A 113609-nucleotide genomic window follows, 5' to 3' on the forward strand; every position below is an offset into this window, starting at 1 on the left:
GGCGCCAAGGTCGTGTTCCTCTACAACGAGGCGCCCGGTTGGTGGAGCACCGGGACCGAGCAGGGCATCCCGGTCTACATCCTGCAGTCCGTCCAGGGAAAGCAGCTCCTCGACGCCCTCGCCAAGAGGCCGGTATCGCTGCAGCTGAGCGGCGTCCGCGACAGCACCTACCGGTACGACGTCGCGCTCGGCCCGTCGGTCGTGAAGGGCGGACTGACGTACGACGTCGCGAAGATGAACCCGGCCGTGGTGACGACGGACTTCCAGCAGAACGACGCGTTCTGGCTGCACAGCGACAAGCGGGTCGCGCACCTCCCGGGGATCGCGACGGGCCTGTCGGCGTCCCGGGCGGTCGCGGCCGCGGTACGGCGAACCGACTACCTGGTCAGCGATGTGAAGGGCGTGACGTGGGACGAGCAGACGTCCGCGGGCGACTGGAACGAGACCGGGTTCGAGTCGACGATCCCGCGGTCGTACCGGCCGGGCGAGCAGGTCACGCGCGGGTGGTGGGAGCCGCTGACGCGTCCCGCCGTACCGGGGTTGTCGGACGCGCCGGGTGACGTGGCGCAGGGCTGGCCGCCGGCGCGGTTCGAGAACGCGCTGCGGATCGCGATTCCGCAGTACGTCAGCGGGGGCCGGAGTGTGTTCGGCTGGGGCGATCGCGGTGACGTGACGAGCATGACGCTGAGCAGCAACGGGGTGCAGCTGGGCAGCAAGAACTGGTCGGTCGCGCAGTTCGCGGTCCCGGCCAAGGCGGCCTGGTACGACCTGACGCTCGACCAGAAGCGCGGCCCGAAGAGCTGGGCGACGACCTCGACGTCGACGTACACCCAGTGGCACTTCCTGTCGGTGCCGTCGAAGAGCACCGCCGTACTGCCGCTGGTCCAGGTCGACTACAAGCACACGAACGGGTGGTTCGAGCTGACGCCGAGGTATCAGCCCGGGGTGCGCGGCGCAGGCGTTTTCCGCACCACAGCAGAGATTTCCTTCGACGGAAAGACCTGGCAGAAACTCCCGCTGCGCGGTTTCGGAACATTCCGAACACGTGTTCCGGCCGGTTCCTACCCGAGCATCCGGGTGACGGCCACCGACCTGATCGGCAACAGCATCACTCAAACCATCGACAGGGCCTGGCAGAACTGAACGTTAAAAAAAGGCGACGCCACGAAGCGGGGGGGAGGTGCTCCGTGGCGTCGCCAGGGGCGCGCCAAGGGAGGGGTGGGGCAGGCGCGCCGGTCTTCGGTTGTTGGGAGATCAGCTCCCGAGGACGCCTCCACCGAGGACGCCCAGCAGGCCGAGGAGTGAGAGCAGGTTGCGGATGACCTGGTCCACGGCCTTCGTGCCGCCGGTCTGGTAGGCGGTCACGCACTTCTGCAGCTGCTCCTGCGTCGGCTTGGTGATCGTCACCTTCGCCAGCTCGGACTGACAGTACGTGGTGGCCGTCTGCAGTTCGTGCAGGGTGCTTCCGACGGTGCCGACGATCAGGCCGACAGTCGTCTTCAGGGTCGCGACGCCGGGTGGCGGCGGGGTGGTCGGCGTCGTCGGCCGGGCGGTCGGCTTCGTCGAGGTCGGCGTCACCGGCGGCGGTGTGGGCTTGTCCGTCGGCTTCCCGGTCGGCGTCACCGGCGGCGGGGTGGCGGTCGGCTTGGTGCCGCCGCGCTCGTCGGTGATGATCGGCGTCGGCGTGACCGGCGGCGGAGTCGGCAGATCGATCGCCTTCGGCAGTTCCTTGTCGGTCGGCGGGTTGATCGTCTGGTCGCCGATCTGGTCGCCGGCCTTCAGGTCGTCACCCGTCGTACCGTTGCCGACCGCGATCCAGCTGCCGCCCGCGTACGCCTTGGCGATGCTGATCACCAGGTCGGCGTACTGCTGCGAGTGGTTGTAGCGCAGCAGGGCCGCGTTCAGATCCGCCGGCTTGGACAGGTCGGTGTTGCCGGAGCACAGGTAGACCCCGGCCGTCATCGCCGCGTCGTTGATGTCCTGCGGGTTCCGCACGCCGTCGCCGTCGCCGTCCACTCCCACGGCTCGCCAGGTGCCGGGGATGAACTGCATCGGGCCGACCGCGCGGTCGAACGCCCCGTCGCCGTCGAACGCACCCGCGTCGGTGTCGGCGATCTTCGCCGTCCCGTTGCTCCCGTCCAGCCGCGGGCCGTAGATGCCCGGTACGGCGACGCCCTTCGAGTTCAGCGAGTTGCCGCCGAACCGGCCGTGGTTGGACTCGACGCGGCCGATCGCGGCCACCAGCGTCCACGGCAGATGACAGCCCGGATCCGCCTGCGCCAGCACCTGCTGGGCGCGCGAGTAGGCCTTCAGTGCAGCGTTCGGAATGCCGTTGCTGGACAGCCCCGAGACCACCTGGGTCGGCTGCTCGCCGGGATCGACACCCGGCCCGACGGTGCCCGGCACCGGCACGTTCGCCGGCTGCGAGATCGGTTGCTTCGGCACGACGACCGGGTTGTTCCCGGACAGTCCGTTCTCCAGTGACGCGGTGGCGATCACCGGATTGTCCGTGGCACTGACGGTGAACGCGCTCGCGAACAGCGCCACCGGGATCAGCGGCGCCACCTGACGCCACCCGCTACCCGTGGCGCGGCGCTTGCCCTTCGCCATCGATGAATCCCCTCCGTGACTCAACGACTTGTCCGGCCCCACGCTGCGGACAGTCTTGGGTCTTTGTCGGTTCCCGTCGCAATAGGTCTAACGTCCGCCCCGTTGCGTGGGTTACGCGCCGGACCCAGACCATGCACGTGCGGTCACCGGGTACCCATACTGGCGCGTAACAAAGCCTGTGTGAACCCCCTGCGAACGATCGGGACCGGAAATCTGCCTGGCCCCTGGTGATCGGCCGGTGTGACCGCAGGGGGAGAATGGCCGGCGTGCCCGATCACACAGAACAGTCCGCCAAGCTCTTCGACAGGGCCTCCACTGTCACCCCGGGCGGGGTCAACTCTCCGGTCCGGGCGTTCCGCGCCGTCGGCGGCGTACCGCGTTTCATGGCCTCCGGTGACGGATGTCACATGACCGACGTCGACGGCAACCGGTACCTCGACCTGGTCAGTTCCTGGGGTCCGCTGCTGCTCGGCCACGCCCATCCCGAGGTGATCGCCGCCGTCCAGGCCGCGGTCGCCCGCGGGACGTCGTACGGGACGCCGACCGAGACCGAGGTGCTGCTCGGCGAGGAGATCGTCGCGCGGACGCCGGTCGACAAGGTCCGGCTGGTGTCGTCCGGGACCGAGGCGACGATGTCCGCGCTCCGGCTGGCCCGCGGGTTCACCGGCCGCGCCAAGATCGTGAAGTTCGCCGGCTGCTACCACGGTCACGTGGACGCGCTGCTGGCGCAGGCCGGTTCCGGCGTACTGACGCTGGGCATCCCCGGGACGCCGGGTGTCACCGAGGCGACCACGGCGGACACGATCGTGCTGCCGTACAACGACCAGGCGGCCGTGACGGCGGCCTTCGCGGAGTACGGCGACCAGATCGCGGCCCTGATCACCGAGGCGTCGCCGGGCAACATGGGCGTCGTCCCGCCGCGGGACGACTTCAACGCCTTCCTCGCGAAGATCTGCAAGGACAACGGAGCGCTGTTCGTCTCGGACGAGGTGATGACCGGGTTCCGGATCACCAGGTCCGGCTGGTACGGCGTGGACGGCGTACGGCCGGACCTGATGACGTTCGGCAAGGTGATGGGCGGCGGCTTCCCGGCCGCGGCGTTCGGCGGGCGCGCCGACGTGATGGCGCACCTGGCGCCGGAGGGCTCGGTCTATCAGGCCGGAACGCTGTCCGGGAACCCGGTCGCCACCACCGCCGGACTGACCACGCTGCGGCTGGCCACCGACGAGGTGTACGCGAAGCTCGACGAGACCTCGCTCACCGTCCAGCGGCTGGTGTCGACCGCGCTGGACAAGGAAGGTGTGCCGCACGTCATCTCCGCGGCCGGGAACCTCTTCAGCGTCTTCTTCGTGGAGTCCTCGGAGGGATCTGCCGAGATCCGGGACTTCACCGGAGCCAACGCCCAGGTACTGCCCCGGTTCACGGCGTTCTTCCATGCCATGCTGGACGCCGGTGTCTACCTGCCGCCGAGCGCGTTCGAGGCCTGGTTCGTGAGCGCGGCGATCGACGACGACGCGCTGTCCGAGCTGGAGTCCGCCCTCGTGCCCGCGGCCCGCGCGGCAGCCGCAGTAGCGAACTGAAGGGACAGCGGTGACCGAAACGACGGTCGTGCACCTGATGCGTCACGGCGAGGTGTACAACCCGGCCGGTGTGCTCTACGGCCGGATCCCCGGGTACCACCTGTCCGAGCTCGGCCGGCAGATGGCCGAGCGGGTCGCCGAGCACGTCAAGGGCCGCGACGTCGTGCACCTGGTCTGCTCGCCGCTGGAGCGGGCCCAGGAGACGATGGAGCCGATCTCCAAGGTGTTCGGGATCACCCCGGACATCGACGAGCGGGTGATCGAGGCCGCGAACCTGTTCGAGGGCAAGAAGTTCGGCGTCGGCGACGGCGCGCTGCGGAACCCGAGCGCCTGGTGGCTGCTGCGGAACCCGTTCAAGCCGTCCTGGGGCGAGCCGTACCAGCAGCTCGTCCGCCGGATGCGGGACGCGATCGAGACCGCCCGGGAGAAGGCCGCCGGGCACGAGGCGCTGATCGTCTCGCACCAGCTGCCGATCTGGATCGTCCGCTCCGCGATCGAGGGCCGCCGGCTGCCGCACGACCCGCGCAAACGTCAGTGCAGCCTCGCCAGCCTGACGTCGTTCACCTTCCACGGTGACCAGATCGTCTCGGTCGGCTACTCCGAACCGGCGAAAGACCTGCTCCCCGTCAAGAACCCGAAGAAGTTCGTGGGCGGCGCGTGATGTTGCGGCGTACGGCGGTCCTGGTGGCCGGGGTGTTCCTCGTCGCGGGGTGCAGCTCGGGTCAGCAGGCCGCGCAGAACCGGCAGGGCCAGGCCGGATTCGTCAGCGGCAACGGAAACGTGTCGGTGTTCGCGGCCGCTGATCGCAAGACCGCGCCCGAGCTGACCGGCAAGACCCTCGACGACAAGACCTGGACCCTGTCGGAGCAGAAGGGCAAGGTCGTCGTCCTGAACGTGTGGGGCTCGTGGTGCCCGCCCTGCCGTAAGGAAGCGCCGGAGCTGGTTGCCGCGGCCAAGGAACTCGGGCCGTCGGTGCAGTTCGTCGGGCTGAACACCCGCGACCTCGACCCGGCGCCGGCGAAGAAGTTCGTCCAGGAGTTCGGCGTGCAGTACCCGAACGTGTACGACCCGAACGGCCGGGCGTTGCTGCGGTTCCGCGGCCAGATCTCGCCGGCCGCGATTCCGACCACGCTGGTGATCGACAAGTTCGGCAAGGTCGCGGGCCGCGTCGTCGGTGAAGTGACCAAGCAAACCCTTCTGGGAATGGTGGCTGAAGCCAAATGAGGGTCGGCGCAGGCTGATGGGACAGTGGTTCGCCTCGTCGATGACGGGCTCGATGCTGGTTGCGCTGCCGATCGCGGTGCTGGCCGGTGCGATCTCGTTCTTCTCGCCGTGCGTCGTACCGCTGCTGCCCGGCTACCTCTCGTACGTCACCGGCCTGTCCGCCGCCGAGCTCGGCTCCGGGAAGCGCGGCCGGATGCTGGCCGGTACGGCGTTGTTCGTCGCCGGGTTCTCCGCCGTGTTCATCCTCACCGGTGTGCTGTTCGGCAAGGCCGGTGACCTGCTGATCGATCATCAGACCGCGATCACCCGGGTGCTCGGCGGGCTCACCGTCGTACTGGGTGTGGTGTTCCTCGGCGGGTTCGGTTTCGCGCAGCGCGACCTGCGCGTGCACCGGGTACCGGCGGTCGGGATCGCGGCCGCGCCGCTGCTCGGCGTACTGTTCGGATTCGGCTGGACGCCGTGTATCGGGCCGACGCTCGGGACCGTCATGACGCTGGCCACCACCCAGGGCAGTACCGGGCGCGGCGCGATGCTCGCGCTGGTGTTCAGCCTCGGGCTGGGGATCCCGTTCATCGTGGCGGCGCTGGCGTTCCGGCGGATGCTGTCCGCGGTGGCCTGGGTCCGCAAGCACCAGCTGCTGGTGATCCGGATCGGCGGCGTACTGATGATCGCGGTGGGACTCCTGCTGCTGACAGGAGTGTGGGACTCGATGACCGCGGACCTTCGGCAGTGGGTCGCCAACTTCGGATCGGCGGTGTGAGATGACCGAGGTCGATCAGGGGGTCAAGGATTCCATCACCGCACCGACCGGCAACTCCGGCAACGAACCACCGCCGGCTCTCGGCCTGGTCGGCTGGCTGCGCTGGACCTGGCGGCAGCTGACCTCGATGAAGACCGCGCTGGTGCTGCTGTTCCTGCTGGCGCTCGGCGCGGTGCCCGGGTCGCTGATCCCGCAGACGCCGATCGACCCGATCAAGGTGTCGGACTTCCTCACCGCGCACCGGAAGCTCGGCCCGCTGTACGACAAGCTCGGGCTCTTCGACGTCTACAAGTCCGCGTGGTTCTCGGCGATCTACCTGCTGCTGTTCATCTCGCTGATCGGCTGCGTCCTTCCCCGGCTTTCCGTGTACTTCAAGGCGTTGCGGGCCCGGCCACCGAAGCCGCCGCGGAACCTGAACCGGCTGCCCGGGTACCAGCGCTTCGAGGTCGACGAGGCCGGCGACGTCATCGAGGCCGCGACCCGCGAGCTGAAGCGCCGGCGCTTCCGCGTGCAGGTGTACGACGGAGCCGTCGGGGCCGAGCGCGGATACCTGCGCGAGGCCGGCAACCTGCTCTTCCACTTCTCGCTGATCCTGGCGCTGATCGGCGTCGCCTGGGGCTCCCTGTTCGGGTACCGCGGCACCGTACTGGTTGTCGTCGGCAACGGTTTCTCCAACTCGGTCGCGCAGTACGACGACTTCACGCCCGGCCGCGCGTTCAGCGGTGACGGCGACCTGCCGCCGTTCTCGCTGACCGTCAAGGACTTCCAGGTGAAGTTCCAGGAGGACGGCCCGCAGAAGGGCGCGGCCCGCGAGTTCAAGGCGCAGCTGTCGTACCAGGAAACCCTGGATGCCCCGGAGAAGTCGTACCTGCTGCAGGTCAACCACCCGCTGCAGCTGGACGGCAGCAGCGTGTACCTGATCGGCCACGGGTACGCGCCGCGGGTGACGGTCCGCGACGGGCAGGGGAACGTGGCGTTCTCCGGGCCGGCGCCGTTCCTGCCGCAGGACAGCAACTTCTCGTCGTTCGGCGTGGTCAAGGCGCCGGACGCCCGGCCGCTGACCCTCGGTTTCGAGGGGTACTTCCTGCCGACCGCGGTGATCGGCCAGAACGGCCCGGTGTCCGTCTTCCCCGACTCGCTGAACCCGGAGCTGGTGATGACCGGGTACTACGGCCGTCCGCAGCCGGAGACCGGGAAGCCCGAGTCCGTGTACCAGCTGGACAAGTCGAAGCTGACGCAGTTCACCAAGGACGGCGACAAGTGGCGGTTCCAGCTCGCGCCGGGGCAGAGCGTCGCGCTGCCGGACAAGGCCGGGTCGATCACCTTCGAGGGGTACAGCCGCTGGGTGAAGCTCCAGATCAGCCACACGCCGGGAACGGACCTGGCGCTGGCCGGCATCCTGCTGGCGATCCTCGGCCTGATGGGCTCGCTGTTCGTGCATCCGCGGCGTACCTGGGTGCGAGTCCGGGAGGAGGACGGGCGTACCGTGGTCGAGGTCGCCGGTCTGGACCGCGGCCCCGAGCGGGGGCTCGGCGACGAGATCCAGGCGATCACCGACCGACTGAAGCCCGCCAGCTCGAGCAACCAGGAGCAGCCATGACCCCGGAGACCTACGCACATGTCTCCAACCTGCTGATCCCCACCGCCACGGTGATCTACACCCTTGCGATGGTCTCGCACGCGATGGAGTGGGCCCTCGGCCGCGCCGCGGTCGTGCGGAAGGCTGTTCCTGCGGAGGCGAAGGAAGCAGCGGTTCTGGTCGGCTCCGGTTCGGTCGCGAGCCCTGCGGCTGATGCCCCGACGGCTCCTGCCGCCGCCGGCGCCGAAGGCCCCGCCGCAACCGAGCGGCTGGATGCGGCGAGCCGGATCGGGTTGCTGCTGACCTGGATGGGTTTCGTGTTCCACCTCGGCGGTGTGGTCACCCGCGGGCTCGCGGCCGGCCGGGTGCCGTGGGGGAACATGTACGAGTTCTCCGTCACGGCGTCGCTCGCCGTCGCGATCGTCTACCTGATCTTCGTCCAGCGGTACAAGTTGCAGTACCTCGGGCTCGGCGTGACGTTCGTGATCACCGCCGTCCTCGGCCTGGCGTCGCTGGCGCTCTACACACCGGCCGGCCCGCTCGTTCCGGCCTTGCACTCGTACTGGCTCGTGATCCACGTGTCCGCCGCCGCGATCTCCGGTGGTGCGTTCACGGTCGGTGGCCTGATCTCGGTGCTCTACCTGGTCAAGGCCCGGGCCGAGCGCAAGGTGCTGGACGGCGGCACGATGTCGGCGGCGCTGCGACGGCTGCCGGCCGCGGAGGCGATGGACGGTTCGGCGTACAAGGTGTTGGCGTTCGCGTTCCCGCTGTGGACGTTCGGCGTGCTGGTGGCCGGGCCGATCTGGGCCGAGCACGCCTGGGGCCGGTACTGGGGCTGGGACCCCAAGGAGGTCTGGTCGCTGGTGACCTGGGTGGTGTACGCCGCCTACCTGCACGCACGCGCCACCGCGGGCTGGCGGGGCCGCCGGGCCGCGACGATCGCGATCGTCGGCTGGTTCGTCTTCATCTTCAACTTCGTCGGCGTGAACCTGTTGGTCTCCGGCCTGCACTCCTACGCTGGGGTGTGACATGAAGGAATTCGGTATCTACACCGGCCTGCGGGCCGGGCTGTTCGCGGTGTGCCTCGCGGTGCTGTGGTTCGCGCTGCGCAGCTGGCTGTCGATCTGGCCGATCGCGTTGCTGGCCCTGGTCGTGTCCTCGATCCTCTCGATCTTCGTGCTGCGCGCCGCCCGCGACCGCCTGGCCGGCAAGATCGACACCCGCGCCACCAAGATCAGCGCCCGCCTCGAGCAAGCCCGCTCCGCCGAGGACGACGACTAACCCGGCACCCCGCGGGCCAACGCCGTACCAGTGTTCGACTGGTACGGAGAGTGACCTATGCCACTGGTGAATTCCTGGCAAAATCGTTTGTGCCTTCCTTCACATGAGTCGTACTGTGGTGGATGAAACGAAACCGTTTCGTTCTATCGGTGCAGGTGTAGCTACTCAGGGTGATCAAGGTGGATGCAGCAGGCGTGCGGCAGCGGCCGCGGGTCGAAGGTGGGCGTGAGGAGGAGATCCTCGACGCGACCGTCGCAGTGGTGGCCGAGCTCGGCTACGACCGGCTGACGATGGACGCGGTGGCGACCGCGGCGAAGGCCAGCAAGGCCACGCTGTACCGGCGCTGGTCCACCAAGGCCGAGCTGGTCGTGGACGCGATCAGCCGGGCCAAGGGCTGCCCGATGCCGGAGGACGTCGACACCGGCAGCCTGCGCGGCGACCTGATCTCGATGTCCTGCGGCGACGGCGGGTTCACCGACGAGGTGCCGATGTCGGTGGTGGCCGGCCTGCTGACCGCGCTGCACCGCGACGACGACCTGCAGAAGGCCTTCCGGGAACGCTTCCTGGCGCCGCGGAACGCGCTGACCAGCAAGGTGTACGAGCGTGCCGTCGCGCGCGGCGAGATCGCGCCGGACGTGGACGTCGAGCTGCTGTCGGTGACACTGCCCGCGGTGATCATCCACCACGCCTACATCCTCGGCGTCGAGCCGACCGACGAACTGATCCTCCGAGTGATCGACAACGTGATCATGCCTGCGGCGCGGGGGTCGCAGGCGAGCTGACCGGTGAGGGGCCGGTCCGCGACCAGCTAGACAGTCTGCCCAAGAGGGGAACTTTTCTTATGTCCGAAGAAGTCATCAACGCCGATCCGCCGGAAGGGCGGCCGGTCGACGCGGTGGGTGAGCCGAACGCTCACGGGCATCGCAATCTCGGGATCGCGCTCGCGCTGATCTGCATGGCGCAGCTGATGGTCGTGCTGGACGGCACCATCGTGAACATCGCGCTGCCGCACATCAAGGCCGCGCTCGGATTCTCCGACGCCTCGCTGCCCTGGGTGGTCAACGCGTACGCGCTGGCGTTCGGCGGTCTGCTGCTGCTCGGCGGCCGGATCGGTGACATCGTCGGCCGCCGCAAGGTGTTCGTGTTCGGTGTCGTGCTGTTCGGCCTGGCGTCGTTCGTCGGCGGTATCGCGCAGAACGAGAGCGTTCTGCTCGCCAGCCGGATCCTCCAGGGTCTCGCGGCCGCGGCGGCCTCGCCGAACGCGCTCGCCCTGATCACCACGACGTTCCCGGCCGGCAAGGAACGCAACCGCGCGATGGGTGTGTACGCCGCGATGTCGGGGGCCGGTGCGGCCGTCGGCCTGATCCTCGGCGGCGCACTGACCGAGGCGTCCTGGCGCTGGACGTTCTTCATCAACACGCCGATCGGCCTGCTGGTCGCCGTACTGGCGTTCCGGTACCTCGGCGAGTCGGCCCGGCAGTCCGGCAAGTTCGACCTGCCCGGCGCCATCACCGGCACCGTGGGGCTGACCGCGCTGGTCTACGGCCTCACGCACGCGGGTTCGAGCGGCTGGGGCAACACCGCCACGCTGATCTACATCTTCGGCGGCCTGGCGCTGATCGGGATCTTCCTCGGGATCGAGGCCCGGTCCCGGCACGCGCTGATGCCGTTCCGGATCCTCGCCAACCGGACCCGTGGGATCAGCTTCTTCGTGATGCTGATCGTCGGTGCGGCGATGTTCTCGATGTTCTACTTCCTGGGCATCTTCGTGCAGTCGATCATGGGCTACAGCGCGCTGAAGACCGGCGTCTCGTTCCTGCCGTTCAGCGTCGGCATCGTGGTCGCGGCGCAGGTCGCGTCGACGCTGGTGGCGCGGGTCGACCCGCGCTGGATCTCCGGTGTGGGTGGCGTGTTCGTGGCGGCCGGCATGTTCGGGTTCAGCCGGCTCCAGGTGGACTCGACGTACCTGACGGACCTGCTGCCGTACATCCTGGTGCTGTCGTTCGGTATGGGCCTGATCTTCGTACCGTTGACGCTGACCGCGGTCAGTGGTGTGGCGGCGGAGGACTCGGGTGTCGGTTCCGCAGTACTGAACACCGTGCAGCAGATCGGTGGTGCGATCGGTCTGGCGCTGCTCGGGACGATCTCCGCGAACGCGATCAAGGACCGGTTCGCCGAGCTGGCCCCGGGCCTGCAGAAGGCGGCCGAGTCCGGGCAGTCGCCGGAGCAGCTCAATCAGCTGAAGGGGCAGTTCTTGGCGCTCGCCACGACGCACGGGTTCACCCGCGCGTTCCTGTGGTCGTCGTTCCTGGCGCTCGGCGCCGGGCTGATCACGCTGATCGGCCTGTCGATCAAGCACAAGGACCTGGCCAACGACGGCCAGAGCCCGGTCCACATGGGCTGAGCGCTGTTAGCGCTCGTCAGAGCTCGGAGGGCCTGCTTCCCGGGAGGGGGGAAGCAGGCCCTTCGTCTTGCTCCCGCGCGGCCCCTAGGGTGTGCAGGTGCTGGACGAACGGAACGAGCGGTTGCAAGGGACTGTGGCGTCGATCGCCGACGGTGTGAGCGGATTCGTCGGCCGGCCTGGCGCGACGGTGCGGGTGATCGCCAAGCAGTCCGGGACCGACTGGCGGCGCTACACGCAGCGGGTCGGTCACGCGTTCGCCGATACGAACCACCTGACCGAGACGCTGCGCCGGGGGCTTCCGGGAATCGACCGGGGTCCGGGCTGGCGGTCTCAGCGCGCGGCCGTGGACGCGCTTGCGCATCCGGACGCCGAGTACGCCGTGGTTGCCGAAGCCGGCGACGACGGACCAGTGACGGTCGTGACGTTCCAGCGGGACAAGGACGACCTGGTCGTGGTCGGCGGCGGTACGACGTTTCCGTCGGCGCCGGCCGGCGTACTCGCGGACGCCTCGTTGCCGAGCGGCGAGCAGGCGGGTTACGCAGTGCAGTACGCGCTGGCGTCGATCGCCGCGCAGGAGACCCTGACGCTGTCCCACCGGGTTTCGCCGGACACCTGGCACGGGCCCCGGGCGCTCGAGGCCCGGCGGATGATCGGGGCCAACGGGCAGTCGCGCAGCACGAAGGCGGCCGCGCAGACCTGGCCGGCGGACGACGTCCGGCACATCGCCGAGCAGGTCGCGCTCCGCCAGCAGGACGGCCGGGATCCCTTCCCCCAGGTCGGATCCGCGATGGCCGACGGGCAGGGTCCCCGGCGGTGGGCGACCGAGCTGAAGGGCTGGATCGATCGGGGCGGCACCATCGAGGTGTACGACCACGGCAACCCGGAGGATCGGGATGCCGCAGGTCTCGCGATGCTTGAACTGGCCCAGAACTCCGACTACCTCGCGCAGAACCCGATTCCTGACAAGCCCGGCGTACGGACGATGGTCGCGATGGCGGACGGGCAGCCACGGGGCCTGGTCACGGCTGGGCGCAATGCCGACGGCAACGTGCAGGTACTGCGGTTCCTCGGCTCGGCGGATACCGGCGCGTTCCGGGCGACCGAGTGCATGATGTTCGAGGCGGCGCGCCGGTCCGGTGGCGCCGTCTCCTTCTCCACGGCCGGTGCCCTCGAATACGCGAAGACGGCGGAGTACTCGATCAGCTCGGCCGATGCCGCGACCCGGTCGTTCCAGCTGCAGTACAACCTGCGGAAGCTGGACAGGCAGTCGGCGACCCGGATGACCGACCTGCTGCGGGCGCTGGACGCACAGGGCGAGCCGGCCGGGGACCCAGAAGTCCTGGCCGCCGCTGTGCAACGGTTCCGCGAAGCCGGTGGGGACGTGCTGTTCCTCCGCCCGTCCGAGCCGACGTTCGTGGCTCTGCAGGAGCAGGCGTCCGAGACTGTGTGGGCGGCCGCTGAGCATGCCGAGGGCGCGGTGCATCCGGGCGTCGACGGCCTGTGGCGGGCCATGAATCCGCCGTCCAGCGAGGGTGGGCAGATGGTGGCGGTCGCCGTACTCGACGGGTCGCCCGTCGCCGCCGCCGCGATCAAGCAGACCGACGCCCGGCACGAACTCGGAGCGCTCGGCGCGGTCCCGGGGGCCGACGACGCCTTGGTCGCCGCGGTCGTCCAAGGGGCGTACAGCCGCGCCTACAACACCCAGCCGCTCACCATGTTCCTGCCGGACGACGAGGCACGGTCGGAGCAGATCGCGGCGGTCGGTCTGCAGGTGACCGAAGTACGGCCGCTCGACGACCCGAGCCGCGTCGAGGTCCGCCTCCCGGACGCCTGGCGGCAGGCGGTCGTCACGGCGGACGCGGAGACGGGCTGGACGACCGCGCGCTCGCTCGACCTGATCTCCGACTCGCTGACCCGTTTCCAGAAGGACAACGGGTCGGTACTGCGGCTGGATCACGCGGTCGCGGCGGACCGGCAGTTGGCGGCGGAGACCGTGCGGGACGTGCAGGCCGACAACCCGGTCGGCCAGTCCGAGCTTCCGGTCCCGCCAGTGAACGGGAACCGGGTGACGGTCGTGGCGCGGTCCGACGAGCACGGACCGGCGTACATCACCTTCGACGAGACTCCGGCCGGCGAGATCGAGGTCGTCGACGTCGCCGCCAAGGGAAACGACTACATCGCCCGGGAGGCGTCGCGGTACTGGTTCTGCGAGCAGGCCGCCCGACGCGACCAGGAGCCGGCGCTGCACGAGCGGATCAGCGACATCGAGCGCTCCCGGGGCACCTGGCGAGCGGCGGAGAGCAAGTACCTGGCCGCGGGCATGCGGAATCGTCTGGGTGACCGTGCGGCCGAACTGTTGCGGCCGGCCCCCGAGCTCGTTCCCGCCGCCGAGCCGCAGGCGCCCGGCACCGCGGACCAAGGGCAGTCGTCGCCGCGGCGCCCTGACGTGCGGCGGCGCGGTTCGATGGAGCGTTAGAGCTGCTTGCGCATGACGAGTTCGCGACGTACGCCGTCGGCCATCAGATCGCCGGGCTCGTCCGTGTCGACGTACCCGTGGCGGAGGTAGAGGCCGTGTGCCGGGTCGTTGCCGGGGACAACAGACAGCGTCATGGCGGTAGCGCCGGTGCTGCGGGCCCAGTCCTCGACAGCGGTCATCAGCGCGTTGCCGACGCCCTGGCCGCGGCCGGCGGGGGCGACCCACATCGACACCAGCTCAGCCGTGTCGTTGTCCGGGAACCCGCCTGCCATTCCGGCCGGCGTACCGTCGATCGTGGCGATCACCTGGTAGGCGCCGGGCTCGGAGAGCCGCTGCCGCCAGCGTTCTTCGGGCGCTTCCACCCAGTCCGCGAGCTGCGAACCGAAGGCGTACGGCGCCTCGCCGAGCGCGGCCAGGCGCAGGTCGCGCCAGGCCTTCCAGTCGTCCGGGCCGATTGCTTGTACGTCGATCACGGTGTTCAGGATCGCAGTCGGCCCTCTGATCGGGTTGGTGGGGTGGGTTTGCGATCAACGCGGAGTCGGGACCAGTCAGTTTCGGGGCGGGAACTTCGAGGAGACCCAGTCGCGGACGCCGCCGAGGCCTTCGCCGAGGTCGCGGAGGAGCTTGGCCAGCGGGTCCTGCGAGCGGCTGAACGCCTCCGAGTACGACTTGGCCGCGTTCTTCGCCTCCTGCGAGATCGACGCGTCGCCGTCGTCCTCGCGCTTCGGGTAGTCGCCGGAGACGATCGTCGTGTACTCGCCCTCGTCGACCCAGCGGCGCAGCTCGTGCGCCCGGATCACGGCCAGCGGGTGCGACTGGGCCTCGAGCAGCAGCAGCTTCAGCACGCTGTCGCGCAGGTCGCCGGCGCTCTCGTACTCCGTGCCCTGTGCAAGGAATGCCGTCGTGTCGAGCTCGGCGAGCTGGCCGCCGCTGGCGAGCTTCATCTGGACGCGCAGCGCGACCGCCGGGTCCTGGACCGCGAGCAGACCGGCCCGGTCGCCGGACAGCTCGGCCTTGCGCGACCACTCGTGCAGGGCCGCGATGATCGCGCGCAGTCCGAGCGCGCCCATCGGCATCCAGTTGAACGCGCCGGTGAGCCGCATCAGCCACATCAGCAGCGACTGGTACAGGGCGTGCCCGCTCTGCGCGTGGCCGAGCTCATGCCCGAGGACGAACCGCAGCTCCTCCTCGTCGAGGCCCGGAAGGAGCGCGCTGTTCACCACGATGAACGGCTTGTCCATGCCGATGGTGACCGCGTTCCAGATCGGGCTGTTGGTGACGTACAGCTCGGGGAGGTCCCGGACGTCGAGGGTGCTGGCCGCCTCGGTGTACAGCCGGTTCACGGTCGGGAACTGCCGCTCGTCGACCCGGATCGCCGACCCGAGGTACTGCAGCCGGAAGGCGCGCTCGTTGATCAGCCCGGACATCTTCCGCAGTACGTAGTCGAACCCCTTCAGCTGCCGCAGCGCCACCAGCGCACCGCGGTCCGCGGGGTGCTCCCACGCCCGCGAGCTGATGTCGGTCAACGTCACCCGCTGCCGCGTCGGCCGATCACTGTTCTCGGTCATCGTTCCCCCTGCCCGGTCGTCATGAGTTCCGACAGTAGCTCGCTTTCGGGGTCCTGCGTCCGGTCACCGAGCGTAGGAATACTCAAATCGGTCTGGAAGTCCTAGCCTGGCCCGCATGAGTGAGGTTGACGGGGTGTGCCGCGAGGTCGATCGCCGCGACGAGAAGGACCGGGCCTGGGTGTCCGAGGCGATCCGGGTCGTGGACGCCGACGCGAACCGGAGCGCGGACACGCATCTGCACGTGTTCCCGATGCCGGAAGGTACCGGTGTGGACCTGTACCTCAAGGACGAGTCCGTGCACCCGACCGGCTCGCTCAAGCACCGCCTGGCCCGGTCGCTGTTCCTGTACGCCCTCTGCAACGGCTGGATCCACGAGGGCACCGCGGTGATCGAGGCGTCCAGCGGCTCCACAGCGGTCAGCGAGGCGTACTTCGCGCGCCTGCTCGGTCTCCCGTTCGTCGCCGTGATGCCGCGCTCGACCAGCCCCGAGAAGGTCGAGCTGATCGAGTTCTACGGCGGCCGCTGCCACTTCGTCGAGCGCTCCGGGCAGATCTACGGCGAGGCCAAGCGGCTCGCCGAGGAGACCGGCGGGCACTACATGGACCAGTTCACGTACGCCGAACGCGCGACCGACTGGCGCGGCAACAACAACATCGCCGAGTCGATCTTCGGCCAGCTGTCGCTCGAACAGCACCCGATCCCGACCTGGATCGTGGTCGGCGCCGGGACCGGCGGTACGTCGGCCACCATCGGCCGGTACGTCCGCTACCAGCGCCACGAGACCTCGGTCGCGGTCGTCGACCCCGAGAACTCCGCGTTCTTCCCGGCCTTCGAAGCCGGCGACCACGAGTTCTCCACCGGCCGCCCGTCCCGCATCGAAGGGATCGGCCGCCCGCGCGTCGAACCGTCGTTCGTCCTCGGCGTCGTCGACCGGATGATCTCCGTCCCGGACGCCGCCTCGATCGCCGCGATGCGCTTCTGCTCTCGCGTCACCGGCCGCCTCGTCGGCGGCTCCACCGGCACCAACCTGTGGGGCGCCCTCCGCCTGGCCGCCGAAATGCGCCGTACCGGAGCCCACGGCAGCATCGTCACCCTCCTCTGCGACAGCGGCGAACGCTACGGCAACACCTACTACGACGACGCCTGGCTCCGCACCAGCGGCATCGACATCACCCCGTACGCCGCCACCCTGGAAACCTTCGCCACCACCGGCCACTGGACCGAGCCGAAGTAGTAGTCCCACGTGGCGACGGGCTCTCGCACTAAACTGCGGCGACCCCGACTATAATACCTGCATCCGTACTATAGTCGGGTTATCGTGACAATTGTGATGGGGGCTGTGATGGACCTCGCACGCCCGATCGGCACTGTGGTCCCGACACTGGACGGTCCTGTGCTGGCAGCGCTCGCTCGCACCACCCAGCCCTTGACGGGCCGTCGAGTGCACCAGTTGGCCGAGGTGGGCAGCGAATCCGGAGTGCGCAAGGTTCTGACCAGGCTGGTCGACACCGGACTGGTCACGGCCACAGCCGCTGGCCCGAGCGTCATGTACGTGCTGAATCGCAAGCACCTGGCCGCGGATGCTGTCCTCGACCTCGTGTCCCTGCCCGGCAAGCTGGTCCACCGCCTCACGGAGGCGGTTGGGCAGTGGGAGGCACTCCCCGTGCATGTCAGCCTCTTCGGCTCGGTCGCTCGAGGGGAAGGCGGCCTCGACAGCGACATCGATCTTCTCGTGGTGCACGCGGCGGACAAGTCATCCACCGCACTGCCCGACAAGATCGCGATGCTTGCCGAGCAAGTTCACGAGTGGACGGGCAACTTCCTCCAGACCTACGCGATCAGCATCGACGAATTGGCCAACCATCTCCTGGCCGGCGAACCGATCGTGAACGAGTGGCTCCGCGACTGCATCACGGTCTACGGCCACGACTTCCGCCGTCTTCACGCCGAGGTCAGCAGGAACGTGCTGGGCCGATGAGCCCGACCAAGGGCCGGACCGAAGACTGCAACCGGGCGCAGGCCCGCGTTCGACTGAACCAGGCCCGCGCCTTCCTCGACGTTGCCGAGCTGGTCGAGGGCGAGGAGAACGACCTTTCCACCGATCACGTCTCCGCGGCCCTCGCAGTCCTCGCCGGCATCGCGGCAGCCGACGCTGCCTGCTGTACGGCGCTCGGGTACCGGTCGCGCGGACAGGACCACCGCCGAGCACTCGCCCTTGTCGCTCAAGCCGGCTCCGACGGCATCAAAGACAACGCCCACTACGGACTGGTGTTCGTCCAGCCCGGGCAGGTGAAGAAGGCCGTGCGGCACGCGAGGATTCTCGTTGACGGCGCTTCGAAGCTCCTCACCGAACAAAGCTGACCAGTTCGGCGAGGATCGCCCTCCCGGGAGTGCTGCCAGGGTCGTTTCATGGCAGTAAGGCGAGTTTGCCTGTGGTGGTTCGGGATTCGAGTTGTGTGAGGGCTTTCGGGCCGTCGGTGAGTGCGTAGGTGGTTGGGGTGGTGGGGGTGAGGACGCCGGTGGAGATCAGGGTGAACAGTTCGGTGAGGACTTCGCCGTAGATGTGTGGTGTGTGCTGGATTAGTGCGCCGAGGTTCAGGCCGATGACGTGGAGCTGGTGTTTGTAGACCAGGTCCCAGTTGGTGAGGGTTGAGGTGCCGGCGGCCAGGCCGTAGACGACTACGCGGCCGGTGACGGGTTTGGTCACCTCGAGGCTGGTGGTGAGGGTGGTGGATTCGAGGGACAGGTCGACGCCGGTGGTCAGGTCGAGGATGTCGGTGGTCAGGCTGGGGCTGCGGGAGTCCAGGACGTGGTCGGCGCCCAGGCGGCGTACGGTGTCGTGCTTCTCCGGTGAGGCCGTGGCGATCACCGTGGCGCCGTGGTGCTTGGCCATCCGTACGGCGGCCTGGCCGGTGGCGCCGGCTGCGGCGTGGATCAGGACGGTCTCGCCGGCCGCCAGGCTGCCCAGCGGGCGGAGGGCCGCCAGCGCGGTCGGCCAGTTGACGACCAGGCCGAGCGCCTGTTCGTCGTCCCACCCGGCCGGCACGGGGAGCGCGGCGACCGCGGGCAGTACGGCGTACTCCGCGAACGCACCGCCGCCGATGCACACGCCGATCACGTGCATACCGGGCGCGAGGTCGACGCCCGCGCCGACGGAGACCACCTCGCCGGCGGCCTCGATTCCGGCGACGTACGGCGGCTGCGGGCCGCCCGCGAACGTGCCGTGCGACTGGGAGCTGTCGACGAAGTTCACCCCGGCGGCCGTCACCCGGACGAGCACCTCGCCCGGCCCGGGGCGGGGGACCGATGCGTCCGTCAGCTTCAGGTCCTGCGGTCCGTTCAGCGACGTCTGCAGTAGTGCTCGCATCCCACACCTCTTTTGTTGGTCGATCGGCCAACAAAAGAGTTGCACCGCGGAGAAGGGTGAGTCAAGATGAACTTGGTCGATCGACCAACAAACTTCGGAGGAGCGGATGGCGACCCGCGGCAGACCGCGTACGTTCGACCCGGACGTCGCCTTGCGCCAGGCCCTCGACGTGTTCTGGGAACGCGGCTACGAAGGCACCTCGCTGAGCGACCTCGCCGAGGCGATGGGGATCCGTTCCGCGAGCATCTACGCGTACTTCGGCAGCAAGGAGGACCTGTTCCGCCAGGTCATGAGCCTGTACGGCGCAACCGCCGGCGAACCGCCCCGCCGTGCCCTCCGTGACGGCGCGACCGCCCGCGACGCGATCCACGCGATGCTGCGGGCGACCGCGGACCAGATCACCCACCCCGAGCATCCGCACTATTGCATGCTGATCCTCGCCGCCCCCACCGGCGCCGTCGAGAACCACGCCGTCCGCCAGTTCCTCGCCGACGGCCGCCGGCGCATATACGACGAGATCAGGGACCGCCTGGCCGCCGACGTACCGCCCGCGCGACTCGACGCGATCGCCCGCTACTACACGACCGTCGTCCAAGGCCTCTCCCTCCAGGCCCGCGACGGCGCCACCCGCCCCGAACTGGAAACCGTCATCACCTGCGCAATGTCCGCCTGGGAAGCCCTATGACCCGAACCGGCATGTCCGGCGAATCTAGTGGCCGGTGGCGTCCTGGAGGATCCAGGTGAGGAGGGCGTGGGTGTCCTGGGCGCGTTCGGTGGGGGTGTTGTAGGTGGTCGGGGTGCCGGGGGTTTCGCGGATGGCGAGGGCTTCCTCGGCGAGCTGGTGCCAGCGGGGGTCCAGGGAGTTGAGGACGTACCGGCCGGCGCCGCTCTTCGAGGTGAGGGTTCGGGTGGTGAGGAGGTGGTGGAGGCGGGGGGCGCCGAGGGTGACCCAGGCGACGGCGGCGTCGTTCTGGCCGGCGGTGGCGAGGTCGGCGAGCTCGATCCGCCGGGCGATGGCGCGCCAGTACGTGTCGAGGTTCGTCCGGGTGAACGCGATCAGGTCGTCGAGGTTCGTGTAGACCGGCGGGAGTTCGCCGTGGACGACCACCGGGCGCTCGGCCAGCTCGTGCCAGGTGACCAGGTTGATGTCGCTGGTGCCCTCGGGGTTGAACGCCCCCTGGAAGAACACCGGACGCGGCGAGAGCGCTGACGGATGGGTCGCCAAGTCGGCGGCCGTGCAGTGAAAGCCGTCGAAGGTCAGCTCCGCCTTGGCTGTCTCGTGTGCCTCCTGCAGGAGCTTCAGATCGCTTCCGGCCGGTACGTCGTCCCACACCGCGACGAAGTCGACGTCGCTACCGGGGAAGAACTCGCCCCAGCAGATCGACCCGTGCAGGAACAGCCCGGTCAGCCGTTCCGGAAGGCGGCTGTCCACCTCGGCCAGGAAGCGCTCGGTCAGTTCCGCGACAGCAACCGGCAAAGTCATGCCGCCGAAGCCTACCCACCGATGGCTAGGCCGAGTCCGAGGCCGACGGCGTACAGGAGTTCGGTGAGGCCGGTGTTCTTCAGGACCGGGATGAGGGCCGGGCCGACCGCGTCGCTGAGAATCACCCGCGTGGACTTGATGGCCAGTGGGACGGCGATGAAGGCCAGCAGCGCCCACGGGGTCGCGGCTGCCGAGACGGCGGCCAGGACGAAGGCGAGGACCACCAGAGCGGCGTACAGGCGGCGGGAGTTGGCCGCGCCCAGGACCACGGCCAGCGTGCGCTTGCCGGTCACCGAGTCGGTGGGGATGTCGCGGAGGTTGTTGGCGACCAGCAGCGCGCAGGCGATCGAGCCGACCGAGACGGCGCCCGCGACGGCGGTCCAGTGCACGGTCTCGGCCTGGACGTACGTCGTACCGAGCACGGCGACCAGTCCGAAGAAGAGGAAAACGCTGACCTCGCCGAGGGCGCGGTAGCCGTACGGCTTCTTGCCGCCGGTGTAGAACCACGCGCCGAGCAGCGACGCGGCCCCGGCGACCAGCAGCCACCAGGTGGTTGTGGCGCACAGCACGATGCCGAGCACGGCGCCGACACCGAAACAGCTGAACGCGGCCGTCTTCACGGCGCCGGGAGAGGCGACCTTGGAGCCGACCAGGCGCAACGGGCCGACGCGGTTCTCGTCGGTGCCGCGGATGCCGTCGCTGTAGTCGTTGGCGTAGTTGACGCCGATCTGCAGCGCCAGCGCGACGCCGAGGGCCAGCAGTGCCTTCCACCAGACGAAGCCGTCCAGGTAGGCGGCCGCGCCGGTTCCGACGAGCACGGGGGAGATCGCGGCGGGCAAGGTGCGGGGGCGGGCGCCTTCGATCCACTGGGCAGGGGTAGCCATGACCGTCGATTCTGTCAGCCACACGGTCGACCCGCCGCGGCGGGCCGACCGTGTGGCAAAGCTCTCCAACGTGCTGCGAGCCGACCGTGGGCCGTACGCTCGGTGTGACATGTCTACCTTGCGGCTGATTCCCGGTACGCCGGACGCGGTCTTGTCGGCGCTGAGCGAAGTACTCGACGGGAGCGGTGCGCCGTTCGCCCCGGTGCCGGAGGACGCCGTCGGGGCTGCGCGGGTGCACCAGGCCGCGGCGCCGGACGAGCCGCTCGAGGACGACTGCGCCGTGGTGCTGACCACGTCCGGGTCCTCGGGCGAGCCGAAGGGCGTGCTGCTGTCGCGGGACGCCCTGATCTCCTCGGCGGTCGCCACCCATGACCGGCTCGGCGGCCCCGGGCAGTGGCTGCTGCCGATGAAGCCGTACTTCGTCGGCGGCCTGCAGATCCTCACCCGCTCGCTGGTCGCCGGTACGACGCCGGTCCCGGTCGGCGACAGCTTCACCGCCGCGGCCCGCCGGCTGACCGGAGACCGCCGCTACACCGCGATGGTCCCGACGCAGCTGGCGCGCTATCTCGAGACGGACCTGGAAGCGCTGCGGTCGTTCGACGCGATCATCATCGGCGGGGCGTCGACGCCGGAGCCGCTGAAACGGCGCGCGCGGGAAGCCGGCGTGACCGCGATCCCGGCGTACGGGATGACCGAGACCGGCAGCGGTTGCGTGTACGACGGGGTGCCGCTGGACGGTACGTCGATCGACCTGGACGGCGGGCGGATCCTGATCAAGGGCAGCACGCTGTTCTCCGGGTACCGGCTGCGTCCGGAGCTGACCGCCGACGTACTGCGGGACGGCTGGTTCCGTACGCAGGACCGTGGCGAGTTCGTGGACGGGCGCCTGCGGGTTGTCGGCCGCGTGGACGACGTGGTGATCTCCGGGGGCGTGAACGTCACGCTGACCACCGTGCAGGCGCGGCTGCTCGAACACCCCCGGGTGAAGGACGCTGTCGTGCTGGGAGCACCCGATGCGGAGTGGGGGACACGGGTGATCGCTTTCGTCGTCGGTGAGCCCGCGCGGGACGAGGTCCGCGACTGGGTCAGCGAGACCCTGCCGCGGACCTGGGCGCCGCAGGACGTCGTACAGCTGGAGGCGTTGCCGATGCTTGCTTCGGGCAAGGTTGACCGGCAGCGGCTGCTGGAGAACGCTCGGTGATCACGTACTCGATCGCGCTCAAGAACAAGTTCCGGGGCATCACGGTGCGCGAGGGCATGCTGTACGAAGGCCCTGCGGGCTGGGCCGAGTGGAGCCCGTTCTTGGACTACGACGACGCCACGTGTGTCCCCTGGCTGCGTGCGGCGCGTGAAGCCGCCGAGGACGGGTGGCCGGCACCAGTACGCGACCTGGTCCCGGTCAACTGCACTGTTCCGGCCGTAGGTCCTGAGAAGGCCGCGGAGATCGTCAGAGCATCGGGATGCGGTACGGCGAAGGTGAAGGTGGCTGAGCCGGGGCAGACGCTCGCTGACGACCTGGAGCGGGTGGAAGCGGTACGGGATGCCATAGGCAACGGAAACGTCCGCATTGACGCCAACGGGCTGTGGTCGGTGGACCAGGCGCTGCGGAGCCTCAAGGAGTTGCAGCGGTTCGAGTTGGAGTACGTCGAGCAGCCGTGCGCGACTGTGGAGGAGTTGGCTGAGGTCAGGCGGCGTACGGGCGTACCTGTTGCGGCTGACGAGTCCATCCGCCGGGCTGAGGATCCGCTGCGGGTGAAGAAGCTCGACGCGGCTGACATCGCCGTACTGAAGGTGCAGCCGATCGGTGGCGTCCGTGCGTGTCTGGACATCGCAGAGCAGATCGGACTGCCCGTCGTGGTGTCGTCAGCGCTGGAGACCTCAGTAGGTATCGCGGCCGGCGTTGCACTCGCTGCTGCGCTTCCGGAGCTGCCGTACGCGTGCGGGCTGGCCACGGTCTCGATGTTTACGCAAGAGGTCGTCACGGAACCTCTACTGCCCACCAACGGGTTCCTGCCGGTCAAACGCGTCGCCCCGGATCCCCAACTGCTACAGGCTTCCCGTGCTGATGCGGAACGGACCAGGGTGTGGGAAGAGCGCCTGTCCCGAGTAAGGAGTGCCGGATGAACCCGTCCACAGCGTTCGCGACTGTGGTGGTCGACGAGCTGATCCGTTGCGGTGTCCGCGAGGCTGTGGTGTCACCGGGCTCCCGGAGCGCCCCGCTGGCGCTGGCACTCGCTGCTGCGGACCGCGACGGGCGGTTGCGGCTGCACGTTCGCATCGACGAACGTACGGCGGGCTTCTTGGCTATCGGGCTGATGCGGGGCACTGGTCTGCCGGTGCCTGTTGTGACGACGTCGGGTACCGCGGTCGCGAACCTGCACCCTGCTGTGCTCGAAGCGTCGCACAGTGGGCTCCCGCTGGTTGTGCTGAGTGCGGACCGTCCGCCTGCGCTCAGAGGTAGCGGGGCGAACCAGACGACTGACCAGTTGAAGGTGTTCGGGTCTGCGGTCCGGCTGTTCCACGAGATGGGTACGCCGGTGCGTGAGATCGGGCAGGTGGCGTACTGGCGGTCGCAGGTTGCACGAGCGGTGGCTGTGGCTACGGGAGCGCGGTCCGCTGATCCTGGGCCCGTGCAGTTGAACTGCCCGCTCAGCGAGCCTCTCGTGCCTACCGAGGGGCCTGACTGGCCGGAGCCCTTGGCTGGTCGTAGTACTGGGCCCTGGACTGCTGTGCACGCTGCGGCTGGGCAACCGGCGGCAGTGTCTCCCGGGCCGAAGACGGTGGTGGTTGCTGGCGACGGGGCCTCGCAGGCGGCCCGGCTGGTGGCTGAGGCGGGGCGGTGGCCCTTGTTCGCGGAGCCGTCGAGCCGGGCACGGACCGGGTCGTCCGTCATCTCGCTGTACCGGTTGTTGCTGCAGGCAAGTGAATTGGCCGGTGAGATCGAGCGCGTGCTGGTCTTCGGGCACCCGACGCTGTCGCGGCCGATCTCGCAACTGCTGGCGCGGGCCGACGTGCAGGTGATCGTGGTGTCGCCGACCGGGTCCTGGCCGGACCCGGCCCGGCGGGCGGCGTCGGTGGTGACCGGGATGGAGGTCACCGCGCCCGACGGGACCGACTGGCTGGCGCGCTGGCAGGCCGCGGACCAGGCGGCTCGCCCGGAGATCGACAAGCTGCTCGCGGACGGCCTGAGCGGACCGAGCGTCGCCGCACTCGTCGCTGAGACCGTAGGCGCCGACGGCATGCTCGTGGTCGCCTCCTCGAACCCGGTCCGCGACCTCGACCTCGCCCCGGTCGTGCCGATCCGGACCATCGCCAACCGCGGCCTGGCCGGTATCGACGGCACGATCTCCACCGCCGTCGGCGCCGCGCTCGCGAACGCGGGCCCGACGTACGCGCTGATCGGCGACCTCGCGTTCCTGCACGACAGCAACGGCCTGATCATCGGACCGGACGAGCCCCGCCCGGACCTGCGGATCGTGGTCGTCAACGACAACGGCGGCGGGATCTTCTCCACCCTCGAACAGGGGGATCCGACGCACGCCACGCACTTCGAGCGCGTCTTCGGTACGCCGCACAACGTGGACCTGTCCGCACTGTGCGCCGCCAGCGGTACGTCGTACACGCTCGTGCAGACAGCCGACGAGCTGCGGGCCGCTCTCGTGCCGACGGTGGCCGGGGTGGACGTGGTCGAGGTACGGATCTCCCGCGACAGCCACCGGCCGTTGAGCCAGTCGCTGGTGGACGCGATCAAGTAGTTGTGACGGGTACCTTCCGCGCCGGTTGCAGCGTGCGGAGGTGGTTGAGCAGCGGCAGGGCGATCGCGATCACCAGGGCGGTCGTCGTCAGGATCGGGATGGTCGCGCCGCGCAGTGACGAGTTGAGCGGGGCGGCGATCGTGAAGATCAGGCTGACCGCGGTGATGGTCGTGGTCAGCCGTCGGCCGGGCCGTGCGACGGCCAGGAACGGCAGGCACCACAGGAAGTACCAGTCGTGCGCGCTTGGGCCCAGTACGACAACCGCGAGCAGGGCCACTCCGACAGCCCGCGCTGCGTAGTGGATGGACGACCTGAGGCTCAGCCACGCGATCAGGCCGAGTGCGGCGACCATACCGATCAGCCGCACGATCTGTAGTGCCTGTGCGGCGGCAGTGTCCTCGCCCAGCCAGCCGAGTACGCCGGACGCCGCCATACCGACCAGGTTGGCGATGGAGAACGGAGAACGAACCAGCCCGGGTACGTCGAGCGCACCGAGCCAGCCGGAGCCCACACCGGTCAGGGCCCCGACGGTGACGAGTGTCAGCACCGACACGGCGCCCGCGATCACGAGGCTGGCGAACCGGTGCAGCCGCCCTGCCAGCGGGCTCATCACCGCAGCGATCGCTATTGCGACCAGCCCGCCCGGGAGCTTCACCGCGGCGGCAGCACCGGCCACGACAGCCGCCGTACCCCAACGGCCCGTCAGTGCGAGTGCGAACGCGCTACAGGCCAGCCCCAGCATCAGGATGTCGTTGTGAGCGGCGCCGATGCCGTGGGTGATCAGCATGGGGTTCAGTACGACCAGCCAGGTCGCAAAGGCCGGGTCGACCCGGCAGGCGGTCGCAAGTCGCGGTACGGCCCAGGCGATGAGGACAATGCCGAGTACTGCGAGCAGGCGGTGCGCCAGCATCAGCTGGTACGGGTTCATGGTCAGGTGGGCGACCAGGCCGCCGTACGCGAGCGGCAGGGGACCGTACGGTGCAGGGGTCTGCATCCACATCGGGTCGACGGCCTCGACGATGTGGCCGGACAGTACGCCGGGTCCTACGTCGTACGGGTTGTAGCCCTCCGCTACCAGCGCGCCCTGGGCCGCGTAGCTCCAGGCGTCGCGGCTGAACAGCGGCGGCGCCAGGAGCAGCGGGACGCTCCAGTACGCCGTCATCCGGAGCAGGGGGAGCCGCTCGCCGGCCATGACCCGCCGGCCGACGGTGAGCCAGGCCCAGGCCATCAGCCCGAGCCCGGCCACCATGAACGTCAACCCGACCATCCGCCCGGGCAGGGAGTGACGCAGCGGGACCGAGGCGACCCACGACGACTGTGGCACCACCGACGTCACCAGGCTGGCGAGAGCAACTACGACAGAGCCGACGACCCCACGGACGATCGGCGAGCGCATGAGCGGACCGTAGCCCGCCCATGCAACACGTCGATGAACTCTAGGCAGATTCCTTCCGGAAGGTTCTTGCGCCGACAGCCAGTCCGATGATCGTCAGCAGGACCACCCAGAACAGGCCCCACAGCGACGCCGAGCTGCTGATGTCGCCGCGGAACAGGGCGCGGACGCCGTTCACGACGTGCTTCAGCGGGCTGATGTCGGACAACCGCTGCAGCCACTTCGGGCCGATCTGCATCGGCAGCAGGATGCCGGACAGCAGCAGGAGCGGCATGGCGATCCCGTTCAGCAGCGGGGCGAGCGCGTCCTCGCTCTTGGTGATGAGCGCGACCGAGTACGACAGCGAGGCGAAGGTCGCGCCGAGCAGTGCGACGATCACCAGCGACAGCAGTACGCCGCCCCACGGCGCCCGCAGGCCGAGGGGGAGTGCGGCGACCAGCAGCAGTACGGACTGCGCGACCAGCACCACGACGTCCCGCAGCACCCGCCCGGCCATCAGCGCGATCCGGGACGCCGGCGTGACCCGGTCCGCCTCGATCACGCCGGCCCGGTACTCCGCGATCAGGCCGAACCCGACGAACATCGCGCCGAACATTCCGAGCTGCACGATCAGACCGGGAATGAACACCTGGTACGCGTTGGTCGCGTGGCCCTGGCTGATCTGCGCGGTGATCGGCTTCAGCAGCGGGCCGAACAGGAACAGGTACATCAACGGCTGGCTGAGCATCAGGATCGACCACATCGGGTTCCGCAGCGACAGCCGCATGGCCCGGTGGAAGACGATCCAGGTCTCACGGAGGACGATCATGCTGCGGTCTCCTTCTCAGCTACCGGCGTGCTGTCCTCGTCGCGGAGGGAACGTCCGGTCATGGTCAGGAACACGTCGTCGAGCGTCGGCCGGTGCACCTCGACGCCGTGCAGTTCGATGCCCTGGGCATCGATCGAGCGGAGCAGCCCGGGCAGCACCGAACCGCCGCGCGGGATCCGGAACCCGACCACCTCGTCCTCGGTCTCGACCTCGGTCGCGCCGTCCAGCTGCTCGACGATCTTGGTCACCGCGGGCGCCTGCGCCGGCTCGGCCAGGCTCAGCCGGACCGCGTCACCGGAGACCTGCTGCTTGAGGTTCTCCGGCGTACCGGACCCGACGATCCTGCCGTGGTCGATGACCAGGATCCGGTCGCAGAGCGCGTCCGCCTCGTCCAGGTAGTGCGTGGTCAGGAAGATCGTCGCGCCGCGGTCGCGGAGACCGCGAATGTGCTCCCAGAGGTTCGCCCGCGCCTGCGGGTCGAGACCGGTGGTCGGCTCGTCCAGGAAGATCAGCTTCGGGTCGTGGATCAGGCCCATCACGATGTCCAGCCGGCGCCGCTGGCCGCCGGACAGGGTCTTGCACTGCCGCCGCCACAGCCCCGGCAGGTCGAGCTCCTCGAACAGCCGCTGCCCGTCCGCGGCCGCCTTCGCCTTCGGTACGCCGTACAGCCGGGCGTGGTCGACCACCTCGTCGCCGGCCACCGCCTCCGGCAGCGTGGAGCCGCTCTGCGGGACGTACCCGATCCCGCGCCGTACGCCGACCGGGTCCTTCGCGAGGTCGCACCCGGCCACCGTCGCGGTCCCGCTGGTCGGGGTGATCAGCGTCGCCAGCATCCGCATCGTCGTCGTCTTGCCGGCCCCGTTGGGCCCGAGAAAACCGACGATCTCCCCGTCGGCCACATCCAGGTCGACCCCTTGGACGGCCTGCACCGCCCCCCGCTTCGTCTTGAATGTCCGCACCAGCCCGCGCGCTTCGATCATCATGCGAGCCAGTGTGAGTGATCAACTTTGACTAGTCAATATTGATTATCGAGAGCGGAAGGAGCAGAAGTCAGGGGGAGGGCGGCGCGGGGATCTCGCCCCAGTGGGTGATCATGCCGGGGTACGGCGCCCAGTCGGCGGGCTCGCCGGCGAACGCGTAGGCGCCGTTCAGGATCCGGTCCAGGAACTCGCGGGTCCAGAGCAACTCGCCGTTGTCCCGGGCGGTGGTGATCCGGAACATCTCGACCACGTGGTTCGGTGTCGCCGGATCCTCGAGGATGGCGCGCTCGGAGAACGGCTCGGACCTCAGCCACGACTCCAGCTGGGTGATCCGCGCCTCCAGCGCGGCGATCACCTCGTCGCGGCGCAGCGACCAGATGAAGCTGATCGTGGCCTGCATCTTGTCCGGGTGGAACCCGTCGACCGTCCAGAGCATGCCGCGCAACAGCGAGAAGTACTCCGTGTCGCCGTCCGCGGTCAGCTTGTACGACGTCCGCCCGGGCCGGTGCGCGCCGTCCTGCTCGAGCTCCTGCAGGTACCCGTGCTTGGCGAGCGTCCGCAGGCCGGTGTAGATCGAGCCGGGGTTGATGTTCGCCCAGTCCTGCACGTTCCACGTCAGCAGCTCGCGGCGCAGCTGGTACCCGTACGCGGGCTGGAAGATCCGCACGACGCCGAGCAGCAACAACCGGGTGGTGGACATAGCCGCAGTGTAAATCCGGGCGACCGTCTCGGCCCGGGGGGCGTACGCTCCGCTGCATGGATGTCCGCGTGACGAGCGATCCGCAGGCTTTCGAGCGGACGGTTCTCCCTTTCCTGCAACAGGATCCGGTGCTGCACACGATCGTGATGAGCAACGTCCACGAACGCGCGTCCGGTACGGCGCGGCCCGAGGACGAGCCGTCGTACTTCGTGTCCGCACACGATTCCGGGCACGACCCGGACGTCGTCGGCGTCGCGATGCGGACGCCCGGGCGTGGGGTGTACGTCGGCGCGCTGCGGGAGGACCTCGCGGAGCCGATCGCCGAGGCGTACGCCGGCGTACTGCCTGAGCTCAAGGGTGTCGCGGGCGATCGGCCGGCGGCGCTCCGCTTCGGGCGGCGCTGGTGCGAGCTCCGCGGCGGTACGGCGACCGAGACGCGAGGGACCCGGCTTCACAAGCTGATCGAGTTCACCCCTCTCGAGGCAGACTCCGGCGCTGCCCGGCCAATGCGCGCGGATGACGTCGGTCTGGTCGCCGCCTGGGGTGACGGCTTCGCCGCTGAAGTCACGGACGAGATTGCGGCCGACCACCACGAGTGGGCCGAGCGGCAGCTCACAGAGCGGACGCTGTGGATCTGGGAGGCCGCCGGGCGGCCGGTGAGCATGGTGGGCTACCACTCGGCCCTGTTCGGCGTCTGCCGCGTCGGCCCCGTGTACACCCCGCCGGAGCACCGCCGCCACGGCTACGCCGGCGCCCTGACCAGCCACGTCACCGCCAACATCCTTGCCACCGGCAACCAGGCCTGCCTCTACACCGACCTGGCCAACCCGACCTCCAACAAGATCTACCACCAGGCCGGCTACCGCCCGGTCGCGGACTTCGTCGACCTGGAGTTCACCGCATGATTCAGTTGATCTCGGTGGACTCGCCCGGGGCGAGGCCGAGGTAAGGGCGTTCGTCGGAGTTGAGGAAGCGGCTGAACATGCTCAGGCCGATCGGGCTGAGCAGGCCGTCGTGGATGCCCACCAGCTGGTCGGACTTGATCGTCCGGGCGTACTCGACGGCCGGCGGGAGGGCGAACCACGGGCCGGAGATCGGCACCAGGTTCGTGTGTACGGCGCGGTCGGGCCGGGTGAACGAGTCGCCCGGGTGGTAGACCGCGTCGTCGATCAGGAAGCCGATGTTCTCGCAGGGCACGCCCCACTCGGGCAGGATCACCGCGTGGTCCTTGCCGTAGGCGCTGACCGAGAACCCGGCCGCGTCGAACGACTGGCCGCCCGCGACCACGTGCACCCGGTCGCCCAGCGCGGTCAGCTGCGCCGCGACACCGGCGTTCGTGTAGACCGGTACGTCGAGCGCGGCGACCCGGTCGACGTCGAGGTGGTCCTGGTGCTCGTGGGTGACCAGGATCGCGTCCGCCTTCTCGAAGGCGGCGTCCTCGCTGAACGACCCCGGGTCGACGAGCAGCGTCTTCCCGTCCTTCTCCAACCGAACACAGGCATGCGCGAACTTCGTGAGCTTCACAGGTCTCCTAGGGCGTCTCGCATCGGTACCAGCTTGGCGTTCGTCTCGGCCAGTTCGGCGTCCGGGTTCGACCCCGCGACGATGCCGGCGCCGGCGAACAGCCGCATCCGGCGGGCATCGTCGGAGTCGGCCTGACCGCAGCGCAGCGCGATGCACCACTCGCCGTCGCCGGCCGCGTCCAGCCAGCCGACCGGTCCGCTGAACCGGCCGCGCTGCATGCCCTCGATCTCGCCGATCAGGTCCCGCGCGACCGGCGTCGGCGTACCGCAGACCGCCGCGGACGGGTGCAGGGCGGCGGCCAGGCCGAGCGCGGAGGCGCCGTTGTTCGCGACGCCGGCGACGTCGGTGGCCAGGTGCATCACGTTCGGCAGGTGCAGCACGAACGGGGTCTCCGGGACGTTCATCGACGAGCAGTGCGGCTCGAGCGCGTCGGCGACCGAGCGGACCGCGAACTCGTGCTCCTCGAGGTCCTTCGACGACCGCGCCAGCGACGCGGCCAGGGCCAGGTCGTGCGCGTCGTCCCCGGTACGGCGGATCGTCCCGGCCAGCACGCGGGACGTGATCAGGCCCTTCTCCCGGCGGACCAGCAGCTCGGGAGTGGCGCCGATCAGGCCGTCGACGGAGAACGTCCAGCAGTTCGGGTACGCCGTCGCGAGCCGGTGCAGCGGCCAGCGCAGGTCGATCGGCTGCTCGGCGATCGCGATCAGGTCGCGGGCAAGCACCACCTTGTCCAGGTCGCCCGCGGTGATCCGGCGGACCGCGTCGGCGACGATGCTCGACCAGGCGGTCCCGGTCCGGGCGCCGTCGGCGAACGTCACGTCGTACACCGGCGACGGCTCGTGCACCTGCAGCTCCGGCGGCGCGCCCAGCGAACTGGCCGGCGAGATCGTCGTCACCCAGGTGGTGCCGGCCCGGCGGCCGACGATCACCTCGGGGACCACCAGCTCACCCGGATCGGAGTCGGTGAAGCCGAAGGACCCGAAACAGAGCAGCCCGGAGCCCGGTACGCCGATCTCGTCGCGGACCACCGCGGCCCCGACGAGCTCCTGCCACCAGCGTGCGGCCTGCTCGAAGCGGTTGCTACCGGCAACGTCCAGCCGGGCGGCGACGCCCCAGCCGACGTGGCCGTCGCCCCGCCGTACCCACGCGAGTCCGCCCTCGTCCGGCAGATGGTCGAGCAGGTGCGCCGACACGCCGTCCACCGGTTGACTGCGAACCACCAACTGCGGTGCGGGGCCTCGGGTCGCGAGGGCCGCACGGCTACCTGGAGATGCACTCACGAAGTGCAAGAGTATGCCCGCCCGATGTCCAGCGAATTTCGGTGCCGCTGCAGCCCGTGATCAACTAGACAGGTGACGCGCGCAGATCTCACCAAACAGCCGCACGACGTGGCAGCCATGTTCGACAACGTGGCCGAGGGGTACGACCGGACGAACGCGGTCGCGACGATGGGGCTGGAGAAGCTGTACTGGCGGCCCGCGACGCTGGCCGAGATCGCGCCGCGGAAGGGGCTGAAGATCCTCGACCTGGCGGCCGGTACCGGCGCGTCCAGCGTCAACCTGCGCGAGTCCGGCGCCGAGGTGGTGTCCTGCGACTTCTCGGTCGGCATGCTCACGGTCGGCAAACGCCGGCACCCGGAGCTGGACCTGATCGCCGGCGACGCGCTCCGGCTGCCGTTCGCGGACGAGTCCTTCGACGTGGTGACGATCTCCTGGGCGCTGCGGAACGTGAACGACGTACCGCTGGCGCTCCGCGAGATGCTCCGCGTCACCCGGCCCGGTGGGCGGCTGGTGGTCCTCGAGCAGTCGCACCCGACCTGGAAGCCGTTCCGGGTCGTGTACCTGGAGTACATGATGCGCGCGGTGCCCGCGGTCGCGAAGGTGGTCTCGACGAACCCCGAGGCGTACGAGTACCTGGCCGAGTCGACCCGGGCCTGGCTGCCGCAGGAGCCGCTGGCCCGGGCGATCGAGGACGCCGGCTGGAGCAGGGTGCAGTGGCGCAACCTGACCGGCGGACTGGTCGCGATCCACCGGGCCGTACGGCCGCAGCTGGGAAAATGACGGCCAGTTAATTACGCAACGGAAATTATGCGAAATTGGCTTGCCCGCAAGGGGGTTGGGGCGAGTTTCGTGTCCACGTCAGGCAGTCCTAGACTGTCGAGTGAAGAGGGCTCGTGAAGTCGTTCACGAGCGCACACGCCCCCAAGAACATCCAGGCCGGAGAGATGAGCCAGAGCGTGCCGAGCGGGCAGCAGGCGGAGACCGCCGATGTGATCGTCGTCGGTGCCGGACCCGCCGGATCGTCGGCGGCGTACCACCTGGCGAACGCCGGCCTCGACGTGCTGCTGCTGGAGAAGACCGCGTTCCCGCGGGAGAAGGTCTGTGGCGACGGGCTCACCCCGCGCGGCACCAAGCAGATCATCAACATGGGCATCGACATCTCCGAAGAGGCCGGCTGGATCCGCAACTACGGCCTCCGGATCCAGGGCGCCGGGCACCAGTTGCAGCTCGACTGGCCGGATCTGGCCAGCCACCCGAACTACGGCCTGACCCGGAACCGGATGGACTTCGACGAGATGCTCGCCCGGCAGGCCGAGAAGGCCGGGGCGCGGCTGCGCGAGCGGACCAACGTGACCGGCCCGATCCTGGACGCCCGGGACAACATCGTCGGCGTGACCGCGAAGCCGGTCGACGACAACGGCCGGCGGGCCGGTGACGACGTCGAGTTCCGGGCGCCGCTGGTGATGGCGGCCGACGGCAACTCGTCCCGGCTGAGCATCGCGATGGGCATCCACAAGCGCGACGACCGCCCGATGGGGGTCGCCGTCCGGACGTACTTCACCAGCCCGCGGACGCACGACGACTACCTCGAGTCCTGGCTGGAGCTGTGGGCCGACGACCCGAAGCAGCCCGGCGGCCGGGTGCTGCTGCCCGGGTACGGCTGGATCTTCGGGATGGGCGACGGCACCGTGAACGTCGGCCTCGGCATCCTGAACACCTCCGACGCGTTCGGCAAGGTCGACTACGCCGACCTGCTGAAGCAGTGGCTGAAGGTGACGCCGGACGAGTGGCAGTTCCGGGACGAGTACCAGACCATCCCGATCCGCGGCGCCGCGCTGCCGATGGGCTTCAACCGGCAGCCGCACTACACCCGCGGCCTGATGCTGCTCGGCGACGCCGGCGGCATGGTCAACCCGTTCAACGGCGAGGGCATCCCGTACGCGATGGAGTCCGGGTCGTTCGCCGCCGAGGTCGCCGCCCAGGCCCTGCACCGGCAGCCGAACCAGCGGGAGCGCGCGTTGTCGGCGTACCCGAAGGCGCTGAAGCAGGAGTACGGCGGTTACTACACGCTCGGCCGGATCTTCGTGAAGCTGATCGGAAATCCGGAGGTGATGCGGCTCTGCACCAAGTACGGTCTGCCGCGCACCACCTTGATGAAGTTCACCCTGAAGTTGCTTGCCAACCTCACCGACCCGCGGGACGGCGACGTGATGGACAAGATCATCAACGGGCTCACCAAGCTGGCTCCCGCCGCCTGAGCGGCGGGGCGAGTGAGCTGAGCCACAGCGGTACTGATAACAACAGACAAGAACAGACACAGACAGACCACCGGCTGAAGGAGGGAGCACGCAGCGATGCACCCCTACACACCGATTCTTGCTCTTGGTGTGCTCGCGCTGCTCTTCGTGGCGGGCAGCATCACCGTGAGTGCGCTGGTCGGCCCGAAGCGGTACAACCGGGCCAGGCTGGACTCGTACGAGTGCGGCATCGAACCGACCCCGCAGCCGGTCGGCGGTGGCCGCTTCCCGGTGAAGTACTACATCACCGCGATGCTGTTCATCGTGTTCGACATCGAGATCATCTTCCTCTACCCGTGGGCGGTCGCCTTCGACCAGATGGCGCTCTTCGGGCTGGTCGAGATGGTCATCTTCATCGTCACCGTCTTCGTCGCGTACGCCTACGTGTGGCGCCGCGGCGGACTGGAGTGGGACTGACATGGGTCTTGAGGAACAGCTTCCGGCAGGCGTCCTGCTGAGCACGGTCGAAGGACTGCTCGGCTACATGCGCAAGGCCTCGTTGTGGCCGGCAACCTTCGGGCTGGCCTGCTGCGCCATCGAGATGATGACCACCGGCGCACCGCGGTACGACGCGGCCCGGTTCGGTATGGAGGTCTTCCGGGCGTCGCCGCGGCAGGCCGACCTGATGATCGTGGCCGGCCGGGTGAGCCAGAAGATGGCCCCGGTACTGCGCCAGATCTACGACCAGATGCCCGGCCCGAAGTGGGTGCTGGCGATGGGCGTCTGCGCGTCGTCGGGCGGCATGTTCAACAACTACGCGATCGTGCAGGGCGTGGACCACGTGGTCCCGGTCGACATGTACCTGCCCGGCTGCCCGCCGCGGCCGGAGATGCTGCTGGACGCGTTCCTGAAGATCCACGACCAGATCCAGCACATGAAGCTCGGCGCGCACAAGAAGGCGCTGCAGACCGAGCAGGAGGCCGCGGCCCTGACCGCCGCCCCGACGATCGAGATGAAGGGGCTGCTCCGGTGAGTGAGTCCGAGAACCTGCCCGCGACACCGGAGGCTTCGGCGCCGGAGGTCATCGAGCAGCGCGAGGGCATGTTCGGTGTCCAGGGCACCGGTGACACGTCCGGGTTCGGCGGCCTGAAGCGCACCGTCGTACTGCCCGGCGCCACTCCGAAGCCGTACGGCTCCTGGTTCGACGGTGCGGTGGACCGGCTCGAGGGCCTGACCAGCGCGGGCGCGATCGAGAAGGTCGTCGTCGACCGCGGCGAGCTGACGCTGCACATCAAGCGCGAGAACCTCGTCGAGGTGTGCCAGCAGCTCCGCGACGACGAGGCGCTGCGGTTCGAGTTCTGCTCCGGGGTCAGCGGGGTGCACTACCCGCACGAGACCGGCCGTGAGCTGCACGCCGTCTACCACTTCCTGTCGATCACCCACAACCGCCGGATCCGGCTGGAGGTGTCGGCGCCCGAAGGCGATCCGCACATCCCGTCGGTCGTCCCGGTCTACCCGGCCAACGACTGGCACGAGCGGGAGACCTGGGACATGTTCGGCATCATCTTCGACGGGCACCCGGCGCTGACCCGGGTCCTGATGCCCGACGACTGGCCGGGGCACCCGCAGCGCAAGGACTACCCGCTCGGCGGTATCGACGTCGAGTACAAGGGCGCTGTCATCCCACCGCCCGACACGCGGAGGTCTTACAACTGATGACCACTACCGACCCTTACGCGACCACCCGGGACACCACCGAGGGCAAGGTCTTCACCGTCACCGGCCAGGACTGGGACTCGGTGGTCTCCGGCCTCGGCGAGGAGCCGGAAGAGCGCGTCGTCGTCAACATGGGTCCGCAGCACCCGTCCACGCACGGCGTACTGCGGCTGATCCTGGAGCTCGACGGTGAGAACGTGACCGAGGCCCGCTGCGGCATCGGCTACCTGCACACCGGTATCGAGAAGAACATGGAGTTCCGCTCCTGGGTGCAGGGCGTCACGTTCGTCACCCGGATGGACTATCTGTCGCCGTTCTACAACGAGGCGGCGTACTGCCTGGCGGTCGAGCGCCTGCTCGGGATCGAGGACCAGATCCCGGAGAAGGCGAACGTCATGCGGGTGCTGCTGATGGAGCTCAACCGGATCAGCAGCCACCTGGTCTGTATCGCCACCGGCGGTATGGAGATCGGCGCGCTGACCGTGATGACGATCGGCTTCCGCGAGCGCGAGAAGACGCTGGACCTGTTCGAGCTGATCACCGGGCTGCGGATGAACCACGCGTTCATCCGGCCGGGCGGTGTCGCGCAGGACCTGCCGCCGGGCGCGCTGGATCACATCCGTGAGTACATCACCTGGATGAACCGGCACCTGCCGGAGTACGCCGAGCTCTGCAACGCGAACCCGATCTTCAAGGCCCGGCTGCAGAAGGTCGGCTACCTGGACCTGGCCGGCTGTATGGCGCTCGGCATCTCGGGCCCGACGGTCCGCTCCACCGGGTACGCGCTCGACCTGCGCAAGAGCCAGCCGTACTGCGGCTACGAGACGTACGACTTCGACGTACCGACCTGGGACTCCTCCGACGCCTACGGCCGCTTCCGGGTCCGGCTGCAGGAGATGCACGAGTCGCTGAAGATCGTCGAGCAGTGCGCCGACCGGCTGGAGAAGATGGACGGCCATCCGGTGATGGTCGCCGACAAGAAGATCGGCTGGCCGAGCCAGCTGGCGGTCGGCGCCGACGGGATGGGCAACTCGCTCGACCACATCAAGCACATCATGGGCGAGTCGATGGAAGCCCTGATCCACCACTTCAAGCTGGTCACCGAGGGCTTCCGGGTCCCGGTCGGCCAGGTCTACGTGGCGATCGAGTCGCCGCGTGGCGAGATGGGTGCGCACGTCGTCTCCGACGGCGGCACCAAGCCGTTCCGGGTGCACTTCCGTGACCCGTCCTTCGCAAACCTGCAGGCGATGCCGATCATGTGCGAGGGCGGCCAGGTCGCCGACGTGATCGTTGCCGTCGCCAGCCTTGACCCGGTGATGGGTGGAGTGGACCGCTAAATGGCCGAGAACAGCAGCTTGTCTCATACGACTGCTACCGACAAGACGGTGCCGTACAGCACCGGCGACTCGAAGATCACCGACGCCACGATCGCGGAGCTGCGCGAGATCATGGCCCGGTACCCGCAGGCCCAGTCGGCGCTGCTGCCGATGCTGCACCTGGTGCAGTCGGTCGACGGCCGGGTCACCCCGGAGGGCATCGAGATCTGCGCCGACCTGCTCGGGCTGACCGGCGCCGAGGTGTCCGCGGTGGCCACCTTCTACACGATGTACAAGCGGCGGCCGGTCGGCGACTACCACGTCGGCGTCTGCACCAACACGCTGTGCGCGGTGATGGGCGGCGACCTGATCTTCGAGCGGCTGAAGCAGCACCTCGACGTCGGCAACGACGAGACCACCGAGGACGGCAAGGTCACCCTCGAGCACCTCGAGTGCAACGCGGCCTGCGACTACGCGCCGGTGATGATGGTCAACTGGGAGTTCTTCGACGACATGACGCCGGAGTCCGCGACCCAGCTGGTCGACGACCTGCGGGCCGGCACCGACGTGAAGTCGCCGCGCGGTGCCACCGTCTGCACCTGGCGCGAGGCCGAGCGGGTGCTCGCCGGGTACCCGGACGGCCGCGCCGACGAGGGCCCGACCGGTGGCAAGGCCTCGCTGGCCGGCCTCCGGCTGGCCCGTGAGCGCAACTGGTCGGCCCCGAACGGCTCCGAGACCCCGAAGGAGGGCTGACCATGACCACGCTGACCCCGGTACTGTCCGACAACTGGGACCAGATCAACGCCTGGCAGCTGGCGTCGTACCAGCGCACCGGCGGGTACGACGCCCTCCGCACGGCGCTCGCGATGCAGCCGGCCGACGTCGTCGCCACGGTCAAGGACTCCGGTCTGCGCGGCCGCGGCGGCGCGGGCTTCCCGACCGGGATGAAGTGGTCCTTCATCCCGCAGGACAACCCGAAGCCGAAGTACCTGGTGGTGAACGCGGACGAGTCCGAGCCGGGCACCTGCAAGGACATCCCGCTGATGATGGCCTCGCCGCACACGCTGGTCGAGGGCGTCATCATCGCGTCCTACGCGATCCGCGCGAGCGCTGCGTTCATCTACGTGCGCGGTGAAGTGCTGCACGTGATCCGCCGACTGCAGCAGGCGGTCCAGGAGGCCAAGGACGCCGGCTACATCGGCCAGAACATCCTCGGCACCGGCTACGACCTGGACGTCATCGTGCACGCCGGCGCCGGCGCCTACATCTGCGGCGAGGAGACGGCGCTGCTGGACTCGCTGGAAGGACGTCGCGGTCAACCTCGGCTGCGTCCTCCCTTCCCGGCGGTCGCCGGTCTGTACGGGTGCCCCACTGTCATCAACAACGTCGAGTCGATCGCATCCGTTCCCGTGATCATCAAGAACGGCGCGGACTGGTTCGGCTCGATGGGCACCGAGAAGTCCAAGGGCATGACGCTGTACTCGCTGTCCGGGCACGTCACCCGCCCGGGGCAGTACGAGGCGCCGCTCGGTATCACGCTGCGCGAGCTGCTCGACATGGCCGGCGGGGTCCGCGAGGGACACCAGCTGAAGTTCTGGACGCCGGGTGGTTCGTCGACGCCGCTGCTGACCGCGGAGCACCTCGACGTACCGCTGGACTACGAGGGGGTCGGCGCGGTCGGCTCGATGCTCGGGACCAAGGCGCTGCAGATCTTCGACGAGACCACCTGCGTGGTGCGCGCCGTACTGCGCTGGACCGAGTTCTACAAGCACGAGTCCTGCGGCAAGTGCACCCCGTGCCGTGAGGGCACCTGGTGGCTGGTGCAGATCCTCGAGCGGCTGGAGGCGGGCAAGGGCTCCGAGGAGGACCTGGAAACCCTGCTCGACCTGTCCGAGAACATCCTCGGCCGGTCGTTCTGTGCGCTCGGTGACGGTGCGACCAGCCCGATCACCAGCTCGATCCAGTACTTCAAGGACGAGTACCTGGCGCACTTCGAGCACGGCGGCTGCCCGCTCGACCCGATGGCAAGCACTGTCTTCGCGACTGCTGGAGCTAGCGCATGACGATCCAAGCGAACCCGCCCGCAGGCAGTGGAGCGGTGGAGCGGACTGCCTCCGTCGACATGGTCACCGTGACCATCGACGACATCGAGGTCAAGGTTCCGAAGAACAGCCTGGCGATCCGGGCCGCCGAGCAGATCGGCATCCAGATCCCGCGGTTCTGCGACCACCCGCTGCTGGACCCGGTCGGCGCCTGCCGGCAGTGTCTGGTCGAGGTCCCCGACGCCGGCAACGGCCGCGGTATGCCGAAGCCGCAGGCGTCCTGCACGCTGACGGTCGCCGACGGCATGGTGATCCGTACCCAGGTGAGCTCGCCGGTGGCCGACAAGGCCCAGCACGGGAACATGGAGTTCCTGCTGATCAACCACCCGCTGGACTGCCCGGTCTGCGACAAGGGCGGCGAGTGCCCGCTGCAGAACCAGGCGATGAGCAACGGTGCCGGCGAGTCCCGGTTCACCGAGGTGAAGCGGACCTACCCGAAGCCGATCAACATCTCGGCCGAGGTGCTGCTGGACCGCGAGCGCTGCATCCTCTGCGCGCGCTGCACCCGGTTCTCCGAGCAGATCGCCGGTGACCCGTTCATCGCGCTGATCGAGCGCGGCGCGCTGCAGCAGGTCGGCATCTACGAGAAGGAGCCCTTCGAGAGCTACTTCTCCGGCAACACCATCCAGATCTGCCCGGTCGGTGCGCTGACGAGTGCGGCGTACCGCTTCCGCTCCCGGCCGTTCGACCTGGTCTCGGTGCCCTCGGTGGCCGAGCACGACTCGTCCGGTGCGGCGATCCGGGTCGACTACCGGCGCGGCAAGGTGATGCGCCGGCTGTCCGGCGACGACCCGCAGGTCAACGAGGAGTGGATCTCCGACAAGGACCGGTTCGCGTTCCAGTACGCGACCACCGGCGACCGGCTGACGCACCCGCTGATCCGCGAGGACGGCGAGCTGCGGCCGGCGTCCTGGCCGGAGGCGCTGACCTTCGCCGCGCAGAAGCTGACCGCGGCGCACGGCAGCGCGGCGGTGCTGACCGGCGGCCGGCTGACCGTCGAGGACGCCTACGCGTACTCGAAGTTCGCCCGGGTCGCGCTCGGCACCAACGACATCGACTTCCGGGCCCGGCCGCACTCCGCGGAGGAGGCCGACTTCCTGGCCGCCGCGGTGGCCGGCACCGGTCTCGGTACGACGTTCGCGGACCTGGAGAAGGCCGACACGGTGCTGTTCGCCGGGTTCGAGCCGGAAGAGGAAGCGCCGTCGGTGTTCCTGCGGGTCCGCAAGGGCGTGAAGGCGCACGGCACGAAGGTGTTCACGGTCGCGGCGTACGCGTCGCGGGGTGTGCAGAAGCTCGCCGGGGTCGTCGTACCGGCGTCGCCGGGCACCGAGGCTGCCGTACTCTCCGACCTCCGTGCCGCCGGTGCGGCCGGGGCGGCTGCCCGGGCCGCGCTCGGTGCGGGCTCGATCATCGTCGTCGGCGAGCGGCTGGCCAGCGCGCCGGGCGGGTACTCGGCCGCACTGCGGCTGGCGCTCGACACCGGTGCACAGCTGGCCTGGATCCCGCGGCGTGCGGGTGACCGGGCCGCGCTCGAGGCCGGCTGCCTGCCAGGTCTGCTGCCGGGCGGCCGGCTGGTCGCCGACCCGCGGGCTCGGGTCGACCTGCAGGCCGCGTGGGGCGTCGAGAACCTGCCCGCCGAGGCCGGCAAGGACCTGACGGAGATCATCGCGAGCGCGGAAAGCCTGCAGGCGCTGGTGGTGGCAGGGGTCGAGATCGACGACCTGCCGGACCCGGCCGCGGCGCTGGCCGCGCTCGCGGCGGCGCCGTTCGTGGTCAGCTTCGAGGTCCGCAACTCGCAGGTCACCGAGTACGCCGACGTGGTGTTCCCGGTCGTACCGCCGGTGGAGAAGTCCGGCACCTTCGTGAACTGGGAGGGCCGCGAGCGGCCGTTCCCGGTGGTGCTCAAGGTGCCGGCCGCGATGCCGGACACCCGGGCGCTGGCCGCGCTGGCCCAGGAGATGGGGCAGTCGCTCGGCTTCAGCACCCCCGAGGGCGCGAAGAAGGAGTTCGACGAGCTCGGCCGCTGGGACGGCGACCGCGCGCAGGAGCCGACGTACCAGGCCGGTCCGGCGCTCGGCGCGTTCGACTCCACCCGGCTCGCGACCTGGCGGATGCTGATCGACGACAGCCGCGCCTGCGACGGTGAGCCGCACCTGACCGCGACCGCGCGGACGCCGGTCGCCCGGATCTCGCTCACCACCGCGCACCGGATCGGTGTCGCCGACGGGGACGAGCTGGCGGTGAGCACCGACGCCGGGAGCATCCGGCTGCCGGTGGTGATCACCCCGATGACCGACAACGTGGTCTGGCTGCCGACGAACTCGGCCGACTCCCACGTCCGCCGTTCACTGCACGCAGACCATGGCTCGATCGTGACGATCGCCGGAGGGAACGCATGATGGCGCTCGCGGTACCTGACGCAGGGGTCGGGCACGACCCCTGGTGGGTGATCCTGATCAAGGTGCTGTTCATCTTCGTGTTCCTGGTGGTGCTGACGCTCTTCAACATCTGGTGGGAACGCCGGGTCGTCGCGCGGATGCAGCACCGGATCGGCCCCAACGTGCACGGACCCTTCGGTCTGCTGCAGTCGCTGGCCGACGGCGTGAAGCTGATGCTGAAGGAAGACCTGATGCCCCGGGGCGTCGACAAGGTGGTCTTCCTGCTGGCGCCCGCGATGGTCGCGATCCCGGCCTTCCTCACCTTCGCGGTGATCCCGTTCGGGCCGACGGTGCGGATCCCCTGGACCGACACCTACACCCGGCTGCAGCTCACCGACCTGCCGGTCTCGGTGCTGTACGTGATGGCGATCGCCTCGATCGGCATCTACGGCATCGTGCTCGGCGGCTGGTCGTCGAACTCGACGTACTCGCTGCTCGGCGGTCTGCGCTCCAGCGCCCAGATGATCTCGTACGAGGTCGCGATGGGCCTGGCGCTGGTCACGGTGTTCCTGTTCGCCGGCTCGCTGTCCACCTCGGAGATCGTGGCCGCGCAGGGGCACCAGACCGTGCACTGGTTCGGGGCGTCGATCCCGCTGCCCGGGTGGTACGGGTTCCTGCTGTTCCCGTCGTTCGTGATCTACGTGATCTCGATGGTCGGCGAGACGAACCGGGCGCCGTTCGACCTCCCGGAGGCCGAGGGCGAGCTGGTCGCGGGCTTCCTGACCGAGTACTCCTCGATCAAGTACGCGATGTTCTTCCTGGCGGAGTACATCAACATGGCGACCGTGTCCGCGCTGGCCACCACGCTGTTCCTGGGCGGCTGGCGGGCCCCGTGGCCGATCTCGATCTGGGACGGCGCGAACTCCGGCTACTGGCCGGTGCTGTGGTTCATGGGCAAGCTGATGTGCTTCATCTTCTTCTACATCTGGCTGCGCGGAACGCTGCCGCGACTGCGCTACGACCAGTTCATGAAGCTCGGCTGGAAGATCCTGATCCCGGTCTCGCTGGTCTGGATCCTGCTGGTCGCCACCGTCCGGGCGGTCGGCCGGGAGACGAACTTCAGCCGGACCACGCTGCTGGTCGCGGCCGCGATCGTGCTGGTGATCGCGATCGTCAGCATGTTCGTCCCGGCCAAGCCCAAGCCCGAAGAGCCTGAGGTTGCCGACGGCAAGGACTTCGACGCCTTCGCCGGCGGCTTCCCGGTGCCACCCCCGATGGCCGTCACCACTCCGAGCCGAAGCGAGGAAGCCAGAAATGGCTAGTGTCAAAGAGTCCCTCTGGGACCCGGTAGCCGGTTTCGGCGTCACCTTCCGGACGATGTTCCGGAAGGTGTTCACCGAGCAGTACCCGTTCGAGAAGAAGCCGACCGCGCCCCGGTTCCACGGCCGGCACCAGCTGAACCGCTGGCCGGACGGGCTGGAGAAGTGCATCGGCTGTGAGCTGTGCGCGTGGGCCTGCCCCGCGGACGCGATCTACGTCGAGGGCGCCTCCAACACCGACAACACGGCGGGCGGCTCCGGCCGCTTTTCGCCGGGCGAGCGGTACGGCCGGGTGTACCAGATCAACTACCTGCGCTGCATCCTCTGCGGGCTGTGCATCGAGGCGTGCCCGACCCGGGCGCTGACGATGACCAACGAGTACGAGCTGGCCGACACCAGCCGCGAGTCCCTCATCTACGAGAAGAAGGACCTGCTGGCGCCGCTGCTCCCCGGTATGCAGGAGCCGCCGCACGAGATGCAGCTCGGCAAGACCGAGAAGGACTACTACCTCGGTCTCACCGGCGCCGCCTCGCGCTCCGAGGGGAGTGACACGAAGTGATCGGTCTCGTCACCGGCCCGCAGGTCGCGTTCTGGCTGCTGGCCCCGGTCATGATCCTGGCCGCGATCGGCATGGTGCTGGTCCGCAAGGCGGTGCACTCGGCGCTGCTGCTGGCGACCGTGATGATCTGCCTGGCGGTGCAGTACGCCGCACAGGACGCACCGTTCCTGTTCGCCGTACAGATCATCGTCTACACCGGCGCGATCCTGATGCTGTTCCTGTTCGTGCTGATGCTGGTCGGCGTCGACGCGTCCGACTCGCTGGTCGAGACCATCCGCGGTCAGCGGCTGCTGGCCGGGATCGCGTTCCTGGGCTTCGGCACCCTGCTGGTCGCTGCGGTCGGCAACGCGATCTACGGGAACCCGACCGGCCTCGCCGACGCGCAGCCGGACGGTAACCCGAAGGGCATCGCGCAACTGCTGTTCGGCAAGTACGTGTTCGCCTTCGAGGTCACCTCGGCGCTGCTGATCACCGCGGCGATGGGCGCGATGATGCTGGCGCACCGCGAGCGGCTGACCAAGAAGAAGACGCAGCGCGACCACGCCGAGGAGCGGATCCGCAAGTACGCCGAACAGGGCATCCACCCCGGCCCGCTGCCGACCCCCGGCGTGCTGGCCCGGCACAACGCCGTCGACACCCCGGCCCTGCTGCCGGACGGGTCGATCGCACCGACCTCGGTTTCGCGTGTGCTCCAGGCACGTGGCACCGTGTTCCCCGAAGCCGAGGAGCGCGCGGACGTCGAAGAGGTCCGCGCGCTCACCAACGACGGCGAGTATCCGCTCGAGGAGGAGAACAAGTGACCACCGAGCCGTACATCGTGCTCGCGGCGATCCTGTTCAGTATCGGTGCGCTCGGCGTGCTGGTCCGCCGGAACGCGATCGTCGTCTTCATGTGCGTCGAGCTGATGCTGAACGCGACCAACCTCGCGTTCGTCAGCTTCGCCCGCCAGCACGGCAACCTCGACGGCCAGATCGCCGCCTTCTTCGTGATGGTGGTGGCCGCGGCCGAGGTGGTTATCGGGCTGGCCATCATCATGGCCATCTTCCGCACCCGTCGCTCGGCCTCGGTCGACGACGCCAACCTGCTCAAGTACTGAGGTAAGCACCGATGAGTCATGAGCTGACGTGGCTGCTGGTCGCGGTACCGGCTGTGTCCGCGGCGATCCTGCTGCTCGGTGGCAAGGCCACCAACGCCTGGGGTCACCTGCTGGGCACACTGGCGCCGGTGATCTCCTTCGCCTTCGGCGTCGTGCTGTTCTTCCAGATGCAGGGCAAGCCGAGCGACGAGCGATCGACGACGGTCAGGCTGTTCGAATGGTTCTCGGTCGGCCAGATCAAGGTCGACTTCACCCTGCTGATCGACCCGCTGTCGATCCTGTTCGTGCTGCTGATCACCGGTGTGGGTTCGCTGATCCACATCTACTCGATCGGCTACATGGAGCACGACCCGCGGCGGCGCCGGTTCTTCGGGTACCTGAACCTGTTCATCGCCTCGATGCTGCTGCTGGTGCTGGCCGCCGACTACCTGCTGGTCTTCGTCGGCTGGGAGGGCGTCGGTCTGGCGTCGTACCTGCTGATCGGCTTCTGGCAGCACAAGAACTCGGCAGCGGTCGCCGCGAAGAAGGCGTTCGTGGTGAACCGGGTCGGTGACATCGGCCTCTCGCTCGCGGTGATGAGCATGTGGGCGCTGTTCGGCTCGTCGGCCTTCTCCACGGTGAACGCCGGTGCCGGGCACCTGTCGAAGACCTGGGCCACACTGCTCGGCCTGATGCTGCTGCTGGCCGCCTGCGGCAAGTCCGCGCAGGTGCCGCTGCAGTCCTGGCTGCTGGACGCGATGGAAGGCCCGACCCCGGTGTCGGCGCTGATCCACGCGGCGACCATGGTCACCGCGGGCGTCTACCTGGTGGTCCGCTCGCACGCGATCTACGCGGTCACCGACGCGGCGTCGACGGCGGTGGTGATCGTCGGTACGGTCACCGCGCTCGCCGGTGCGATCATCGGTTGCGCCAAGGACGACATCAAGAAGGCGCTGGCCGGTTCGACGATGAGCCAGATCGGCTACATGATGCTCGCCGCCGGCCTCGGGCCGGTCGGGTACGTGTTCGCGATCTTCCACCTGCTCACGCACGGCTTCTTCAAGGCCAATATGTTCCTCGGCGCCGGCTCGGTGATGCACGGCATGAACGACGACGTGAACATGCGGCACTACGGAGCCCTGCGGACGCCGATGAAGATCACCTTCGTCACGTTCGCGTTCGGCTACCTGGCGATCCTCGGCATCCCGCCGTGGGCCGGCTTCTTCAGCAAGGACAAGATCATCGAGGCCGCGTTCGCGGACAACACGGTGATCGGCCTGTGCGCGTTGCTCGGCGCCGGCATCACCGCGTTCTACATGTCGCGGGTGATGCTGATGACGTTCTTCGGCAAGAAGCGCTGGGCCGAGGACGTGCACCCGCACGAGTCGCCCAAGGTGATGACGTGGCCGCTGATCATCCTGGCCGCGCTCTCGCTCGGCGGCGGCGCGCTGTACTTCGCCGGCCACTGGATCGTGAACTGGCTCGCGCCGATCGTCGGGCACGAGGAGGCGCACCCGCCGCTGAACGCGACGGTGATGACGATCATCACCCTCGCGGTGGTCGCGGTGGGTATCGCGATCGCGGTGCTGATGTACCGCCGGGACATCCCGCGGGAGGCTCCGGCCGGTTCGCCGGTCACCACGTTCGCGCGGCGTGACCTGTACGGCGACGCGCTCAACGAGGCAGTCTTCATGCGTCCCGGGCAGTACCTGACCCGGACGCTGGTCTGGCTCGACAACCGGGGCGTCGACGGCCTGGTCAACGGGCTGGCCGCACTCTTCGGCGGACTGTCCGGCCGGCTCCGCCGGTTCCAGACGGGCTTCGTCCGCTCGTATGCACTCAGCATGGTCTTCGGCGCCGCATTCGTGGTCGTCGCCCTCCTCGCGGTGAGGTTGTCGTGAACATCGGTTGGCTGACCCTGTTACTGCTCCTGCCGTTCGTCGGGGCCATCGCGACGATGCTGGTGCCGAAGGCGAAGGCACTGACGGCCAAGCAGGTCGCGCTCGGGTTCTCGCTCGTGACGCTGGTACTGACCGTCGTCGTCGCGATCGGGTACCACCGCAACGGCGCGGCGGACTACGCCGAGACGCACACCTGGATCAAGGCGTTCGGCGCGCACTACGCGCTCGGCCTGGACGGTCTCGGCATCGTCATGGTGGTGCTGACCGCGCTGCTGAGCCCGATCGTGATCATCGCGTCCTGGAACGACGCCTCCCACGGCCGCTGGTCGGAGAAGTCGTTCTTCGCCTGGATCCTCGGCCTGGAGGCACTGTCGATCGGCGTCTTCTCCGCCACCGACGTGTTCCTCTTCTACGTGCTGTTCGAGGCCACGCTGATCCCGATGTACTTCCTGATCGGCGGCTTCGGCGGCCCGCAGCGTTCGTACGCCGCGGTGAAGTTCCTGCTCTACTCGCTGCTCGGCGGTCTGCTGATGCTGGCGTCGGTCGTCGGCCTGTACGTCGTCTCCGCCAAGCACGGCGCCCCGTCGTACCTGCTGTCCGACATGGTGAAGCTGGACATCGGCCAGAACACCGAGCGCTGGCTGTTCCTCGGGTTCTTCTTCGCGTTCGCGGTGAAGGCGCCGATGGTGCCGTTCCACACCTGGCTGCCGGACGCGGCCGGTGAGGCGACGCCGGGTACGTCGGTGCTGCTGGTCGGCATCCTGGACAAGATCGGCACCTTCGGGATGATCCGGTTCTGCCTGGGCCTGTTCCCGAACGCGTCCCAGTGGGCCACCCCGGTGATCCTGGTACTGGCGCTGATCTCGGTGCTGTACGGCGCGCTGCTGGCGATCGGCCAGACCGACATCAAGCGGCTGATCGCGTACACGTCGATCTCGCACTTCGGCTTCATCGTGATGGGGATCTTCGCGCTGACGTCGCAGGGCCTGACCGGGTCGACGCTGTACATGTTCAACCACGGTCTCTCCACCGCGGCGCTGTTCCTGGTCGCCGGGTACCTGATCTCCCGGCGCGGGTCCGCCCGGATCGCCGACTACGGCGGGGTCGAGAAGGTGGCACCGGTCCTGGCCGGGACGTTCCTGTTCGCCGGTTTGTCCAGCCTCGCGCTGCCCGGGCTGTCGCCGTTCATCTCCGAGTTCATGGTGCTGGCCGGGACCTTCAGCCGGCACAAGGTGATCGCGGTGATCGCGGTCCTCGGTATCGTGCTGGCCGCGCTGTACATCCTGCTGATGTACCAACGCACGATGACCGGCCCGGTCCGGGACGGGATCGAGAAGCTGAAGGACCTGAACCCGCGTGAGGTGCTGGCGATCGCACCGCTCGTGATCCTGATCATCGGGCTGGGCATCTTCCCGAAGCCGATCGTCGACATCATCAAGCCCGCGGTCGACTCGACCATGCAGCGGGTGGGCGTGACCGACAAGGCACCGCAGATCCCCGTGACGGAGGGACAGAAGTGACCGCGATGTTGCTGCCGCTGGCGGACTTCACGAAGCCGACCATCGAGTACGGCGAACTGGCTCCGCTGTTCGTCGTCTTCGGTGCGGCTGCCGTCGGCGTCCTGGTCGAGGCGTTCCTGCCGCGGCCGCTGCGGCACCTGGTGCAGCTGTCGATCACGGTGGTCGCCGTGGTCGCGGCCGGCGTACTGACCGGCTTCGAGATGCACCGTGGCAAGGAACTGATCGCCGCCGAGGGCGCGATCGCGATCGACGGCCCGGCGCTGTTCACCTGGATCATCCTGCTGGCGCTGACGCTGATCAGCGTGCTGCTGTTCGCCGAGCGGTCGATCGACGGCGGCCTGTCGGCGTTCGCCGGCCAGGCGGCCGCGGTACCGGGCTCGGACGCCGAGCGGGAGGGTACGGCGGCCCGCGTCGAGCACACCGAGATCTTCCCGCTGACGCTGTTCGCGGTCGGCGGCATGATGCTGTTCGCGGCGTCGAACGACCTGCTGATCCTGTTCGTCGCGCTCGAGGTCTTCTCGCTGCCGCTGTACCTGCTCTGCGGCCTGGCCCGCCGTCGCCGGCTGATCTCGCAGGAAGCCGCGATGAAGTACTTCCTGCTCGGCGCGTTCTCGTCGGCGTTCCTGCTGTTCGGGATCGCGCTGCTCTACGGGTACGCCGGCACGATGTCGCTCGGCGGGATCGCGGACGCGCTCGGCACCCAGACCGGCGGCGACACGATCCTGCTGGCCGGTACCGGTCTGCTCGGCGTCGGCCTGCTGTTCAAGGTCGGCGGCGTACCGTTCCACTCCTGGACCCCGGACGTGTACCAGGGCGCCCCGACGCCGGTCACCGGCTTCATGGCGGCCTGTACCAAGATCGCCGCGTTCGTCGGCCTGATGCGGGTCTTCTACGTCGCGCTCGGCGGCACGCGCTGGGACTGGGCGCCGATGATGTGGATCATCGCGATCCTCACCATGGTGGTCGGTTCGATCGTCGCGATCACCCAGACCGACGTGAAGCGGATGCTGGCGTACTCGTCGATCGCGCACGCGGGCTTCCTGCTGACCGCGTTCGTCGGCCTCGCGCAGGCGGGCAGCGGCGTGCACAACGGGATCACCTCGACCCAGGCGGTGCTGTTCTACCTGGTGTCGTACGGCTTCCCGACGATCGGCGCGTTCGCGGTCGTCACGCTGGTCCGGGACGCTGGCGGCGAGGCGACGCACCTGTCCCGCTGGGCGGGCCTGGGCAAGAAGTCGCCGCTGCTGGCCGGGATCTTCGCGTTCTTCCTGCTGTCCTTCGCCGGTATTCCGCTGACCGCGGGCTTCACCGGCAAGTGGGCGGTCTTCAGCGCGGCCTGGAGCGGTGGCGCCTGGCCGCTGGTCGTCGTCGCAGTACTGTCCAGCCTGGTCGCCGCGTTCTTCTACATCCGCGTGATCGTGCTGATGTTCTTCTCCGACCTGCCGGCCGACGCGCCGGACGTGGCGCTGCCGGGCTGGCAGACCACGTCGGCGGTGGCGCTGGGTCTCGCCGCCACGGTGGTGCTCGGTCTGGTTCCCGGACCGGTGCTCGACCTGGCGGCCCGAGCTGGTGAGTTCATCCGTTGAGTCCGACTCCGCTGCCGGCCGAGAGCCTGGGACTCGAGTTCGCCGATGCCGGCCTCGAGTCCCGGGTTCGCGCTGGGCTGGAGGCCGTCGAGCAGGTGCTGCGGGACGCGAGCCAGTCCGAGGCGCCGTTCGTCACCGCCGCCGCCCAGAACGTCATGTTCGTCGGCGGCAAGCGGTTCCGGCCGCTGCTGGTGCTGATGGCGGCCGAGTTCGGCCCGGACCCGGCCGCGGTCGAGGTGGTGAAGGCCGCGGCGGTCGTCGAGCTGACACACGTCGCGACCCTGCACCACGACGACGTGATGGACGAGGCGGCGCTGCGCCGTGGTTCGGCGACGGCGAACGCCCGCTGGGACAACTCGATCGCGATCCTGTCCGGTGACTGGCTGTTCGCCCGGGCCTCCGACCTGGTCGCGGACCTCGGTCCCGAGGCGGTCCGGATCCAGGCGCGGACCTTCGGCCGGCTGGTCGAGGGGCAGATCCGGGAGACGCTGGGGGTCGGCGAAGGCCAGGACCCGCTCAAGCACTACCTGTCGGTGATCTCCGACAAGACCGGTTCGCTGTTCGCGACGTCGGTACTGTTCGGGGCCCGGTTCGCCGGCGCCTCGGAGGAGATCCAGCAGGCGCTGCAGACCTTCGCCGAGGAGATCGGCATGGCCTTCCAGCTCGCCGACGACATCCTTGACATCGCCTCCGAGTCCGACCAGTCCGGCAAGACTCCCGGCACCGATCTGCGTGAGGGCGTACCCACGCTCCCGGTGCTGATCTTCCGCGCCCAGGCCGATCCGGAGAACCCGACCGACGCGCGGCTGCTCGAACTGCTGGACTCGGACCTGTCCGACGACGCCCGCCTCGCGGAGACGCTGGACCTGCTCCGCGCGCACCCGTCGTTCCGCCAGGCCGAGGACGACGTACGCCGCCGCGCCGCCGACGCCCGCAAACTTCTCAGCACCCTCCCCGAAGGCCCCGCCCGAGCCACCCTCGACGCCCTCTGCGACCTGGTAGTCACCCGCTCCGTATAGGTCCTGTCCGGTGATCCAGCCAGGACCTGGTCCTGGCCCTGTGCGGTGCGGGGACTGTGTGCGATGCTGTGCCGACTATGGGTAAGGCTGTGGATCAGGCTGTGCTGACTGTGGAGTCGTTGGCGCAGCGTGTGCTCGGGCGGTTGCCGGCGTTGACGGATCAGTTGGTGGCGACGATCTACGCGCAGAATCCGGCGTACCTGGAGCTGGACTCGGTGCCGCGGCAGGATCTGTGGCGGTCGTGTCATGACAACGTCGCACGGGTCGTGCAGATGATTGCCGGTGCCGACGACCGGTTCGACGCGGCGCAGGCGACCGGGCGGCGGCGGGCGGAGCAGCGGATGCCGCTGGACGACGTACTGAAGTCGTTCCGGCTCGGTGGGCGGTTGGTGTGGGAGGCGCTGATCGACGAGGCCCGGGCGCAGGGGACCGCCGAGTCCGAGGTGCTGCTGGACGTGGCCGGGAAGGTCTGGGAGGTCGTCGACCGGACGTCCTCGCAGGTGGCCACCGCGTACCACGCCGCCGAACGGTACCTGGTCCGCGCCGACGAGCAACGCCGCTCCACGCTCTGGGAAGGCCTGTTGCAGGGGCGGGCGAACCGCGCGTTCGTGCAGGACGCGGCCAGCGTTCTCGACGTACCGGTGAACGGCCCGTACGTCGTGGTGGCGATCGACAACCTCGTCGACGACGACTGTACGACGACGTCGTTCGCGCGCAGGCTCGCCGGTGTCCGGGTGCCGTCCGCGTGGCAGGTCCGCCCGCAGACCGTCGTCGGATTGCTTGCCCTAGGCACCGAGCCCGCAGATGCGGTACTGCGGCTGCTGCGGCGGCTCGTAGATGCGCCTGCAGGACTGTCCGGCGTGGTCGCAGGTCTGGCGGAGGTGGATGTCGCGTACCGGCAGGCGATGCTGGCCCGCCGTACCCTGATGCCCGGTCAGATCGACGTTGCGGCGTTGCCCGAACGCCTCCCCGAGGCGCTGCTGCTCAGCGCACCGGAGCTGGCCGACCAACTGGTCCGGGCCTGGCTGATGCCGTTGGCATCCACCTCGGCCCCGGAACGCGAGCTGTTACTGGATACTTTGGACAAGTGGGTCCTGTCCGCCGGTTCGGTTCGCCGTACGGCGGAGCTCGCGCACTGTCACCGCAACACGGTCATCAACCGCCTGCACAGGGTCGAGCAGATCACCGGCCGTGACATCACCGAGGACGGCTTCCAGTTGGAGCTTGGCCTTGCTCTCAAGGCTTTTCGGCTCTTTCCTGCGTGACCGAACGGCCGGCTGTGCGTTGTGCACAGTGAAGGCGCCGAAAACCTGGGCATTGCGGCCATCCCGCAGCCTCGCGGCCGGTGCCAGACTGCGTTCCCAGCATTGCTCGAGCACGGAGGTCGCTGATGACCGAACACCGCCGATCGTTGGACGCACCAAGCGAGGAGGCGGGCGGACCCGGTCTGCTGGGGCGCCGGCGCGTCCTCGGGTACCTGATCGCCGCGCCGACGCTCGCGGTCGGCGTGAGCTGGCTGATCAACGATTCCGACCCGCGTCCGGCCGACGCCGCCGTACCGTCGCTGCCGCAGCCGGAGGACATCTTCGACCTCGGCGACCTGCAGAACCTGGCGGCCGCGCCGACGTCCGGCCTGATCACGGTCGAGCTCCGCACCGACGGTACGGCGCACTTCGCGGTCCCGCGGGCCGAGGTCGGGCAGGGCATCACGACCGCGTTCGCGATGATCGTCGCCGAGGAGCTGGACCTGCCGATCGAGAAGGTCGAGATCGGTCTCGCGGACGCTCGTCCCGAGCTGCTGATGAACCAGTTGACCGGCGGCTCGAACTCGATGCGCAGCATGTACGTCCCGGTCCGTACCGCGGCGGCGATCGCCCGGCAGCGGCTGGTCGAGGCCGCCGCGCTGCAGTGGGGCGTCGCAGCCGACAAGGTGACGGCGGCTGCCGGGGTGCTGAGCGGTCCGAGCGGTCTGACGGCGACGTACGGCTCGCTGGCCAAGGCGGCGGCTGTCCCCAAGACCCAGAAGGTGACCGCGCTGCTGAAGTCGAAGGCGGACTTCAAGGTGCTGGGCAAGCCGCACAACCGGGTCGATGCGCACGACATCGTCACCGGGCGCAAGCAGTTCGCGATGGACCTGCACGTACCGGGCGCGAAGCCGACGATGGTGGCCCGGCCGCCGACGATCAACGGCACGCTGCGCAGCGTCAACAACCTCACGGCGTTGCGGGCGCTGCCGGGGGTCACCGATGTCGTTGGTATCGCCCACGGTGTGGCGATCCGTGCGGACACCTTCGGGCAGTGCATCGACGCGATCCAGAAGGTGGACGCGACCTGGGGACCGGGCACCGTCGACGACGAGTCCGACGCGACCGTGCTGAAGAAGCTCCGGGCCGCGCAGCTGCCGATGGCCGTGCCGCCGCTGCTGGCGAAGACGATCGACGCCGAGTTCGTGTTCGCCTTCGCCAGCAACAGCCCGCTGGAGCCGGACTGCGCGATCGCCGACGTCCGCCCGGACAGCGCCGAGATCTGGTCCAGCCTGAAGGTGCCGATCGTGGCCCAGGAGGACATCGCCAAGCAGCTCGGGATGCCGATCGACGCGGTCAAGGTGCACGTCGTCCAGGGCGGCGGCTCGTTCGGCCGGCACCTGTTCCACGACGTCGCGGCCGAGGCGGCGGAGATCTCGCAGAAGATGGGCAAACCGGTCAAGCTGTCCTGGTCGCGGACCGACAACTTCCGGCAGGGCCGCACGCACCCGATGTGTACGTCGCGGGTCCGGGTGAACTACCTGGCCGGCAACGTGCTCAGCTACGAGCAGCGGCATACCAGCGTGCAGACGGACTTCGGCCACGGGCTCGGCGAGATGCTCACGGCCTTTGCCGCCGACCTCCCGATCGCCGGCAACCTGTCGTTCGCGGAGTCGATCTTCGAGCTCAGCCAGTCCTCGCCGTACAACTTCGGCGTCACGACGCAGTTGCTCAACGAGGTCCCGCTGAAGTTCAACACCGGCAGCATGCGGAACATCTACTCGCCGAACGTGGTCTGCGCCGAGGAGCTGGTCGTCGACCAGCTGGCCGCGAAGCTGGGCCAGGACCCGGTCCGGTTCCGCCGCAACTTCCTCAAGGACCAGCGGCTGCTCGCCGTACTGAACAAGGCAGCCGAGGTCGGCAACTGGGGCAAGGCGATGCCGAAGGGTACGGCGCAGGGCGTCGGCGTGCACTCGGAGTACCGGGCCGCGGTCGCGACGCTGGTCGAGATCGACTGCCGGCCGGAGACGGTGAACCGGCCGGTGTCCGGCGAGGGGGTGACCGGGCCGCGGGTGACCAAGGCGGTGATCGTCGTCGACCCCGGGTTCTGCATCAACCCGAAGGGCCTGGAGGCGCAGATGTTCGGCGGCCTGCAGGACGCGATCGCGCTGGCGCTGACGTCCAGCCTGCACATCAAGGACGGCATCCCGCTCGAGGGCAGCTGGGACAACTACTTCTACACCCGGGAGTGGAACTCGCCGCTGGACGTGCAGGTGGTGATCATGCCGAACACCAGCGACAGCCCGAGCGGTGCCGGCGAGCTGTCGGTTGCTCCTGCCTTCGCCGCGATCGCCTGTGCCTATGCGCGGGCGACCGGCACGCTGCCGACGTACTTCCCGATCAACCACGGCAAGCTCGGGTTCGAGCCGCTGCCGCTGCAGCCGTCCACTCCGCAGTCGCCGACCGACGGCCTCGACCACACGTTCTGAGGGATCATGCCTACGCATACTTTCAAGCTCAACGGCAAGCAGATCAGCGTCGAGGCCGAGGACAACGTCCGGCTGCTGTGGGTGCTGCGCGACCTGCTCGGCGTCACCGGACCGAAGTACGGCTGTGCGCTGGAGGTGTGCAAGGCGTGTACGTCGCACATCAACGGCAAGGCGTTCAATCCGTGCTCGGTGCAGGTGAAGGACATCGAGCCGACCGACGAGGTGACCACGATCGAGGGGCTGCCGGCGACGGTCGGCAAGGACCTGCACCCGATGCAGGAGGCCTGGCTGGAGTACGACGTGGCGCAGTGTGGGTACTGCCAGCCCGGGCAGATCATGGCGGCGGTCGCGAAGGTCAGGCAGGCGGAGGCGGCCGGCCGGACGGTGACCGACGCGGACCTCGACGAGCTGCGCAACATCTGCCGCTGTGGGACGTACACGCGGATCCGCGAAGCGGTGAAGGCCGGCGCGGAGCACATGGGTGCGTGACGTCCTCGCGGCCGTTCGCGGTTGGTACGCCGATGGTGAGCGGTTCGCTCTGGCGACGGTGATCGACACCTTCCGGTCGGCGCCTCGGCAACCCGGGGCGACGATGGCGGTGTCCGCGGACGGGGTGGTCGTGGGCAGTGTGTCCGGCGGGTGCGTCGAGGGCGACGTCTACGCGGTGGCGCAGGAGGTCATCCGGACGGGCGTTCCGGTGGTACGCCGGTACGGGATCTCCGACGACGACGTGTTTGCCATCGGGCTGACGTGCGGCGGCGTACTCGACGTACTGGTGGAGCCGGTGGATCGCGCGACGTTCGCCGAGTTCGGCGCTGTCGCTGAGGCGATCGAGGCGGGCCGGCCGGTGGCGGTCGCGACCGTGGTCACGGCCGGCGAGCACCTCGGCCGCCGCCTCGTCATCCGGCCTTCACCCAGCGACCCATCACCCAGCGCCGCTTCACCCAGCGCCGCTTCACCCAGCGCCGCTTCACCCAGCGCCGCTTCACCCAGCGCCGCTTCGCTCGGCGGGGCTGGGTTTGGCGGGGCTGGAGTTGTCGGCAGTCTGGGGGATCCGGGGTTGGACGGTGCGGTGGTGGAGGATGCGCGGGGGATGCTCGGCGGTGGTTCAGCCGCGATGCGTGAGTACGGCGTGCACGGGGAATGCGGGCGGGCCGAGGTCGCGGTGTTCGTGCAGGCGGTGACGCCGCCGCCGCGGATGTTCGTGTTCGGGGCGATCGACTTCGCGGCGGCCGTCGCGCGGGTCGGGAAGTTCCTCGGGTACCACGTGACCGTGTGCGACGCCCGCGGCGTGTTCGCGACCCGGGCGCGGTTCCCGGAGGCGGACGAGGTGGTCGTCGACTGGCCGCACCGGTTCCTCGCGGGGGTGCTGGACTCGGTCGACAGCCGTACGGCGTTGTGCGTGCTGACGCATGACCCGAAGTTCGACGTACCGCTGCTGGAGCTGGCGTTGCGGACGGACGCGGGGTACATCGGGGCGATGGGATCGCGCCGTACCCACGAGGACCGGTTGGTCCGGTTGCGGGCCGCGGGCGTGACCGAGGCCGAGCTGGCGCGGATGTCGTCGCCGACCGGGCTGGATCTCGGTGCCCGGACGCCCGAGGAGACCGCGATCTCGATCGCCGCGGAGATCATCGCGAGCCGCAGCGCCGCGAGCGCCCGTCCGCTGTCGACGACGACCGGCCGGATCCACGCCAGCATCCTGTGCGGCTAGAAGGTGTTGTGGCGGCGGGCTGCGTGCGGGCGGCCGTCAGGGTCGTAGACGTGGTGGGAGAGCCAGCCGGCCCAGAGGGACTGGAAGCGGTTGAGGGGCTGCGGGCGGTGCGGGCGGATGCGTCCGGCAGGCCGTGGCCCTCGGCAACCATCGGCGTACCACTGGTCGAGCGCCGCGGCCGTCGTTCGCCACTGGTCGAAGCCGGTCGCCGGGTCCAGGTCGAGCTCGGCCGTACCGAGGTGTTCGGACCAGAGTTGTGACCGAAGTGACCGGGCGAGCTCGGCGGAGTCGATCGCGCAGGTGAGTTCGCTGTCGCTGGTCCACGACCTACGGTTGAGGTTGCCCGATCCGCAGGCCGTCCAGCGGTCGTCGACGATGCAGACCTTCGCGTGCAGGTAGATCGGTACGCCGTCGTCGTTCTCGAGGTCGTAGACGGCAACCCGGTCGGATTCCAGCCGCCGCAAGGCCTCCAGTTGCGCATACCGGGCCGGTGGCCCGCTCAGCCGGCCGTCCTGGTCGGGGTATCGCGGCACCACCGCGATGATCCGCACCGACGGCGAGCGTTCCAGCGCTTCCCGGAGACCTTCGGCCACCGGATCCGACCAGAGGTACTGGTCCTCCACATAGATCAAGGACGTCGCCCGGCCGAACGCCTTCAGGTAGGCCCGAGCCACGCTGTGCTCACCACGCGGCGCGAACGGGAACCCGGGATGCTTGTGGGCGTAGGTCCGTAGCACCTGAACGGCGTGCGGCCCGGCCGGTGGCGGATCGGGAAAGGCCTTCGGCAGGTCTCCGGGGTGCCGCGGCATCCGGGCGAGTCGCTGCACGATCATCCGGTACGGCGTGCGGCGGTCCAGCGGATGCGGGTCGTCCCACCGCTCGACGAAGCAGCGCAACAGGTCGCCGACCACGGGCCCGCGGACCTCGAGCGTCGCGTCGTGCCACGGCGGCCGGGATCCGTACCGCGGGTCCATCGGCGCGGTCTGCGGATCGCCGCGGTGCTGTTCGTCGTCGCGTCGCCCGTGGCACAGGTCGATGCCGCCGACGAAGGCGACGTCGCCTTCCGGTGCGCCACGGTGCCGGACAACGAACAGTTTCTGGTGGTGCGAGGCCAGTCGGCGTACCCGCTGGTCCAGCAGGACCTGACCGCCGGCCTCGTTCAGTTCGGTGCCGAAGTGCTGGTTCTCCTGCGAGTTGAAGCTGAGGTGGTCGGAGTGCGAGCGCCACAGCAGCCCGCGGACCTGGACGCCCGATCGCGCGAGGTCGCAGAGGAGGTCGCCGATCGACGGGCCCTCGTCGTACAGGACCTCGTCCGGATCACCGCGCCAGTCGGTGAAGTACACGTGGTCACCCGGCCGCAGGGCGCTCAGTTCGTCGTACAACCGCTGGAAGTACGTCGCACCGTGCACGAGCGGCCGAACCAGGTTGCCCTCGGTCCAGGCGCCGTCGGAGTCGAGGCCGGTCGCCGGGTTACCGCGCTCGGGCCGCCGTCAGGAACCACTCGTGCGTCACCGACTCCCAGTGCCCCGAACGACCCCACCTCATGACTCGCGCGGTGGATCTCGACGTACCCGCCGTCCGGGCGCCGGACGATCCGGCCGGTCTCGATGCCGTGTTGCGCGATGTCGGCGTCGCTCTGCTGCAGTCCGAGGCAGATGCGGCGGGTGAGGAACAGCGCCGCGGGCGGGCCGACGACCAGCAGCACCTGGAACGCATGCAGGAGCGTGTTCATCGAGAGGTGGAACTGGACGGCGATCGTGTCCGCGCCCGCGGCTGCCCAGAGCACGCTGTAGAACGTCATCCCGGCGACGCCGATGCCGGTCCGGATCGGGTTGTCGCGCGGCCGCTCGAGCAGGTGATGGTCCTTCTTGTCACCGGTCAGCCGCTCCTCGATGAACGGCCAGCCGGCGACGAGCGCGAGGAACAGCGTGCAGACCGCGACCGGCAGCAGCACTGCCAGGCTGATCGTCTTCCCCCACCAGACGACCTCCCAGCCCGGCGCGAGTCGCAGCGAGCCGTCCAGGAACGCGAGGTACCAGGCCGGACCTACTCCGGCCGAGACCGCTGCGGGGTCGGCCGGGCCGTACAGCCAGACCGGGTTGATCGTCGCGGTCGCGCCCATCACGATCGCGACACTGGCCACGAACGCGAAGAGGCCCACGCCCTTCACCGCCGCGACCTTCGCCGTCTTCGTCTGTCCGTTGGCGAACCGCGCAGTCTCGTGCTTCAGCGCGAGGACCGCGCCGGCGGCGAAGAGCAGCAGCAGTACGACGGGCAGCACGATGACGTGCAGCGGGTAGAACCGCGAGATCACATCACCGGGGAACTCGCCGCCGAACAGCACGTACGACAAGGCGGATCCGACGAACGGCGTCGCCTGCAGCACACCATCCAGTACTGCGAGACTCGTACCGGACGCGACGTCGTCCGGAAGCGACGTACCGGTGAGAGACGCGCCTAGCGTGATGACCAGCAGGCCGAAGACGACGAGCCAGTTCAACCGCCGCGGGCGCCGGAAGCCGGAGCTGAAGAACAGGCGCAACAGGTGCAGCGTGATCGCCGCGACCATGAGCAGCGTGGACCAGTGGTGGACCTGCCGCACCAGCAGGCCACCGCGGACGTCGAACGTCAGCCGCAGCGTCGAGTCCAGCGCTCGCGACATCGGCAGGCCGCGCAGCGGGGCGTACGTTCCGTCGTACACGACCTGGCTCACGGACGGCTCGTAGTACACCGTCAGCACGACGCCGCTGACGACGAGCATGACGAAGCTGTAGAAGGCGATCTGGCCGAACAGCAACGACCAGTGGTCCGGAAACACCCGCGCTCGAAGATTGCCCCAAGGACGTTGCATACCCGTACGACACCGCAGCCCCGACGTTTGTGACGCGTCGTGGTGCAGCTCACCCTGGACGCCCATGCACGCATAAGTGCCAGTCTCGGCCTGCGGAAGGCCGGATCTCGTGGGTTATGTATGCCTGCAGAACCACCGCACTTCAGACTGCGGAGGCGGTGACCGCGGCTCGTTCGAGGGCGAGGGTGCGGCGGCGGGTGTGCATGCCGTCGAAGGTGAAGAGGACGAGGGCCACCCAGACCAGGCCGAAGCCGGCCCAGCGCATCGTGGTCATCTGTTCGTGGAAGATCACCAGGCCGCAGATGAACTGCATGATCGGTGCGATGTAGTTCAGCAGGCCGAGTGTGGTCATCGAGACCCTGGTCGCCGCGGCGCCGAAGAGGAGTAGCGGTACGGCGGTGATCGGGCCGGTCAGGAGGACCAGCACGAGGTACGCCGTGCCGTGGTGGGTGACCGTGGTGTGGCCCTGGAGCCCAAGGACAAGTATCGCTATCGCCGCGAGTGGTGCGACGGTGCCCGACTCGATCGCCATACCCTCGATCGCGCCGGCGCCGGCCTGCTTCTTCGCGAGGCCGTAGCACCCGAAGGAGAAGGTCAGGATGATCGCCACCCACGGGGGGCGGCCGTTCTCGATGGCCAACCCGATGACCGCGACGAACGCGATCCCGAGCGCGGTCCACTGCACCGGGCGGAGGCGTTCCTTCAGCACGAACACGCCGAGCAGGACGGTGAACAGCGGGGTGATGAAGTACCCGAGCGAGGTCTCCACGACGTGGCCGTTGCCGACGCCCCAGATGTACGTGCCCCAGTTCACCGAGATCAGGAACGCCGCCGCGATCAACGGCCAGCGCCGGCGCGGCTCCGCGAGGAGCGCCTTCACCTGCGCGAACTTCCGCAGTACCGAGACGAGGATCACGATCGTGACCAGCGACCAGAGGATGCGGTGGGCCAGCAGTTCGATCGCGCCGGAGTGGTCGAGGAGCTTCCAGTACAGCGGGAACAGGCCCCAGATCAGGTACGCGGTGAATCCGTAGGTGAAGCCTTTTCGCTGTTCGGGCACGGCGTTCAGCGTAAGCCCGCGCGACAGTCGCATCCAACTACTTTGCTCATGACGTGAGACACGCTGGCCCGATGCGGTTGGATAGAGGGGTGCAGACGAGGAGGCGCGCGTGGGTGTGAGGACCGGTCTGGTCTCGGTGACGTTCCGCCAGTTGGCCGTCGACCAGGTGGTCGAGGTCGCGGCGGAGTCCGGGCTCGAGGCGATCGAATGGGGCGGTGACGTCCATGTCCCGCTCGGCAATCTGGTGAACGCCAAGCGGGTCCGGAACCTCACCGAGGTGCACGGGCTGCAGGTGGCGGCGTACGGCTCGTACCTGCGGGCGGGCAACGTGGACCGGGAGGAGATGCGGTCCGCGGTGGCCACCGCGGAGGCGCTCGGCGCGCCCCTGATCCGGGTCTGGGCCGGCAACGTCGGTACGGCGAACGCGGGCGTCGGCGACCGGATGGCGGTCACCCGCGGACTCGGCGAGCTCGCCGACATGGCCGCCGGCGCGGGCATCGAGATCGCGATGGAGTTCCACCGGAACACGCTCACCGACGAGGTGGACTCGACGATCACGCTGCTGCTCGACGTCGGCGCGCAGAACCTCAAGACGTACTGGCAGCCCCCGGTCGACCTGGACGACGCGGAGTGCCTGCAGCAGCTCGAGTCGCTGATGCCCTGGCTGAGCACGGTGCACGTGTTCTCCTGGTGGCCGTCCAACAACCGGCTGCCACTCGCGGCCCGCGAGTCCCTGTGGCGCCCGGTGCTGGACCGCCTCGCCGCGGAGCCCCGCGAGATCAACGCCCTGCTCGAGTTCGTCGCCGACGACTCGACCGAGCAGTTCACCCGGGACGCCGCGGACCTGCACAGCTGGGTCTAACGAATCGGCTCGTAGAGGCCGATGAACAGCTTGCCGCCGGTCGGTTTGCCGGCGTTGACGTAGAAGTCGACGGTCTTCGGCCCGGTCTGGGCGGACTCGGTGGTCCAGTGCATCCCGCCGGACCGCGGGCCGTCCTGGTGCGCGGTTAGGCCGTCCCAGCGGGTCCAGACCGTCGGACCGGTGTTCACGCTGCCGAACGTCCACAGGAACGGCGTACCGACCGGGGTGGTCAGCTGGACCTTCCCGGCGGTCGCGGGAGCCACCACCGAGCGGACGAACCGGTAACGGGTACCGTCGGACTCCATCTCCCGGTTGAAGTCGACGCCGTACTGCGTGATCTGCGGGCCGGCGTCGTACACCGCGACCCCGATCCGCGCCCTCGGCGACATCGGAACCTCGCGGCCGTCCTTGTCGACCAGGCGCGCGGTCACCGCGACCGGGGAGCCGGGTGGTGCGGTCAGTTGCATCGGCTCGCTGAGGTTCTGCTGCAGGTCGTCGCCGTACCCGGTGTAGCAGTTCACGACGGTCCCGTCGCTGAACCGCACCTGCACCCGGTACTCCGGCCGGAGGGCCTGCCACCCCATCACATAGTCGTCCTGAGTTCCGATCACCTGGACAACCACCGACCGGCTCTTCGGGACGAAGCTGGTCGCTACCTGGCGCTGACCGCGGTCGCCGATCACTGCGCCCAGCCGGGTCTGCCGGCCAACCTGCTGCCGGAACCGCAGACCGTTGCTCCCGTAGTCGTCCGGCCGCGCCGGCCCGGACGGCTTGCTGCCCGACGCGTCCTTGTAGATCCCGACGCCCAGCTGTTGCTTCACGTCCTTCAGCGGCCGCCCGCCCAGGTCGACAAGATCCAGCGTGACCTTGGCCGGTTTGCCGATCGGTGCATCGGCCCAGAGGCCGGTGTCGGCGCGCAGGCTGTCGCTGATCGGGATGCCGTTGTCCGTGCAGTCGTTGTGGTGCACGTCGAAGCCGTTGACCCGGACCCAGACCGTCGCCTCGGCGTCCTGCTTGCAGTAGGCAACAAACTTGACGTCCTTCGCCGACGGCGTCCAGGTGAACTCGACATGGCTCTCGCCGGCCTTGCCGGTCCAGCCCTTCACCAGTGGTTGCCCGTCCTTCTCGCCAGGCAGCGTGAAGCCGTTCTGCGTGTACGGCGGTGTCCGGGCCGGGTCCGGAGCCGAGTTGCTGAGCACACCGGGGACGACGGTCACCGCGAGCGCGATCGCGGCGGCGGCCGCGCCGGCGGTGGTGACGATCCGGCGCTGCTTGGTACGGCGGATCTTCTGCTGTACGCCGGGCAGCAGGTCGGACTGCTGCCGGTCGGAGTCGGCGGCGCGGGCGTGGAGCTCGTCGCGGAGGTCTTGGAGGTTCATCGCGGGGTCTCCTGGTCTGCCGGCGTACTCAGGGCCGGATCGAGGCGGAGTTTCGCCAGCGCCTTGGCGGTCTGGCTCTTGACGGTGCCGACGCTGCTGCCCATCAGGCGCGCGGTCTCGGCCTCGGTGAGGTCTTCGTAGAAGCGCAGCACGACGACCGCGCGTTGCCGGCGGGGGAGGCGGCCGATCGCGTCCCACAGGTCCAGGCCGTCCTCGGCGCGCGGGGCGGGGGCCTCGGGAAGGTCCGCGGTCGGGATCTCGCCGTTCCACCGGCGCCGCCACCAGGAGGAGTACGTCGTGACCAGGATCCGCCGGACGTACGGCTCCGGGTTGTCCGCGCGGATCCTTGCCCAGTGGAACCACGCCTTCGCGAGCGCCGTCTGGACGAGGTCCTCGGCGAGCGCGTGGTCGCGGGTCAGCAGGTACGCCGTCCGCACCAGAGCCTGCGACCGCGCCGCGACGAACGCATCGAACCCTGTCGCCCGCTCGTCGGCGGCCACCGCGGTCACCCCCGTCGTCACCACCACACCGTCATCAATCGTCACATCCTGCAGGACCAACCAACCCCACCAGATGGTTGCCCCACCCCCACAAACCACCCTCAGACCGCCTCCCCCCGCGTTGGGGTGGTCACGCGGTGCGGGGGGGCCGGGTGGGGTCAGGTGGTGCGGGCGGTGTTGGGGGCGGGTGGGAAGCGGGGTGTGGGGGTGGTCGGGCGGGCCGGCGGGGTGGGGCGGTTGGGGGCTGGGAGGTGGAGGGCTCGTTTCAGTTGGGACATGTCGCCATGGATGATCGTGTGCGCCACCCCGGCGGCCGCCTGCCCGGGCTCGTAGCCCGCGCCGAAGCCGACGTTCTGCAGCATCGGTACGTCGTTGCTGCCATCCCCGACCGCGATCGTCCGCTCCCGCGGAATCCCGAGCTCGGCACGGGTCTTCTCGATGAACTCGACCTTCCCGTCGGCGTCCACCAGGTTGCTCACCTCCCCGGTCAGCACCCCGTCCTCGATCCCGAGCCGCCCGGCGGCGTACTGCTCGACCCCGAGCCGCTCGGCCAACGGACCCACGATCGCGTCGAACCCACCGCTGGCGATCGCGACCTCGTGCCCGGCCGCCTTCAGATCGCGGATCAGCTCCTCGACACCCTCGTTCAGCACGATCGTGTCGGCGACGTCCCGCACCAGTGCCGCATCCACCCCACGCAACTCGGCGACCTTCGCCCGGATCGACGTCTCGTAGTCCGGGTGCCGGCACGCATCGACCTCGGCCAACCGCCCCGCCCGCTCGGCGAGCGTGTGCAGAGTGTCGTACTTACTGATCGTCTGATCGACATCGAAGACGATCAGGTGCTTCTGCATCGGCACCATCGGCTGGTGCGCCTGCTCCGGCGTACGAACCGGAGCAAGCGCGTGATCCATCGTGGACGCGACCTCGCTGCGCACGTTCTGCTGCCACTGCCCGCGGACCGGATCCCACGTCCCGTTCGACGGATCCGCGGCCCCGTCCAGGAACGTGCCGATGGTCTCGACCATCGTCGCGAACTCCGGGTACTCCCGCAGCTGCGGAATCCGCCCGCGAAGCTGCCGGAAACCGTGTTCCCACAGGATCTCGGTCTCGTGCGCCGGTGCCGGCGCCTGCCCGTAGAAGCGGTACGGCCGCGGCGGCCCGCTGAGCCCTGCCTCCTGCCAGTGCCAGTTCTCCGCCAGCGCCTTGCGGAGCGCGTCGCCCTCCAGCGGGCAGGTCCGCGCGATGTAGTACAGGTCCGCGATGTCCTTGAACCGTGGCGCCGCGATCCCGTCGCCGACCCCCGGCTGCAGCGCGAGCGCGGCCATCTTGTCCGCGGCCAGGTCCGCCACCGGCCGCATCAGCGGCGTGATCGGCTGCACACCGTCGAGCTGGGCGCCGACGATCGACCGCCGGGCGCGTTCGGACTCGCTCGTCCGCTGGATCATCGTCGGCATCTTGACGTCGACCTCGATCGAGAACAGGTCTCCGTCGGCCCGGACGCCGAGCGGTCCGCGGCTGTCGTCGACCGGCTGTACGTCGATCGTGAAGACGGCATGCCCGTTGCCGGCGATCTCGATGCTCCGGGTCGTGTAGCGGACCAGCCCGCCGAGACCGGCGGCGCCGTCGACCGGGTTCTGCCGCATCGGGGCGACCGCGAGGATGTCCGCGCGGATCCGGTCCAGGTACTGCCGGTCGGTCAGGTCGTCGAGCGCGCCGTTGTAGATGTCGAGGTCGTTGGCGGTCCGCGCCATCTCGTACACCGGGTCGAGGCCGGTCTCCGACGTACCGGACCAGGCCTCGGCGTACCCGGGGAGGGCGTCCGAGCCGGTCTTCTCGTATGCGTCGGTGCCGTGGTTCAGCTGGCTCAGGAAGTCGGCGCCGGCGAGCTGGCGCTTCCCGCGGTCGGCGGTGAACCGCGGGGTGCTGATCTGGTGCAGCCGGGCCATCAACCGAGCCCAGCTGGGGTACGAGCCGCGGAACCGCTTCAGGTCCAGGTGGCCGGCGTACATGTCAGCCTCTTGCTGCCGCGGCGAGCGCCGACTCGAGCCAGGCCGGGCCGTCGTACGCCGGTTCGCGGTCGGCGAACTGTTCGGTCAGCTCCGCGCCGAGCTCATCGGCCGTCGTCCAGCCCTGGCTGATGAACGAGCGGGCCAGCCGTCCGAGGTCGGACAGGTCGAAGCCCTGCCCGTCGGCGAGGTCCGCAAGCGTCCGGGCCGGGCCGGTGACGGGGAGACCCTCGACGACGTTGCACTGCTCCTCCGGCACCGACCGCGGATACACCGTCACGTTTTCCGAAAACGTGTTCCTGGCCCGGCCGGAGAACTCGATGCCGGAGCCGCTCGCGGTGCCGGCCCCGTACAGCTGGGCCGCCGTCTGGTGCGAGACGACGAGCGTGGTCAGCGACCGCTCCCAGGCCGGCGCGGCCTCGGCGAGCAGCCAGGTCGCGTACAGCGTCTGGTGCGGGTGCGTCGCGCCGGCGCGGACCCGGAGTACGCCGTCGATGACGGGCTCCACGATCTCGGCGTCCCGCAGCTGGGCGAGGACCTGGTCGGCCACCTCGCCGCGCAGCTGGGCGATCGCGAACAGACCGTGCTGGCCGTCGGCCAGGGCGCAGATCCGCGTGAACGCATCCAGCAGGTTCGGGCGCGTGAAGCCCTTCATCGTCAACCCCGCAGCCGGTCGTCGGTGGACAGTGCCAACATCATCCCGGCCCCGGGGCTCACGAAGGTGAACAGCCGGTGACGGAAAGTTTCCGGCCCTAGATCAGCTGGCTCACCGTGTAGATGACGAGGCCGACCAGGGCTCCGACGACGGTGCCGTTGATGCGGATGAACTGGAGGTCTCGGCCGACGTGGAGTTCGATGCGGGCGGCGGCTTCGCGGCCGTCCCAGCGTTCGATGGTGTCGGAGATGACCGAGACGATCTCGGTGCCGTAGGTGCGGACGACGTACCCGACGGCCTCGGCGGCGCGGGTGTCGACCTGGGCGCGGAGGGTTTCGTCGTGCTGCAGGCGGTGGCCGAGGTCGTGCAGGACCTTGATGCCGCGGATCCGGAGCGTGCTGTCCGGGTCGTTGATCGAGTCGATCAGCGCGGTCCGCATCGCGTCCCAGACCGCGGTCAGGCTGCTGCCCATGTCCGGATGCGTGAGCATCCGCGCCTTCCACGCCTCGAAGCGCTCCATCGTCTCCGGGTCGTGCTGCAGGTCCTCCGCGAACTGCCCGAGCAGCCGGTCGATGGCCCGGCGGGCGGGGTGCGTCTGGGTGTCCCGTACGTCGGCCAGCCAGGCCAGCGCCTCGCGGTGGATCCGGTCGACCACCAGCCGGTCCACCCACTGCGGTGACCACCGCGGCGCGCGCGGCCCGACCACGTCCGCGAGCAGGTCGCGGTTGTCGGCCAGCCAGTCGTACGCCTCCACCATCAGCAGGTCGAACAGCGCGTGATGCGCACCGTCCTGCACCACCGACTGCACGAAGTGCCCGGCGATCGGGCTCAGCGGCTCCTTCACGAACCGCGGCAGCAACGACCCGCGGACGAACGCGGTCACGTCGTCGTCACCGAGCTTCGGCAGCGCCGCGCCGATCGTCCGCGCGCCCTCCGCGACGATCCGCTCGGCATGGTTGCCGTCGGCAAGCCACTCGCCGACCCGGCGGCTGATCTCGGCCGTCCGCATCTTTTCCGAAACGACTGCCTCGGAAAGGAAATTTTCCGTCACGAACTGCTCGAGACTTTCCGCCAGGCTGTCCTTGCGGGTCGGCACGATCGCCGTGTGCGGGATCGGCAGCCCGAGCGGATGCCGGAACAGCGCGGTGACCGCGAACCAGTCCGCCAGCGCACCCACCATCGCCGCCTCGGACGCTGCGTTCAGGTACGCCCAGCCGCCGGTCCGGTGCAGTGTCGCCACGTAGACCGCCGCGGCCAGCACCAGCAAAGCCAGTGCCACCGAACGCATCCGCCGCAGCCCACGCCGCCGTACCAGATCGGCGGCGCCCAACGTCAAGGTCGCCATACCCCGATCTAACCAAGTCCGCGGTCAGGAAACCCTCAGGCAAGTACCTGATTCGCCCCTCGGCGTTCCATCAGGCCCGAGACGACGGCCAGGACCAGGCCGGCCAGTGCGAGGCCGGCGCCGAGGCGGCTGGGCCATTCGTAGCCGTAGCCGGCGGTCAGTACGACGCCGCCGAGCCAGGCGCCGAGCGCGTTCGCGATGTTCAGCGTGGAGTGGTTCAGCGACGCGGCCAGCGACTGGCCCTCGTGGGCGACGTCCATCAGGCGGGTCTGCAGCGCCGGCACCAGGACGCTCGCCGAGCAGCCCATCGCGAACACGGCGACCAGCGCGCCGGGCCGGGTCTGCGCGAGCCAGCCGAACGTTCCGAGTACGACGACGACCGCGACCAGGCCGCCGTACACGCTGCCCATCAGCGACCGGTCCGCCAGCCGCCCGCCGAGTACGGTGCCGACCGTCATGCCGACGCCGTACACCCCGAGCACGATCGGCACCGCGGACTCCGAGAAGCCGGCCAGTTGCGTCATCGTCGGAGTGATGTAGGAGTACGTCGCGAACATCCCGCCGAAGCCGACCATCCCGACCAGCAGCGCCATCCACACCTGCGGCCGGGCCAGCGCGCTGAGCTCGCTGCGGACGTTCACGTCGCTCCCGACCGGCTGCGGCGGTATCCAGAACCAGACCGCGACCAGCGTCAGCAGCCCGAGTACGCCGACCGCGAGGAACGGCACCTGCCACCCGTACCGCTGGCCGAGCAGCGTGGTCACCGGTACGCCGACGATGTTCGCGACCGGGAGTCCTAGCATCGTCATCGACACCGCCCGCGCCCGCCGCTCGGGCGCGACCATCGACGCGCCGACCACGGCGCCGATCCCGAAGAACGCCCCGTGCGGCAGCCCGGACAGGAATCGCGCGGCCAGCAGGAACTCGTAGCTCGAGGCAACCGACGACAACACGTTGCCGACCACGAAAACCGCCATCAGCCCGAGCAGCAACCGTTTTCTGCCGGTCCGCGCGCCGAGTGCCGCGATCACCGGAGCGCCGACCACGACGCCCAGCGCGTACGCCGAGACGACATGGCCGGCGGTCGGGATCGAGATCCGTACTCCGTCCGCGATCTGCGGGAGCAGCCCCATCGTGACGAACTCGGTGGTCCCGATCGCGAAACCACCGGTCGTGAGCGCGAACAACGCCAGGTTGACGTGCCGCGCAGTACGGCTGTCAGGAGCGAACGAACTTGTCACACCTGATTGTCGCAGAGATCAGCAGGACCACCGCGAGCAGGGCGAACACCCCGTTGCCGATCAGGTCGACGGTCATCGAGGCGCCGAACGTCGGGCTCTCCGGGAACGCGTGCCACGCGTAGGTGAGCATCGCGCCCCCGGCGGCGGCCAGCGTGTGCATCCGGGTCCAGTTCGTCCGCCGCGACCAGGTGACGAACAGCAGCACCGCGAGTACGTCGATCAGCAGCGAGATCGCCGCGCACAGCCAGCCGTTCGTCACGTTGTCGTTGACCAGCATCCAGCCGCTGGAGCCGACCAGTCCCACGACGCCGACGATCCACACGGCCGGGACGGATCCGGTGGTACGCCGGGGTCCGCGGCGGCCGACCAGGACCGCGAGGGCGATCAGTACGGCGACCGCGACCGCGACGCCGACGTTCTGCCCGGCGGAGGCGCGGAACGGGTCCTTCGTGTAGCCGAACGCGGTGGTCGCGACCACGCCGACGACGAAGAGTACGGCGTACACGCTGAGGCCGACCTTCCCGAGCCACGGTTCGCGCGGGCGGCGGGACAGCGACTCCATCACGACGATCGGGACCGTGATGCTCCACAGGGTGTGCAGGCCGAGGACCATCACCGTCCACGGGGCGCCCATGCCGAGGAACGAGATGTGGCCGGGGTCGAGGAGCCGGAGGCCGGCGTAGTTCGGGTTGAACAGCGACTGGGTGGTGATGCCCTCCTCGATCACGCCGTACGCGAGCGCGAGGATCAGGATGCTCGGATAGCCCCAGCCGCGGCGGCGGGCCACCTCACGGATCAGGACCGCGCCGCCGCCGTACAGCGGGGCCAGGGCGAACAGGGCGAACAGGCCGCTGATCGGGATGTTCCCGAGCAGGAACTCGGCGACCATCGGGGACAGGAAGAACAGGCCGAGAGCCGGCAGGGCGCGCTTCACGCCGCTACGTCGGGGAGCGGTCACCACGTTCGTGTTCGTCATGGTCATCACTCTGGTCGCGGCGGCGCTGTGGTGCGGATGCGATCCGTCCCGATCCTGCGCTGACGGACGTCCGGGTGCGGGCCTGACGGATGTCACGGGCTCAGGGTTCAGCCAGGGTCGAATTGCCTATACGGCGTATAGGGAATGTGCTTTTAATGGTTTCATGCTGACGAAGGAGCGGATCACCGCGGCGGCGACGTACCTGCTGACCGAGCACGGCGCGGCCGGGGTGACGATGCGGAAGGTGGCGGCCGCGGTCGGGATCACGCCGATGGCGATCTACCAGTACTTCCCGGACCGGGAGACGCTGCTGAACGCGGTCGCGGACGCGGCGTTCGCCGACCTGGTCCGGCGCTGGGAGTCGGCGGACCGGCCGGATGCGGCGGACGAGCGGCTGCGGGAGATGCTGGTCGACCACGTCGACTTCGCGCTCGAGCAGCCGCGGTTGTACGACTACATGTTCACCGAGCGGCGGGACCAGGCACGGCGGTTCCCGGAGGACTTCCGGGCGCGGCGTTCGCCGACGTTCAACCTGGTCGCCGACGCGGTCGGCGCCGGGGTCGAGCAGGACCTGTTCCGCGACGAGGACGTCTGGGAGACCAGCCTGATGTTCGCGGCTCTGCTCCACGGCCTGATCCAGCTCCACCACGGCGCCCGCATCGGCATGCCCGACAGCGCTTTCCGCACCCTCTGCCTCCGCCTGGGCGAAAGGATGATCAATGAACTACGAAAGTGAGAAGCAGCTAGGTCGGGTAAGAGGAGTGCGGGCCTGGGTTATTGGTGTGTTGGCTGCGCTTGCCACTGGTGCGCTGCTGTTTCTGGGGTCGGGGCTGCAGACGGTCCCGGCCTTGACCTGGCTTGCGGCGGTGCCGGTGTTCTTTGTCGCGCCTCTGCTTCGGGCGCGGACGGCGGGTGTGGTTGCGTTTGCGGGATGGGCTCTGGGGCTTACGAACCTGGCGCGGTATCTGCTGGAGGATCTTGAGCTTCCGGTGGTCGCGTTGGGGTTCTTGGTGGCCTTGGCGGCGGTGTTCGCGCTTACTGTGTTGTTCTTCAGAGCGTTGGTGGTGCGTCGGCATCCGGTGGTGGCGGCGTTTGCGGCCCCTGCCTTGTGGGCGGTGCTGGACTACCTGATCGCGACGTTCTCACCGCATGGCGCGTTCACGAGTCTGGCGTACACGCAGGCGGGAGTCGCCCCGGTCAACCAGGTGGTTTCGCTGACCGGGCCGTGGGGTTTGAGCTTTCTGTTGCTGCTCCCGGCAGCGGTGATCGCGGCGCGGCGGCTGGTACTCGTCGGGATGCTGGTTCTAGTTGCCGCAGGCACCTGTTTGTACGGCGTCGCCCGGCTCGGTCACACCGCCGAGGCGCAACCGGTGAAGATCGCCGTACTCTCCGCCGAAGGTGCCGACGACGCGCGCTGGCCGGACGCGGGTGGACCGGCGATCCTCGAGCGATACCGTCCGCTGATCGTCAACGCTGCAGAGGCCGGCGCGCACATCGTCCTTCTCCCGGAGAAGATGATCGACGTCCGGACAACCGAGCTGCCCAAGCTCTCCCGCCAGCTCCAAACACTTGCCACCAGCAACAACATCGAGCTGGTCGCGGGCCTCACGGTTCTCGGCGACGGCGATCACAACCGCGCGCTGATCTTCCACCCGGACGCCAGTACGCCGACGTCGTACGACAAGCACCACCTGATCCCCGGCCTCGAGCCCTACACACCGGGCGACCACCTGGCGACGTACGACGACTGGGGTCTGCTGATCTGCAAGGACCTGGACTTCCCGCCGCTCGCCCGCCAGTACGGCAAGCTCGGCACCGGCCTGCTCCTCGTCCCCGCGCTCGACTTCGTCGACGACGGCTGGCTGCACAGCCGGATGGCGATCCTGCGCGGTATCGAGAACGGCATCCCGATCGCCCGCGACGGCAGCAAAGGCCGCCTCACCCTGACCGACGCGAACGGTCGCGTCATCGCCGAGACGACCGCCCCGGCAGACGCACCCGCGACGCTGATCGGCGAGCTCCGCCCGGGGATCGACCGTACCGTCTACACCGCCTGGGGCGACTGGTTCGCCTGGCTGTGCGGGCTGGTCGCGCTGGCCGGAGTGGTGCTGTTGAGTCGGCGTGGTGGGCGTGGGAGCATCCGGCATGGCCAACTTCGGGGACTACCAGTTGCAGATCTACCTGCAGGGGATGTTGCAGGGGACGACGCCGGAGATCACCACGGACCTGGCGCGACTGGAGTCGCAGGCAGCCGGGAAGCTGCCGGTCGAGGCGATGGGGTACATCGTGCCGAGCGCGGGCAGCGGCACGACCGCCCGCGCGAACCAGGCGGCGTTCGACCGGTGGCGCCTGGCACCGCGGATGCTTCGCGGCAGCACGGACCGTGACCTGTCCTGCACGATCCTCGGTACGTCGATGCCCGCACCGGTGCTGGTCGCGCCGATCGGCGTCCAGACCCTCGCGCACCCGGACGGCGAACTGGCGACCTCCCGGGCCGCCGACGCTCTCGGCCTGACCTATACGCACTCGACCCAGGCCAGCCACGCGATCGAGCAGATCGAGGCGGCGAACAAGTGGTTCCAGCTGTACTACCCGACCGATCGCGACGTCTGCCTGAGCTTCCTGCAGCGCGCGAAGGCCGCGGGGTACGCCGTACTCGTGGTCACGCTCGACACCGGGACGATCGGCTGGCGGCCGGCCGATCTGGACCGCGGGTTCCTGCCGTTCCTGAAGGGGGAGGGGCTGGCGAACTACTTCAGCGACCCCGCGTTCCAGGCGAAGCTCGCGAAGCCGATCGCCGAGGACCCGGGGGCGGCGGTGATGCACTGGGCGCAGCTGTTCCCGAACGTCGGGCTGGCGTGGGACGACCTGTCGTTCCTGCGCGACAACTGGGACGGGCCGATCGTGCTGAAGGGCATCACGCACGTCGAGGACGCCAAGCTCGCGGCCGAGCACGGCGTCGACGGCATCGTGGTCTCGAACCACGGCGGCCGCCAGGTCGACGGCGCGGTCGCCGCCCTGGACGCCCTGCCCGCGATCGCGGACGCGGTCGGCGAGCAGCTCACGATCCTCTTCGACTCCGGCGTACGCACGGGCGCCGACGCCGCCAAGGCCCTCGCCCTCGGCGCCAAGGCCATCCTCCTCGGCCGCCCCCTCCTGTACGGCCTGGCACTCGCCGGACAGGCGGGCGTCGAGCACGTCCTCCGCTGCCTCCTCGCCGAACTCGACCTCACCCTGGCCCTCTCCGGCTACGCCAACCACCGCGAGTTGAACCGCGACTCGGTGGTGGCTGTACCGAAGAACGGGTAGTGGTAGGCCTTTCGGCCGCCTCGTTGGACGGTCTGCGGCCGCCCGAGGCGCCGCGGCCAACACCACTACCCGTTCTTCGGTACGCCAATCCGCTCGGGACCGGGCGCCCCGCGAGCGCGGATGCCTCGCGCGCGAACCCGGGCACACCCCGTGGTGTCGCGGAACAGGCAATAACCTGTTCACCGACTCCATTTCCTGTTCACAGTTCCCGGACAAAGGTTGTGTGGATGTGAAGGCCGTGGTTTTCGATCTCGACGACACGTTGTTCGATCACAGCGGGTCCGCGGAGCGGGGGCTTCGGGGGTGGGTGGCGGAGCTCGGGGTGCCGCCGACCGACGAGTTGGTGGCGCGGTGGTTCGAGATCGAGGAGCGGGTGTATCCGGCGTGGCTGGCGGGGGAGCTTACGCATCAGGGGCAGCGGCGGGAGCGGATGCGGCAGTTCCTGCCGTTGCTCGGGCTTACGGTGCCGACGACGGACGCCGGGCTGGACGAGGTGTTCGAGGGGTACCTGAAGCTGTACCGCGGCAACTGGGTCGCGTTCCCGGACGCACGCCCCGCGTTGGAGGTTGCCCGGGGCAACGGGTGGCGGATCGGCGTGCTGACCAACGGGAGCACCGCACAGCAGAACGCGAAACTGTCCGCCATCGGCCTCGCCGACCTGGTGGACGTGGTGTGCGCATCCGAATCACTCGGTGTCAGCAAGCCCGACCCACTGGCCTACCAGCGCGTCTGCGAAGAGCTGGGCGTGGAGCCCGAGGACGCGCTGATGGTCGGCGACAACCTGGAGCTGGACGTGCTCGCAGCGCGCAAGGCCGGCCTGACCGCACGGCACTTGGACCGCGCGGCGGGGGACACCCTGCTGCAACTGCTCTAGTCAGTACCCGCGTACGTCCGCGCCCGCCGACGGGCTGGTGTTGCGCGCGGCCGGCGCGCCCTCGGGGCGCTTGGTGACCGCGCCGGCGGCCGGAGCGTACGGGCCGCGCTCGCGGCCGGTCTGTTCCGGCGACTGCGACGCGACCTGCGCCTTCAGCTTCCCGGAGAACTCGAGGACGGCGTCGATCTTGGCGTCCGGACTCTCGCGGACCGCGAGCCGGTTGCCGCCTCCGTGGTCGTGGCTCACGACCACCGCCGAGTCGTAGAACTCGTCCGCGCGAATGTACGGATCGGACTTCGTCGGCGTGACCAGCACATTCTCGGACGGGGACGAGGACTTCCGCCCGGCGACGTAGACGTGCCCGTCGTCGTACCGGTGCTCCTGGTGGAAGGACCGCTCGTCCTCCCCGCACGCGGCCCGGACGGCCTCGACCAGCTCCTTGCCCTGGATCGATCGCCCGAAATTCACGGTCTTCTTCGCGACGGCGTCACTGATATCGATCACGCGGGCAAGATTTCCACGGCGACGGGGTCACCGGCCGGGTGTACGACGCCGACCCCGGCCGGTGAACCGTCAGTTGATCGTCCAGGTGTCGGCGCCGGTGACCAGGGACTGGAGGTCGCCGGGGCCCTGGGCTTCCTGGGAGGTGACGATCTGCTGGCGGACCAGGTCGTCGTAGGCGGGGCGTTCGACGTTCCGGAAGACGCCGACCGGGGCCCGGTGCAGGACGCCGGCGTCCGTCAGGCGGGACAGGGCGAAGGCGTACGCCGGGTCGTCGACGTGGGCGTCGTGTACCACCAGGTCGGCCTCACCACCGGGGAGGTCCGCGATCTCACGGACCGCGAGCGACGCGAACCCGTCGCGCACCACCCCGAGCCGGCCGTCCTTGCCGAACCGGATCGGTTCGCCGTGCACGAGCGGGATGATCGCGTCGTCCCGGGTCTCCGGGTCCTTGAACGCCTCGAACGCGTTGTCGTTGAAGATCGGGCAGTTCTGGTAGATCTCCACGAACGCCGTACCGCGGTGCTCGGCCGCGGCCCGCAGTACCGAGGTCAGGTGCTTGCGGTCCGAGTCGACGGTCCGCGCGACGAACGTGGCCTCCGCGCCGAGCGCCAGCGAGACCGGGTTGAACGGGTTGTCCACCGACCCCATCGGCGTCGACTTCGTCACCTTGCCGGGCTCCGAGGTCGGCGAGTACTGCCCCTTGGTCAGCCCGTAGATCCGGTTGTTGAACAGCAGGATCTTCAGGTTCACGTTCCGCCGGAGCGTGTGGATCAGGTGGTTGCCGCCGATCGACAGCGCGTCGCCGTCGCCGGTCACCACCCACACGCTCAGGTCCGGCCGCGCGGTCGCCAGCCCGGTCGCGATCGCCGGCGCGCGCCCGTGGATCGAGTGCATGCCGTACGTCGACAGGTAGTACGGGAACCGGGACGAGCAGCCGATCCCGGACACGATCGCGACGTTCTCGCGCTTGATCCCGAGCTCGGGCAGGAAGCCCTGGAAGGCCGCGAGTACGGCGTAGTCGCCGCAGCCGGGGCACCAGCGGACCTCCTGGTCCGACACGTACTCCTTGCGGTTCTGGGGCTCGGTCGCGGGCGGAACGTTCCGCAGGCCGCCGGGCAGGCTCGGCATACCGAGCTCTACGGCGCTCATCGTGCACCCTCCTTGAGATGACCGTTCTGATCGGCCAGTGCTTCACCGTGCTTGACGGCGGCCGCGGCCGCCCCCAGGTGACGGGCGTCGTCGTCGATGCCCGCCGTCTCCTCGACCAGGTTGCCGATCACCTCGGCCAGCTCCGCCGCGCCCAGCGGCATCCCGCGGACCTGCGCGTACGAGACGACGTCGACCAGGTACTTCGACCGCAGCAGCATCGCCAGCTGGCCAAGGTTCATCTCCGGGACCAGGACCTTGTCGTACGACTTCAGCAGCTCGCCGAGGTTCGACGGGAACGGGTTCAGGTGCCGCAGGTGCGCCTGCGCGATCTTGCCGCCGACCTTGCGGACCCGGCGGACGGCGGCACCGATCGGGCCGTACGTCGAACCCCACCCGAGCACCAGGACCTTCGCCGTACCGTCCGGGTCGTCGACCTCGACCAGCGGGATCGACCGGGCGACCGCGTCCACCTTGGCCTGCCGGGTGCGGATCATCAGGTCGTGGTTGGCCGGGTCGTAGGAGATGTTCCCGGTCTTGTCCTCCTTCTCCAGACCGCCGATCCGGTGGTCCAGGTCCGGCGTACCCGGGATCGCCCAGGCACGAGCCAGGGTCTCCGGGTCACGCTCGTACGGGAGGTAGAGCGGCTTGGCGTCCGGGCCGGTCGCGTTCGGCGCGGTGGTGAAGTTCGGGTCGATGGTCGGCAGGTCCTCGATGACCGGGATCTGCCACGGCTCGGACCCGTTCGCCAGGTACCCGTCGGACAGCACGATCACCGGCGTCCGGTAGGTGACCGCGATCCGGGCCGCCTCGACCGCGATCGCGAAGCAGTCCGCGGGGGACTGGGCCGCGATTACGGGCAGCGGCGCCTCGCCGTTGCGGCCGAACATCACCTGCAGCAGGTCGGCCTGCTCGGTCTTGGTCGGCATACCGGTCGACGGGCCTGCCCGCTGGATGTCGCAGACCACCAGCGGCAGCTCGAGCATCACGCCGAGACCGATCGTCTCGGACTTCAGGCTGATCCCGGGGCCGGACGAGGTGGTGACGCCGAGCGCGCCGCCGAACGACGCGCCCAGGGCGGCGCCGACACCGGCGATCTCGTCCTCGGCCTGGATCGTGGTGACGTTGAACCGCTTGAGCTTGGACAGCTCGTGCAGTACGTCGGAGGCCGGGGTGATCGGGTACGCGCCGAGCACCAGCGGCAGCCCGGCCCGCTGCGCGCCGGCCACCAGCCCGTACGCCAGCGCCAGGTTGCCGGAGATGTTCCGGTACGTGCCGGTCGCCATCTTGGCCGGCTTCACCTCGTACCGGACCGAGAACTCCTCGGCGGTCTCCCCGAAGTTGTAGCCCGCGCGGAAGGCCGCGATGTTCGCGTCCCGGATCGCCGGGCTCTTCGCGAACTTGGTCTGCAGGAACGTGATCGTCGACTCGACCGGCCGCTGGAACAGCCAGGACACCAGGCCGAGCGCGTACATGTTCTTCGCCCGGGACGCGTCCTTGCGGGTCAGGCCGAATTCCTTGACCGACTCCACCGTCATGCCGGTGAGGTTCAGCGGTACGACGTGGTAGCCGTCCAGCTCGCCGGTCTCCAGCGGGTTCTCGTCGTACCCGATCCGCTTCAGGTTGCGCGCGGTGAAGTCGGCGGTGTCGACGATCAGCGTCGCGCCCCGCGGCACGTCCTTCAGGTTGGCCTTCAGGGCGGCCGGGTTCATGGCGATCAGCACATCGGGCGCATCACCCGGCGTGAGGATGTCGTGGTCGGCGAAGTGAAGCTGGAAGGAGCTCACTCCCGGAAGGGTCCCGGCTGGTGCCCGGATCTCGGCCGGGAAGTTGGGCAACGTCGACAGATCATTGCCGAACGATGCTGTTTCCGCTGTGAACCTGTCCCCCGTGAGCTGCATCCCGTCGCCGGAGTCACCGGCGAAGCGGATCACCACGCGGTCGAGCTGCTTGACCTCGATGGTCACTGTTCTTTTCATCTCCAAGTCGAAGCTTGGGTCGTCCGGCCGCCTTGTGGGCGACTGGCCGATCCCCCCGTCAGGGCGATAACCCCAATATTAGTTCGCCCTTAGAACGGAACCATGCGGAAGCCCCGGTGGTCCACAGCCTGGGACGGGGTGTTAGAAGCCGCCGCGGTCAGGTAGGGGTGGTCTCACCCTCCGCGAACGCCCGGTTGCGATCCGGAGTGAGAACCGGCAGGGTGGCGTCAACTGACTGCGACTTCAGGGAGTTTTCGATGCGCCGACTGCTGGCCGGACTGCTGATGTTGCTGCTCCTCGGCAGCGTGGTCCCGAGCGCGTCCGCAGTCCCGTCACCGGTGCGCACCGCGACGATCTCGAGCATTCGTACGACGGACGCGACCAAGGGCGTGATCACGGTCGTCGGCACACTGACGCCGGCGCCCGCGAACGGTACGCGGATCCCGCTGCACCAGTGGATCCCGTCGCAGAAGCGCTGGCAGGAGATCGCGCACGGGTACTCGACCGGCAGCAGCGTGACGATCACCACGGTGCAGCCCGGGTCGATCCGGACGTACCGGATCGCGGTCGGGGCGCAGGCGCCGTACGCCGCGGCGCTGTCGCCGATGATCAGCTTCAAGCACTACGTGTGGCGGGGGCTGTTCACGAAGGGCTTGGCCGCGGTCGGCGGGGCCGGTCAGCCGCAGCTCAACGTCCTACCGCCGAAGGAAGGGCCGCGGCGGGCGGAGGCCGACCTGCTGGCGGACCAGGGCGGGTACGTCTGGGGTGAGGTCGACTCGACCGGCTGCCGGTACTCGCGGAACTGGCTCGGCAACCTGACCGACGGGCTGGTCCGGGTGTCGCTGCACAACGGCACCACCGCGGTCACCTCGGTCCGGATGCAGCAGGAGACCGAGACCTGGCTGAACTACGACATCTCCGGCATCACCCGCCTCCGGCTGCAGCTCACGGACATCCGCTCCGGGTACGGCCCGTACGTCTCGATCTACTCCCTGCTGCTCTGTACGAACTAGACTCGCCCCCGTGTCGGACAGCTATGGTGTCGTCGCCGCGGTGGTCGCGCTCGGCCTGGTCGGGCTGATCGGTGCGTTCGCGCTGAACAAGGCGCTGACCGTCACGTATCCGACCGAGGGCAAGCTCAAGACGTACGAGTCCGGTGTCGACCCGGTCGGCGAGGGATGGGCACAGGTCCACATCCGGTACTACCTGTTCGCGTACCTGTACGTGATCTTCGCCGTCGACGCGATCTACCTGTTCCCCTGGGCCACCATCTTCAACACCCTCGGCTTCGCCACCCTGATCGAAATGTTCGTCTTCCTGGCCTTCGTGGCGGTGGGCCTCCTCTACGCCTACCGCAAGGACGTCCTCCGCTGGACCTGAGCCAGTGCGGCGGCGATGGCCCAGTCCTGGGCTCCCACGCCGACGGACTTGAAGACGGTTCGGCCGGTTGAATGCGGTGGGTTCGAGAGGGCTGGGCCCAGTTCGATCAGGTCGGCCGTGGTGATGGTGCCCGACTCGACGGCGTCGATGATCTCGCCGGATTCTTCGAGGGCGGCTTCGCGCTGGTCGACGAGGACCGTGCTGTTGGTGAAGAGGTCGCGGGGGAGTTCGCGCATGGTGGGGCGGAAGGCGCCGATGGCGTTCACGTGGACGGTTTCGGGAAGGGCGTCCGCGGTGAAGAGCGGCGTCGCGGACGAGGTGGCGCAGCAGATGATGTGCGGCGTGGCGATCGAGGCGTCGAGGTCCGTGGTCGGGGTGAAGCGGACGCCGGGGAACTCGGCTGCCAGGGTCTGAGCCAGCGCGGTCGCGCGGTCGGCGGAGCGCCCGGTGATCGTGACGTCCGCGATCGGGCGTACGGCGAGGACCGCGCGGACCTGGTCGGGGGCCTGGGCGCCGGTGCCGATGACCGTCAGGCGGGTGGCGTCGGCGGGTGCGAGCAGGTCGGTCGCGACGCCGACCACCGCGCCGGTCCGGAGCGTCGTGATCGAGCTGCCCTCGGCGACCAGCTGTTCGCCGTCGCCGGTCCAGATCACGGTCGCGCGGATCGCCGGCACCTGGTCGAGCGCGATCCCGATCTTCTTCACCACCGCGGTCCCGGTCGGCGGGTGGTACGCCGACATCACCAGCACCGCGCCGTCGCCGAAGATCTGCCGCGGCGGCAGCACGAAGTTCCCGGCCGCGAGCTCCCGGAACCCGTCCCGGACGGCATCGATCGCCGCACTCATCGGAACGGCCCGGCGGACATCTTCGGCGGAGAGCACGATCACCCGGCCGAGCATATTCTGAATCCTCCGCCTACCAAGGAGCGCACGTGCAGAGCTGGCTGGACGAGAACCTCACGGACCTGATCACCAAGCACGGCGTCCCGGCGGCGTCGGTCGCGGTCCTGGCCGGCGGCGAGGTGAGTACGGCGGCCGCCGGCATCCTGAACCTCGACACCGGCGTCGAGGCCAGCACCGACTCGGTGTTCCAGATCGGGTCGATCACCAAGCTCTGGACCACCACGCTGATCATGCAGCTGGTTGCCGACGGCAAGCTGGACCTGGACCGGCCGGTCCGCGAGTACCTGCCCGAGTTCCGGCTCGCCGACGAGGCCGCCGCCGCGGTGATCACCCCGCGGCAGCTGCTGACGCACTCCAGCGGCTTCTCCGGCGACGCGTTCACGCCGACGTCCCGGGGCGACGACGCGGTCGAGCTGTTCGTCCGCGATGTACTGCCCGAGCTGCCGCAGGAGGTCCCGCCCGGCGCCGGGTTCTCGTACAACAACTCCGGCTTCGTCGTGCTCGGCCGGATCGCCGAGGTACTGCGGGGCGCGCCGTACCACCAGCTGATCCGCGAGCACATCGCCGTACCGCTCGAGCTGGAGCACGTCGCGACGATCCCGGACGAGGCCCTGCTGTACCGCGCCGCGCTCGGGCATGTCGCGCCGAAGCCGGGTGAACCGGTGCAGGCGGCGCCGATGTGGAGCCTGGTGCACGCGATGGCGCCGGCCGGGTCGTTGCTGGCGATGAGCGCGGGCGATCTGCTGACGTTCGGCCGTGCGTACCTGGACGCGACGCTGCTCGACCGGGCGACGATCGACCGGCTGTGGGAGCCGCAGATCGACGTACCGGCGATCGGCGGGTTCGCGCAGCAGTGGGGGCTCGGCTGGATGATCTTCGACCTCGACGGCGGCCGGCTCTACGGCCACGACGGCGGCACGATCGGCCAGTCGGCGTTCTTCCGGCTCGCCCCGGAGCACGGCGTCGCGGTCGTCCTGCTCACCAACGGCGGCGACACCGGCGCGCTGTACGACGAACTCGTCGGCCACGTCCTCCGCGAGACCACGGGGATCGAGCCGGCGGTCCGGCCGGTGCCGCCCGAGCAGCCGGTGCAGATCCCGGCGGAGCTGGTCACCGGGCGCTACACCGGCGTACTCACGCAGTCGACGATCACCGTCGAGGACGGGGAGTTCTGGGTGCTCGACGAGGCGGTCAGTGACGAGGCTCGGGCGCTGATGCCGGAGTCGCGGCGGATCAGGCTGGTCGGGCTCGACGAGTCCCGGTTGATCGCGGCCGAGCCGGAGCGTGGGGTGCACGAGGTGCTGGCGTTCCGGAGTCCGGTGGACGGTCGCGCCCGGTATCTGTTCCGGGGCGGCCGGCTGACGCCGCGGAGTAACTGAGAGTTATTGCAGTTTCTGTTGCCTGATCACCGTTTGTGCTTGCGCATGGCAACGAGCGTGAGATTCAAGCGTTCTGTTCAACGGAATGCGTACACGTGGTCGCCAAGCGCAGGGTCGCGAGCTATGGTGATTACTCGGGGGAACGGGGCGAGCACGTGGTGGTGAGGCTATGTCGTGGCAACTGTGGGTAGTGATCGGCGTAGCCGCGGTCGGGCTGATGCTCTTGGCCGCGGCGCGGATGCGGCGCGCCCGCAAGATCTTCGACGACATCACCGAACCCGAACGTCCTGAGGTCGACCGGCTCGACGATGCCGAGCCGGACGCCGATGAGCTGGCCCGCGCCCGGGCCCGGCACATCCCTCACGACCCGGGCCACCGCCGCCACGGCTGAGGCCACCGCCGCGACGGCTGAGGCCTCCGCCGCGACGGCTGAGGCCTCCGCCAGCGGCGGGTTAGGCGTCGTCCAGGAGGCCGTCGCGGCGTGCTACCGCTGCCGCTTCGGTCCGTGAGCGGACGCCGAGCTTGGCGAGGATGTTCGAGACGTGCACGCTGACGGTCTTCTCGCTGATGTACAGCTCTCGCGCCAACTGCCGGTTCGTCCGGCCCTCGGCGAGCAACCGCAGTACTTCGGTCTCCCGCGACGTCAGCGCACTCGGGCCGTGGGAATCGCCGCCACCCGCCTCCTCCACCAGCGGCCGCGCGCTCAACTCCCGGCCGACCTCGGCGGCCAGCGTGGCCTGCTCGTTGGCCTCGGCGACCCGCCCCGCGGCACGCAGCGCGGCCGACAACCGGACCCGCGACCACGCCTGCTCGAACACATACCCGTACCCGAACGCGTCCGTCGTCCGTTGCCACGCGGCCACATGCTCCTCGGGCGTCGGCGCGTCCACACCCGCCAGCCAGCGCAGCCGGTCCCACTCCGACTCCAGCCGGGCCAGCCACGCGAGCCCTTCGACACCCATCAACCGCCCAGGCGGCAGCCCCTTCTCCGAGGTCGCCTGACCGAGTGACAGCAGCTCCGCCCCGCGCTCGACCAGCTCCGCGGCGGCCGACGGCTCGCCGACCGCGCGGTGACACAGCAGCTGCAACCCGAGCGTCGCGAACCGGATCCGCCCGAGGAACCACTCGGTCTGGAACACGTCCGCACACAGCGTGGTCACGTCCGCGATCAGCTTCTCCGCCACGGCCGGCTTGTCGAGCGCGCGGTACGCGTCCACGGCCGGCTGCAGCCCGATGATCGGCAGCATGATGTCCAGGTCCCACCACTTCCGGGACATCTCGAACTCCTCCGCGACCGCGGTGTCGCCGCGCCCACCGCGGACCGAGAACTCCACCGCCCGCAGCGCCGCCCCGGCCGCCGACGGCGTCATCGCGTCCGTCCGCGCGGTCGCCGACGCGTCGTCCCACTCGCCGAGCATGAACTGGGTCAGCGCCAGCATCCGCCGCGCGTCGAACCCGTACGCCGCCCATTGCCGCCCGAGCTCACCGGCCCGCTTGGTCGCGAACGACAGCGCCGACTTCGCGTTCAATAGATCGCCCTGCTCGTACCGTGTCGAGCCGAGCAGGAACCGGCTCCGGACCTCAGCGGCCGGGTCGCCGGTGAGCTGCGCCCGGACGGCGGCCTCCTCGAGCTGTTTCGCCGCGGTCTCCGGATCGCCGGCCCGCCGCCGCAGCTGGGCCAGCGTGATGCCGGCGTCGCTGGCCGCGGACTCCTGCCCGGCCTCGCGGGCGATCTCCAGCGCCTTGTGTGCCCAGCGTTCTGCCTCCATCGGGCGGCCGAGCGCGTCCGAGACCCGTGCGTACAGCGAAGCGACCTGCGCCTTGAAGACGCTGGACGGTTCGTCGCCGACCAGTTTCAGCGCCTGCGAGACAGCCTCGTTGGACTCCTTGTCCTTGTCGATGATCAGTGCGATGTCCGCCAGCGGCAGCAGCAACTCGGCGCGCTGCCGATTCGGCGCGTCGGGCGGCAGCTCGGCCAGCGCCTTCCGGAGCAGCTTGAGCCCGCGCAGGTGCTGTGACGACAGAGTCGCGGCAGTCGCGGTGTCGACGATCAGCCAGGTCTTGTCGACTGTGCTCGTCGGCGCCGCGTTCGGGAACAGCTCGAGCGCCATCTCGTAGTGCTTCAGCGCCTCCTGCGGCGCGGCGACCGACAGCGCCTCCTGCCCGGCCCGGACCCGTGCCTCGAAGGCCGTCGCCAGATCGTGCGACCGGGTGGCGTGCCCGGCCAGCTCGGCGGCGGTGCCCGCGACGGTCTGGTTCTCCAGGGCCTGCACGTACGCCGCGTGCTCGCGGACGCGCTCGCCCGGCAGCAGGTCGTCGTACACGGCCTCGGCGAGCAGCGCGTGGCGGAAGTAGTACCGATCGCTGGTCGGTACGTCGATGATGTGGGCGTCGATCAGCTCCCGCAGGGCGTCGTCGAGCTCGCGGTCCGGGAGCTTCGCGACCGCGGTGAGCAGCGTGTGCGGGACGCGACGCCCGGCGACCGCGATCACCCGGGCCACCTGGCGGGCGTGGTCGGACAGCGGGTCGAGCCGGACCAGCAGCACGTCGGCGAGATCCGGCGGCACGCCGTCGTTGTCGCCCATCGAGGCCGCGGCGGCCAGCTCCTCGGTGAAGAACGCGTTGCCGCCGGCCCGCTCGAGGATCCGGCGCTCCTCCTCCGCGGGCAGCGTGGTGGTCAGCAGCGAGTGCAGCAGCGTCCGGGCCTCGTCGGCGTCGAGCGGCGGCAGGTTGACCCGGCGTACCCGTGGATTCCGCGACCACTCGGCGATCGGGCGGCGGAGCGGGTGCCGGCGGTGCAGGTCGTCGCTGCGGTACGACACCACGAGGGCCAGGCGCTGCGAAGTCAGCCGGGTGATCAGGAAACCGATCAGGTCCCGGGTCGAGTCGTCGGCCCAGTGCGCGTCCTCGATGATCACCAGTAGCGGCTCGCTCGTGGCGAGGGCGGTGAACGCGCCGAGCACCGCGTCGAACAGCGCGGCCCGGTCCAGCTGGCCCTCCTGCGGCGCGGGCTGGGCGCCGAGCAGGCGGTGCGCGGGCAGCAGGCGGCCGATCGCCGGGAAGTTCGTCAGCACGCCGTCGACCAGGTCCGGGCGGTCGCCGGCCAGCCGGCCGAAGATCTCCGAGAACGGCTGGTACGGCAGGCCGGCGTCGCCGAAGTCGGTGCAGTGCCCGACGAGGACGCCGAAACCGCGCTCGTGTGCACCGGTGGCGACCTCGTCCAGCATCCGGGTCTTGCCGACGCCCGCGTCGCCGGACAGCAGCACGGCACCGGCGCGGCGCGTCTTCGCGTCGTCCACGGCGCTGAGCAGGGCGGCCATCTCGGACGAGCGGCCGACGAGAGGTGTCGAATTCCAGGGCACGTCGTCCATCTTCGCCCCTGGCGCCGACACAAATCGACGGCATCCCGTTCCGTGGGTTCTCCCAGCCGCAGAAGCCGGCCCGGAAGTAGGTCCGGAAACAGCACCGGAAACAGGTCCGGAAACAGGTCCGGAAACAGGTCCGGAAACAGGTATGGAAACGCCGTCCCTGATCGGGGTTTCTCGATCAGGGACGGCGGTCTCGGCGGTCATGCGACCGGACGGGGACGGAGGGCGTGCCGCGGCTTGGGCTGTGCGGCCTTCACCGTGCGCTCCCGGCGGTTCGCCGCCCGGTAGTCACGCTTGGCGCGCTCCAGGCGGTACGCCGCCTCCGCTCGCATCGAATCGGGGGTCAGTGGAACTGTGATCATGGTGTCCCTCCCTTCAGGCTTTCCGGCCGAGCAGGTGGCTGAGGGTCCGACGGCCCCGGTTGGTCCGGTGCTGGCGGAAGTCCCGGCTGAGGCGCTCCCTGCGGTAGTCAACCTCTGCCTTGACGGCTGCGTTGCTGAACATGTGTTCCTCCGGTGTTCTGTGCCGGCTCCTTGCCGACACCCTTAATCTGCTCGTCTGAGGTGACCCCGCACATCGGAACTCCTCCCTATCCGCGGCCGGGACGGACTCCTAGGTGCTCCTAGGGGGTCCTAGAACCCCTGAAACGACGGTGGCGCGGCCGGCTCCGAAGAGCCGGCCGCGCCGTTGGGGGGAAGGGGGCTTGGGGGTGAACGTGCGGTCACATCGCGGGCCGGGCCCGCAATTCGGGCGCACAGGGCTGAGGCGGCCGCGGAACACGCTTGCGGAACCACAGGGGGCGCTGGAAGTCGCGACGGATCCGCTCCTGGCGATACTTCATCTCCGCCTGAACCGCGGCGGTCGAGTAAACGAACATGATCTCCTCCGACTGCTCTCGCTGCTGAGAAAACAGTGCGTCTCTGAGGAGACCCGCCACATCAGCACAACTCCCTATGCCCCCGGCAACTACCCCCTTAGACCCCTCGGACAGCCCTTGTGGCGCCGATCAGCTGTTGTAGGTGAGGTTGAGTTCGTAGTGGGTGGGGTCGAGGAGTTCGTCGGCGTGTTCGGCGAACTGGTCGGTGGCGGTCCAGCTCGTGCGGGTGGTGTGCAGGAACCAGGTGTTGTGCGGGCGGCCCAGGTGGCCCGCCTCGACGGGGGTGAGGACACGGCCGCGGAGGCGTTGTTCGCAGTGGTCGAGGTACAGGCCGGCGCGGTTCAGCGTGCCGCTGATCGAGCCGTTGTGCAGCCCGCGTTCGGGCAGATCCCGAAGCTTCTCGAGCGCGGGGATCTGGCTCCGCTCGAGCGAGATCGCCGTACCGTCCGTCAGCTGCCGGACGCGTTCGATCACCACGAACGACGACGACCCGAGCCCGAGCCGCGCGGCCAGCACCGGGTCCTCCTCCAGCTCGATCCGGACCGTCCGCATCCGCGTCTCGACACCCTGTTCGGAAAGCGCATGCGTCCACCCGAGCCGCCCGTCCAGCGGCCGCCCGTCGAACAGCACGTACGAACCCTTCCCGGTCCGCGTCGCGATCAGCTCGTCCTCGGCGAGTACGGCGAGCGCCGCGCGAACCGTGTTCCGGCTGACGGCGAACCGCCGCGCCAGCTCCACCTCACCGGGCAGCTGTGTACCCGGCCGTACGATGCCGGACTTGATCTCGCGCGCCAGCACCCGCGCCACCCGCTCGTGCTTGAGCCGGATCATCGCAACTGCTCCACGCTGACGATCTCCAGCATCGGCGCGTACAACCGCATCAGGTCGATCGCCTTCGCATGGTTCTCCGCGGTGGACCCGGCACACGCCTCCTCCACCACCTGCACCTGTACGCCGGCATCGACCGCAGCCAGCGCCGTACTGATCACGCAACAGTCGGTAGCCACCCCGGCCAGCACCAGCCGCCCGTCGGCCCGCGCCGCCAGTTCGGGGCCCCAGGCACCGAACGTCGTCTTGTCCAGAGTTGGAGCACCCTTGAACTCCTCTACCAACTGGTAATCCGCCGCATCGGCAGGCTGCAAGGCAAACGGAAACGCCTCGTAGTACCCCACCCACGCCCCGGCAGGCTGCTCCGGCGCGACGAACCGCGTGAACACCATCTCCGGCGAGAACAGCTTGACCAACTCCCGCGCAGGCTCCACCACCCGCTGGAAGTCCGGCGTCGCCCACCCCGACGAAGGATCCGCGAAGATCCGCTGCAGATCGATCAGCGCCAGCACGTCTCAGGCCTCCTGACGCCGTACGGCGGGCCGCCCGCCGAACCACTGCGCGACGAACCCGATCACCAGCGCCGCCAGGACGCCGAGGTTCGCGAACGCCCACGCGCCCTCCTTGCCGCCGAGCCCGAACGCGCCGAGCAGGTACCCCTGCCAGGTCAGCCAGGACGCCAGCGTGTTCGTCACCAGGCCCCAGCCGATGCCCGTGGCAACGATCATCGTGCCGACCGGCAGCCAACGGACATCGCCGTACCGCCCGCTCGGCCGGTACAGCTCGTCCTCCGCGTAGTCGCGCCGGCGGCCGGCGATGTCGGCCAGCATGATCCCGCACCAGGCCGCGATCGGTACTCCGAGCGTGATCAGGAACCCCTGGAACTGGCCGAGGAACTTCCCGCCGTAGAACACCACGTAGATCGTGCCGGCGATCATCACCGCGCCGTCGACGAACGCCGCGACGTACCGCTTCACCGGCAGTCCGAGCGACAGCAGCGCGAGCCCGGACGAGTAGATGTCGAGGACCGCGCCGCCGACCAGCCCGAGCACCGCGACGATCACGAACGGCACCAGGAACCAGGTCGGCAACGTCGCCGCCAGCGCGCCGATCGGGTCCGACCCGATCGCCGTACTCAGGTCCTTCGACGACCCGGCGAGCAGCAGCCCGAACACCAGCAGTACGACGGGGGCGACCGAGCCGCCGAACGTCGTCCAACCGACCACGCCCCGGCTCGACGCCCGGCGCGGGAGGTACCGCGAGTAGTCCGCCGCCGCGTTCACCCAGCCGAGCCCGAACCCGGTCATCAGGAAGACCAGTGCGCCGATCACCGCCTGCGCCGACCCGTGCGGAATTTCCGAAACCGTTTTCCAGTGGATCTGATCGGCGACCAGGACCACGTAGACGACGGTCAGTACGCCGGTCACGATCGTGATGACCGCCTGCGCCCGCATGATCAGGTCGAACCCGAGCACGCCGCACCCGACCGTCAGCAGGCCGACCACGACCAGCGCGATCACCTTGGTCAGCGCGCCGCCGCCCCAGCCGAGCCGGTCGAACACCGTCGCGGTCGCCAGCGTCGCGAGGATCGTCAGTACGGTCTCCCAGCCGACGGTCAGCAACCAGGAAACCAGCGACGGAAGCTTGTTTCCGCGGACTCCGAACGCGGCCCGGCTGAGCACCATGGTCGGCGCCGAACCACGTTTTCCGGCCAGAGCGATCCACCCGCAGAGCAGGAACGAGAACACCACCCCGATCACTCCGGCGATCACCGCCTGCCAGAACGAGATCCCGAACCCGAGCGCGAACGCGCCGTAGCTCAGTCCCAGTACCGACACATTGGCCCCGAACCACGGCCAGAACAGCTGGCTCGGGCGGCCCTTCCGGTCCGCGTCCGCGATCACGTTCAGCCCGTTGCTCTCGACGGAGAGTGCGCGGGTCTGCTGCACCTCGGCCTGACCTGTCATGGGGCCTCCCGTCCTGGACTGAGGAGTGGAGGGAGCGCAGCGACCGGAGCGACGAGGGAAGGACGGGAGTCACAGCCCCATGACCGCTGCGCCGGAGGCGTGGCATGCAACACTTTCATCTCGGCTCCTCAAGGACCTGTTCAGTCCTGTTCAAAACGACGGTAGGACGCGACGCCGCGGCGGTCAACGAGTTATAGGCTGAGCACCATGGCCGAGACCGAGCTGGGGATGCCGACTGTGCGGCCGGCCGTGGGTGCGTTGACGCGGCTCGCGCCGGAGCCCGTCCGGTACCTGCTGAACTGGGGCCGGAAGTACTCGCTCTGGGTGTTCAACTTCGGCCTCGCCTGCTGCGCGATCGAGTTCATCGCGGCGTCGATGGGCCGCCACGACTTCATCCGGCTCGGCGTGATCCCGTTCGCGCCCGGCCCGCGACAGGCCGACCTGATGGTGGTGTCCGGCACGGTCACGGACAAGATGGCGCCGGCCATCAAGCGGCTGTACGACCAGATGCCGGAGCCGAAGTACGTGATCAGCTTCGGCTCCTGCTCGAACTCCGGCGGCCCGTACTGGGACTCGTACTGCGTGACCAAGGGCGTCGACCAGATCATCCCGGTGGACGTGTACGTGCCCGGCTGCCCGCCGCGGCCGGAGGCGCTGCTGCAGGGCATCCTCAAACTGCAGGAGAAGATCGCCGGCGAGACGGTCGCGAGCCGGTACGAGGAGCCGTCGGCGGCCGCCCTCACCCGGGGCCTGGTGCAGCCTTGACGTCCGACGCTGTCGAGGCGCTGACCGGCGCCGGGATCGCCGCGACGTCCGCGAGCAGCTTCGGCCCGGTCGCGATCGACGTACCGCCGGAGTCCTGGGTCGCGGCGCACGAGGTACTGCGGGACGCGGTCGGGTTCACGTTCTTCGACTTCCTGAGCGCGGCCGACGAGCTGAAGGACGGGTTCCGGGTGGTGTCGCATCTCGCGGACTTCTGGGGCGGGACCAACGTGGACCACGTGCTGGTGCGGACGCTGGTGCCGCGGGACAACGCCGTACTGCCGACGCTGACCGACGTGTACGCCGGGGCGAACTGGCACGAGCGGGAGACGCACGAGATGTTCGGGATCGCCTTCGACGGGCATCCGAACCTGACCACGCTGCTGCTCCCGGAGGAGTTCGAGGGCCACCCGCTGCGCAAGGAGTTCGTCCTCGCCTCCCGGGTCGCCAAACCGTGGCCCGGCGCCAAGGAACCTGGCGAGTCCGACCACGCCCCCGCCGGCGCCCCGAGCCGCCGCCGCACCCTCCCACCCGGCGTCCCCGACCCCGGCACCTGGGGCCCCCGCCCACCGGGCTCCCCCACCCCCGACCCCCTGGCCCCCGCCGAAGCCGCCGCCACCCCCGCCCGCCCCCGCCGAACCGCCACCCCCGCCGAACGCCGCCCCCGCAACCAGCCCCCACCAGCCACCGCCCCACCAGCCAGCCCGCCGGGTCCGCCGCAGTCCGGCCCACAGACCGATGGGCCGGCTGCCCCGCAGACCAGCCCGCCGGGTGCGCCGCAGACCGACCCGCCGACCGGCCCGCCGGCGGCGGGCGGTGGCGAGTCTTCGGCTGATCCGTCGTGATGCCGTCGGCTGAGGAGCTGGCGCGGTACACGCTGGAGCGGCAGCATCCGCTCACTCGCGCCTGGGTGGACGACGCGCGGCGGATGGCGATCCTCGCCGAGGAACATGCCGCGCTGGACATCCTGCTCGCCGAGGACCTGGACATCGCTGCCGCCCGCGCGCAGCGCCTCGCGCCGGGCAAACCCGCCGAGTCGATGCTCAACCGCTGGGTTGCCGTAGGCAACGACCTGCGGGCGATGTTCAGCCTGCGCTTCGAGAACCTGAACCTGGCAAGGCCGTTCGTCGACGCCACCCCGATGACCCGCTCCCCGGAACCAGTCGACCTCCCCGCGATCGCCGCCGCCGCGCAGGAGTACTACGGCATCCACAACCCGCTCTACGTCCGCCTCTGGACAGCCGGCGACGGCGTCGACGGCACCACCCCTGACCGCCGGTTCCTGGCCGCACCGATCGGCGACCTGCACCCGTCCGACGTACCGCCCGGCCTCGCGCTGCGCCGGGCGAAGACCGTCGACCACTACGACGACGCCCGCCGCGCGTACGCCGCCGTCGACGCCGAACACCCGCACCACGCGGAGGAGGCGACCCTCCAGGACCTCGACGACCTGCAGGAATCCGCCGACGACGGCCTGCTGTACGACGTCACCGTGAACGACGAGTGGGCCGGGTACGCAGCCGCGATCATCAAGCCCGACGACGCGCTCGGCCTCCCCGCGTACGTCGTCCGCGAACTCGTCCTAGCCCCCGGCTACCGCGGCCACGGCTACGGCCGGCACCTGAGCACCCTCCTCGCCCAGGCCCTCCCCGACCCCACCCGCATCCTGATCGGCACCATCCACTCCGCCAACCACGCCGCCCGCACCGCCGCCCTGAAATCCGGCCGCCAAGACATCGGCGGCTGGCTCCAACTCCCGCTCTGACCCCACGGCGCGACAGCCTCGGCTAAGTCGCCGGGGTGTAGTAGAAGACCTCCTCGCGGGTGATGCGGCCGGAGGTGACTGTGCAGAGGGAGAGTTTGGTGGTGCGGGTGTTGTGATGGTGGAAGGTGAAGCGGATCGCGAAGTGGTTGTCCGTCACGAGTGGGCCCAGTACGTCGATGGCGTCGTACTCGATGCCGGCAGTCTGGCGGTGGGCGTTCTCGAGGATGGCGGCGGTGCCTTTGAGCTCGAGCTCCTCGCCGTTCGTCTCGAGCGGGGCGACGCGGACCATGTCGGGGGCGGTGAGAGCCAGCGCTTCGGCGAGGCGGCCGGTGGAGAGGGCGCCGGTGTACTGCTGGGCGACCTCGGACGTGGTCGGGACGCGGAACTCGGCGGCGTGGTCCGCGGCCCATTCGGCGAACGTACGCGCGGGCCGGCCGGTCAGTTCGGCGACCGTGGTGGTGACCGGTTCGGGGTTGTCGACGAGCGAGGCCCAGTAGGTGACCGAGCTGTCGGCGAGGACCGGGTCGGCGCCGAGGTCGAGCATCGCCTGCCGGGCGGCGTCGGCGGACAGCGCCTCGACCCGCATCCGCTTGCCGATCTCCCGCGCGATGGTGCGGATCTGCTCGGCCTGCGTCAGTACTTCAGGGCCGGTGACGTCGTAGGTCTGTCCGATGTGGTGGTCGCCGAGCAGCGCGAGTACGGCGACCGCGGCGATGTCGCGCTCGTGGATCAGCGACCGCCCGGCCTCGGGGTACGGGACCCGGACGACGTCGCCGGTACGGAACTCGTCGGCCCAGCCCTGCGCGTTCACGGCGAACCCGCCCGGACGTACGAACGTCCAGTCCTTGTCCTGCAGCAACCGCTCGACGTCTGCCCAGACCCCGCCGGACGGCGCGTTCAGCGAGGACAGGTAGACGACGCGCCGCGGGAGTTCGGGGACCACGGCCGCCGCACCGTCGGCGCTGAACGACGGCCAGAGCAGGAACGCCGCGTCCGCGCCGTCCGCGGCCCGTCGTACGGCGGCGGGGTCGGTGATGTCGCCCTGGATCAGCTCGACGTCGGGCGGGAGCGCGGCGCGTTCCGGCGTACGGACGAGGGCCCGAACGGTGACGCCCGCGGCGCGCAGCCCGTCGACGACGTGCCGGCCGACGCGGCCGGTGGCTCCGGTGACAAGGATTGTTCTCATGACACCCACCCTTGGACCTGAACGATGGTTGAGGTCAAGCCGGACGCACTAGGCTGACATCCATGCTGGAGTTCGTGGTGCGGGTGGTGGGCGTGCTGGTCGCCTTCCTGGTGGCGCCCTTGCTGGTCGGGCAGGCCGAGCACAAGGTGATGGCGCACATGCAGTCACGGCTCGGCCCGATGTACGCCGGTGGGTTCCACGGCTGGGCGCAGCTGGTCGCGGACGGCGTGAAGTTCGTCCAGAAGGAAAGCGTGGTCCCGACCGCCGCGGACAAGCGGGTCTTCGAATGGGCGCCGGTGGTCGCGATCCTGCCGTACCTCGCCGCGCTCGCCGCGATCCCGCTGGCGCCGGGGGTCGTCGGCGCGGACCTCGACTCCGGGCTGTTCTTCGTACTCGCGGTGATGAGCATCGGCGTACTGGGTTCGCTGATGGCGGGCTGGGGGAGCGGGAACAAGTACAGCCTGCTCGGCGGGCTGCGGGTGGCGGCGCAGCTGATGAGTTACGAGCTGCCGTTCGTACTGTCCGCGGCGAGTGTCGCGGTCGCCGCCGGGTCGTTGAGCCTGACCGGGATCGCCCACGCGTGGAACCCGTGGTGGTTGCTGTGGCAGCTGCCCGGGATGGTCGTGTTCTTCATCGCGGGGCTCGCCGAGCTGCAGCGGCCCCCGTTCGACATGCCGGTCGCGGACTCCGAGGTGATCTTCGGGCCGTACACGGAGTACACCGGGCTCCGGTTCGCGATGTTCCTGCTCGCCGAGTACGCCGGGATCGTCGTACTCGCGGGCCTCACCACGGTGCTGTTCCTCGGCGGCTGGAGCGGCCCGGGGCCGGAGTCGATCGGGTGGATCTGGACTCTGCTGAAGGTCGCGCTCGTGTCGGTCGTGGTGATCTGGGTGCGGGTCTCGTTCCCGCGGATGCGCGCCGACCAGCTGCAGAAGCTGGCATGGCAGGGCCTGGTGCCAGTAGCCCTGCTGCAACTCGCCCTAACGGGCGTAGGCGTCGTCCTGTTCTGAGGGTTGGGGAGGGTTTTCCTCCCGGATCGGCACGAAATCCTCCCCAACCGTCATGGTGTCGCGAGGGCTTCCGTGGGGGAGAGGCGGGAGGCTCGGACGGCGGGGGACAGGCCTGCCAGGGCGCCGATCACCAGGGTGGCCGGTACGGATCTGGCCGCGGGTGGCGCCGAGGGAACGTCGGAGGCCGATCTCAGCGCGGCGTTCGAGGACCGGGATCACCATGATGTTCGCGACGCCGACCCGCCGTCCGGGCCGGCCTTGGTGATCCCGCCGCGGCCGCGACGAGAACGGTTGCCGGAAATTTCCGGTTGCGGAATCGAGCCATTTTCCGCTGCGGACCGTCGCTCCGATGGTGTCGAGCAGGTTGGCGCGGGCCGCGCGGAAACACGGGGGAAACAGCGCCGTCGGGCACCATGGGGTGCGTGCGGGTACTGGTGGTCGAGGACGAACCGTTGCTGGCGGCAGCGATCGCGGAGTGGTTGCGCGACGACTCGCACGCCGTCGACGTGGCCGGTGACGGCGGCGCCGCGCTCGAGCGGCTGTCCGTGAACGGGTACGACGTACTCGTCCTGGACCGCGACATCCCGGTGGTGCACGGCGACGAGGTGTGCCGGCAACTGGTGACATCCGGATCGGCCACCCGGGTGCTGATGCTGCACGAACGGATCGCGCTGAACGGCCCCGACGACGAGGTGAAGAACCTGGCGGACGCGTTCGACACGATGGTGGAGCGGCTGGACCATTCGTTCGACGGCCAGCGCCGGTTCGTCGCCAACGCGTCCCACGAACTCCGTACGCCGTTGACCCTCGGCCGCGCGCTGGTCGAGGTCGCGATGCATCGGCGTACGGCGTCCGCGGACGTGAAGGAACTGGGCGAGAGCCTGCTGACGATCAACGCGCGGCACGAGCAGCTGATCGAAGGGCTGCTGATCCTCGCGGACTCGGAGAAGCAGCTGACGGCCGTCTACCCGGTGAACCTGAGCGACATCGTCACCCACGTGCGGGCCAGGTTGCCAGTGAGGCGGCCGCGGCCGGCGTCGAGGTGGTCCGCGGCCCGGGCGACGCACCGACGAAGGGCGACGCGCTGCTGCTGGAGCGCCTGGTGCACAACCTGGTCGAGAACGGCGTCCGCCACAACACAGCTCGCCAGGTCAGAGCCGACGAGCGACCGTCCGCCCAGGTGGCAGGCGCCCAGGAAACCGCGACTGCGACGACGCGGACGCCGGACGGAGCTGCGACGACGCGGGGGTCCGACGGTGCTGCGACGACGCGGGGGTCCGGCGGTGCTGCGGTGACGCCCGGGCCTGACGGGGGTGCTGCGGCCCGGGGGGCGCGGTGGGTCCGGGTTTTGAGCCGGACGGTCGGCGGCCGGGTCGAGCTGGTCGTGTCGAACACCGGCCCCGAGATTCCGCCGTACGAGGTGGAGAGTTTGTTCAAGCCGTTCTACCGCCTCGGTGCCGAGCGGCTCGTCGGCGGGAAGGGCGCCGGGCTCGGCCTGTCGATCGTCCGCTCGGTGGCGGAGGCGCACGGCGGCACCGTGGACGCCGTACCGCGCGCCGGCGGCGGTCTGGAAATTACTGTGGTGCTGCCTGTCGATCCAGGGTGAGGCGGTTCGTGTAGGTCACGAGAAGGAGGAACGATGAACCAATACGTGCTCAGCATCTACCAGCCCGACGGCCCGGTCCCCGAGCCCGAGATCCTCGACCCGATCATGCGTGACCTCGAGGTCCTGAACACGGATCTGAGGGAAGCCGGGGTCTGGGTGTTCGACGCCGGCATGCACCCGCCCGAGACCGCCACCGTGCTGCGCGTCCAGGGCGACGAGGTACTGGTGACCGACGGCCCGTTCACCGAGGGCAAGGAACACCTGGGCGGCTTCATCGTCATCCGGGTCGAGGACCTCGACGCCGCACTGCACTGGGGGCGGCGCCTCGCCAAGGTGCTCCGCCTGCCGGTCGAGGTCCGGCCCTCGCAGTCGTGACCTCCGACTTCGCGGCGGTATTCCGGGCCGAGCACGGGCGCGCGGTGGCCGTGCTGACCCGGGTGTTCGGGGACCTGGAGATCGCCGAGGACGCCGTCCAGGACGCGTTCGCGGCGGCGCTGGAGAAGTGGCCGGCGACCGGAGTACCGCCGAGTCCGGCCGGCTGGATCATCACGACCGCGCGGAACCGTGCGATCGACCGCCTGCGCCGGGAGTCGGCGCGGGCGGGCAAACACGCCCAGGCGGCGCTGCTGCACGCCGAGGCCGAGACGCTGGAGGAGGGCGCCGTGCACGACGACCGCCTGCGGCTGATCTTCACCTGCTGCCACCCGGCCCTCGCGCTGAACGTCCGGGTCGCGCTCACGCTCCGGATGCTCGGCGGGCTCAGTACGGCCGAGATCGCCCACGCGTTCCTGGTGCCCGAGCCGACGATGGCGCAGCGGCTGGTCCGCGCGAAGGCGAAGATCAAGGCCGCGGGCATCCCGTACCGGGTGCCGTACGAGGCGGACCTGCCCGAGCGCGTCCGCGGCGTACTGGCGGTCGTGTACCTGATCTTCAACGAGGGGTACGCCGCCTCGTCCGGCGAGACCCTGGTCCGCAACGAACTCGCCGCCGAAGCGATCCGCCTCGGCCGGCTGCTCGTCGACCTGATGCCGGACGAACCCGAAGCGGCCGGGCTGCTCGCGCTGATGCTCCTCCAGCAGTCCCGCCGCCCGGCCCGGGTCGCACCCGACGGCGCGCTCGTCCGGCTCCGCGACCAGGACCCCGGACTGTGGGACCACGTGCTGATCACCGAAGGGCACACGTTGGTACGGCGGTGCCTCCGCCGGAATCAGCCTGGTCCGTATCAGCTGCAGGCGGCGATCAACGCCGTACACGCAGACGCCGCGACCGCCGAGGCAACCGACTGGCGGCAGATCCTGCAGCTCTACGACCACCTGCTGGCGCTGGACCCGACCCCGGTCGTCGCACTCAACCGCGCCGTCGTCGTGGCCGAGGTGGAAGGCCCCGCTGCCGCGCTCGCCCTCGTCGACGACCTGTCCCTCGACACCTACTACCTCTTCCACGCCATCCGCGCCGACCTCCTCACCCGCCTGGGACGCCTCGCCGAAGCCCGGACGGCGTACGAAACGGCGCTCTCCCACACCACCAACCAGGCCGAACAGGCCTTCCTGGAGGAACGGGCGCGACACTGATGTGTGTATAGTTAGGCGCATGCCGCGCATTCAGATCTATCTCCCCGACGACCTCTACGCAGAGGTGAAGAGCCGCAAGCTGCGTGCTTCAGAGGTCGCGCAGCAGGCTCTCCGCGCCGAAATCCGCCGGCAGAAGCTGATTGAGGCGGCCGACGAGTACCTTGCCGCGCTGATCGCCGAAACCGGGGAGCCGTCTCCGGAGGACCTTGCCTGGGCCGAGGACTTCGTTGCTGGGATCAAGGCCAAACTCCGTCCGCCCGACGAGGGACACGGTCAGCACGAAGATGGCGGCCACGCCAAGAAGGCGAGCTGAGTGATGCGACAGGCTGTCCTGGACAGTGGCGCAGTCAGCTTCTTCGTCGAGGGATCGAGCCGCGCCAAGGCGGTCCTGGCGGTTCTCGGCATCGAGGGCCTGTGGCCGCCGATAGTTCCGTCGGCGGTCCTGGTCGAGTGCCTCACCGGCCATCCGCAGAAGGATGTGCGGACCAACAGGTTCCTCAAGAGTTGCGATATCGGAGTCACTCTGGACGAGTCCGCCGCGCGCCGTGCCGCCAAGCTTCGAACTGATGCCGGTAAGGGGTCGGCGGTCGATGCGATCGTTGTGGCGATCGCCGAGCCCAGCGGTGTGGTGATCACCGGTGATACAGCTGATATCACTGCTCTTGCCGCACATGCTGCCGATGTCACTGTCCACCGCGTCTGATCGCCGAACGGATCGGCTCGGAACCGGCTAGTGTCTGCCAACAGGGGAACGACGGGAGGTGGAGTGTGGGGCTGCCTGGTAAGGGGCTGGTCGAGGGGTTGAAGGTCACTGCGCGGACGCTGGCCCGGCGGTCCGTCACCGAGCAGTATCCGGATGTCCAGCCGGAGTTGCCGCCGCGCAGCCGGGGTGTGATCGCGCTGCTGGAGGAGAACTGCACCTCCTGCATGCTGTGCGCCCGCGAGTGCCCGAGCTGGTGCATCTACATCGACTCGCACACCGAGACCGCGCCGTCGGTCGGTGAGCAGGCCCGGGAGCGCAGCCGGAACGTGCTGGACCGGTTCGCGATCGACTTCAGCCTCTGCATGTACTGCGGGATCTGCATCGAGGCCTGCCCGTTCGACGCGCTGTTCTGGTCGCCGGAGTTCGAGTACGCCGAGACCGACATCCGCAACCTCACCCACGACAAGGAGCGGCTCCGCGACTGGATGTGGACCGTTCCGGCCCCGCAGCCCATCGACCCGGGACCGGCGGAGGACGACGCGTGACAACGGTTCTGTTCGCCGTCGCCGGCCTGGTGGCGGTCGCTGCCGCCGTCCTGGTCGTCACGTCCCGCCGGATCGTGCACGCCGCGCTCTGGCTGGTGCTCGCGCTCGGCGCGGTGGCCGGCTGCTTCGGCGCGTTGCACGCGGAGTTCGTGGCGCTGGTCCAGATCCTGGTGTACGTCGGCGCGATCGTCGTACTGGTGCTGTTCGCGCTGATGCTCACCAAGGCGCCGACGAATCCGCTGCCGGAGCTGACCACCGGCCGGAGCCCGTTCGCGGCCGTGGTGGCCGGTGTCCTCGCGGTGCTCCTCGGTACCGGCATTCTGCTTGCCTTCGGCAACGAGAAGGTCAAGCCGGTGGCCGACGGCTCCGCGACCGCCGTCGGCACCCAGGTGTTCGAGCACTGGGTGCTGCCGTTCGAGGTGCTGTCCGTCCTGTTGCTCGCCGCGCTGATCGGCGCGATCGCCCTCTCCCAGCAGAAGAAGAAGGAGGACTGACATGCCGTTGGTCCTCCCGCTGCTGCTGGCAGTGGTGCTGTTCTGCATCGGCGTGTACGGCGTGCTCGCCCGGCGGAACGTGATCACGCTGCTGATGTCGTTCGAGCTGATGCTGAACGCGGTGAACCTGAACCTCGTCGCCTTCGACGCCTGGCGGGTGACCGAGGCGACCGGCCAGACGCTCTCAGTGTTCGTGATCACGCTGGCGGCGGCCGAGATCGGCCTGGGCCTGGCGATCGTCCTGCTGCTGTTCCGCGGCCACGGGCACGTCGACGCCGACGCGGCCCGGGACCTGCTCGAGCCCGAGGAGGCGTCGTGATCGGCACCGCCTGGCGAGTCGTCGGCGTCGGCTTCTCGCTCCTCGTCGTACTGGCCGCGGCGCTGCTGCACGGCGTGACGCCGCAGCACACCTCGGCCGGCGGCGCGATGATCGGCCAGGACTTCTGGTTCTCGTACGAGTTCCGCACCGACGGCCTGACCGTGCTGATGCTCGCCGTGGTCGGTGTCGTGTCGGGCTGCGTGCAGGTCTACTCGATCGGGTACGTCCGCGAACGGATCGCGTCGTACACGGCGCTCGTCACGCTCTTCACCGCGGCGATGGTGACCGTGGTGGTGTCCGACAACCTGTTCCTGCTGCTGATCGGCTGGGAGGTGATGGGCGCCTGCTCGTACCTGCTGATCGGCCACTACTGGGAGCGTCGGGATGCCCGCGCCGGTGCGATGAAGGCGTTCCTGATCACGAGGTTCGCCGATGTCGGATTCCTGTTCGGGATCTTCGTGCTCGGCGTCGGGTACCACACGTTCCGGATCTCCGAGCTGGGCAGCGGCCCGATCCAGCCGCACACGCTGACGATCGGCACGCTGCTGCTGCTCGTCGGCGTCGTCGGGAAGTCGGCGCAGGTCCCGTTGCAGACCTGGCTCCCGGACGCGATGCCCGGTCCGAGTCCGGTCAGCGCGCTGATCCACGCGGCGACGATGGTTGCCGCGGGCGTCTTCCTGATCGCCCGGCTGTTCGACCTGTTCGTCAAGGCCGAGACCACGCTCACCGTGCTGGCCGTGATCGCCTGTGTGACCATGCTGTTCGCGGCGTCCTGCGCGATGGCGGCGGTCGAGGTGAAGCGGGTGCTCGCCTGGTCGACGGTGAGCCAGCTGGCGATCATGTTCTCCGGGCTCGCGCTCGGCACCGGCGACGGGCGGCACGCGGCGCTCTTCCACCTGTTGACGCACGCGGCCTTCAAGGGCCTGCTGTTCCTCTGCGCGGGCGTCCTGCTGCATCAGGTCGGCAGCGCGGCGTTCGTCGTACTCCGGAAGTACTCGCGCCGCGGCGTACTCCGGAAGCGGCTGCCGGTGACGTTCGTGACGATGACGATCGGCCTCGCCGCGCTGGCCGGCGTACCGGGGCTGGCCGGGTTCTTCTCCAAGGACTCCGTGGTCGAGGCGGCCTGGGAGACTGCCCGGGGCGGTTCGGCGGTCGGCTGGATCGTGCTCGTGTCGGTGTGCCTGACCGCGATGATGACCGCGTTCTACTGCCTGCGCCTGTGGCTGTGGGTCTTCTTCCGTACGCCGGCCGTCGTCGGCGCGGTCGGTGCGTTCGAGGACGACGACGCGATGGCGGACCTGGACGAGCCGGACGCCCGGAAGCTGCGCGAGGGCTCCTGGCTGATGCTGGCGCCGATGGTCCTGCTGACTCTCGGTGCCGTCGGGCTCGGGTACGCCGATGGCATTCACCTCAAGTGGCCGATCGCGCTGATCACGACCGTGCTCGCGGTGCTCGGGGCACTCCCGGCGTACTCGCTGTGGCGTCGCGGCGCGGACCCGCGGCCGGTGCTGCTGGAGCGGGAGTACGGCGTGGATCCGGCGTACCAGCGGTTGGTCGTGCTGCCGGTGCGATGGCTGGCCCGGTTGACGGTCGGTGGGGATCAGGACGTGATCGGGGCGTACGTGCGGGCGACCGGGCGGGCCGGCGTGCTCGCGTCGGCCGGGCTCCGGAAGTTGCAGACCGGGAACGTGCAGACATACCTGACCGCGGCCGTGGTCGGAGTGGTCGCGCTCGCGATCCTGGCGGGGGTGATCGGGTCGTGAGCCAGTGGTTGCTGATCGCCTTGCTGGCGGTTCCGGCGGTGACCGCCGGGGTGCTGTGGGGGCTGCCTGCGGTTCTGGGGGAGCGGGTCTCGGCGATCGTCGGGTCGGTTGTGTCGGGTTTGGTGCTGGTCGGCTCGGTGTTCCTTTGGTGGGACATGCGTCGTCCGCATTGTCCGTGCACGTCAATCTTTGTGGCCTTTCGAGAGCCACCCCGGAACTTGCCCGGCAAGTTGTTGCCGTACGCACAGACCGACGTGTCCTGGATACCGCAGCTGGATGTGCGGTTCCACCTCGCCGTCGACGGTGTTTCGATGCCGCTCATCGCGCTCACCGCTCTTCTGGTGTTCCTCTGCAGCCTGTACTCGTTGAAGATCACGCCGCGGATCGGCCGGATGCGGTCGCTGATCGCGCTGCTGCTGGTGATCGAGACCGGGGTGATCGGGACGTTCGCGGCCGCTGACCTGGTGCTGTTCTTCGTGTTCTTCGAGATCGTGCTGATCCCGATGTGGCTCGTGATCGACGTCTGGGGCGACCACCACGACCGGGCCGGGCGGCGCCGGGCGGCGAACACGTTCGTTCTGATGACCGTGCTCGGCTCGGCGTTGATGCTGATCGGGTTCCTGCTGATCCACCGGCAGACCGGGACGTTCGACGTGGCGTTCCTCGGGGAGCATCCGCTCCGTGGTGGGCACGGGGTCCCGCTCGCCGCGGCGGTGCTGATCGCCGTCGGGCTCGCGGTGAAGATGCCGCTCTGGCCGCTGCACATCTGGTTGCCGGACGCGCACGCGAAGGCGCCGACGGTCGGATCGGTGCTGCTGGCCGGCGTACTGCTGAAGCTCGGCAGCTACGGCATGATCCGGATCCTGCTGCCGATCCTGCCCGGGGCGACGACCACGATCGCGCCGTACCTGGCCGGCTTCTCGGTGGTCGCGATCGTCGCCGGATCGCTCGCCTGCCTGGCGCAGACCGACGTGAAGCGGCTGATCGCGTACTCGAGCGTCGGGCACATGGGCTTCATCGGGCTCGGCGTCGCGACGATGTCGCCGGAGGGCCTGAACGGCGCGCTGTACGCGAACATCGCGCACGGCGTCATCACCGGGCTGCTGTTCTTCCTGGCCGGGGCGATCAAGGACCGGTACGACACCAGCGACCTGCGGACGATCGGCCGCGCGCTGTACGCCCGGCTGCCGCGGATCGGCGGCCTGCTCACGTACGCGTGCCTCGCCTCCCTCGGGCTGCCGGGGCTGGCCGGGTTCTGGGGCGAGATGCTGGTCCTGCTCGGCGCGTACCACCCGGCCGCTGCGTTGCCGCGGGCAACCTTCCTGGTGCTGATGGTGATCGCCGGACTCGGCGCGGTGCTGACCGCCGCGTACTTCCTCCGGCTGATCCGGAACCTCTGCCAGGGCGATCCGGCCGAGTACCCGCCGACCGCGTTCGCGGTCGACCTGAGCCGGATCGAGTTCGCGACCTTCGCGCCGCTCGCCGTACTCACCGTGGTCCTCGGCCTGTGGCCGTTCACACTCCTCAACGAGTGGATGGCCGCCCTATGACGGCACTGATGCCGCGACTCCGTCGCGGCGGGTCACGGGGCTGCAGCTCCCGTCCTTCCCTCGTCGCTCCGCTCCTCAGTCCAGGACGGGAGGCCCCATGACCCTGACGTGGACCGACTGGCAGGCTGTCGCCGTACCGCTGGTGCTGGCGATCGGCGCGATCGCCGTGCTGCTCGTCGACAGCTTCTGGAAGAGTGCACCGGCCGAGCTGCGGCATACCGTCGTGACCCTGCTGACCAGCGTGGTGATCCTGTTCGGGCTCGTGTTCGTGTGGGCGCAGCGGGCCGACGTCAAGCCCGCGTTCTGCCGTCCGGCGGTCGAGGGGCCGGCCGAGTGCAGCCTGGTCTTCGAGCCGTTGACCGCAGGGTTGTGGGCGGTGCTGCTGATCGGCGGGCTCGGCGTCGTCGGGTTGTCGACGTACCGGCTGCTGGCCAAGGACGTGCCGATCGGGGAGTACCACTTCCTGCTGCTGAGCGCGCTCACCGGCGCGACGGTGCTGGCGGGCGCGCGGGATCTGGCGACGTTGGTGATCGCGCTCGAGGTGGTGTCGCTGCCGACGTTCGCGATGGTCGGGTTGCGCCGCGACCGGCGAGGGTCCGAGGGCGCGCTGAAGGCGTTCCTGGTCTCGGTACTGTCGACCGCGGTGATGCTGTTCGGCGTCTCCTATCTGTACGGCGTGACCGGCTCGCTGTACCTGACCACGATCGCTAACCGGCTGAGCGGACTCGACCCGAACCTCGCCCGCGTGGCGTTCGCGGCCGGGCTGTTCGTGATCGTCGGGTTCGCGTTCAAGATCGCGGCGGTGCCGTTCCACGCGTGGCTGCCGGACACGTACGTCGGGGCCCCGGTCGAGGTCACGACCTTCCTCGCCGTGGTGTCGAAGTCGGCCGGTGTGGCCGGGCTGCTCGTGCTCGTGACGTCCGGGATCGCGCCGGCCGGCTCGGAGCTTCGTACCGTGGTCGCGATCCTCGCGGCGGTGACGATGACCGTCGGGAACCTCGCGGCCCTGCGCCAGGTCGAAGCGGTCCGGCTGCTCGCCTGGTCGTCGATCGGGCAGGTCGGTTTCCTGCTCGCACCGCTGGCCGTCGGCGACGCCCGAGCCGTCGTCGGGTACCTGGCGGCGTACGTCGTGGTGACGCTCGGCGCGTTCGGGGCGGTGGCCGTGGTGCAGCGGCACCGCGCGGGCGGTCTGCTCACCGACTACCGCGGAATGGTCCGCTCCGAGCCTGGGCTGGCGGCCGCGCTGATCCTCTTCCTGGTGGTGCTCGCGGGGCTGCCGCCGGGGCTCGCAGGTCTGTTCACGAAGTTCGCCGCGTTCCAGGCGGTGATCGATGCCCACCTCGGTTGGCTCGCGATCGTGATGGCGATCAACGTGATGATCGGGCTGGCCGTGTACCTGCGCTGGATCGCGGAACTCTTCCGGCTCCCCGCCGACGACCCGTTCTCGGTCGACATCGAGACCCCGGCCGTTGCGATGCTCACGGTTTGCGCCGCCCTCACCGCGGTCCTGTCGGTGCTGCCGAGCATCATGTTCGCGCTCGCGACCTGACAGGTTCCGGTCAGATCGAGCGGTGCGGCCCGGTGGGTGGCTACCGTCGGATCATGCTTGCCCGAGGACTCATCGCCTTGACCCTGCTGGCCGCTGCGGCCGGTTGCAGCTCCGGCCACGCCGGCTCACGGCCGAGCCCGTCCCAGCCGAGCCCGTCCCAGCCGAGCCCATCTCCGTCGAGCGTGAGCCCGACCGGTGCGCCGAGCAGCGTCGCCGCGACCCCGAGCCAGGCAGGTCCGACCGCGAAGGACGGCCAGAACTACAAGGCCTGCACCGACGGCACCTGTGAGGTGCTGATCCGGAAGAATGCTGTCATCAACCTCAAGGGGGACAAGTTCACCGCGACGGTGGCGAAGGGCACGCTCAAGCTCACCGACTCGAAGGGGTACATCTCGTTGAGCCAGAGCGGTACCTCGTCCAGCCGCAGCGGCAACGGCAGCGTCGGCGGCGTGGCCGGCGGTCTCGCCGCGGTCAGCTGGAGCGACGGCGACGGACCAGTTCACATCGCCACGCTGACGTATGCCGAGGGCGACACCGTCGTCGTCATGCTCACGAAGAGGTAGCGCGCGTCAGGAATTCCTCGTACTGCGCCCAGACACGGCGCCACAGTACGTCGCGGTCGGCGTCCGTGTAGTGCGGGAGCGGCAGGTGGAAGACGTCCGCGAGCGCGGTGAAGTAGTCGGCGCGGTCGTCGAGCAGGCGGTTGTCGACGCGGTCGGAAAACGTTTCGCTCAAGCCGATGGAACGCAGTACCACAACGGATTCCGGCGTACGGCGGAACGCGGACGCCAGCCGGACGAACCGCGACTCCGGGTGTCCGGACAGCTCGGCGTGCTTCGCGGCGAAGGCTTCGAGAGGGACGGGGGCCGCCTCGAAGTCCATGCCGATCAGGTTCGCGCGCGGGTCGTGGTCGAGGCGCCAGCCGTCGGTCTTCGCGGACGGGCGCAGCCGCAACGTGAACGGATACTGCTCGGACTCGCCCGTCGCGAGCGGCATCGGGTGCCGGAGACCGTCTCCGAGGCCGGCGTCCACGAGCCAGACCCGCTCCGGGTCCTCGACCAGCCCGCTCACCGTCAGCACCAGATGGCTGCCGTCGATGACGCTGGGCCGGTTGACCGTCTCCACGCCGCCGCGATGCATCCGCACCCGATACCCGAGCTCGGTCAGCAGCAAGGCGAAGACGCCGTTCAGCTGGAAGCAGTACCCGCCGGTCTCCCGCGCGACGATCCGCTTCGCCACCTCCTCGGGATCGAGCGCGCCGCCGAGCGTCACCTGGTACTGCACCGTCTCGTACGGCACCTGATCCACGAAGGCCTCGTGCAGCCGCGTCAACCCCTCCAGCCGCGGCGGCCCGTCGTACCCGTCGACCCCGATCCGTCGCAGAAACGCCCCGGTATCCATGGGGCCCAGGTTAGGTGAGGTGATCTCTACGGTCTGGGACAGAGGAGTGCCGGAAAGCGCCTGACTGTATTGAATGCCGTGAGGCCCCACAACCTGGCAGGGTATGGGGCATGACTTCTGAGCGGATCTATGTCGGGAGCTACACCAGTCAGGCCGGCGGTGGGGACGGGATCGCGTTCGGCACGCTGGACGCGATCGTGACGGTGGCGACGACCGCCGACCCGTCGTTCCTGGTCAGGTCCGCGGACGGGCGGTTCCTCTACGCGACCAACGAGGAGCAGGACGGCAAGGTCGCGGCGTTCGCGATCGGCGCGGACGGCGGGCTGGAGCTGCTCGACCAGCAGCCGACCGGCGGCGCGCACCCGTGCCACCTCGGCATCGACCCGTCCGGGCGGTACCTGCTGTCGGCCAACTACACCTCGGGATCCGTCGCGATCCACCCGATCGCCGCGGACGGCTCGCTCGGCGAGGCCACGCAGTACCTGCAGCGGGAAGGGTCCGGGCCGAACGCCGAGCGCCAGGAAGGACCGCACGCGCATCAGATCGCGTTCGACCCGGCGGGCGCTTTCGTGTTCGACGTCGACCTCGGATCGGACACCGTCTACTCGTCGACGCTCACGGCGGACGGCCGGCTGGAGGAGGTCGACCGGCTGCACATCCACCCGGGTGCGGGCCCGCGGCACCTGGTGTTCCACCCGACGGCGGGTGCGGCGTACGTGATCAACGAGCTCGACTCGACGCTCACCGTGTGCGGCTACGCCGACGGGAAGCTGCAGACCGTGCAGACCGCGTCGACGCGGCCGGCCGACTCGCCGGGCGAGAACTACCCGGCCGAGCTGCTGATCTCCGCCGACGGCCGCTTCCTGTACGGGTCGAACCGCGGCGACAACACCGTCGCGGTCTTCGCGATCGCCGCCGACGGGCTGAGCGTCGAGCTGGTGCAGACCATCTCCTCGGGCGGGAACTGGCCGCGACACCTTGCCTTCAGCAACGACGGCTCGGTGCTGTACGCCGCCAACGAGCAGTCCGACCAGATCGCGACGTTCAGCATCGACGACGGCCGGCTGACGGCTCAGGGAGAGCCGGTCAGCCTGCCGCGGCCGGTGTGCATCCTGCCGGTTTAGACCAGCTTCTCGAAGAAGAACTCGTGCTTGAGGAAGGACACGTCGTACTCGTGACCCGGGTACGGCGGGTTCAGCTGGGACGCCTGGAACAACCGCCAGCCGTCCTTGAGCGCGTCGAGCCCGGTCTCGTACGGCGGTACGTCGCTGTCACCCGTCGTCGGGTGCGTCTCGCCCGTGCCGTCGTACGTCGACCATCCGACCACGCGCGCGTCCAGCGCGGACGAGGCCAGGTACAGCACCAGCACCTGCTGGCGAAGGCCGGTGCGCTGCGGGGTTTCAGCCGTGGCGGTCATACCATCTCCCTCTTTGCGTGTGGGTTGTTCACCCGGTCGGCGACGACGCGGTGCGGGCGGTTGGTGACGCGGGTGACCCAGTAGTTCGGGTCGTAGGTGTCGTCGCCGCTGATCGCGCGCCACATCAGGATCCGGTTGTACCGTTCCAGCCGGCCGGTGGCGTTCTCGTACCACGGGAAGCCCTGCTCGAGCTCGGCCGCGACCGCCTCGTCGTACAGGTCGTCGGTGTTCCAGAGCCGCACCTGACGGACCGTCGGGTTGAACCGGATCTTGAACATGTACCGGTCGAGGTTGCTGTCGTTCTTGCGGCCGCCGTGCCAGATGCCGTGGTGCAGGAGCTGGACGGTACCGGCCGGGCAGACGAGCCGGGTCTGGCCGAGCAGGTTCTGGTACCGGCCGGTGTCGGACTCGTTCGTGCGGCGCAGGTGGCTGCCCGGGACGCTGAGCGTGCCGCCCATCTCGAGCGTGACGTCCTGCGGGTAGTACATCAGCTGTACGTCGAAGGCGTCCGTCCGGACGTCGATGATCGCGTCACCGTGCAGGTTCTGCGCCTCGCCCTCGTGTGCCCGGCGGATGTGCACGGCGTGGTGGTCGACGGTCGGCTCGGGACCGACCAGGCTGTGGATCGCGCCCGCCACCTCCGGCAGTTGCACCAGCCGCTGGACGAAATCGCTGTCCACGAACGCCTCCGACAGCGGGGTGCCGTACGGAACGCCCGGAATGCCGTTGTTCAGGACCTCGATCGCCTGCTGGTTCATGTCGTCCGGTACGACGGAGTCCATCCGGAGGGCGCCGGTGGCGACGAAGTGCGCCATCTGCACCGAGGTGAGCAGGTGTTTGCGATGCGGGTGGGGCATGGAGACTCCCATGGGTGGGTAGTGGTTACTACTCCTCCATTCTGCGATCGACCGTCGTTGTTCCGCGTGGGTTGTGATCACCACTGGTGGTAAATTCTCACCGTGATCGAATTGCATCTGGCGCAACCGCCGGAGGTCGTGAACGCCGGCGCCGGAATCCACGGAACACGTGGTCCGCGCGACGTCTTCCGGTTGCCGGACCTCTGGCAGCTGCATCTGTTCAACTACTCGGCCGAGCTGACGCTGCTGGGCGAAACGTTTTCCGTCGCGCCGGGATACGTTTCCCTGACGCCGGCCGGGACGCAGGTGCAGTTCGACTACCGCGGGCGGTCCGAGCACCTGTACGCGCATTTCCGCCCGGTTTCCGCGGGCGAGCCGTCGTACGTTCCCGTCGTACAGGACGCTGGAGAGGCGGCGCCGCTGCTGTCCGGGCTGCTCCGGTCGGCGATCGAGTCCTCGCCGTCCGGGTCGGCGCGGACGACGGCGGAGGTGTGGACCGCTTTATGGCGGATCGCCGAGCTGACACCGGCACCCGTCGAGGCGGGGCATCCGGCCGTCGCGGCGGCGATCGCGCACATCGAGGCGAACCTCGCCCAGCCGCTCGTCGTACCGGAGCTGGCCCGGATCGCCCGGGTCTCGCACAACCACCTGACGCGGTTGTTCGTGGAGGAGACGGGCTCGACGGTGGTCGGGTACCTGCGCCGGCGCCGGATGATGCGGGCGCGGCATCTACTCGTGTCGTCGACCCTGTCGATCCCGGCGATCGCCGCGTCGGTGGGGATCCCGGACCTGCAGGCCTTCAACAAGACCTGCCGGCGGGAGCTGGGCGCGGCACCGCGGGCGGTACGGAATACGGTGGCCGGGGCGGGGCCCGGGGTCTAGCGTTCCGGGCATGTACAAGTTGATTCCGGCCGGCGACGCCCCGCAGCACGACGCCGAGGCCGAGCAGCGGTTCGTCGAGGACTGGCCGGAGTTCATCTTCCACGACGCCGAGGTGAAGAAGTACCGCGAGCGCAGGCTGTCGTACTTCCCCGAGTGGGAGTTCTACTTCGTCTCCGGCGACCGCCTGATCGCCGGCTGCTGGGGCGTGCCACTCGCGTGGGACGGCACGGTCGAGGACCTGCCCGGCGGATTCACGGACGCGCTGGCGCGCTCGGTGACGTCGTACGAACAAGGCGTCGTACCGAACACCTTCGTCCTGATGGCAGCCGCCGTACGCTCCGACGAACAGGGCCAGGGCCACTCCGCCCGCGTCATCACCGCCGTCCGCGACCACGCAGTGTCGAGCGGCCTCCCGCAGGTGATCGCCCCCGTCCGCCCGACCCTCAAGTCGAGCTACCCCCTCACCCCGATCGAAACCTTCATGACCTGGACCCGCCCGGACGGCCTACCGCTGGACCCGTGGCTCCGCACCCACGTCCGCCTCGGCGCCACCCTCCTGGCCCCCGCTCCCGCCTCCCAAACCATGACCGGCTCGGTGGCCGACTGGGAATCCTGGACCACCATGCCCTTCCCCGCGACGGGCACCTACACAATCCCCGCCGGCCTCGCCACCCTCGCCATCAACCGCGAAGCCGACACAGGCCTCTACACAGAACCCAACATCTGGCTCCGCCACGCCTAGAACGACCTCAGCGAACATATAGCTCAGCCCGAACTCACCGCCGTGCATCCCCGGCCGGCGCAGAGCGACGTTCAGGCCTCGATGAAGTGTTGCTGGATCTCCTCGACGGTGAGCATCTACTGGACCGCCAGGGCGGCCAGGCCGGTGGTGAGGATGCCTTTGGTCACCTGGAGGGCGTAGGGCTCTTCGGGGCCGGTAAGGGCCTGGTGGGACCAGCCGATGACGTCTTCGTAGGCGCGGACGTGGCGGTAGTAGTGGACGGCTTCCTCATCGAGGACGTGAGGGCCGTAGCCGGCGAGGAACGCTTCCCGCTGGGCGGTTGTGGTCGGGCCCACGTCGCCCATGCCGCCGAGCATGAACATCAGGTCCTGTTCGCGCGGTGCGTGGATCACGTCGTCCCAGTCGATCAGATGCAGATCCTTGTCGACGAGGACGTTGCCGAGATGCGGGTCGCCGTGGCAGACCACGCGCGGGCCGGTCGGCGCGGGTGGACGCTTGGTCAGCAGGTCGGCGAGGACGTCGTCGTACTGCTTCCACACCGCCGCGAGCTCCTCCGCGACCTCCCCGTCCGGCGTTTCGAGCCGCCGGCGTACGTCATCGACCACCGCGGGCATCCGCGCGTCGATGTGGCTGTACTTCGGCAGCGCGTCCAGCAGCCGCGGCGGTAGTTCCGCGTCGTGCACCCGGCGGAGCAGTATGCCGTACTCCGACCACTGCTCGACCGTCAGCCCCGTCTCCGCCGCCCGCGTACCGTCGATCCACGGCGTCACCGTCAGCCGCTTCTTCGCGTGCACACTCCACAGCCCGCCCTCGGACATCCGGATCAGCTCCGGTACGCCGGGCAACCCGCTGTCGGCCAGGAACGCCGCGACCTGGTGGCCCGTGTTCGTCCCCGCGCCGCTCCACTTCACGGCGTACGAATTGGTGGCCGTCGTCGCCCGCCACACCTGCGCCGCCACGTCCGCGCCGTACGCCACCGGTGTGAGCTGCACCACGTCAAGCCCGAAGTCCGCCAGCAACCACTTCCGCAGCAACGTGTCACCCACACCCGCCAGCATGCCCGGCAACCGCCTCGCGAGCGAGCCGATTACCGGGCGCAGCGATCAGCGGTAGTTCACGAACTGGACGGCGAAGTCGTAGTCCTGGCCCTTGACCAGCGCCTGGACCGCCTGCAGGTCGTCCCGGCTCTTGCTGGACACCCGCAGCTCGTCGCCCTGGATCTGCGCCTTCACACCCTTCGGGCCCTCGTCGCGGATCAGCTTCGAGATCTTCTTCGCGTTCTCCTGCGTGATACCCGCGTCGATCGTCGCGACGATCTTGTAGATCTTCCCGGACAGTTTCGGGTCCTCCGCCTCCAGCCCCTTCAGCGAGATCTGCCGCTTCACCAGCTTGTCCTTGAACACGTCCAGGACGGCGCTCACCCGCTCCTCGGTGTTCGCCTGCATCTCGACCGACTCCCCGGACCACTTGATCCCGGCATCCACGTTCTTGAAGTCGAACCGCTGGCTGATCTCCTTCGCCGCCTGGTTGACGGCGTTGTCCACCTCCTGGTGATCCACCTTGTTCACGATGTCGAAGGAGGACTCCGAAGCCATGGCACTACCTTTCCGATTTGCTGTCTGGGCTACTACCTGTTGTATCGTCTCCCACGCCGGTTCACGAACCGGCAGCACCCTGGCGGGTTGCCCGAGCGGCCAAAGGGAGCAGACTGTAAATCTGTCGACGTATGTCTACGCAGGTTCGAACCCTGCACCCGCCACCGGCTGGACAGTAAGCACAAAGTGGCCCGTGACCTGCGGAAACGTAGGCTACGGGCCATTTTCGCGTGAGGAAGTTCGACCGCTGGGCGGCTCGCGGGGGAAGCGTCTCGTTCAGAGCGGCATCGACCCAGCCGAGACTGGCACGGAGACAACGGATGCTCAGCGCGTCCTGCGCCCGCCGCAGATGTCGGTGCAGGTCGATCCGTCCGGAAGGACGCCCCAGCCTCCACAGGTAGGGCAGTCGCGTCCTCGGACGTAGGGGCGTGACCCGACAGTGCGAGTCTTCTTGCTGATGAACTTCCGGTAGAACGCGATCGGGCTCGCGACGATGATAAATATGATCATCACCGTAAAAATTACATCCAGTACGTGTGCTGCCATGATATTTCCCCCTGCAGACGAGCATCTCATAACTGATCTACATATGGTGAAATGCTGCTCGTCAATTCCTTGACTGCCCTCGCCTGCTTCCTCGGTCAGTTTGAGGAACGGGGATCTCTGTCGGGATCTGCCTGACGCGCGGTGACTACGTGGTGTGCGGTGACTGCGTGGTGTGCGCGGCGTCAATGCCTCCCGTTTCGTGACGGCTCGGTTGGCGGCTTGTTCGCTTCGGATGGCGGGATTGGCGGCTCGGGTTTGGGTTGGTTGGCTGAGGGGTGGCTGAGAATGGTGGGGTGGGCGTTCGGGGCAGCGGGGGGCTGGCTAGCTTGGGGTTGTGGGTGTTGAGGGCTTGGGTGCTGGGTTGGCTCCGTTGACGGGCGGGCGTGCGCTGGGCGCGTGGACGCTTGACGTGCCGGTGCTTGTGGGAGTGCTGGTGTTGGGGGCGGCGTACTTGGCTGGGGTTTGGCGGGTACGGCGGATGGGTGAGCCGTGGCCGGTGTGGCGGATCCTGGTGTTCTTTGGGGGCGGGCTGGGGAGCGTGGTCGTGTTGACCATGTCTGTCTTGGGGACTTATGACCGGGTGTTGTTCTGGCCATATGCGGTGCAGAACGTCTTGTTGTTGGCTTTGACGCCGGTGTTGCTGGCGTTCGGCGGGCCGGTGCAGTTGATTGCCCGGAATTTTCCCTCGGTTGGGGCGGGGCGAGTCGTGCGGGTGCTGACGTTTCCGGCGGTGAGTTCTTTGGTGGGGGCGGCCCTGCTGCCGTTGGTGTATTTCACGCCGTACTACGTCGCCGTGCTGCAGAACGGCGTACTGCATGAGTTGTTGCGGTTGCAGCTGGTGGTTGCGGGGTGTCTGTTCTTCTGGCCGATGCTTGGTGGGGAGTCGTTGCCGGCCTGGTGTACGCCGCCCGTGCGGGTGGCGATCGGGTTCCTCGACGGGCTGTTGGACGCGTTGCCGGGGATCTTGATCATGACGAGTCCGGGGACGCTGGCCGCGACGTACTACCTGTCTGTGCGGCATGGGTGGGGGCCGGCGCCGCACGAGGATCAGCGGTTCGGGGGCGGGTTGATGCTCACGCTGGCGGAGATGGTCGGGTTGCCGTTCCTGGCGGGGCAGCTGGTGGCGTGGATTCGGGCGGATCGGGCCGAGGCCGCGGCGGTGGATCGGAGGCTCGATCGGGTGGTTGCCGAGCGGGGCCGCGGCGGGGGAGCAGGAGCCGGAGTTGATGCGGCCCTGGTGGGAGACCGATCCGGGGCAACTCGCTGACCGGTTCCGTCCGCAGCGCGACGACCCCGACGACTGACCCTCACCGAAATCCGACGGCCCCGACGTGCAGGACGAGCCGGGCGGTCGCTGAGCGCATCTGGGGCGGCTGCTCCGTGCGGTGGTGCGGTGGTGCGGTGGTGCGGTGGTGCGGTAAGACGTCTACCGGTTGATGGTGGTATGTCGTCAGCGGTTTACCTCGATGTTGTCGGGTCAGGGAACGGTCGGTGGTTGCGCCGCCTCTCGATGCGGTGCGGCTGGGGGGTGGGTGCCCGGCCTGGGATCGTCCAGAAAGTACGGGTCGACGATGAAGGCTCATCGCTTGACGGCGGGGATCGCGGTCGTGGCGGCCGCCGGTGTCCTGTGGTCGTTGCCGGCTGTGGGGTACGCCGATGACCATCCGGTTGCCGGGCTCGCGTTGGTTGATACGAACGAGTCGGTTGGGCCGGGGATCTCGCTCAACCATGTGAAGAGAGTGGATCAGCGCGGCTGGGTGGACGCGCAGTACCTGACCATCGATCTGGCCGACAAGGCGGTGAGCACCGACCTGCTGACGTCGGGCCCGGTCGCGTCGGGTGGGCCGCTCAGCACCGCGGCGAACAAGGCCGGCGCGGTGGCGGGCGTCAACGGCGAGTTCTTCGACATCGGGAACAGCAACGCCTCGCTGGGCGGTGAGGTGCAGAACGGCCAGTTGCTGAAGTCGGCCGATGCGTCCGGACGCCAGCACGTCGGCGTGAGCATGGACGGCATCGCTCAGCTCGTCGACCTGGCAGTGGATTCGACCGCGACGTTCGCCGGTACGGACCACAAGGTGCTGACGATCAACGCGGCCAACGGCGGCGGCGTACCCGCGAACGGGCTGGTGGCGTACACCCCGATCTGGGGCGAGTACAGCCGCGCCCGCGGTTTCGCGAACGCCGACGTCGCCGAGGTACTCGTACAGCAGGGCAAGGTCGTCTCGGTGAACCCCACCGCCGCGGGTGCGGGCGCGATCCCGGCGGACGGGTTCTACCTGGTCGGGCGCGACGCAGCCGCGACGGCGCTCCGGGCCCTGCAACCGGGAGACGCCGTCACTTTGCACTACGAGCTCGCGAACGACCTGGCGAAGTCGATGAAGTTCGCGCTCGGTCAGGGTGGGACGATCGTCAAGGACGGCAAGGCGGTACCGGGGCTCGACAAGTCGATCGCGCCGCGGACCGCGCTCGGGTTCAAGGACGGCGGCCGGACCCTCGTGCTCGCGACCTGGGACGGCCCGGGCGGTACCGGTAAGGGCGGCTTGGGTATCGACCGCGAGGCGCAGGACCTCGCGGACCGCGGTATCCAGACCGCCGTCAACCTGGACGGCGGCGGCTCGACGACGATGGTCGCGCGCGGTCTCGGCGAAGCCGGTACGACGGTACGCAACAACCCGTCGGACGGTCAGGAGCGCAACGACCCGAACGGCGTCGGCGTCTTCGTCAGCAAGGGCGACGGCAAGGTGCACCAGTTGATGATCAAGCCCGCGACCGGACAGGCGGCAGCGGACGGTGGTCTCAAGGTCTTCCCGGGCATGCACCGCGCGCTTACGGTCAAGGCGGTCGACAACCATCTGACCCCGGTCGACCCGAAACGCCTTGTCTGGAAGGCGAAGGGCGGAAACCTCAGGGACGGCATCGTGACCGCGCCGGCCGCCGGAAACCGACCGATAACGGTTTCCGCACATTCGGAAAACGTGCACACCACGCAGCGCGTCGACGTACTCGGGCCGCTGAAGAGCCTGGAGCCGTCGACCGAACGCTTGTCGATCCCTGACGCGACGGCAGCGAACGCCGTGACCGTCGGCATCACCGGTCGCGATCCGCAGGGCTACACCGCCCCGATCGACCCGCGCGACCTGAAGCTCGACTACGACCACGCCGTCGTCGACGTCCAGGCCGCGGACGGAAAGCTCAAGATCGTCCCGCTGGCCAACGCCGGCACGATCCTCACGATCTCGGCCGCCGGCCGGACGGTGAAGCTGCCGATCACGGTCGGCGTCGAGACGAAGGTCGTGTACGACTTCGACGACGACGTTCTCGCCCGCTGGAACAACAACAGCACCGCGGCCACGACGCGCTCGGTCGACCCGGACGGGCTGCGCATCGACTTCCCCGCGATGCGGAACGTCGGGATCTCGGCGAACGGCGCCGCGAACCGGATCCAGGTCCCGGGCCAGCCGCTCCGTCTCCGCCTGCGGATCAAGTCGAGCATCGACGTACCGAGCGGTCTCGACTACGTCGGCCTGTACGACGGCAACGGCAAGTCGCTCGGCCTGTACGGGACCGGGCTGAAGGCGTCCCGGGACTACCAGAACGTCACCTGGACGCTGCCCGCGAACACGGTGTACCCGGTGTCGATCTCGTCGTACCAGGGCATCAACACCGCGGTCGCGCAGCAGAAGGCGGGTACGTTCGTCCTCGACCGGTTCGAGGCCGACGTACCGACCTCGATCGACCTGCCGAAACAGCCGGACCTGGTCGCCGATCCGCTCGTCTCGGCCGACGGAACGCTGAACACCGGCACGTTCAAGTTCGCGACCCTGTCCGACGTGCAGTTCACCGCCGACAACCCGGCGCTGTCGCAGGTCGCGACGGCCGCCCTCGCGCGGATTCGTAAGACCCGCCCGGACCTCGTCGTACTGAACGGCGACATCACCGACCGCGGTCTGCCGCAGGACCTGTCGCTCGCACGCAAGGTGCTGACCGACGCAGGCTGTGACCTGATCCCGGTCGGGAAGGAGCCGGCGCCGAGCAGTACGCCGAAGGGCAGCACGGTCCCGTGCTACTACGTTCCGGGCAACCACGAGTCGTACGGCCTGAACAACACCCAGTCGGACCTGACC

At 69.3% G+C, this 113609-nt stretch carries 105 protein-coding genes, 1 tRNA gene and 4 pseudogenes (2 of these 110 cut by a window edge); 72 read left to right on the forward strand and 38 right to left on the reverse strand.

What is annotated here, in order from left to right; genetic code table 11:
• Nucleotides 1-1143, forward strand: the final stretch of a protein-coding gene (locus tag JOF29_RS02520; protein ID WP_209692612.1) for a S8 family peptidase. It extends 2544 nt beyond the left edge of the window; 1143 of the gene's 3687 nt are visible here — the last part of the coding sequence; the start codon falls outside the window, past its left edge; its stop codon occupies nt 1141-1143.
• A gap of 111 nt (nt 1144-1254) precedes the next feature.
• Here the strand turns inward: JOF29_RS02520 and JOF29_RS02525 are convergent, their stop codons facing one another.
• Nucleotides 1255-2610 carry a lytic murein transglycosylase gene (locus JOF29_RS02525; protein WP_209692613.1) on the reverse strand — a complete coding sequence of 452 codons (1356 nt, stop codon included), beginning with the start codon at nt 2608-2610 and terminating at the stop codon, nt 1255-1257.
• Nucleotides 2611-2867: 257 nt separating this feature from the next.
• Here JOF29_RS02525 and hemL point away from each other — a divergent pair, with 257 nt between their 5' ends.
• From hemL to JOF29_RS02575, 10 genes are all read left to right on the forward strand, one after another.
• Nucleotides 2868-4190, forward strand: a complete 1323-nt coding sequence (hemL, locus tag JOF29_RS02530; protein ID WP_209692614.1) for a glutamate-1-semialdehyde 2,1-aminomutase — start codon at nt 2868-2870, stop codon at nt 4188-4190.
• A gap of 37 nt (nt 4191-4227) precedes the next feature.
• Nucleotides 4228-4851 carry a histidine phosphatase family protein gene (locus tag JOF29_RS02535; protein WP_245357792.1) on the forward strand — a complete coding sequence of 208 codons (624 nt, stop codon included), beginning with the start codon at nt 4228-4230 and terminating at the stop codon, nt 4849-4851.
• Entirely contained in the window at nt 4851-5414 is a 564-nt protein-coding gene (locus JOF29_RS02540; protein WP_209692616.1) for a TlpA family protein disulfide reductase, read from the forward strand. The genes JOF29_RS02535 and JOF29_RS02540 overlap by 1 nt, the downstream gene beginning before the upstream one ends.
• 52 nt (nt 5415-5466) lie before the next feature.
• Entirely contained in the window at nt 5467-6174 is a 708-nt protein-coding gene (locus JOF29_RS02545) for a cytochrome c biogenesis CcdA family protein (RefSeq protein WP_245357793.1), read from the forward strand.
• A gap of 1 nt (nt 6175) precedes the next feature.
• Nucleotides 6176-7774, forward strand: a complete 1599-nt coding sequence (gene resB / locus JOF29_RS02550) for a cytochrome c biogenesis protein ResB (protein ID WP_209692618.1) — start codon at nt 6176-6178, stop codon at nt 7772-7774.
• Complete coding sequence (gene ccsB / locus JOF29_RS02555) at nt 7771-8781, forward strand: c-type cytochrome biogenesis protein CcsB (RefSeq protein ID WP_209692619.1); 1011 nt, start codon at nt 7771-7773, stop codon at nt 8779-8781. Before resB ends, ccsB begins: the two co-directional genes overlap by 4 nt.
• 1 nt (nt 8782) lies before the next feature.
• Nucleotides 8783-9034: a DUF4229 domain-containing protein gene (locus JOF29_RS02560; protein ID WP_209692620.1), complete on the forward strand. Its 252-nt coding sequence runs from the start codon at nt 8783-8785 to the stop codon at nt 9032-9034.
• 179 nt (nt 9035-9213) lie between these two features.
• On the forward strand, nt 9214-9816 hold the full coding sequence (locus JOF29_RS45125) for a TetR-like C-terminal domain-containing protein (protein ID WP_307863116.1): 603 nt from the start codon (nt 9214-9216) through the stop codon (nt 9814-9816).
• A gap of 59 nt (nt 9817-9875) precedes the next feature.
• Nucleotides 9876-11438, forward strand: coding sequence for an MFS transporter (locus tag JOF29_RS02570; RefSeq protein WP_209692622.1), 1563 nt, complete (start codon nt 9876-9878; stop codon nt 11436-11438).
• A 97-nt stretch (nt 11439-11535) separates the two neighbouring features.
• Entirely contained in the window at nt 11536-13914 is a 2379-nt protein-coding gene (locus tag JOF29_RS02575; RefSeq protein WP_209692623.1) for a hypothetical protein, read from the forward strand.
• On the opposite strand, the gene JOF29_RS02580 is transcribed toward JOF29_RS02575, so the two are convergent.
• Together JOF29_RS02580 and JOF29_RS02585 are read right to left on the reverse strand one after the other, a co-directional pair.
• Nucleotides 13911-14387, reverse strand: a complete 477-nt coding sequence (locus JOF29_RS02580; RefSeq protein WP_307863117.1) for a GNAT family N-acetyltransferase — start codon at nt 14385-14387, stop codon at nt 13911-13913. The genes JOF29_RS02575 and JOF29_RS02580 overlap by 4 nt on opposite strands.
• 75 nt (nt 14388-14462) lie before the next feature.
• Nucleotides 14463-15482, reverse strand: a complete 1020-nt coding sequence (locus tag JOF29_RS02585) for a M48 family metallopeptidase (RefSeq protein WP_209692624.1) — start codon at nt 15480-15482, stop codon at nt 14463-14465.
• 115 nt (nt 15483-15597) lie between these two features.
• Between JOF29_RS02585 and cds1 the strand changes: the two genes are divergently transcribed.
• The 3 genes from cds1 (at nt 15598) to JOF29_RS02600 (ending at nt 17843) form a co-directional block, all read left to right on the forward strand.
• Nucleotides 15598-16716, forward strand: a complete 1119-nt coding sequence (cds1, locus tag JOF29_RS02590) for an L-cysteine desulfhydrase Cds1 (protein WP_209692625.1) — start codon at nt 15598-15600, stop codon at nt 16714-16716.
• 159 nt (nt 16717-16875) lie between these two features.
• Nucleotides 16876-17460, forward strand: a complete 585-nt coding sequence (locus JOF29_RS02595) for a nucleotidyltransferase domain-containing protein (RefSeq protein WP_209692626.1) — start codon at nt 16876-16878, stop codon at nt 17458-17460.
• Nucleotides 17457-17843: a hypothetical protein gene (locus tag JOF29_RS02600; RefSeq protein ID WP_209692627.1), complete on the forward strand. Its 387-nt coding sequence runs from the start codon at nt 17457-17459 to the stop codon at nt 17841-17843. Before JOF29_RS02595 ends, JOF29_RS02600 begins: the two co-directional genes overlap by 4 nt.
• Before the next feature lie 46 nt (nt 17844-17889).
• On the opposite strand, the gene JOF29_RS02605 is transcribed toward JOF29_RS02600, so the two are convergent.
• Nucleotides 17890-18849, reverse strand: coding sequence for an NADPH:quinone oxidoreductase family protein (locus tag JOF29_RS02605; RefSeq protein WP_209692628.1), 960 nt, complete (start codon nt 18847-18849; stop codon nt 17890-17892).
• Between the two features lie 106 nt (nt 18850-18955).
• Between JOF29_RS02605 and JOF29_RS02610 the strand changes: the two genes are divergently transcribed.
• The gene (locus JOF29_RS02610; protein ID WP_209692629.1) at nt 18956-19534 is read left to right on the forward strand and encodes a TetR/AcrR family transcriptional regulator; all 579 of its coding nucleotides are present in this window, start codon (nt 18956-18958) and stop codon (nt 19532-19534) included.
• Nucleotides 19535-19558: 24 nt separating this feature from the next.
• Here JOF29_RS02610 and JOF29_RS02615 read toward each other — a convergent pair whose 3' ends face one another.
• Both JOF29_RS02615 and JOF29_RS02620 read right to left on the reverse strand, forming a co-directional pair.
• Entirely contained in the window at nt 19559-20332 is a 774-nt protein-coding gene (locus JOF29_RS02615; protein WP_209692630.1) for a nucleotidyltransferase domain-containing protein, read from the reverse strand.
• Nucleotides 20333-20343: 11 nt separating this feature from the next.
• Nucleotides 20344-21216, reverse strand: a complete 873-nt coding sequence (locus JOF29_RS02620; RefSeq protein ID WP_209692631.1) for a 1,4-dihydroxy-2-naphthoate polyprenyltransferase — start codon at nt 21214-21216, stop codon at nt 20344-20346.
• 109 nt (nt 21217-21325) lie between these two features.
• Between JOF29_RS02620 and menE the strand changes: the two genes are divergently transcribed.
• The 3 genes from menE to menD are packed head-to-tail and all read left to right on the forward strand — an operon-like array spanning nt 21326 to nt 24971.
• On the forward strand, nt 21326-22417 hold the full coding sequence (menE, locus tag JOF29_RS02625; RefSeq protein ID WP_209692632.1) for an o-succinylbenzoate--CoA ligase: 1092 nt from the start codon (nt 21326-21328) through the stop codon (nt 22415-22417).
• Nucleotides 22414-23340 (forward strand): o-succinylbenzoate synthase, encoded by a 927-nt coding sequence (locus JOF29_RS02630; protein WP_209692633.1) that lies wholly within the window; start codon nt 22414-22416, stop codon nt 23338-23340. Before menE ends, JOF29_RS02630 begins: the two co-directional genes overlap by 4 nt.
• On the forward strand, nt 23337-24971 hold the full coding sequence (menD, locus tag JOF29_RS02635) for a 2-succinyl-5-enolpyruvyl-6-hydroxy-3-cyclohexene-1-carboxylic-acid synthase (protein WP_209692634.1): 1635 nt from the start codon (nt 23337-23339) through the stop codon (nt 24969-24971). Before JOF29_RS02630 ends, menD begins: the two co-directional genes overlap by 4 nt.
• Here menD and mptB read toward each other — a convergent pair.
• From mptB to JOF29_RS02655, 4 genes are all read right to left on the reverse strand, one after another.
• On the reverse strand, nt 24964-26367 hold the full coding sequence (gene mptB / locus JOF29_RS02640; protein WP_209692635.1) for a polyprenol phosphomannose-dependent alpha 1,6 mannosyltransferase MptB: 1404 nt from the start codon (nt 26365-26367) through the stop codon (nt 24964-24966). The two genes, menD and mptB, sit on opposite strands and share 8 nt — an antisense overlap.
• A gap of 40 nt (nt 26368-26407) precedes the next feature.
• Nucleotides 26408-27172 (reverse strand): ABC transporter permease, encoded by a 765-nt coding sequence (locus tag JOF29_RS02645; protein ID WP_209692636.1) that lies wholly within the window; start codon nt 27170-27172, stop codon nt 26408-26410.
• Complete coding sequence (locus tag JOF29_RS02650) at nt 27169-28155, reverse strand: ABC transporter ATP-binding protein (protein ID WP_209692637.1); 987 nt, start codon at nt 28153-28155, stop codon at nt 27169-27171. Before JOF29_RS02650 ends, JOF29_RS02645 begins: the two co-directional genes overlap by 4 nt.
• Before the next feature lie 67 nt (nt 28156-28222).
• Complete coding sequence (locus tag JOF29_RS02655; protein WP_209692638.1) at nt 28223-28852, reverse strand: PadR family transcriptional regulator; 630 nt, start codon at nt 28850-28852, stop codon at nt 28223-28225.
• Nucleotides 28853-28908: 56 nt separating this feature from the next.
• Between JOF29_RS02655 and JOF29_RS02660 the strand changes: the two genes are divergently transcribed.
• Complete coding sequence (locus tag JOF29_RS02660) at nt 28909-29757, forward strand: GNAT family N-acetyltransferase (RefSeq protein WP_209692639.1); 849 nt, start codon at nt 28909-28911, stop codon at nt 29755-29757.
• Between the two features lies 1 nt (nt 29758).
• Here JOF29_RS02660 and JOF29_RS02665 read toward each other — a convergent pair whose 3' ends face one another.
• Both JOF29_RS02665 and JOF29_RS02670 read right to left on the reverse strand, forming a co-directional pair.
• The gene (locus JOF29_RS02665; protein ID WP_209692640.1) at nt 29759-30376 is read right to left on the reverse strand and encodes an MBL fold metallo-hydrolase; all 618 of its coding nucleotides are present in this window, start codon (nt 30374-30376) and stop codon (nt 29759-29761) included.
• Nucleotides 30373-31656: an isochorismate synthase gene (locus tag JOF29_RS02670; RefSeq protein ID WP_209692641.1), complete on the reverse strand. Its 1284-nt coding sequence runs from the start codon at nt 31654-31656 to the stop codon at nt 30373-30375. Before JOF29_RS02670 ends, JOF29_RS02665 begins: the two co-directional genes overlap by 4 nt.
• A gap of 72 nt (nt 31657-31728) precedes the next feature.
• Here JOF29_RS02670 and JOF29_RS02675 point away from each other — a divergent pair, with 72 nt between their 5' ends.
• The 21 genes from JOF29_RS02675 (at nt 31729) to JOF29_RS02775 (ending at nt 55831) form a co-directional block, all read left to right on the forward strand.
• Entirely contained in the window at nt 31729-32436 is a 708-nt protein-coding gene (locus JOF29_RS02675; RefSeq protein ID WP_209692642.1) for a demethylmenaquinone methyltransferase, read from the forward strand.
• Between the two features lie 164 nt (nt 32437-32600).
• Nucleotides 32601-33914, forward strand: a complete 1314-nt coding sequence (locus JOF29_RS02680) for a geranylgeranyl reductase family protein (protein ID WP_209695932.1) — start codon at nt 32601-32603, stop codon at nt 33912-33914.
• A gap of 96 nt (nt 33915-34010) precedes the next feature.
• The gene (locus JOF29_RS02685; protein ID WP_209692643.1) at nt 34011-34370 is read left to right on the forward strand and encodes an NADH-quinone oxidoreductase subunit A; all 360 of its coding nucleotides are present in this window, start codon (nt 34011-34013) and stop codon (nt 34368-34370) included.
• 1 nt (nt 34371) lies between these two features.
• Entirely contained in the window at nt 34372-34926 is a 555-nt protein-coding gene (locus JOF29_RS02690) for a NuoB/complex I 20 kDa subunit family protein (protein ID WP_131286677.1), read from the forward strand.
• Nucleotides 34923-35609, forward strand: a complete 687-nt coding sequence (locus JOF29_RS02695) for an NADH-quinone oxidoreductase subunit C (protein WP_209692644.1) — start codon at nt 34923-34925, stop codon at nt 35607-35609. The genes JOF29_RS02690 and JOF29_RS02695 overlap by 4 nt, the downstream gene beginning before the upstream one ends.
• Complete coding sequence (locus JOF29_RS02700) at nt 35609-36946, forward strand: NADH-quinone oxidoreductase subunit D (protein ID WP_209692645.1); 1338 nt, start codon at nt 35609-35611, stop codon at nt 36944-36946. Before JOF29_RS02695 ends, JOF29_RS02700 begins: the two co-directional genes overlap by 1 nt.
• The gene (gene nuoE / locus JOF29_RS02705; protein ID WP_209692646.1) at nt 36947-37678 is read left to right on the forward strand and encodes an NADH-quinone oxidoreductase subunit NuoE; all 732 of its coding nucleotides are present in this window, start codon (nt 36947-36949) and stop codon (nt 37676-37678) included. It begins immediately after the preceding gene.
• Between the two features lie 2 nt (nt 37679-37680).
• Nucleotides 37681-38988: an NADH-quinone oxidoreductase subunit NuoF gene (nuoF, locus tag JOF29_RS02710; RefSeq protein WP_209692647.1), complete on the forward strand. Its 1308-nt coding sequence runs from the start codon at nt 37681-37683 to the stop codon at nt 38986-38988.
• The gene (locus tag JOF29_RS02715; RefSeq protein ID WP_209692648.1) at nt 38985-41426 is read left to right on the forward strand and encodes an NADH-quinone oxidoreductase subunit G; all 2442 of its coding nucleotides are present in this window, start codon (nt 38985-38987) and stop codon (nt 41424-41426) included. Before nuoF ends, JOF29_RS02715 begins: the two co-directional genes overlap by 4 nt.
• On the forward strand, nt 41423-42727 hold the full coding sequence (gene nuoH / locus JOF29_RS02720) for an NADH-quinone oxidoreductase subunit NuoH (protein ID WP_209692649.1): 1305 nt from the start codon (nt 41423-41425) through the stop codon (nt 42725-42727). Before JOF29_RS02715 ends, nuoH begins: the two co-directional genes overlap by 4 nt.
• Nucleotides 42720-43283: an NADH-quinone oxidoreductase subunit NuoI gene (nuoI, locus tag JOF29_RS02725; RefSeq protein ID WP_209692650.1), complete on the forward strand. Its 564-nt coding sequence runs from the start codon at nt 42720-42722 to the stop codon at nt 43281-43283. The genes nuoH and nuoI overlap by 8 nt, the downstream gene beginning before the upstream one ends.
• Nucleotides 43280-44083 (forward strand): NADH-quinone oxidoreductase subunit J, encoded by an 804-nt coding sequence (locus tag JOF29_RS02730; protein ID WP_209692651.1) that lies wholly within the window; start codon nt 43280-43282, stop codon nt 44081-44083. The genes nuoI and JOF29_RS02730 overlap by 4 nt, the downstream gene beginning before the upstream one ends.
• Nucleotides 44080-44379, forward strand: coding sequence for an NADH-quinone oxidoreductase subunit NuoK (gene nuoK, locus JOF29_RS02735; RefSeq protein WP_130384807.1), 300 nt, complete (start codon nt 44080-44082; stop codon nt 44377-44379). Before JOF29_RS02730 ends, nuoK (JOF29_RS02735) begins: the two co-directional genes overlap by 4 nt.
• 11 nt (nt 44380-44390) lie before the next feature.
• The gene (gene nuoL / locus JOF29_RS02740) at nt 44391-46259 is read left to right on the forward strand and encodes an NADH-quinone oxidoreductase subunit L (RefSeq protein ID WP_209692652.1); all 1869 of its coding nucleotides are present in this window, start codon (nt 44391-44393) and stop codon (nt 46257-46259) included.
• A complete protein-coding gene (locus JOF29_RS02745; RefSeq protein WP_209692653.1) occupies nt 46256-47779 on the forward strand; it encodes an NADH-quinone oxidoreductase subunit M in 1524 nt (507 codons plus the stop codon). Before nuoL ends, JOF29_RS02745 begins: the two co-directional genes overlap by 4 nt.
• 5 nt (nt 47780-47784) lie before the next feature.
• The gene (nuoN, locus tag JOF29_RS02750) at nt 47785-49365 is read left to right on the forward strand and encodes an NADH-quinone oxidoreductase subunit NuoN (protein WP_209695933.1); all 1581 of its coding nucleotides are present in this window, start codon (nt 47785-47787) and stop codon (nt 49363-49365) included.
• A 26-nt stretch (nt 49366-49391) separates the two neighbouring features.
• Nucleotides 49392-50384, forward strand: coding sequence for a polyprenyl synthetase family protein (locus tag JOF29_RS02755; RefSeq protein ID WP_372446326.1), 993 nt, complete (start codon nt 49392-49394; stop codon nt 50382-50384).
• 101 nt (nt 50385-50485) lie between these two features.
• Nucleotides 50486-51649 carry a PucR family transcriptional regulator gene (locus JOF29_RS02760; RefSeq protein ID WP_209692655.1) on the forward strand — a complete coding sequence of 388 codons (1164 nt, stop codon included), beginning with the start codon at nt 50486-50488 and terminating at the stop codon, nt 51647-51649.
• A gap of 125 nt (nt 51650-51774) precedes the next feature.
• Nucleotides 51775-54117, forward strand: a complete 2343-nt coding sequence (locus tag JOF29_RS02765) for a molybdopterin cofactor-binding domain-containing protein (RefSeq protein ID WP_209692656.1) — start codon at nt 51775-51777, stop codon at nt 54115-54117.
• Nucleotides 54118-54123: 6 nt separating this feature from the next.
• Nucleotides 54124-54606, forward strand: a complete 483-nt coding sequence (locus JOF29_RS02770; protein WP_209692657.1) for a (2Fe-2S)-binding protein — start codon at nt 54124-54126, stop codon at nt 54604-54606.
• Nucleotides 54599-55831, forward strand: coding sequence for an XdhC family protein (locus tag JOF29_RS02775; RefSeq protein WP_209692658.1), 1233 nt, complete (start codon nt 54599-54601; stop codon nt 55829-55831). The genes JOF29_RS02770 and JOF29_RS02775 overlap by 8 nt, the downstream gene beginning before the upstream one ends.
• Here the strand turns inward: JOF29_RS02775 and JOF29_RS45130 are convergent.
• The 3 genes from JOF29_RS45130 to rarD form a co-directional block, all read right to left on the reverse strand.
• The gene (locus tag JOF29_RS45130; RefSeq protein ID WP_307863118.1) at nt 55828-57240 is read right to left on the reverse strand and encodes a phospholipase D family protein; all 1413 of its coding nucleotides are present in this window, start codon (nt 57238-57240) and stop codon (nt 55828-55830) included. The genes JOF29_RS02775 and JOF29_RS45130 overlap by 4 nt on opposite strands.
• Entirely contained in the window at nt 57198-58682 is a 1485-nt protein-coding gene (gene qcrB / locus JOF29_RS02785) for a cytochrome bc1 complex cytochrome b subunit (protein ID WP_245357419.1), read from the reverse strand. The genes JOF29_RS45130 and qcrB overlap by 43 nt, the downstream gene beginning before the upstream one ends.
• A gap of 142 nt (nt 58683-58824) precedes the next feature.
• Nucleotides 58825-59742, reverse strand: a complete 918-nt coding sequence (gene rarD, locus JOF29_RS02790) for an EamA family transporter RarD (RefSeq protein ID WP_209692659.1) — start codon at nt 59740-59742, stop codon at nt 58825-58827.
• A gap of 109 nt (nt 59743-59851) precedes the next feature.
• On the opposite strand from rarD, the gene JOF29_RS02795 reads away from it, so the two are divergent.
• Nucleotides 59852-60604: a sugar phosphate isomerase/epimerase family protein gene (locus tag JOF29_RS02795; protein ID WP_209692660.1), complete on the forward strand. Its 753-nt coding sequence runs from the start codon at nt 59852-59854 to the stop codon at nt 60602-60604.
• Here JOF29_RS02795 and JOF29_RS02800 read toward each other — a convergent pair.
• The 7 genes from JOF29_RS02800 to JOF29_RS02830 all read right to left on the reverse strand — a co-directional run bounded on the left by JOF29_RS02800 (nt 60601) and on the right by JOF29_RS02830 (nt 68709).
• Entirely contained in the window at nt 60601-61983 is a 1383-nt protein-coding gene (locus JOF29_RS02800) for a hypothetical protein (RefSeq protein WP_209692661.1), read from the reverse strand. The two genes, JOF29_RS02795 and JOF29_RS02800, sit on opposite strands and share 4 nt — an antisense overlap.
• Entirely contained in the window at nt 61980-62528 is a 549-nt protein-coding gene (locus JOF29_RS02805) for a SigE family RNA polymerase sigma factor (protein ID WP_307863119.1), read from the reverse strand. The genes JOF29_RS02800 and JOF29_RS02805 overlap by 4 nt, the downstream gene beginning before the upstream one ends.
• Before the next feature lie 113 nt (nt 62529-62641).
• Nucleotides 62642-64495 carry an HAD family hydrolase gene (locus tag JOF29_RS02810; RefSeq protein ID WP_209692662.1) on the reverse strand — a complete coding sequence of 618 codons (1854 nt, stop codon included), beginning with the start codon at nt 64493-64495 and terminating at the stop codon, nt 62642-62644.
• A gap of 1 nt (nt 64496) precedes the next feature.
• Nucleotides 64497-65147 (reverse strand): hypothetical protein, encoded by a 651-nt coding sequence (locus JOF29_RS02815; protein WP_209692663.1) that lies wholly within the window; start codon nt 65145-65147, stop codon nt 64497-64499.
• A 97-nt stretch (nt 65148-65244) separates the two neighbouring features.
• Complete coding sequence (locus JOF29_RS02820; RefSeq protein WP_209692664.1) at nt 65245-66492, reverse strand: DUF445 domain-containing protein; 1248 nt, start codon at nt 66490-66492, stop codon at nt 65245-65247.
• Nucleotides 66493-66527: 35 nt separating this feature from the next.
• Nucleotides 66528-67733, reverse strand: a complete 1206-nt coding sequence (locus tag JOF29_RS02825) for an MFS transporter (RefSeq protein WP_307863120.1) — start codon at nt 67731-67733, stop codon at nt 66528-66530.
• Nucleotides 67711-68709 carry a hypothetical protein gene (locus tag JOF29_RS02830; RefSeq protein WP_209692665.1) on the reverse strand — a complete coding sequence of 333 codons (999 nt, stop codon included), beginning with the start codon at nt 68707-68709 and terminating at the stop codon, nt 67711-67713. Before JOF29_RS02830 ends, JOF29_RS02825 begins: the two co-directional genes overlap by 23 nt.
• Nucleotides 68710-68872: 163 nt before the next feature.
• Between JOF29_RS02830 and JOF29_RS02835 the strand changes: the two genes are divergently transcribed.
• The 4 genes and pseudogenes from JOF29_RS02835 to JOF29_RS02845 all read left to right on the forward strand — a co-directional run bounded on the left by JOF29_RS02835 (nt 68873) and on the right by JOF29_RS02845 (nt 72892).
• Entirely contained in the window at nt 68873-69445 is a 573-nt protein-coding gene (locus JOF29_RS02835) for a TetR/AcrR family transcriptional regulator (protein ID WP_209692666.1), read from the forward strand.
• Nucleotides 69429-70676 (forward strand): annotated as a pseudogene (locus JOF29_RS42645) (nitrilase-related carbon-nitrogen hydrolase); the annotation flags it as partial. The gene JOF29_RS02835 and the pseudogene JOF29_RS42645, both read left to right, overlap by 17 nt.
• A gap of 223 nt (nt 70677-70899) precedes the next feature.
• Nucleotides 70900-72018 carry an alpha-hydroxy-acid oxidizing protein gene (locus tag JOF29_RS02840; RefSeq protein ID WP_245357420.1) on the forward strand — a complete coding sequence of 373 codons (1119 nt, stop codon included), beginning with the start codon at nt 70900-70902 and terminating at the stop codon, nt 72016-72018.
• Nucleotides 72019-72247: 229 nt separating this feature from the next.
• Nucleotides 72248-72892, forward strand: a complete 645-nt coding sequence (locus JOF29_RS02845) for an HAD family hydrolase (protein WP_209692668.1) — start codon at nt 72248-72250, stop codon at nt 72890-72892.
• Here the strand turns inward: JOF29_RS02845 and JOF29_RS02850 are convergent, their stop codons facing one another.
• From JOF29_RS02850 to JOF29_RS02860, 3 genes are all read right to left on the reverse strand, one after another.
• Nucleotides 72893-73396, reverse strand: a complete 504-nt coding sequence (locus JOF29_RS02850) for a hypothetical protein (protein WP_209692669.1) — start codon at nt 73394-73396, stop codon at nt 72893-72895. It abuts the gene before it with no gap.
• Nucleotides 73397-73465: 69 nt separating this feature from the next.
• The gene (locus tag JOF29_RS02855) at nt 73466-74545 is read right to left on the reverse strand and encodes a 2-oxoacid:ferredoxin oxidoreductase subunit beta (RefSeq protein WP_209692670.1); all 1080 of its coding nucleotides are present in this window, start codon (nt 74543-74545) and stop codon (nt 73466-73468) included.
• Nucleotides 74542-76521 carry a 2-oxoacid:acceptor oxidoreductase subunit alpha gene (locus JOF29_RS02860; RefSeq protein WP_245357421.1) on the reverse strand — a complete coding sequence of 660 codons (1980 nt, stop codon included), beginning with the start codon at nt 76519-76521 and terminating at the stop codon, nt 74542-74544. The genes JOF29_RS02855 and JOF29_RS02860 overlap by 4 nt, the downstream gene beginning before the upstream one ends.
• A gap of 257 nt (nt 76522-76778) precedes the next feature.
• Here JOF29_RS02860 and JOF29_RS02865 point away from each other — a divergent pair, with 257 nt between their 5' ends.
• Both JOF29_RS02865 and JOF29_RS02870 read left to right on the forward strand, forming a co-directional pair.
• Nucleotides 76779-77534 (forward strand): hypothetical protein, encoded by a 756-nt coding sequence (locus JOF29_RS02865; RefSeq protein ID WP_209692671.1) that lies wholly within the window; start codon nt 76779-76781, stop codon nt 77532-77534.
• 10 nt (nt 77535-77544) lie between these two features.
• Nucleotides 77545-77901 (forward strand): NADH-quinone oxidoreductase subunit A, encoded by a 357-nt coding sequence (locus tag JOF29_RS02870; RefSeq protein WP_209692672.1) that lies wholly within the window; start codon nt 77545-77547, stop codon nt 77899-77901.
• On the opposite strand, the gene JOF29_RS02875 is transcribed toward JOF29_RS02870, so the two are convergent.
• A complete protein-coding gene (locus JOF29_RS02875) occupies nt 77871-78800 on the reverse strand; it encodes an ornithine cyclodeaminase family protein (protein WP_245357422.1) in 930 nt (309 codons plus the stop codon). The genes JOF29_RS02870 and JOF29_RS02875 overlap by 31 nt on opposite strands.
• A 32-nt stretch (nt 78801-78832) precedes the next feature.
• Between JOF29_RS02875 and JOF29_RS02880 the strand changes: the two genes are divergently transcribed.
• Nucleotides 78833-80182 carry a serine hydrolase domain-containing protein gene (locus JOF29_RS02880; protein ID WP_209692673.1) on the forward strand — a complete coding sequence of 450 codons (1350 nt, stop codon included), beginning with the start codon at nt 78833-78835 and terminating at the stop codon, nt 80180-80182.
• A 169-nt stretch (nt 80183-80351) separates the two neighbouring features.
• Nucleotides 80352-80573, forward strand: a complete 222-nt coding sequence (locus JOF29_RS02885) for a hypothetical protein (RefSeq protein ID WP_209692674.1) — start codon at nt 80352-80354, stop codon at nt 80571-80573.
• Nucleotides 80574-80634: 61 nt separating this feature from the next.
• Here the strand turns inward: JOF29_RS02885 and JOF29_RS02890 are convergent, their stop codons facing one another.
• The 5 genes from JOF29_RS02890 to JOF29_RS02910 all read right to left on the reverse strand — a co-directional run bounded on the left by JOF29_RS02890 (nt 80635) and on the right by JOF29_RS02910 (nt 87222).
• Nucleotides 80635-83553: a helix-turn-helix transcriptional regulator gene (locus tag JOF29_RS02890; protein WP_209692675.1), complete on the reverse strand. Its 2919-nt coding sequence runs from the start codon at nt 83551-83553 to the stop codon at nt 80635-80637.
• A gap of 197 nt (nt 83554-83750) precedes the next feature.
• Nucleotides 83751-83912, reverse strand: a complete 162-nt coding sequence (locus JOF29_RS02895; RefSeq protein WP_209692676.1) for a hypothetical protein — start codon at nt 83910-83912, stop codon at nt 83751-83753.
• 644 nt (nt 83913-84556) lie between these two features.
• Nucleotides 84557-85258, reverse strand: a complete 702-nt coding sequence (locus tag JOF29_RS02900; protein ID WP_245357423.1) for a GntR family transcriptional regulator — start codon at nt 85256-85258, stop codon at nt 84557-84559.
• On the reverse strand, nt 85255-85767 hold the full coding sequence (locus JOF29_RS02905; protein WP_209692677.1) for a cysteine hydrolase family protein: 513 nt from the start codon (nt 85765-85767) through the stop codon (nt 85255-85257). The genes JOF29_RS02900 and JOF29_RS02905 overlap by 4 nt, the downstream gene beginning before the upstream one ends.
• Nucleotides 85768-85770: 3 nt before the next feature.
• Nucleotides 85771-87222: a purine-cytosine permease family protein gene (locus JOF29_RS02910; protein WP_209692678.1), complete on the reverse strand. Its 1452-nt coding sequence runs from the start codon at nt 87220-87222 to the stop codon at nt 85771-85773.
• Nucleotides 87223-87429: 207 nt separating this feature from the next.
• Between JOF29_RS02910 and JOF29_RS02915 the strand changes: the two genes are divergently transcribed.
• The 3 genes from JOF29_RS02915 to JOF29_RS02925 are packed head-to-tail and all read left to right on the forward strand — an operon-like array spanning nt 87430 to nt 89749.
• Nucleotides 87430-87987, forward strand: a complete 558-nt coding sequence (locus tag JOF29_RS02915; RefSeq protein ID WP_245357424.1) for an NADH-quinone oxidoreductase subunit B — start codon at nt 87430-87432, stop codon at nt 87985-87987.
• The gene (locus JOF29_RS44305) at nt 87984-88829 is read left to right on the forward strand and encodes an NADH-quinone oxidoreductase subunit C (protein WP_209692679.1); all 846 of its coding nucleotides are present in this window, start codon (nt 87984-87986) and stop codon (nt 88827-88829) included. Before JOF29_RS02915 ends, JOF29_RS44305 begins: the two co-directional genes overlap by 4 nt.
• On the forward strand, nt 88829-89749 hold the full coding sequence (locus JOF29_RS02925) for a GNAT family N-acetyltransferase (RefSeq protein WP_245357814.1): 921 nt from the start codon (nt 88829-88831) through the stop codon (nt 89747-89749). The genes JOF29_RS44305 and JOF29_RS02925 overlap by 1 nt, the downstream gene beginning before the upstream one ends.
• A gap of 22 nt (nt 89750-89771) precedes the next feature.
• On the opposite strand, the gene JOF29_RS02930 is transcribed toward JOF29_RS02925, so the two are convergent.
• The gene (locus tag JOF29_RS02930; RefSeq protein WP_209692680.1) at nt 89772-90935 is read right to left on the reverse strand and encodes an NAD(P)H-binding protein; all 1164 of its coding nucleotides are present in this window, start codon (nt 90933-90935) and stop codon (nt 89772-89774) included.
• Nucleotides 90936-90997: 62 nt separating this feature from the next.
• Between JOF29_RS02930 and JOF29_RS02935 the strand changes: the two genes are divergently transcribed.
• On the forward strand, nt 90998-91945 hold the full coding sequence (locus JOF29_RS02935; RefSeq protein ID WP_245357425.1) for a complex I subunit 1/NuoH family protein: 948 nt from the start codon (nt 90998-91000) through the stop codon (nt 91943-91945).
• A 50-nt stretch (nt 91946-91995) separates the two neighbouring features.
• Here the strand turns inward: JOF29_RS02935 and JOF29_RS42655 are convergent.
• Nucleotides 91996-92185, reverse strand: a pseudogene (locus JOF29_RS42655) (ABC transporter permease); the annotation flags it as partial.
• A 182-nt stretch (nt 92186-92367) separates the two neighbouring features.
• Between JOF29_RS42655 and JOF29_RS45835 the strand changes: the two are divergent.
• The 13 genes and pseudogenes from JOF29_RS45835 to JOF29_RS03000 form a co-directional block, all read left to right on the forward strand.
• Nucleotides 92368-92868, forward strand: a pseudogene (locus JOF29_RS45835) (response regulator); the annotation flags it as partial.
• A gap of 416 nt (nt 92869-93284) precedes the next feature.
• Nucleotides 93285-93551, forward strand: a pseudogene (locus JOF29_RS45840) (sensor histidine kinase); the annotation flags it as partial.
• Nucleotides 93552-93584: 33 nt separating this feature from the next.
• Nucleotides 93585-93926, forward strand: coding sequence for a YciI family protein (locus JOF29_RS02950; RefSeq protein WP_209692682.1), 342 nt, complete (start codon nt 93585-93587; stop codon nt 93924-93926).
• Entirely contained in the window at nt 93923-95122 is a 1200-nt protein-coding gene (locus tag JOF29_RS02955; RefSeq protein WP_209692683.1) for an RNA polymerase sigma factor, read from the forward strand. Before JOF29_RS02950 ends, JOF29_RS02955 begins: the two co-directional genes overlap by 4 nt.
• 19 nt (nt 95123-95141) lie before the next feature.
• Nucleotides 95142-95435 (forward strand): hypothetical protein, encoded by a 294-nt coding sequence (locus tag JOF29_RS02960; protein ID WP_209692684.1) that lies wholly within the window; start codon nt 95142-95144, stop codon nt 95433-95435.
• A 3-nt stretch (nt 95436-95438) separates the two neighbouring features.
• Nucleotides 95439-95825 carry a PIN domain-containing protein gene (locus JOF29_RS02965; protein ID WP_209692685.1) on the forward strand — a complete coding sequence of 129 codons (387 nt, stop codon included), beginning with the start codon at nt 95439-95441 and terminating at the stop codon, nt 95823-95825.
• Between the two features lie 188 nt (nt 95826-96013).
• Nucleotides 96014-96370: a 4Fe-4S binding protein gene (locus JOF29_RS42670; protein WP_372446327.1), complete on the forward strand. Its 357-nt coding sequence runs from the start codon at nt 96014-96016 to the stop codon at nt 96368-96370.
• Nucleotides 96367-96864, forward strand: a complete 498-nt coding sequence (locus JOF29_RS02975) for an NADH-quinone oxidoreductase subunit J family protein (protein ID WP_209692687.1) — start codon at nt 96367-96369, stop codon at nt 96862-96864. The genes JOF29_RS42670 and JOF29_RS02975 overlap by 4 nt, the downstream gene beginning before the upstream one ends.
• A 1-nt stretch (nt 96865) precedes the next feature.
• On the forward strand, nt 96866-97183 hold the full coding sequence (gene nuoK, locus JOF29_RS02980; protein ID WP_209692688.1) for an NADH-quinone oxidoreductase subunit NuoK: 318 nt from the start codon (nt 96866-96868) through the stop codon (nt 97181-97183).
• The gene (locus JOF29_RS02985; RefSeq protein ID WP_209692689.1) at nt 97180-98946 is read left to right on the forward strand and encodes an NADH-quinone oxidoreductase subunit 5 family protein; all 1767 of its coding nucleotides are present in this window, start codon (nt 97180-97182) and stop codon (nt 98944-98946) included. Before nuoK (JOF29_RS02980) ends, JOF29_RS02985 begins: the two co-directional genes overlap by 4 nt.
• Nucleotides 98943-100496 (forward strand): complex I subunit 4 family protein, encoded by a 1554-nt coding sequence (locus JOF29_RS02990; protein WP_307863122.1) that lies wholly within the window; start codon nt 98943-98945, stop codon nt 100494-100496. The genes JOF29_RS02985 and JOF29_RS02990 overlap by 4 nt, the downstream gene beginning before the upstream one ends.
• Nucleotides 100497-100593: 97 nt before the next feature.
• Complete coding sequence (locus tag JOF29_RS02995) at nt 100594-102045, forward strand: NADH-quinone oxidoreductase subunit N (protein ID WP_209692690.1); 1452 nt, start codon at nt 100594-100596, stop codon at nt 102043-102045.
• Between the two features lie 53 nt (nt 102046-102098).
• Nucleotides 102099-102608 carry a hypothetical protein gene (locus JOF29_RS03000; protein WP_209692691.1) on the forward strand — a complete coding sequence of 170 codons (510 nt, stop codon included), beginning with the start codon at nt 102099-102101 and terminating at the stop codon, nt 102606-102608.
• On the opposite strand, the gene JOF29_RS03005 is transcribed toward JOF29_RS03000, so the two are convergent.
• Nucleotides 102595-103446, reverse strand: coding sequence for an arylamine N-acetyltransferase family protein (locus JOF29_RS03005; protein WP_209692692.1), 852 nt, complete (start codon nt 103444-103446; stop codon nt 102595-102597). The genes JOF29_RS03000 and JOF29_RS03005 overlap by 14 nt on opposite strands.
• Before the next feature lie 110 nt (nt 103447-103556).
• Between JOF29_RS03005 and JOF29_RS03010 the strand changes: the two genes are divergently transcribed.
• Nucleotides 103557-104570: a lactonase family protein gene (locus JOF29_RS03010; protein WP_209692693.1), complete on the forward strand. Its 1014-nt coding sequence runs from the start codon at nt 103557-103559 to the stop codon at nt 104568-104570.
• On the opposite strand, the gene JOF29_RS03015 is transcribed toward JOF29_RS03010, so the two are convergent.
• Together JOF29_RS03015 and JOF29_RS03020 are read right to left on the reverse strand one after the other, a co-directional pair.
• Nucleotides 104567-104863 carry a hypothetical protein gene (locus JOF29_RS03015; protein ID WP_209692694.1) on the reverse strand — a complete coding sequence of 99 codons (297 nt, stop codon included), beginning with the start codon at nt 104861-104863 and terminating at the stop codon, nt 104567-104569. The two genes, JOF29_RS03010 and JOF29_RS03015, sit on opposite strands and share 4 nt — an antisense overlap.
• Complete coding sequence (locus tag JOF29_RS03020; RefSeq protein WP_209692695.1) at nt 104860-105720, reverse strand: phytanoyl-CoA dioxygenase family protein; 861 nt, start codon at nt 105718-105720, stop codon at nt 104860-104862. The genes JOF29_RS03015 and JOF29_RS03020 overlap by 4 nt, the downstream gene beginning before the upstream one ends.
• Before the next feature lie 102 nt (nt 105721-105822).
• On the opposite strand from JOF29_RS03020, the gene JOF29_RS03025 reads away from it, so the two are divergent.
• A complete protein-coding gene (locus tag JOF29_RS03025) occupies nt 105823-106602 on the forward strand; it encodes an AraC family transcriptional regulator (protein WP_209692696.1) in 780 nt (259 codons plus the stop codon).
• 10 nt (nt 106603-106612) lie between these two features.
• Nucleotides 106613-107344 carry a hypothetical protein gene (locus JOF29_RS03030; RefSeq protein WP_209692697.1) on the forward strand — a complete coding sequence of 244 codons (732 nt, stop codon included), beginning with the start codon at nt 106613-106615 and terminating at the stop codon, nt 107342-107344.
• Between the two features lie 116 nt (nt 107345-107460).
• Here the strand turns inward: JOF29_RS03030 and JOF29_RS03035 are convergent, their stop codons facing one another.
• Together JOF29_RS03035 and JOF29_RS03040 are read right to left on the reverse strand one after the other, a co-directional pair.
• Entirely contained in the window at nt 107461-108390 is a 930-nt protein-coding gene (locus JOF29_RS03035) for a phosphotransferase enzyme family protein (RefSeq protein WP_209692698.1), read from the reverse strand.
• A gap of 57 nt (nt 108391-108447) precedes the next feature.
• Nucleotides 108448-108939 carry a YajQ family cyclic di-GMP-binding protein gene (locus JOF29_RS03040; RefSeq protein ID WP_209692699.1) on the reverse strand — a complete coding sequence of 164 codons (492 nt, stop codon included), beginning with the start codon at nt 108937-108939 and terminating at the stop codon, nt 108448-108450.
• An 81-nt stretch (nt 108940-109020) separates the two neighbouring features.
• Between JOF29_RS03040 and JOF29_RS03045 the strand changes: the two genes are divergently transcribed.
• The 3 genes from JOF29_RS03045 to JOF29_RS03055 all read left to right on the forward strand — a co-directional run.
• Nucleotides 109021-109103 (forward strand) — tRNA-Tyr (locus JOF29_RS03045).
• Nucleotides 109104-109918: 815 nt separating this feature from the next.
• Entirely contained in the window at nt 109919-110752 is an 834-nt protein-coding gene (locus JOF29_RS03050) for a cytochrome c oxidase assembly protein (protein ID WP_307863538.1), read from the forward strand.
• Between the two features lie 304 nt (nt 110753-111056).
• On the forward strand, nt 111057-113609 hold the 5' portion of the coding sequence (locus JOF29_RS03055) for a phosphodiester glycosidase family protein (RefSeq protein WP_209692701.1). 852 nt of this gene lie beyond the right edge of the window; the window shows 2553 of its 3405 coding nt (coding positions 1-2553); its start codon is at nt 111057-111059; its stop codon lies off the right edge, out of view.

This window comes from Kribbella aluminosa (assembly GCF_017876295.1).
GTDB classification, from domain to species: Bacteria; Actinomycetota; Actinomycetes; order Propionibacteriales; family Kribbellaceae; genus Kribbella; species Kribbella aluminosa.

What these genes read in the sequence shown, in the direction of transcription:
- JOF29_RS02525 (WP_209692613.1), bottom strand. Translation starts at nt 2,610, where the DNA reads ATGGCGAAGGGCAAGCGCCGCGCCACGGGTAGCGGGTGGCGTCAGGTG.
- hemL (WP_209692614.1), top strand. Translation starts at nt 2,868, where the DNA reads ATGGCCGGCGTGCCCGATCACACAGAACAGTCCGCCAAGCTCTTCGAC.
- JOF29_RS02535 (WP_245357792.1), top strand. Translation starts at nt 4,228, where the DNA reads ATGCGTCACGGCGAGGTGTACAACCCGGCCGGTGTGCTCTACGGCCGG.
- JOF29_RS02540 (WP_209692616.1), top strand. Translation starts at nt 4,851, where the DNA reads ATGTTGCGGCGTACGGCGGTCCTGGTGGCCGGGGTGTTCCTCGTCGCG.
- JOF29_RS02545 (WP_245357793.1), top strand. Translation starts at nt 5,467, where the DNA reads ATGCTGGTTGCGCTGCCGATCGCGGTGCTGGCCGGTGCGATCTCGTTC.
- resB (WP_209692618.1), top strand. Translation starts at nt 6,176, where the DNA reads ATGACCGAGGTCGATCAGGGGGTCAAGGATTCCATCACCGCACCGACC.
- ccsB (WP_209692619.1), top strand. Translation starts at nt 7,771, where the DNA reads ATGACCCCGGAGACCTACGCACATGTCTCCAACCTGCTGATCCCCACC.
- JOF29_RS02560 (WP_209692620.1), top strand. Translation starts at nt 8,783, where the DNA reads ATGAAGGAATTCGGTATCTACACCGGCCTGCGGGCCGGGCTGTTCGCG.
- JOF29_RS02570 (WP_209692622.1), top strand. Translation starts at nt 9,876, where the DNA reads ATGTCCGAAGAAGTCATCAACGCCGATCCGCCGGAAGGGCGGCCGGTC.
- JOF29_RS02585 (WP_209692624.1), bottom strand. Translation starts at nt 15,482, where the DNA reads ATGACCGAGAACAGTGATCGGCCGACGCGGCAGCGGGTGACGTTGACC.
- cds1 (WP_209692625.1), top strand. Translation starts at nt 15,598, where the DNA reads ATGAGTGAGGTTGACGGGGTGTGCCGCGAGGTCGATCGCCGCGACGAG.
- JOF29_RS02600 (WP_209692627.1), top strand. Translation starts at nt 17,457, where the DNA reads ATGAGCCCGACCAAGGGCCGGACCGAAGACTGCAACCGGGCGCAGGCC.
- JOF29_RS02605 (WP_209692628.1), bottom strand. Translation starts at nt 18,849, where the DNA reads ATGCGAGCACTACTGCAGACGTCGCTGAACGGACCGCAGGACCTGAAG.
- JOF29_RS02610 (WP_209692629.1), top strand. Translation starts at nt 18,956, where the DNA reads ATGGCGACCCGCGGCAGACCGCGTACGTTCGACCCGGACGTCGCCTTG.
- JOF29_RS02615 (WP_209692630.1), bottom strand. Translation starts at nt 20,332, where the DNA reads ATGACTTTGCCGGTTGCTGTCGCGGAACTGACCGAGCGCTTCCTGGCC.
- JOF29_RS02620 (WP_209692631.1), bottom strand. Translation starts at nt 21,216, where the DNA reads ATGGCTACCCCTGCCCAGTGGATCGAAGGCGCCCGCCCCCGCACCTTG.
- menE (WP_209692632.1), top strand. Translation starts at nt 21,326, where the DNA reads ATGTCTACCTTGCGGCTGATTCCCGGTACGCCGGACGCGGTCTTGTCG.
- menD (WP_209692634.1), top strand. Translation starts at nt 23,337, where the DNA reads ATGAACCCGTCCACAGCGTTCGCGACTGTGGTGGTCGACGAGCTGATC.
- mptB (WP_209692635.1), bottom strand. Translation starts at nt 26,367, where the DNA reads ATGCGCTCGCCGATCGTCCGTGGGGTCGTCGGCTCTGTCGTAGTTGCT.
- JOF29_RS02645 (WP_209692636.1), bottom strand. Translation starts at nt 27,172, where the DNA reads ATGATCGTCCTCCGTGAGACCTGGATCGTCTTCCACCGGGCCATGCGG.
- JOF29_RS02650 (WP_209692637.1), bottom strand. Translation starts at nt 28,155, where the DNA reads ATGATGATCGAAGCGCGCGGGCTGGTGCGGACATTCAAGACGAAGCGG.
- JOF29_RS02655 (WP_209692638.1), bottom strand. Translation starts at nt 28,852, where the DNA reads ATGTCCACCACCCGGTTGTTGCTGCTCGGCGTCGTGCGGATCTTCCAG.
- JOF29_RS02660 (WP_209692639.1), top strand. Translation starts at nt 28,909, where the DNA reads ATGGATGTCCGCGTGACGAGCGATCCGCAGGCTTTCGAGCGGACGGTT.
- JOF29_RS02680 (WP_209695932.1), top strand. Translation starts at nt 32,601, where the DNA reads ATGAGCCAGAGCGTGCCGAGCGGGCAGCAGGCGGAGACCGCCGATGTG.
- JOF29_RS02685 (WP_209692643.1), top strand. Translation starts at nt 34,011, where the DNA reads ATGCACCCCTACACACCGATTCTTGCTCTTGGTGTGCTCGCGCTGCTC.
- JOF29_RS02690 (WP_131286677.1), top strand. Translation starts at nt 34,372, where the DNA reads ATGGGTCTTGAGGAACAGCTTCCGGCAGGCGTCCTGCTGAGCACGGTC.
- JOF29_RS02700 (WP_209692645.1), top strand. Translation starts at nt 35,609, where the DNA reads ATGACCACTACCGACCCTTACGCGACCACCCGGGACACCACCGAGGGC.
- nuoE (WP_209692646.1), top strand. Translation starts at nt 36,947, where the DNA reads ATGGCCGAGAACAGCAGCTTGTCTCATACGACTGCTACCGACAAGACG.
- nuoF (WP_209692647.1), top strand. Translation starts at nt 37,681, where the DNA reads ATGACCACGCTGACCCCGGTACTGTCCGACAACTGGGACCAGATCAAC.
- JOF29_RS02715 (WP_209692648.1), top strand. Translation starts at nt 38,985, where the DNA reads ATGACGATCCAAGCGAACCCGCCCGCAGGCAGTGGAGCGGTGGAGCGG.
- nuoH (WP_209692649.1), top strand. Translation starts at nt 41,423, where the DNA reads ATGATGGCGCTCGCGGTACCTGACGCAGGGGTCGGGCACGACCCCTGG.
- nuoI (WP_209692650.1), top strand. Translation starts at nt 42,720, where the DNA reads ATGGCTAGTGTCAAAGAGTCCCTCTGGGACCCGGTAGCCGGTTTCGGC.
- nuoL (WP_209692652.1), top strand. Translation starts at nt 44,391, where the DNA reads ATGAGTCATGAGCTGACGTGGCTGCTGGTCGCGGTACCGGCTGTGTCC.
- nuoN (WP_209695933.1), top strand. Translation starts at nt 47,785, where the DNA reads ATGTTGCTGCCGCTGGCGGACTTCACGAAGCCGACCATCGAGTACGGC.
- JOF29_RS02765 (WP_209692656.1), top strand. Translation starts at nt 51,775, where the DNA reads ATGACCGAACACCGCCGATCGTTGGACGCACCAAGCGAGGAGGCGGGC.
- JOF29_RS02770 (WP_209692657.1), top strand. Translation starts at nt 54,124, where the DNA reads ATGCCTACGCATACTTTCAAGCTCAACGGCAAGCAGATCAGCGTCGAG.
- qcrB (WP_245357419.1), bottom strand. Translation starts at nt 58,682, where the DNA reads ATGCAACGTCCTTGGGGCAATCTTCGAGCGCGGGTGTTTCCGGACCAC.
- JOF29_RS02800 (WP_209692661.1), bottom strand. Translation starts at nt 61,983, where the DNA reads ATGAACCTCCAAGACCTCCGCGACGAGCTCCACGCCCGCGCCGCCGAC.
- JOF29_RS02810 (WP_209692662.1), bottom strand. Translation starts at nt 64,495, where the DNA reads ATGTACGCCGGCCACCTGGACCTGAAGCGGTTCCGCGGCTCGTACCCC.
- JOF29_RS02815 (WP_209692663.1), bottom strand. Translation starts at nt 65,147, where the DNA reads ATGAAGGGCTTCACGCGCCCGAACCTGCTGGATGCGTTCACGCGGATC.
- JOF29_RS02820 (WP_209692664.1), bottom strand. Translation starts at nt 66,492, where the DNA reads ATGGCGACCTTGACGTTGGGCGCCGCCGATCTGGTACGGCGGCGTGGG.
- JOF29_RS02830 (WP_209692665.1), bottom strand. Translation starts at nt 68,709, where the DNA reads ATGACGAACACGAACGTGGTGACCGCTCCCCGACGTAGCGGCGTGAAG.
- JOF29_RS02835 (WP_209692666.1), top strand. Translation starts at nt 68,873, where the DNA reads ATGCTGACGAAGGAGCGGATCACCGCGGCGGCGACGTACCTGCTGACC.
- JOF29_RS02840 (WP_245357420.1), top strand. Translation starts at nt 70,900, where the DNA reads ATGTTGCAGGGGACGACGCCGGAGATCACCACGGACCTGGCGCGACTG.
- JOF29_RS02855 (WP_209692670.1), bottom strand. Translation starts at nt 74,545, where the DNA reads ATGAGCGCCGTAGAGCTCGGTATGCCGAGCCTGCCCGGCGGCCTGCGG.
- JOF29_RS02860 (WP_245357421.1), bottom strand. Translation starts at nt 76,521, where the DNA reads ATGAAAAGAACAGTGACCATCGAGGTCAAGCAGCTCGACCGCGTGGTG.
- JOF29_RS02865 (WP_209692671.1), top strand. Translation starts at nt 76,779, where the DNA reads ATGCGCCGACTGCTGGCCGGACTGCTGATGTTGCTGCTCCTCGGCAGC.
- JOF29_RS02875 (WP_245357422.1), bottom strand. Translation starts at nt 78,800, where the DNA reads ATGCTCGGCCGGGTGATCGTGCTCTCCGCCGAAGATGTCCGCCGGGCC.
- JOF29_RS02885 (WP_209692674.1), top strand. Translation starts at nt 80,352, where the DNA reads ATGTCGTGGCAACTGTGGGTAGTGATCGGCGTAGCCGCGGTCGGGCTG.
- JOF29_RS02890 (WP_209692675.1), bottom strand. Translation starts at nt 83,553, where the DNA reads ATGGACGACGTGCCCTGGAATTCGACACCTCTCGTCGGCCGCTCGTCC.
- JOF29_RS02895 (WP_209692676.1), bottom strand. Translation starts at nt 83,912, where the DNA reads ATGATCACAGTTCCACTGACCCCCGATTCGATGCGAGCGGAGGCGGCG.
- JOF29_RS02900 (WP_245357423.1), bottom strand. Translation starts at nt 85,258, where the DNA reads ATGATCCGGCTCAAGCACGAGCGGGTGGCGCGGGTGCTGGCGCGCGAG.
- JOF29_RS02910 (WP_209692678.1), bottom strand. Translation starts at nt 87,222, where the DNA reads ATGACAGGTCAGGCCGAGGTGCAGCAGACCCGCGCACTCTCCGTCGAG.
- JOF29_RS02915 (WP_245357424.1), top strand. Translation starts at nt 87,430, where the DNA reads ATGGCCGAGACCGAGCTGGGGATGCCGACTGTGCGGCCGGCCGTGGGT.
- JOF29_RS02925 (WP_245357814.1), top strand. Translation starts at nt 88,829, where the DNA reads ATGCCGTCGGCTGAGGAGCTGGCGCGGTACACGCTGGAGCGGCAGCAT.
- JOF29_RS02930 (WP_209692680.1), bottom strand. Translation starts at nt 90,935, where the DNA reads ATGAGAACAATCCTTGTCACCGGAGCCACCGGCCGCGTCGGCCGGCAC.
- JOF29_RS02935 (WP_245357425.1), top strand. Translation starts at nt 90,998, where the DNA reads ATGCTGGAGTTCGTGGTGCGGGTGGTGGGCGTGCTGGTCGCCTTCCTG.
- JOF29_RS02950 (WP_209692682.1), top strand. Translation starts at nt 93,585, where the DNA reads ATGAACCAATACGTGCTCAGCATCTACCAGCCCGACGGCCCGGTCCCC.
- JOF29_RS02960 (WP_209692684.1), top strand. Translation starts at nt 95,142, where the DNA reads ATGCCGCGCATTCAGATCTATCTCCCCGACGACCTCTACGCAGAGGTG.
- JOF29_RS02965 (WP_209692685.1), top strand. Translation starts at nt 95,439, where the DNA reads ATGCGACAGGCTGTCCTGGACAGTGGCGCAGTCAGCTTCTTCGTCGAG.
- nuoK (WP_209692688.1), top strand. Translation starts at nt 96,866, where the DNA reads ATGCCGTTGGTCCTCCCGCTGCTGCTGGCAGTGGTGCTGTTCTGCATC.
- JOF29_RS02995 (WP_209692690.1), top strand. Translation starts at nt 100,594, where the DNA reads ATGACCCTGACGTGGACCGACTGGCAGGCTGTCGCCGTACCGCTGGTG.
- JOF29_RS03000 (WP_209692691.1), top strand. Translation starts at nt 102,099, where the DNA reads ATGCTTGCCCGAGGACTCATCGCCTTGACCCTGCTGGCCGCTGCGGCC.
- JOF29_RS03005 (WP_209692692.1), bottom strand. Translation starts at nt 103,446, where the DNA reads ATGGATACCGGGGCGTTTCTGCGACGGATCGGGGTCGACGGGTACGAC.
- JOF29_RS03010 (WP_209692693.1), top strand. Translation starts at nt 103,557, where the DNA reads ATGACTTCTGAGCGGATCTATGTCGGGAGCTACACCAGTCAGGCCGGC.
- JOF29_RS03015 (WP_209692694.1), bottom strand. Translation starts at nt 104,863, where the DNA reads ATGACCGCCACGGCTGAAACCCCGCAGCGCACCGGCCTTCGCCAGCAG.
- JOF29_RS03020 (WP_209692695.1), bottom strand. Translation starts at nt 105,720, where the DNA reads ATGCCCCACCCGCATCGCAAACACCTGCTCACCTCGGTGCAGATGGCG.
- JOF29_RS03030 (WP_209692697.1), top strand. Translation starts at nt 106,613, where the DNA reads ATGTACAAGTTGATTCCGGCCGGCGACGCCCCGCAGCACGACGCCGAG.
- JOF29_RS03040 (WP_209692699.1), bottom strand. Translation starts at nt 108,939, where the DNA reads ATGGCTTCGGAGTCCTCCTTCGACATCGTGAACAAGGTGGATCACCAG.